The organism is Pseudomonas sp. ICMP 561 (assembly GCF_002699985.1).
GTDB classification, from domain to species: Bacteria; Pseudomonadota; Gammaproteobacteria; order Pseudomonadales; family Pseudomonadaceae; genus Aquipseudomonas; species Aquipseudomonas quasicaspiana.
Map to the genome: position 1 here is coordinate 1 of NZ_LKBT01000045.1, position 115,343 is coordinate 115,343.

106 protein-coding genes and 1 pseudogene (1 of these 107 running past the window's edge) are annotated in these 115,343 nt (G+C 57.3%); 63 read left to right on the plus strand and 44 right to left on the minus strand.

Annotated elements, in window-relative coordinates; translation table 11 throughout:
- The first annotated feature begins 611 nt into the window (after positions 1-611).
- Positions 612-2,222 carry an NAD(P)/FAD-dependent oxidoreductase gene (locus tag AO242_RS21975; RefSeq protein ID WP_099270362.1) on the plus strand — a complete coding sequence of 537 codons (1,611 nt, stop codon included), beginning with the start codon at positions 612-614 and terminating at the stop codon, positions 2,220-2,222.
- 194 nt (positions 2,223-2,416) lie between these two features.
- On the plus strand, positions 2,417-3,598 hold the full coding sequence (nhaA, locus tag AO242_RS21980; RefSeq protein ID WP_099270588.1) for a Na+/H+ antiporter NhaA: 1,182 nt from the start codon (positions 2,417-2,419) through the stop codon (positions 3,596-3,598).
- Positions 3,599-3,812: 214 nt separating this feature from the next.
- On the opposite strand, the gene AO242_RS21985 is transcribed toward nhaA, so the two are convergent.
- The 5 genes from AO242_RS21985 to dinG all read right to left on the minus strand — a co-directional run bounded on the left by AO242_RS21985 (position 3,813) and on the right by dinG (position 9,925).
- A complete protein-coding gene (locus tag AO242_RS21985) occupies positions 3,813-4,277 on the minus strand; it encodes a glycine zipper 2TM domain-containing protein (RefSeq protein WP_027900841.1) in 465 nt (154 codons plus the stop codon).
- Between the two features lie 171 nt (positions 4,278-4,448).
- On the minus strand, positions 4,449-5,096 hold the full coding sequence (gene pdxH / locus AO242_RS21990; RefSeq protein ID WP_099270363.1) for a pyridoxamine 5'-phosphate oxidase: 648 nt from the start codon (positions 5,094-5,096) through the stop codon (positions 4,449-4,451).
- 67 nt (positions 5,097-5,163) lie between these two features.
- The gene (locus AO242_RS21995) at positions 5,164-6,267 is read right to left on the minus strand and encodes an OmpA family protein (protein ID WP_099270364.1); all 1,104 of its coding nucleotides are present in this window, start codon (positions 6,265-6,267) and stop codon (positions 5,164-5,166) included.
- A 153-nt stretch (positions 6,268-6,420) separates the two neighbouring features.
- Entirely contained in the window at positions 6,421-7,569 is a 1,149-nt protein-coding gene (locus AO242_RS22000; RefSeq protein ID WP_099270365.1) for a serine hydrolase domain-containing protein, read from the minus strand.
- A 211-nt stretch (positions 7,570-7,780) separates the two neighbouring features.
- Complete coding sequence (gene dinG / locus AO242_RS22010) at positions 7,781-9,925, minus strand: ATP-dependent DNA helicase DinG (protein ID WP_027902721.1); 2,145 nt, start codon at positions 9,923-9,925, stop codon at positions 7,781-7,783.
- A gap of 130 nt (positions 9,926-10,055) precedes the next feature.
- Here dinG and AO242_RS22015 point away from each other — a divergent pair, with 130 nt between their 5' ends.
- Entirely contained in the window at positions 10,056-10,520 is a 465-nt protein-coding gene (locus AO242_RS22015; protein WP_027902720.1) for a CopD family protein, read from the plus strand.
- Positions 10,521-10,693: 173 nt separating this feature from the next.
- Here the strand turns inward: AO242_RS22015 and AO242_RS22020 are convergent, their stop codons facing one another.
- The 3 genes from AO242_RS22020 to AO242_RS22030 all read right to left on the minus strand — a co-directional run bounded on the left by AO242_RS22020 (position 10,694) and on the right by AO242_RS22030 (position 12,608).
- Positions 10,694-11,452, minus strand: a complete 759-nt coding sequence (locus AO242_RS22020; protein ID WP_099270367.1) for a hypothetical protein — start codon at positions 11,450-11,452, stop codon at positions 10,694-10,696.
- Positions 11,445-11,720: a DUF1145 domain-containing protein gene (locus AO242_RS22025; protein WP_027902718.1), complete on the minus strand. Its 276-nt coding sequence runs from the start codon at positions 11,718-11,720 to the stop codon at positions 11,445-11,447. Before AO242_RS22025 ends, AO242_RS22020 begins: the two co-directional genes overlap by 8 nt.
- Positions 11,721-11,906: 186 nt before the next feature.
- Complete coding sequence (locus AO242_RS22030) at positions 11,907-12,608, minus strand: OmpA family protein (protein WP_099270368.1); 702 nt, start codon at positions 12,606-12,608, stop codon at positions 11,907-11,909.
- 286 nt (positions 12,609-12,894) lie between these two features.
- On the opposite strand from AO242_RS22030, the gene AO242_RS22035 reads away from it, so the two are divergent.
- Positions 12,895-13,392 carry a DUF6231 family protein gene (locus AO242_RS22035; RefSeq protein ID WP_027898020.1) on the plus strand — a complete coding sequence of 166 codons (498 nt, stop codon included), beginning with the start codon at positions 12,895-12,897 and terminating at the stop codon, positions 13,390-13,392.
- Positions 13,393-13,395: 3 nt separating this feature from the next.
- The gene (locus AO242_RS22040) at positions 13,396-13,869 is read left to right on the plus strand and encodes a YchJ family protein (RefSeq protein ID WP_027898019.1); all 474 of its coding nucleotides are present in this window, start codon (positions 13,396-13,398) and stop codon (positions 13,867-13,869) included.
- 13 nt (positions 13,870-13,882) lie between these two features.
- On the opposite strand, the gene AO242_RS22045 is transcribed toward AO242_RS22040, so the two are convergent.
- On the minus strand, positions 13,883-14,395 hold the full coding sequence (locus tag AO242_RS22045) for a hypothetical protein (protein WP_099270369.1): 513 nt from the start codon (positions 14,393-14,395) through the stop codon (positions 13,883-13,885).
- 101 nt (positions 14,396-14,496) lie between these two features.
- Here AO242_RS22045 and AO242_RS22050 point away from each other — a divergent pair, with 101 nt between their 5' ends.
- The 13 genes from AO242_RS22050 to pdeM all read left to right on the plus strand — a co-directional run bounded on the left by AO242_RS22050 (position 14,497) and on the right by pdeM (position 29,654).
- A complete protein-coding gene (locus tag AO242_RS22050; RefSeq protein ID WP_027898017.1) occupies positions 14,497-14,985 on the plus strand; it encodes an LEA type 2 family protein in 489 nt (162 codons plus the stop codon).
- A 4-nt stretch (positions 14,986-14,989) separates the two neighbouring features.
- The gene (locus tag AO242_RS22055; RefSeq protein ID WP_095101248.1) at positions 14,990-15,199 is read left to right on the plus strand and encodes an SEC-C metal-binding domain-containing protein; all 210 of its coding nucleotides are present in this window, start codon (positions 14,990-14,992) and stop codon (positions 15,197-15,199) included.
- Between the two features lie 106 nt (positions 15,200-15,305).
- Positions 15,306-15,947 carry a glutathione binding-like protein gene (locus AO242_RS22060; RefSeq protein ID WP_099270370.1) on the plus strand — a complete coding sequence of 214 codons (642 nt, stop codon included), beginning with the start codon at positions 15,306-15,308 and terminating at the stop codon, positions 15,945-15,947.
- A 406-nt stretch (positions 15,948-16,353) separates the two neighbouring features.
- Positions 16,354-18,819 (plus strand): penicillin acylase family protein, encoded by a 2,466-nt coding sequence (locus AO242_RS22065; protein WP_099270371.1) that lies wholly within the window; start codon positions 16,354-16,356, stop codon positions 18,817-18,819.
- 226 nt (positions 18,820-19,045) lie between these two features.
- The gene (locus tag AO242_RS22070) at positions 19,046-20,101 is read left to right on the plus strand and encodes a ligase-associated DNA damage response exonuclease (protein ID WP_027898457.1); all 1,056 of its coding nucleotides are present in this window, start codon (positions 19,046-19,048) and stop codon (positions 20,099-20,101) included.
- On the plus strand, positions 20,098-21,813 hold the full coding sequence (locus AO242_RS22075) for an ATP-dependent DNA ligase (RefSeq protein WP_099270372.1): 1,716 nt from the start codon (positions 20,098-20,100) through the stop codon (positions 21,811-21,813). Before AO242_RS22070 ends, AO242_RS22075 begins: the two co-directional genes overlap by 4 nt.
- 315 nt (positions 21,814-22,128) lie before the next feature.
- Positions 22,129-22,911, plus strand: a complete 783-nt coding sequence (locus AO242_RS22080) for a transporter substrate-binding domain-containing protein (protein WP_027898455.1) — start codon at positions 22,129-22,131, stop codon at positions 22,909-22,911.
- 85 nt (positions 22,912-22,996) lie between these two features.
- Positions 22,997-23,725 carry an ABC transporter permease gene (locus AO242_RS22085; RefSeq protein ID WP_027898454.1) on the plus strand — a complete coding sequence of 243 codons (729 nt, stop codon included), beginning with the start codon at positions 22,997-22,999 and terminating at the stop codon, positions 23,723-23,725.
- Positions 23,722-24,432, plus strand: coding sequence for an ABC transporter permease (locus AO242_RS22090; RefSeq protein WP_099270373.1), 711 nt, complete (start codon positions 23,722-23,724; stop codon positions 24,430-24,432). Before AO242_RS22085 ends, AO242_RS22090 begins: the two co-directional genes overlap by 4 nt.
- Positions 24,433-24,441: 9 nt before the next feature.
- The gene (locus AO242_RS22095; RefSeq protein WP_099270374.1) at positions 24,442-25,560 is read left to right on the plus strand and encodes a succinylglutamate desuccinylase/aspartoacylase family protein; all 1,119 of its coding nucleotides are present in this window, start codon (positions 24,442-24,444) and stop codon (positions 25,558-25,560) included.
- A 13-nt stretch (positions 25,561-25,573) separates the two neighbouring features.
- Entirely contained in the window at positions 25,574-26,338 is a 765-nt protein-coding gene (locus tag AO242_RS22100) for an ABC transporter ATP-binding protein (protein WP_099270375.1), read from the plus strand.
- Positions 26,339-26,511: 173 nt separating this feature from the next.
- Positions 26,512-29,001 (plus strand): ligase-associated DNA damage response DEXH box helicase, encoded by a 2,490-nt coding sequence (locus AO242_RS22110; RefSeq protein ID WP_099270376.1) that lies wholly within the window; start codon positions 26,512-26,514, stop codon positions 28,999-29,001.
- Complete coding sequence (gene pdeM / locus AO242_RS22115) at positions 28,998-29,654, plus strand: ligase-associated DNA damage response endonuclease PdeM (protein WP_099270377.1); 657 nt, start codon at positions 28,998-29,000, stop codon at positions 29,652-29,654. The genes AO242_RS22110 and pdeM overlap by 4 nt, the downstream gene beginning before the upstream one ends.
- Before the next feature lie 112 nt (positions 29,655-29,766).
- Here pdeM and AO242_RS22120 read toward each other — a convergent pair whose 3' ends face one another.
- On the minus strand, positions 29,767-29,982 hold the full coding sequence (locus tag AO242_RS22120) for a hypothetical protein (protein WP_099270378.1): 216 nt from the start codon (positions 29,980-29,982) through the stop codon (positions 29,767-29,769).
- A 118-nt stretch (positions 29,983-30,100) separates the two neighbouring features.
- Positions 30,101-30,667: a dCTP deaminase gene (dcd, locus tag AO242_RS22125; RefSeq protein ID WP_027898447.1), complete on the minus strand. Its 567-nt coding sequence runs from the start codon at positions 30,665-30,667 to the stop codon at positions 30,101-30,103.
- Positions 30,668-30,977: 310 nt separating this feature from the next.
- Here dcd and AO242_RS22130 point away from each other — a divergent pair, with 310 nt between their 5' ends.
- Positions 30,978-31,187: a cold-shock protein gene (locus AO242_RS22130; RefSeq protein ID WP_002554837.1), complete on the plus strand. Its 210-nt coding sequence runs from the start codon at positions 30,978-30,980 to the stop codon at positions 31,185-31,187.
- 259 nt (positions 31,188-31,446) lie between these two features.
- On the opposite strand, the gene apbC is transcribed toward AO242_RS22130, so the two are convergent.
- Positions 31,447-32,541, minus strand: a complete 1,095-nt coding sequence (apbC, locus tag AO242_RS22135) for an iron-sulfur cluster carrier protein ApbC (protein WP_099270379.1) — start codon at positions 32,539-32,541, stop codon at positions 31,447-31,449.
- A 292-nt stretch (positions 32,542-32,833) separates the two neighbouring features.
- On the opposite strand from apbC, the gene metG reads away from it, so the two are divergent.
- The 4 genes from metG (at position 32,834) to AO242_RS22155 (ending at position 36,996) form a co-directional block, all read left to right on the plus strand.
- Entirely contained in the window at positions 32,834-34,882 is a 2,049-nt protein-coding gene (gene metG, locus AO242_RS22140; protein ID WP_099270380.1) for a methionine--tRNA ligase, read from the plus strand.
- A gap of 135 nt (positions 34,883-35,017) precedes the next feature.
- Entirely contained in the window at positions 35,018-36,073 is a 1,056-nt protein-coding gene (gene rsxB, locus AO242_RS22145) for an electron transport complex subunit RsxB (protein ID WP_099270381.1), read from the plus strand.
- Positions 36,070-36,708: an endonuclease III gene (gene nth, locus AO242_RS22150; RefSeq protein ID WP_099270382.1), complete on the plus strand. Its 639-nt coding sequence runs from the start codon at positions 36,070-36,072 to the stop codon at positions 36,706-36,708. Before rsxB ends, nth begins: the two co-directional genes overlap by 4 nt.
- Before the next feature lie 105 nt (positions 36,709-36,813).
- Positions 36,814-36,996 carry a PA3496 family putative envelope integrity protein gene (locus tag AO242_RS22155; protein ID WP_099270383.1) on the plus strand — a complete coding sequence of 61 codons (183 nt, stop codon included), beginning with the start codon at positions 36,814-36,816 and terminating at the stop codon, positions 36,994-36,996.
- A gap of 119 nt (positions 36,997-37,115) precedes the next feature.
- Here AO242_RS22155 and AO242_RS22160 read toward each other — a convergent pair whose 3' ends face one another.
- Positions 37,116-37,742, minus strand: coding sequence for a response regulator transcription factor (locus AO242_RS22160; RefSeq protein ID WP_025261490.1), 627 nt, complete (start codon positions 37,740-37,742; stop codon positions 37,116-37,118).
- Between the two features lie 1,247 nt (positions 37,743-38,989).
- On the opposite strand from AO242_RS22160, the gene AO242_RS22165 reads away from it, so the two are divergent.
- On the plus strand, positions 38,990-39,517 hold the full coding sequence (locus AO242_RS22165) for a hypothetical protein (protein WP_099270589.1): 528 nt from the start codon (positions 38,990-38,992) through the stop codon (positions 39,515-39,517).
- A 128-nt stretch (positions 39,518-39,645) separates the two neighbouring features.
- Positions 39,646-39,873, plus strand: a complete 228-nt coding sequence (locus AO242_RS22170; protein ID WP_099270384.1) for a hypothetical protein — start codon at positions 39,646-39,648, stop codon at positions 39,871-39,873.
- Positions 39,874-40,252: 379 nt separating this feature from the next.
- On the opposite strand, the gene AO242_RS22175 is transcribed toward AO242_RS22170, so the two are convergent.
- Positions 40,253-41,470, minus strand: coding sequence for an argininosuccinate synthase (locus tag AO242_RS22175; protein ID WP_027898440.1), 1,218 nt, complete (start codon positions 41,468-41,470; stop codon positions 40,253-40,255).
- A gap of 132 nt (positions 41,471-41,602) precedes the next feature.
- Positions 41,603-42,508 (minus strand): flagellar protein MotY, encoded by a 906-nt coding sequence (locus tag AO242_RS22180; RefSeq protein ID WP_027898439.1) that lies wholly within the window; start codon positions 42,506-42,508, stop codon positions 41,603-41,605.
- A 146-nt stretch (positions 42,509-42,654) separates the two neighbouring features.
- Between AO242_RS22180 and pyrC the strand changes: the two genes are divergently transcribed.
- From pyrC to bfr, 4 genes are all read left to right on the plus strand, one after another.
- Complete coding sequence (gene pyrC / locus AO242_RS22185) at positions 42,655-43,701, plus strand: dihydroorotase (RefSeq protein WP_027898438.1); 1,047 nt, start codon at positions 42,655-42,657, stop codon at positions 43,699-43,701.
- Positions 43,698-44,369: a ribonuclease T gene (gene rnt, locus AO242_RS22190; RefSeq protein WP_027898437.1), complete on the plus strand. Its 672-nt coding sequence runs from the start codon at positions 43,698-43,700 to the stop codon at positions 44,367-44,369. Before pyrC ends, rnt begins: the two co-directional genes overlap by 4 nt.
- Positions 44,370-44,615: 246 nt before the next feature.
- Positions 44,616-44,834, plus strand: coding sequence for a bacterioferritin-associated ferredoxin (locus AO242_RS22195; RefSeq protein ID WP_032627525.1), 219 nt, complete (start codon positions 44,616-44,618; stop codon positions 44,832-44,834).
- 201 nt (positions 44,835-45,035) lie between these two features.
- Positions 45,036-45,509 (plus strand): bacterioferritin, encoded by a 474-nt coding sequence (gene bfr / locus AO242_RS22200; protein WP_027900754.1) that lies wholly within the window; start codon positions 45,036-45,038, stop codon positions 45,507-45,509.
- Positions 45,510-46,071: 562 nt separating this feature from the next.
- Here the strand turns inward: bfr and grxD are convergent.
- The 3 genes from grxD to AO242_RS22215 all read right to left on the minus strand — a co-directional run bounded on the left by grxD (position 46,072) and on the right by AO242_RS22215 (position 49,043).
- On the minus strand, positions 46,072-46,410 hold the full coding sequence (gene grxD, locus AO242_RS22205; protein ID WP_027900756.1) for a Grx4 family monothiol glutaredoxin: 339 nt from the start codon (positions 46,408-46,410) through the stop codon (positions 46,072-46,074).
- A 99-nt stretch (positions 46,411-46,509) separates the two neighbouring features.
- Positions 46,510-48,618: a molybdopterin oxidoreductase family protein gene (locus AO242_RS22210; protein ID WP_099270385.1), complete on the minus strand. Its 2,109-nt coding sequence runs from the start codon at positions 48,616-48,618 to the stop codon at positions 46,510-46,512.
- Positions 48,619-48,752: 134 nt separating this feature from the next.
- Positions 48,753-49,043: a hypothetical protein gene (locus AO242_RS22215; RefSeq protein WP_027900758.1), complete on the minus strand. Its 291-nt coding sequence runs from the start codon at positions 49,041-49,043 to the stop codon at positions 48,753-48,755.
- 448 nt (positions 49,044-49,491) lie between these two features.
- Here AO242_RS22215 and argF point away from each other — a divergent pair, with 448 nt between their 5' ends.
- Entirely contained in the window at positions 49,492-50,412 is a 921-nt protein-coding gene (gene argF, locus AO242_RS22220) for an ornithine carbamoyltransferase (RefSeq protein ID WP_027900759.1), read from the plus strand.
- On the plus strand, positions 50,409-51,491 hold the full coding sequence (locus AO242_RS22225; RefSeq protein ID WP_099270386.1) for an ABC transporter ATP-binding protein: 1,083 nt from the start codon (positions 50,409-50,411) through the stop codon (positions 51,489-51,491). The genes argF and AO242_RS22225 overlap by 4 nt, the downstream gene beginning before the upstream one ends.
- Positions 51,492-51,618: 127 nt before the next feature.
- Here the strand turns inward: AO242_RS22225 and AO242_RS22230 are convergent, their stop codons facing one another.
- Together AO242_RS22230 and ybaK are read right to left on the minus strand one after the other, a co-directional pair.
- Positions 51,619-52,407 (minus strand): PhzF family phenazine biosynthesis protein, encoded by a 789-nt coding sequence (locus AO242_RS22230; protein WP_099270387.1) that lies wholly within the window; start codon positions 52,405-52,407, stop codon positions 51,619-51,621.
- Between the two features lie 238 nt (positions 52,408-52,645).
- Positions 52,646-53,116 carry a Cys-tRNA(Pro) deacylase gene (ybaK, locus tag AO242_RS22235; protein ID WP_099270590.1) on the minus strand — a complete coding sequence of 157 codons (471 nt, stop codon included), beginning with the start codon at positions 53,114-53,116 and terminating at the stop codon, positions 52,646-52,648.
- 356 nt (positions 53,117-53,472) lie between these two features.
- Here ybaK and AO242_RS22240 point away from each other — a divergent pair, with 356 nt between their 5' ends.
- From AO242_RS22240 to AO242_RS22290, 11 genes are all read left to right on the plus strand, one after another.
- Positions 53,473-54,339: an MIP/aquaporin family protein gene (locus AO242_RS22240; RefSeq protein WP_099270388.1), complete on the plus strand. Its 867-nt coding sequence runs from the start codon at positions 53,473-53,475 to the stop codon at positions 54,337-54,339.
- Between the two features lie 49 nt (positions 54,340-54,388).
- Positions 54,389-55,894, plus strand: a complete 1,506-nt coding sequence (glpK, locus tag AO242_RS22245) for a glycerol kinase GlpK (RefSeq protein WP_027900764.1) — start codon at positions 54,389-54,391, stop codon at positions 55,892-55,894.
- Between the two features lie 116 nt (positions 55,895-56,010).
- Entirely contained in the window at positions 56,011-56,766 is a 756-nt protein-coding gene (locus AO242_RS22250; protein WP_027900765.1) for a DeoR/GlpR family transcriptional regulator, read from the plus strand.
- A gap of 287 nt (positions 56,767-57,053) precedes the next feature.
- On the plus strand, positions 57,054-58,592 hold the full coding sequence (gene glpD, locus AO242_RS22255) for a glycerol-3-phosphate dehydrogenase (RefSeq protein WP_099270389.1): 1,539 nt from the start codon (positions 57,054-57,056) through the stop codon (positions 58,590-58,592).
- Positions 58,593-59,187: 595 nt separating this feature from the next.
- A complete protein-coding gene (locus AO242_RS22260) occupies positions 59,188-60,102 on the plus strand; it encodes a glutamate/aspartate ABC transporter substrate-binding protein (protein ID WP_099270390.1) in 915 nt (304 codons plus the stop codon).
- A 98-nt stretch (positions 60,103-60,200) separates the two neighbouring features.
- Entirely contained in the window at positions 60,201-60,947 is a 747-nt protein-coding gene (locus AO242_RS22265) for an amino acid ABC transporter permease (RefSeq protein WP_099270391.1), read from the plus strand.
- Complete coding sequence (locus tag AO242_RS22270) at positions 60,947-61,618, plus strand: amino acid ABC transporter permease (protein WP_164581605.1); 672 nt, start codon at positions 60,947-60,949, stop codon at positions 61,616-61,618. The genes AO242_RS22265 and AO242_RS22270 overlap by 1 nt, the downstream gene beginning before the upstream one ends.
- Positions 61,615-62,349, plus strand: coding sequence for an amino acid ABC transporter ATP-binding protein (locus tag AO242_RS22275; RefSeq protein WP_099270392.1), 735 nt, complete (start codon positions 61,615-61,617; stop codon positions 62,347-62,349). Before AO242_RS22270 ends, AO242_RS22275 begins: the two co-directional genes overlap by 4 nt.
- 65 nt (positions 62,350-62,414) lie before the next feature.
- Positions 62,415-64,307: a sensor histidine kinase gene (locus AO242_RS22280; protein WP_099270393.1), complete on the plus strand. Its 1,893-nt coding sequence runs from the start codon at positions 62,415-62,417 to the stop codon at positions 64,305-64,307.
- 118 nt (positions 64,308-64,425) lie between these two features.
- Positions 64,426-65,754 carry a sigma-54-dependent transcriptional regulator gene (locus AO242_RS22285; RefSeq protein ID WP_027900771.1) on the plus strand — a complete coding sequence of 443 codons (1,329 nt, stop codon included), beginning with the start codon at positions 64,426-64,428 and terminating at the stop codon, positions 65,752-65,754.
- A gap of 134 nt (positions 65,755-65,888) precedes the next feature.
- The gene (locus tag AO242_RS22290) at positions 65,889-66,218 is read left to right on the plus strand and encodes a GlpM family protein (protein WP_099270592.1); all 330 of its coding nucleotides are present in this window, start codon (positions 65,889-65,891) and stop codon (positions 66,216-66,218) included.
- A 118-nt stretch (positions 66,219-66,336) separates the two neighbouring features.
- Here the strand turns inward: AO242_RS22290 and AO242_RS22295 are convergent, their stop codons facing one another.
- The 7 genes from AO242_RS22295 to metE form a co-directional block, all read right to left on the minus strand.
- Complete coding sequence (locus AO242_RS22295; protein ID WP_099270394.1) at positions 66,337-67,263, minus strand: PfkB family carbohydrate kinase; 927 nt, start codon at positions 67,261-67,263, stop codon at positions 66,337-66,339.
- Positions 67,253-68,722, minus strand: a complete 1,470-nt coding sequence (locus AO242_RS22300) for a purine-cytosine permease family protein (RefSeq protein ID WP_027900774.1) — start codon at positions 68,720-68,722, stop codon at positions 67,253-67,255. Before AO242_RS22300 ends, AO242_RS22295 begins: the two co-directional genes overlap by 11 nt.
- A gap of 146 nt (positions 68,723-68,868) precedes the next feature.
- Positions 68,869-69,882, minus strand: a complete 1,014-nt coding sequence (locus tag AO242_RS22305) for an ADP-ribosylglycohydrolase family protein (RefSeq protein ID WP_099270395.1) — start codon at positions 69,880-69,882, stop codon at positions 68,869-68,871.
- On the minus strand, positions 69,879-70,592 hold the full coding sequence (locus tag AO242_RS22310) for a GntR family transcriptional regulator (protein ID WP_049826996.1): 714 nt from the start codon (positions 70,590-70,592) through the stop codon (positions 69,879-69,881). Before AO242_RS22310 ends, AO242_RS22305 begins: the two co-directional genes overlap by 4 nt.
- A gap of 141 nt (positions 70,593-70,733) precedes the next feature.
- Positions 70,734-71,384, minus strand: coding sequence for a DsbA family oxidoreductase (locus AO242_RS22315; protein ID WP_099270396.1), 651 nt, complete (start codon positions 71,382-71,384; stop codon positions 70,734-70,736).
- A 57-nt stretch (positions 71,385-71,441) separates the two neighbouring features.
- Positions 71,442-72,434 carry an alpha/beta fold hydrolase gene (locus tag AO242_RS22320; protein ID WP_099270397.1) on the minus strand — a complete coding sequence of 331 codons (993 nt, stop codon included), beginning with the start codon at positions 72,432-72,434 and terminating at the stop codon, positions 71,442-71,444.
- Between the two features lie 297 nt (positions 72,435-72,731).
- The gene (metE, locus tag AO242_RS22325) at positions 72,732-75,050 is read right to left on the minus strand and encodes a 5-methyltetrahydropteroyltriglutamate--homocysteine S-methyltransferase (protein WP_099270398.1); all 2,319 of its coding nucleotides are present in this window, start codon (positions 75,048-75,050) and stop codon (positions 72,732-72,734) included.
- 122 nt (positions 75,051-75,172) lie between these two features.
- On the opposite strand from metE, the gene metR reads away from it, so the two are divergent.
- The 6 genes from metR to AO242_RS22360 all read left to right on the plus strand — a co-directional run bounded on the left by metR (position 75,173) and on the right by AO242_RS22360 (position 82,195).
- Positions 75,173-76,090: a transcriptional regulator MetR gene (gene metR / locus AO242_RS22330; RefSeq protein ID WP_027900780.1), complete on the plus strand. Its 918-nt coding sequence runs from the start codon at positions 75,173-75,175 to the stop codon at positions 76,088-76,090.
- Between the two features lie 383 nt (positions 76,091-76,473).
- Positions 76,474-76,857 (plus strand): glycine cleavage system protein GcvH, encoded by a 384-nt coding sequence (gene gcvH, locus AO242_RS22340; protein ID WP_095101330.1) that lies wholly within the window; start codon positions 76,474-76,476, stop codon positions 76,855-76,857.
- A 10-nt stretch (positions 76,858-76,867) separates the two neighbouring features.
- Positions 76,868-79,732 carry an aminomethyl-transferring glycine dehydrogenase gene (gene gcvP, locus AO242_RS22345; protein WP_099270399.1) on the plus strand — a complete coding sequence of 955 codons (2,865 nt, stop codon included), beginning with the start codon at positions 76,868-76,870 and terminating at the stop codon, positions 79,730-79,732.
- A gap of 124 nt (positions 79,733-79,856) precedes the next feature.
- Positions 79,857-80,981: a glycine cleavage system aminomethyltransferase GcvT gene (gene gcvT / locus AO242_RS22350; RefSeq protein ID WP_099270400.1), complete on the plus strand. Its 1,125-nt coding sequence runs from the start codon at positions 79,857-79,859 to the stop codon at positions 80,979-80,981.
- A 415-nt stretch (positions 80,982-81,396) separates the two neighbouring features.
- A complete protein-coding gene (locus AO242_RS22355) occupies positions 81,397-81,609 on the plus strand; it encodes a cold-shock protein (RefSeq protein WP_027902257.1) in 213 nt (70 codons plus the stop codon).
- 100 nt (positions 81,610-81,709) lie between these two features.
- Positions 81,710-82,195 (plus strand): RDD family protein, encoded by a 486-nt coding sequence (locus AO242_RS22360; protein ID WP_099270401.1) that lies wholly within the window; start codon positions 81,710-81,712, stop codon positions 82,193-82,195.
- Positions 82,196-82,451: 256 nt separating this feature from the next.
- Here AO242_RS22360 and lptG read toward each other — a convergent pair whose 3' ends face one another.
- Together lptG and lptF are read right to left on the minus strand one after the other, a co-directional pair.
- On the minus strand, positions 82,452-83,513 hold the full coding sequence (gene lptG, locus AO242_RS22365; RefSeq protein WP_027902259.1) for an LPS export ABC transporter permease LptG: 1,062 nt from the start codon (positions 83,511-83,513) through the stop codon (positions 82,452-82,454).
- Positions 83,506-84,627 (minus strand): LPS export ABC transporter permease LptF, encoded by a 1,122-nt coding sequence (gene lptF, locus AO242_RS22370; protein WP_027902260.1) that lies wholly within the window; start codon positions 84,625-84,627, stop codon positions 83,506-83,508. The genes lptG and lptF overlap by 8 nt, the downstream gene beginning before the upstream one ends.
- Positions 84,628-84,947: 320 nt before the next feature.
- On the opposite strand from lptF, the gene AO242_RS22375 reads away from it, so the two are divergent.
- From AO242_RS22375 to rlmF, 5 genes are all read left to right on the plus strand, one after another.
- Entirely contained in the window at positions 84,948-86,438 is a 1,491-nt protein-coding gene (locus tag AO242_RS22375) for a leucyl aminopeptidase (RefSeq protein WP_099270402.1), read from the plus strand.
- A gap of 163 nt (positions 86,439-86,601) precedes the next feature.
- Complete coding sequence (locus tag AO242_RS22380) at positions 86,602-87,030, plus strand: DNA polymerase III subunit chi (RefSeq protein ID WP_099270403.1); 429 nt, start codon at positions 86,602-86,604, stop codon at positions 87,028-87,030.
- A 7-nt stretch (positions 87,031-87,037) separates the two neighbouring features.
- Positions 87,038-87,469 (plus strand): DNA polymerase III subunit chi, encoded by a 432-nt coding sequence (locus AO242_RS22385; RefSeq protein ID WP_099270404.1) that lies wholly within the window; start codon positions 87,038-87,040, stop codon positions 87,467-87,469.
- 209 nt (positions 87,470-87,678) lie between these two features.
- Positions 87,679-90,525 carry a valine--tRNA ligase gene (locus AO242_RS22390; protein ID WP_099270405.1) on the plus strand — a complete coding sequence of 949 codons (2,847 nt, stop codon included), beginning with the start codon at positions 87,679-87,681 and terminating at the stop codon, positions 90,523-90,525.
- A 170-nt stretch (positions 90,526-90,695) separates the two neighbouring features.
- Entirely contained in the window at positions 90,696-91,712 is a 1,017-nt protein-coding gene (gene rlmF, locus AO242_RS22395) for a 23S rRNA (adenine(1618)-N(6))-methyltransferase RlmF (RefSeq protein ID WP_373562245.1), read from the plus strand.
- A gap of 174 nt (positions 91,713-91,886) precedes the next feature.
- Here the strand turns inward: rlmF and AO242_RS22405 are convergent, their stop codons facing one another.
- A complete protein-coding gene (locus AO242_RS22405) occupies positions 91,887-92,168 on the minus strand; it encodes an HU family DNA-binding protein (protein WP_027900723.1) in 282 nt (93 codons plus the stop codon).
- Between the two features lie 405 nt (positions 92,169-92,573).
- Between AO242_RS22405 and yejK the strand changes: the two genes are divergently transcribed.
- Together yejK and AO242_RS22415 are read left to right on the plus strand one after the other, a co-directional pair.
- Positions 92,574-93,575, plus strand: a complete 1,002-nt coding sequence (gene yejK, locus AO242_RS22410; RefSeq protein WP_027900722.1) for a nucleoid-associated protein YejK — start codon at positions 92,574-92,576, stop codon at positions 93,573-93,575.
- Positions 93,576-93,587: 12 nt separating this feature from the next.
- Entirely contained in the window at positions 93,588-93,938 is a 351-nt protein-coding gene (locus AO242_RS22415; RefSeq protein WP_099270406.1) for a glutaredoxin family protein, read from the plus strand.
- A 178-nt stretch (positions 93,939-94,116) separates the two neighbouring features.
- Here AO242_RS22415 and AO242_RS22420 read toward each other — a convergent pair whose 3' ends face one another.
- The 4 genes from AO242_RS22420 to AO242_RS22440 all read right to left on the minus strand — a co-directional run bounded on the left by AO242_RS22420 (position 94,117) and on the right by AO242_RS22440 (position 97,513).
- Entirely contained in the window at positions 94,117-95,049 is a 933-nt protein-coding gene (locus tag AO242_RS22420) for a glutathione S-transferase family protein (RefSeq protein ID WP_099270407.1), read from the minus strand.
- 316 nt (positions 95,050-95,365) lie between these two features.
- A complete protein-coding gene (locus AO242_RS22430) occupies positions 95,366-95,677 on the minus strand; it encodes a GIY-YIG nuclease family protein (protein ID WP_099270408.1) in 312 nt (103 codons plus the stop codon).
- A 44-nt stretch (positions 95,678-95,721) separates the two neighbouring features.
- Positions 95,722-96,207, minus strand: coding sequence for a nuclear transport factor 2 family protein (locus tag AO242_RS22435; RefSeq protein ID WP_099270594.1), 486 nt, complete (start codon positions 96,205-96,207; stop codon positions 95,722-95,724).
- A gap of 79 nt (positions 96,208-96,286) precedes the next feature.
- A complete protein-coding gene (locus tag AO242_RS22440; RefSeq protein WP_099270409.1) occupies positions 96,287-97,513 on the minus strand; it encodes an MFS transporter in 1,227 nt (408 codons plus the stop codon).
- 505 nt (positions 97,514-98,018) lie between these two features.
- Between AO242_RS22440 and AO242_RS30280 the strand changes: the two genes are divergently transcribed.
- The 4 genes from AO242_RS30280 to AO242_RS22465 all read left to right on the plus strand — a co-directional run bounded on the left by AO242_RS30280 (position 98,019) and on the right by AO242_RS22465 (position 100,354).
- Positions 98,019-98,147 carry a DUF6124 family protein gene (locus tag AO242_RS30280; protein WP_373562248.1) on the plus strand — a complete coding sequence of 43 codons (129 nt, stop codon included), beginning with the start codon at positions 98,019-98,021 and terminating at the stop codon, positions 98,145-98,147.
- Between the two features lie 175 nt (positions 98,148-98,322).
- A complete protein-coding gene (locus AO242_RS22455) occupies positions 98,323-98,805 on the plus strand; it encodes an Hcp family type VI secretion system effector (RefSeq protein WP_099270410.1) in 483 nt (160 codons plus the stop codon).
- Positions 98,805-99,509 carry a DUF4225 domain-containing protein gene (locus AO242_RS22460; protein WP_099270411.1) on the plus strand — a complete coding sequence of 235 codons (705 nt, stop codon included), beginning with the start codon at positions 98,805-98,807 and terminating at the stop codon, positions 99,507-99,509. Before AO242_RS22455 ends, AO242_RS22460 begins: the two co-directional genes overlap by 1 nt.
- A gap of 164 nt (positions 99,510-99,673) precedes the next feature.
- Entirely contained in the window at positions 99,674-100,354 is a 681-nt protein-coding gene (locus tag AO242_RS22465; RefSeq protein WP_099270412.1) for a hypothetical protein, read from the plus strand.
- 313 nt (positions 100,355-100,667) lie between these two features.
- Here AO242_RS22465 and AO242_RS22470 read toward each other — a convergent pair whose 3' ends face one another.
- From AO242_RS22470 to AO242_RS22485, 4 genes are all read right to left on the minus strand, one after another.
- Entirely contained in the window at positions 100,668-101,432 is a 765-nt protein-coding gene (locus tag AO242_RS22470; RefSeq protein WP_027900712.1) for an amino acid ABC transporter ATP-binding protein, read from the minus strand.
- Between the two features lie 10 nt (positions 101,433-101,442).
- Positions 101,443-102,540, minus strand: a complete 1,098-nt coding sequence (locus AO242_RS22475) for an amino acid ABC transporter permease (protein WP_027900711.1) — start codon at positions 102,538-102,540, stop codon at positions 101,443-101,445.
- Positions 102,541-102,550: 10 nt separating this feature from the next.
- A complete protein-coding gene (locus AO242_RS22480) occupies positions 102,551-103,732 on the minus strand; it encodes an amino acid ABC transporter permease (RefSeq protein ID WP_027900710.1) in 1,182 nt (393 codons plus the stop codon).
- Positions 103,733-103,802: 70 nt separating this feature from the next.
- Positions 103,803-104,831, minus strand: coding sequence for an amino acid ABC transporter substrate-binding protein (locus AO242_RS22485; protein ID WP_027900709.1), 1,029 nt, complete (start codon positions 104,829-104,831; stop codon positions 103,803-103,805).
- A 480-nt stretch (positions 104,832-105,311) separates the two neighbouring features.
- Here AO242_RS22485 and AO242_RS22490 point away from each other — a divergent pair, with 480 nt between their 5' ends.
- Positions 105,312-105,968, plus strand: a complete 657-nt coding sequence (locus AO242_RS22490; protein ID WP_099270413.1) for an alpha/beta hydrolase — start codon at positions 105,312-105,314, stop codon at positions 105,966-105,968.
- A gap of 575 nt (positions 105,969-106,543) precedes the next feature.
- A pseudogene (rhlB, locus tag AO242_RS22495) lies at positions 106,544-107,824 on the plus strand (ATP-dependent RNA helicase RhlB); the annotation flags it as partial.
- Between the two features lie 133 nt (positions 107,825-107,957).
- On the opposite strand, the gene moaE reads toward rhlB, so the two are convergent.
- The 6 genes from moaE to AO242_RS22525 form a co-directional block, all read right to left on the minus strand.
- A complete protein-coding gene (gene moaE, locus AO242_RS22500; RefSeq protein WP_099270415.1) occupies positions 107,958-108,413 on the minus strand; it encodes a molybdopterin synthase catalytic subunit MoaE in 456 nt (151 codons plus the stop codon).
- A gap of 2 nt (positions 108,414-108,415) precedes the next feature.
- Complete coding sequence (locus AO242_RS22505; RefSeq protein ID WP_099270416.1) at positions 108,416-108,661, minus strand: MoaD/ThiS family protein; 246 nt, start codon at positions 108,659-108,661, stop codon at positions 108,416-108,418.
- Positions 108,658-109,146 (minus strand): cyclic pyranopterin monophosphate synthase MoaC, encoded by a 489-nt coding sequence (moaC, locus tag AO242_RS22510; RefSeq protein ID WP_099270417.1) that lies wholly within the window; start codon positions 109,144-109,146, stop codon positions 108,658-108,660. Before moaC ends, AO242_RS22505 begins: the two co-directional genes overlap by 4 nt.
- 179 nt (positions 109,147-109,325) lie before the next feature.
- On the minus strand, positions 109,326-109,793 hold the full coding sequence (locus tag AO242_RS22515; RefSeq protein WP_099270418.1) for a hypothetical protein: 468 nt from the start codon (positions 109,791-109,793) through the stop codon (positions 109,326-109,328).
- 305 nt (positions 109,794-110,098) lie between these two features.
- Positions 110,099-111,493 carry a PhoH family protein gene (locus AO242_RS22520; protein WP_027900702.1) on the minus strand — a complete coding sequence of 465 codons (1,395 nt, stop codon included), beginning with the start codon at positions 111,491-111,493 and terminating at the stop codon, positions 110,099-110,101.
- Positions 111,494-111,825: 332 nt separating this feature from the next.
- Complete coding sequence (locus AO242_RS22525) at positions 111,826-112,962, minus strand: polysaccharide deacetylase family protein (protein WP_099270595.1); 1,137 nt, start codon at positions 112,960-112,962, stop codon at positions 111,826-111,828.
- A 1,234-nt stretch (positions 112,963-114,196) separates the two neighbouring features.
- Between AO242_RS22525 and AO242_RS29330 the strand changes: the two genes are divergently transcribed.
- Positions 114,197-114,385 (plus strand): hypothetical protein, encoded by a 189-nt coding sequence (locus AO242_RS29330; RefSeq protein WP_141562236.1) that lies wholly within the window; start codon positions 114,197-114,199, stop codon positions 114,383-114,385.
- Between the two features lie 354 nt (positions 114,386-114,739).
- Positions 114,740-115,343, plus strand: the 5' portion of a protein-coding gene (gene yaaA, locus AO242_RS22535) for a peroxide stress protein YaaA (RefSeq protein ID WP_099270420.1). It continues 176 nt past the right edge of the window; the window shows 604 of its 780 coding nt (coding positions 1-604); its start codon is at positions 114,740-114,742; the stop codon falls past the right edge of the window.

The following is a 115,343-nucleotide window of genomic DNA, read 5'->3' on the forward strand; positions in this document are numbered from 1 at the left end:
AAGCAGATCAAAAACAGAACGAAAACGGCGATAGCTCCTCGGACCGGTAGGAGCGAACTTGTTCGCGAGACGTCAGCACATCCAATACAGGTTTCGTCTGACACACCGCATCGCAGCCTTCGGCAGCTCCTACAGAAAATCGGTAAGTTCACAAATCAGGTCGGCTCTCAGGCCGCCGCGCTTTTGATTTTGAGCGCCCCGTTAAACCACGCAGGCCGAACGCAGATTCTGAAGCGTGGGCAACCCGGCAGGACGCCGGGTTAGCCGCACCGGGCCATGGATGGCCCATTGCGGCGGCCCACGGTTCAGTATCTGCGGGCGGACATCCCGAGCCTAGGCGAGGGACCGAGTGGTGGGGCAAGAGCGTTTTGGTTACTTTTGCGCTCTATCAAAAGTGACGCGCTGTAAGAGCGCAACCAATAGCAGCAATGACCGCGGTAACGGATATGTACGCAAGAATCACGATATGAAGATGTGTAGGTACCGATGCTGGTTCACAATAGGTTCGCTACGAACTTAAGACAACCCCGCCTCCCCCCAATGTGTCTTATAATCCCCGGTTCTTGTAGCGCTGTCGGGCTGATCCTGCGGCCCGAAAACTGGATTTTTTCATGTTACGAATCACCGAACTCAAGCTGCCGATCGACCACCCGGACGAAGACCTGCGGCCCGCCCTCCTGCAGCGCTTGGGCATCGCCAGCGATGAACTGCTGGAATTCACCCTGTTCAAGCGCAGCTACGATGCGCGCAAAAAGTCCTCCGAGCTGTGCTTCATCTACACCATCGATTTCGAAGTGCGTGATGAAGCCGCCCTGCTGTTGCGTCATGCCGATGATCGTCATCTCAACCCCGCGCCAGACGTCAGCTATAAAGTCGTTGGCCATGCGCCAGAAGGACTGACCGAACGCCCAGTGGTCGTCGGCTTCGGCCCCTGCGGGATTTTCGCGGGGCTGCTGCTGGCACAGATGGGCTTCAAACCGATCATCCTTGAGCGCGGCAAGGAAGTCCGTCAGCGCACCAAAGATACCTGGGGCCTGTGGCGCAAGAACGTGCTGAACCCCGAGTCCAACGTGCAGTTTGGCGAAGGCGGCGCCGGGACCTTCTCCGACGGCAAGCTCTACAGCCAGATCAAGGACCCGAAATTTCACGGTCGCAAGGTCCTGCACGAGTTCGTCAAAGCTGGCGCACCTGAGGAAATTCTCTACGTCAGCAAACCCCACATCGGTACATTCCGGCTGACTGGTGTCGTGGAAAACATGCGTCACCAGATCGAAGCGCTGGGCGGTGAAGTGCGCTTCGAGCAACGCGTGACCGACGTGCTGATCGACAATGGCCAACTGCAGGGTGTGGTGCTCGACGGTGGCGAGCGTATCGACTCCCGGCACGTGATCATGGCCTTGGGGCACAGCGCTCGTGACACATTCAGGATGCTCCACAGCCGTGGCGTTTACATGGAAGCCAAGCCGTTTTCCGTGGGCTTCCGGATCGAACACCCACAATCGCTGATTGACCGTGCTCGCCTGGGCAAGTACGCCGGGCATCCAAAACTGGGAGCGGCCGATTACAAGCTGGTGCACCACGCCAAAAACGGTCGTTCGGTGTACAGCTTCTGCATGTGCCCGGGCGGTACGGTAGTGGCCGCGACGTCTGAACCCAATCGCGTTGTCACCAACGGCATGAGCCAGTACTCGCGTAACGAACGCAATGCGAACTCAGGCATCGTGGTCGGTATTACCCCCGAAGACTATCCGGGCAGCCCACTGGCGGGCATCGAACTGCAAGAGCGTCTTGAATCCCACGCCTATGTGCTGGGCGGAAGCACTTATGAAGCGCCTGCGCAGTTGGTTGGTGATTTCATTGCAGGCAAAACATCGCAGGCACTCGGTAGCGTAGAGCCATCCTACAAGCCGGGCGTCAAGCTGGTGGACCTGGCAGACGCCCTGCCCGCTTATGCCATCGAAGCCATTCGTGAAGCACTGCCAGCGTTCGATAAGCAGATCAAAGGTTTTGCCCTGCATGACGCCGTACTGACCGGGATCGAAACCCGTACTTCTGCGCCATTGCGTATCACCCGAAACGAAAGCATGCAAAGCCTGAACGTCAAAGGCCTGTTTCCGGCCGGTGAAGGTGCGGGTTACGCCGGGGGCATCTTGTCAGCCGGGGTTGATGGCATCCGAATCGCTGAGGCTTTAGCAAGAAGCATGTTGGGTATCGAAGTCTGATCGAAGTGAGATTTCAGAAGATTCCCACACAACAAAAAGAATCTTCCTACTACTAAAAACGCACTAACTGACAGACTCGGAAACACTCTAAATTGGTCATTCCGCTTAGAACAAAAACGAATATAACTTTTGTTTTAACGGCGGGAAGTCCGGGTTAGGGTGTCGCTCCTTTTTGTTGGATGGGAGCGCAAACCTTGCCTCTGCGTATTACTGTCACTCGTTTTTTCCAGCTTGAAGCGGCGGGTGGTCTGTTATTGATCGCCGCCGCTGCCTTGGCGCTGCTCATCAATAACTCGCCGCTGTCGTGGATTTACAACGCGTTCCTCGACACCCCAGTTGTAGCGCAGATCGGAGCTGTAAAAATCGCCAAACCGCTATTGCTGTGGATCAACGACGGCATGATGGCGCTGTTCTTTCTGCTGATTGGCCTGGAGGTCAAACGGGAAGTTCTGGAGGGCCATCTTTCACGCCCCTCGCAGATCATTCTTCCGGGCACCGCGGCTATCGGCGGTATGGTGATTCCGGCGCTGGTGTTCTGGGCGCTGAACAAAGGCGATGCGGCGGCGATGAATGGCTGGGCTATTCCCATGGCCACCGACATTGCCTTCGCGCTGGGCGTGCTGGCGTTGCTGGGCAAGCGAGTCCCGGTGTCGCTCAAGCTGTTTCTGATGACGCTGGCGATCATCGATGACCTCGGCGCGATCATCGTCATCGCGCTGTTCTATTCAGGCGAACTGTCGAACCTGTCGCTGATCCTGGCGGGCTCTTCGATCGTGGCGTTGATTGCGATGAACAGGTTAGGCGTACGTAAGCTGGGCCCTTATCTGCTGATCGGTTTGCTGCTTTGGGTATGCGTACTCAAAAGCGGTGTGCATGCGACGCTCGCGGGCGTGGTGTTGGCGTTCTGTATTCCTTTGCGCACAGTTGACCACGACTCATCACCACTGCTGACCCTGGAACACGCGCTGCATCCTTGGGTCGCTTACGGCATTCTGCCGCTATTCGCCTTTGCCAACGCTGGCGTCTCCCTGAGTGGCGTGACACTGGAAAGCTTCACCCATCATGTGCCAATGGGCATCGCAGCTGGCTTGCTGCTGGGCAAGACTGTTGGCGTGTTTGGTCTCACCTGGCTTGCGATCAGGATCGGTATCGCCAAACTCCCCGGCGGAGCCAACTGGGGTCAGGTGCTGGGTGTCTCGATTCTCTGCGGGATTGGTTTCACCATGAGCCTGTTCGTCGGCTCGCTGGCGTATGTGCCCGGTAGCAGCGAATACGCAGGCGTGGATCGCATGGGGATTCTGACTGGCTCAATACTCGCGGCTTTTATCGGCTATGCCGTCATGGCGGTTAGCAGTCGTAAAAACCCAGTCCGTTGAACTGAAATAATCTTTTGTAGGAGCTGCCGAAGGCTGCGATAGCGGTATGTCAGGATGAATGCATCGCAGCCTTCGGCAGCTCCCACAGGGAAGTGCTCGCCGCGCGACACAGGAAACAGCGTGACGCCAAAGTCACCAACGATCACCCACAAAAAACCCGATCACCAGGATCGGGTTTTTATGTTTCAAAACGCTACTGAAACAGTGCAGTCACTCAATGAGAGACGCGGCTGGTACCGTTGACGGTCATGATGCGAACGCGCTCGCCCACCCGGAAAATCTCGTTTTCCTGAACTTGCTGCACGTAAGCACGCATAGAGCCATCGTCTTCACGCACAGTGATTTCAACGCCCTGGGTACGGGTCAGACCTTCTTCAGTGGCAGAACCCAGCAAGCCACCCGCTACCGCACCGATAACGGCCATGACGATGCTGCCACGGCCACCACCGATTGCACTGCCGCCTACGCCACCGACGACCGCGCCAGCACCCGCGCCGATTGGCGTCTTGCTGCCTTCGATCTTGACCGGACGCAGAGATTCGATGGTGCCCAGGCGAACGGTCTGCACTGTCCGCGCTTCGTCACGGGAATAAGAGTCGCCAGTCAGGTTCGACATGCAGCCAGTGAGGGTCATGGCCAAAGCAGTGAACGTGGCAACCAGCAGAACAGACTTACGCATAAAGGTATCTCCAGAGGAACATGCAGCCATTAGACTCTGCGCTGTGAGCGCTGTCACGTGCCGCGCCTCGTTAATTTATTTTCATTCAGGCGGTATACAGCACCGGCTGCCATAACTCTAGGACGAGTTGGCCGCTGAATAATTCAAACAAACCGATGGGTTAACAGGCGGCTAAGGAGCCAGACGCTCGCGTGTCCACTGTGTGTCCACAAGGCGATAATTCAGACGGTCGTGCAGACGACTAGGGCGGCCTTGCCAGAACTCGATGCGCTCAGGCAGCAGACGGTAACCACCCCAGTGCTCAGGGCAATGCGGCTGGATGTCCATGAAGCGTTGCTCGGTGGCTTTAATCATCCCTTCAAGCTCGGAGCGATCGGCGATAACCCGACTTTGAGGTGAAGCCCAGGCCCCAAGACGGCTACCCAAAGGACGCACCTGAAAATAGGCGTCGGACTCTTCGGGAGTGACTTTCACCACTTGCCCCTCAATCCGTACCTGACGCTCCAGCGTCGGCCAGAAGAACGTCATCGCCGCAAACGGACGTGCTGCCAGTTGCTGCCCTTTGGCGCTGTCGTAGTTGGTGAAGAACGTGAAGCCTTCAGCATCCAGGCCCTTGAGCAACAGAATGCGGCAATGTGGACGGCCTTGATCATCAACCGTCGCCAGCGTCATCGCATTGGCTTCAACAGGTGCCTGCTCGGTTTTGACCGCCTCGGCAAACCATTGATGAAAAAGCGCGAACGGCTCATCGGGTGCCTGCGCTTCAGTCAAACCATCGCGGGCATAGTCACGGCGCATATCAGCCAGAGACTGGGTCATGACGTCTTTCCTTGATTCAAAAGCAAAGTCGCAGACTCGCGCATTCATGCGCGAGTCTGCGAGTGTTTTAGTTGCTGGCCTGATCGGTAGCCGCAGGTTTCTTCTTCACTGCGGCCTTGGCAGGGGCGGCCTTGGCGGGCGTCGCCTTTTTCGCCGGAGCGGCTTTCTTGGCAGCAGGCTTGCTCGCAGCAGCTTTCTTGGCCGGTGCTGCTTTGGCTGGCGCAGGAGCAACGGCTGGCGCTGGTTTGACGTCTTGAGCAGCAACCATGGTCGGCGCTGGCGGCAAGGCGTATTTGCTCATCAGCGCGAGCATGGTGTTTTCCGGCGTCATGACGATTTCCACACGACGGTTCAGCTTGCGACCTTCAGCGCTGTCATTGGCTGCACGGGGCATGACGGCGCCCATGCCACGCAGGCTCAGGCGATTACGCTCCAGACCACTGAGGCGGAAAATAGCCGCAACCGACTGGGCGCGTTCCTGGCTGATTTTCTGATTCGCCGGGGCTGCGCCGGTGGTGTCCGCGTGACCCAATACCAGAACAGCGGTTTTCGGATCAGCTTCAACCAGTTTGGCCAGACGCGTGATCGGGCCCAGTGTCACTGGCAGCAACATGGCCGGACGATCAGGGTTGAACGAGCTGTCTACAGGGGCAGTGATCACCAGAACATCTTCACGACGCTCAAGTTCGAACGGGCTGTCCTTGATGGCCAGGCGCAGGCGTGGCTCGTAGTCATCCAGCCAGGCCTGAGTCACTTTAGGATCAACCTTGGGCACTGCCTTGGCTTCTTCTTTCTTGTCGCCGCCGAACGGCCACCACCACTTGCTATCGGTTTCACTCTTGGCAATCAGCGGCGGCACGCTCTTGTCCGCTGGTTTGGCGGGTGCTGCAGCCACTTCAGCTTTTGGCTCGGCACTGTCACTGGATGCGAACGGCCAGTACCAATGAGTGCCGCTCTCGGCCTTGGCTACTGGAGCAGCAGGCTTGGCAGCAGCAGTCGGAGCAGCGGCAGGAGCTTTTTCCGGGGATTTGACAGGTGCTGCGTCGGCAACCTTGTCAGAGCCGAATGACCACCAGCTGTTGCCAGCGTCAGCGGAATCATTTTTTGGCGTTTGCGCACAGCCGGTTACGGCGAGGCAAAGGGCGATTGCGAGGCTTTTATTGGATGACATGGATGACCCACAAAAAGTAGTAAACAGACAATGAACTTGGCAGTGCCCATATAACACGCATAAACGGGCAGTTGGAAAAGGAAACCGTCGCACGGTTCCTGTTCGGGGGTATTAACTGACAGTCGGTATTAAACAAGCACTTATGACGACAACTTAGCGCAAACACTCACCTAGCACCCGCACCAGATTCTGTGCTCGCGGATCCATCAATACATAGGGGCCGAGGGTGTTGGTGACGAAGCCGAATGCAACGTCGCGATCAGGGTCAGCAAAGCCGATCGACCCGCCAGCGCCAGGATGACCGAATGCTTTCGGGCCCAGACCGTAGGTAGCGTTTGGCACATCGGGTTGATCAAGCATGCAGCCCAGACCAAAGCGGGTCTGGGTTAACAGCGTTTTGTCCTGGCCTAGGCTGTGTTCGCGAGTCAGTTCGTTGAGCAGCTCAGGTTCCAACAGGCTGCCATCTAGCAGACCGTTGTAGAACCCGGCCAGACTGCGGGCATTGCCGTGTCCATTGGCAGCGGGTTGCTGCATGCGCCGCCACTCGGGCTTGTTGGTGCTGGTCATGATCGACGGAGGATTGGTAAACGCCCTCGCCGTCATCGAATTGGGCTCGCGCATGGTGGTTTGCAACAGGCGCTGGGCAGACTCATCACCCGCATTACCTTTACTGCGAGCGATGTGCGCAACGCGATGAAACTCTTCATCAGGCAGGCCGACATGGAAATCCAGCCCCAGCGGGCGAGAAATGCGTGCAGCGATGGCCTCTCCCGGCCCGCGCCCGTCAGCACGGCGCAGCATTTCGCCCACCAGCCAACCGTAAGTGATCGCGGCATAGCCATGGCCTTGACCGGGCGTCCACCAAGGCTCTTCTGCGGCCAGCGCTTCGGTCATCGCGGCCCAGTCATAAAGTGCTTCAGCGGGGAGCATTTCGCGCAGAGCAGGAAGACCGGCCTGATGACACAACAATTGGCGCAGGGTAACTGCGCCCTTGCCTGCCTCTGCGAATTCAGGCCACAGGCGGGCGACAGGCTCGTCGAGCTTCAGCTTGCCTTCACCGACCAGTTGCAGGGCAGTGACGGCGGCGAAGGTTTTGGTGCAGGAAAACAGGTTGGCGATGGTATCGGTGTGCCAGGCCTCGGCCCCGTCCTTGTCGGCCGTGCCAGCCCAGAGGTCAATGACGGTTTCACCGCCAATTTGAATGCACAGCGCTGCGCCACGCTCCTGGGTATCGTCGAAGAGCGCCGCAAACGCTTCGCGCACTGCCTCGAACTTAAGCTCGAAATGACCCTGAATCTGCACCCGCTGGCTCCTGAGTTGGCTGATGAAAAAGTGGCGTGCATTGTTTCAGCGATTGAGGTGTTTGTGAACAGACGCGGATCACCACCCAAAGACTTGATGGCCCTGACCGGTAGGAGCGAACTTGTTCGCGAAGCGTTGGCACAAGCGACAAACAGGCAGCGCCTGCCAAACAGCATCGCGAACAAGTTCGCTCCTACCGGGTTTGCATCCTTCAGGAAATTTCGCGCCTGAACGGCGGCAGCGCATTCAGGATCGCCTTGCCGTAACGCTGGGTTACCACTCGCCGATCCAGCAGCGTGATGGTTCCGCGGTCCTCCTCGGTACGCAGCAAACGACCGCAGGCCTGGACCAGCCGTAATGAAGCATCCGGCACGGCAATTTCCATGAACGGGTTGCCACCCCGCGCCTCGATCCACTCGGCCAGAGCCGCCTCGACAGGATCGTCCGGCACGGCAAAAGGAATCTTGGCAATCACCACGTGCTCGCAATACGCGCCCGGCAAGTCGACACCTTCGGCAAAGCTTGCCAGCCCGAACAGCACGCTGGAATCACCACCATCGACCCGGGCCTTGTGTTTGTTGAGCGTCTCCTGCTTGGACAGGTTGCCTTGGATGAACACCTGCTTGCGCCAGTCGCGCTCCAGCCCATCGAAAACGTCCTGCATCTGTTTACGCGATGAGAACAGCACCAGGGTGCCCCGCGAGCCTTCGACCAGCCCCGGCAACTCGCGAATGATCGCAGCGGTGTGCGCCACAGAATCACGTGGGTCGGCTTTCAGATCCGGCACGCGCAACACCCCGGCGTCGGCGTGATGAAACGGACTGGGCACGACCGCCGTCACAGCCACCTTGGGCAGACCGGCACGCATTCGGAAGCGGTCGAACTTGCCCAGGGCAGTCAGCGTCGCGGAGGTCACCAACGCGCCATAAGCAACGTTCCACAGATTGCGACGGAGCATCTCGGCCGCCAGGATCGGGCTGGCGTTGACTTCGATATCAAACAACGCACCGCTGTCGGCCAGGGTCAGCCAGCGCGCCATGGGCGGGCTGTCTTCCGGGTCTTCAGCGGTGAAGGCCGTCCATAATTCCCAGTTGCCATGGGCCCGGGCCAGCAGGCTACCAAACAGCGGATACCATTCTTCGGCCTGATGGCTGGCAATGCCGATATTCACTTCACCATCCATGCCTTCCTTGAGCAGGTCGGCCAGACGGGTGAACAGGTCATCAAGACGGGCAAAGCCTTTCTTCAACTCGATGCCCATTTCACGAATGTGTTCCGGCACCACGCCACCGATGAACCGATGACGCGGGCGCTCTCGCCCTTGCATGTCCTCACCGGCGCGGAAATCAGCCAGTTGCTCGCAAGCGCTGAACATGAATTGCTGCTGCGCTTTGATCTCCCGGGCCAGCTCCGGCACCTGCTCGATCAACTTGCCCAGATCGCCCGGCAGCGGATTTTGCGCCAGCAGCTTGGCGAGGTTCTTGGCAGTCTGCTCCAGCCAGTCAGCCGTGGAACGAAGCCGCGTGTAATGTGCGAAATGGCCGATCGCTTTGTCAGGCAAGTGGTGCCCTTCGTCGAACACATACAAAGTGTCGCGAGGATCGGGCAATACCGCACCGCCCCCCAAGGCCAGATCCGCCAGCACCATGTCGTGGTTCGTCACGATCACGTCGACTTTTCCCATACCTTCGCGAGCTTTATAGAAGGCGCATTGTTGAAAGTTCGGACAATGGCGATTTGTGCACTGGCTGTGATCAGTGGTCAGACGCGCCCAATCCTGATCTTCCAGCGCCTGCGGCCAGCTGTCCCTGTCGCCGTCCCATTTATTCCCGGCGAGCTTTTCGATCATGCTCGTGAACAGTTTCTGACTGGCCTCATCGACCTCGATCTTGAAGCCTTCTTCTTCGAAAAGCTGTGCAGTGGCGTTGGTCGCGTCGCCTTCCTGCAACAACATGTCGAGTTTGGACAGACACATGTAGCGACCGCGCCCTTTGGCCAGGGAGAACGTAAAGTTCAAGCCGCTGTTGCGCATTAGATCAGGCAGGTCCTTGTGGACGATCTGCTCTTGCAGTGCGACGGTCGCGGTAGCGATGACCAGACGCTTGCCCGCCAGCTTGGCCGTGGGGATTGCCGCGATGGCATACGCGACAGTCTTGCCAGTACCGGTGCCCGCTTCCACCGCCACGACGGCGGGGTCGCTGGTGCGTCGACCTTCTTCATCGGTATCGATATCGCCCAGTACTTTGGCGACCTCGGCGATCATCAAACGCTGGCCATAGCGCGGCTTGAGGCTCTTGGCTTCGAGGAAACGCGAGTAGGCGCCCTGAATCTGGGATTTGAGTTCGTTGCTGATCATGGGTTTTGTTGGCTCGGGCGCTACAGGCATCGGTAAAAATTAAAGCGTAAAACGCTGGATATATCTTCAGTAGTTCCAGCAGGCGGCTATCATACCCCGCAAATTCCATCCGCGCAGAACGGAGTACCTGATGACACCCTTTTCCCTCGTCTACACCCTGCATGTTTTGGCCGCGCTGGTCTGGGTTGGCGGCATGTTTTTCGCCTGGATGGTCCTGCGACCAGCGGTCGTCAGCGCATTACAGGGTCCGGCCCGCCTGAAATTGTGGCTGGAAGTGTTTCCGCGATTTTTTGTCTGGGTGTGGGCGGTCGTGGTGGTCTTGCCTATTACCGGGGTCGGCATGATCCAGCTGCAGTTCGTCAGTTTCGAAACCGCGCCGCGCTATGTGCAGGTAATGATGGGGTTGTATGTGGTGATGACCGCGCTGTTCATCCGCATTCAGTCACTGCAACTGCCCGAACTGCGGCGTGCGGTTGAAGCCGAACAATGGGCTGAGGGTGCAGCGGCGCTGGGCCGGATTCGACGGTTGGTGGGTATCAACTTGCTGGTCGGCCTCGCGGTCGTGGCGATTGCAGCGGCCCGGCCTGGCTTCTGAATAAACTTCGGTCTGTAGGAGCGCGCTTGCCCGCGATTCGGTCTGTTAGTCGGTGGATATATCGCCTGTGCTGACGCGATCGCGGGCAAGCGCGCTCCTACGGGTAACGAAGCATTCCAGATCAGATAGCTGTAGTTGGCTCCAACAAGGTCTGGCGGTTGTCACGCGGGACGTTACAACCGCTGCAACGTCAACGCACCAGCAGGTCCAGCCGCACCTGGCTGACCCGCGTCACCGGCGCGTCCGGCCTTGCCGCCATCAGCCCGATACACGAAGCAACCTTTGGATGCGCCACCTTTACCCGGCTTGCCACCGGCACCGGCCAAACCACCGGCTCCGCCCTGAACGTCCACCTTGATACGCTCAACCGGAAAGTCCCGCGGCAGTTCCAGACGCACCTGCGCACCGGCTGCGCCGTCGTGGCCATTGCCGCCGTTATCGCCGTTGTGACCGCGTCCTGCGCTGCCCACCACACAACCAGGGGCTTGACCGTTTGCGCCATCCAGGCCGACATATCCCGGCGAACCGGCACCGCCCCGGGCATCGACGAACAGTTCTTCGCCCTGCAAATGCTCGACGCGCAAGTTCAGGTTACGACCCGGCAATGGCGGCTTTTCATAAGTACCCGGCGCACCGCGAGCAGTAATCTGGCTGCCCGTGCCCAGCTCACCCTGGCGGACCACCAGATTGAGCGCCTGGCTGCTGGGTACAATGGCGATGCGCGCTTCGTGGCCCAACACCAGTTGATCGACTTTCACCTCAGTCAGCCCGGACGGAATCAGCAAGGTGCCGTAATCCGCCACTTCCAGGCGCTCAAGTTGCAACACGCTGGTCTGGCTTGGCAGACGCATCAGTGAATGCGATTCGACAGTGATGGTCTGAGCCATGGCCCAAGGGCTGCAAAAGGCAGCCAGCAAACAAAGCTTACGCATGAGCGGCCTCCTGGGCTTTTTTCGGGAGAGACTTAATGTGGAAGATGCCAAACAGAAGAATACGCAGCCGGTCGCGCCAGGGACGTGGACGTCCGCGCAAGCTGCCATTGAACAGCAACAGCTCAGCGACATGAATCAGCGCTAGAAGGCCGCCCGCAAGCTTGATCAGAGGATCAAACGGCGTCGGCAGCGCCACCATCAAACTGAACAAAACCACCAGCCAGAACGCTGCGGTCAACAGTTTCCCCAATCCCCAAAACACCTTCATTGCCAGAGCCTGTCCGTAATTGTCATGTCTGCAAACGCTTATCGTTGCGAGAAAATTCTGCGCGCACAGTAAACGCCTGCGAGGTGAAATATGCCAGCGCACGACCGAAATTTAATCTGACACGGGTATCGGCTGAATCGGCACTGGCCCGGCACGCATGCCGGGCCAGTGCTTGGAGGTGCTGCGTTAACGGTTGATCTGAATCTCGACACGACGGTTCAGGGAGCGACCACTGGCATTCGAGTTGTCGGCAACCGGACGCGCTTCGCCGTCACCTTCAACAGAAACAAATGCACTGCGTGGAATCCCGGTACTTACCAGGTAATCAGTCACCGACATGGCACGTTTCTGGGAGAGCTTCTGGTTGTAAGTGTCACTGCCAACACTGTCGGTGTGACCGCTGACACGCAGTTGTGCGCTGGGTGCTTCGCGTTTCAGACGGGTAGAGATGAGATCAAGCTTCGACTTGTCGACAGCGGTCAGGCGCGCAGAGTCGAACTCGAACAGTACGTCATTGATGACAATGACCTCCTCCTTGACGACCACCACCTCTTCAACGACTACGGGTGGAGCTGGCGGCGCCAACGGGCAACCGGTCGCGTCTACGGCAACACCTTTTGGTGTATCCGGGCATTTGTCGACGCTGTTTTTCACGCCATCGCCGTCATCGTCGCCATCACCATGAACCCAGCAATACGCGCCAGCCATAATACCCACCGCGCCCCCCAGACCGGCTGATACGGCTGCGCTCTGAAATGCTCCCGCCGCCGCACCCGCCACGCCGCCGCCCAATGCGCAGAGTGGCCAGTCAGTCTTCTGCAGGCCCGCACAACCGGTTAAAACGCTGGTAACCAAAATCAGAGGTAATGCTGTCCGGATTATTCTCATTAGTTTTCTCCCAAGGTTCGGCCCAATCCGCCGCTCATGGAGTAAAGACAGCAAAGTGCCAGCCCGCCACTTTTGGCCTTGTTTTATTGGGGTTTCAGACGTTTTACGAGCTTTTCTGTTGGAGCGAGGCTTGCCCGCGAAAGCTGCGTCTCTAGCTCGAGGAATGTATTGGATCTACCGGAGTCTTCGCGGGCAAGCCTCGCTCCAACCGAGCCAGAGGTGTTCGCCGGGGCTAGGCCCACGCCTCGCCACAGGCTAGTCTTGCAGGTCATAAAGAGGATTTCTGATGAGCGAAGGCTTTTCCACGCGCACACCGCAACAGGCTCTGGCCGCCCTGCTCGACCTGCAGGCTCCCAAACGTTTGCTGTTGATCGGCGCCGAAGCGTTCCCTGCGTTACAGGCATTTCAGGAAGCCCATCCCGACACTCGACTGGCCCACGCCAAACCGGGCGTTCTGCCGCCCGAACTGGCCGCGCAACGCTTTGACCTGGCCTTGGTGGTCGATTGCCTCGAACACATTACCAAGCGCGAGGGGCTGGAACTGCTCGGCGGCATCCGCAACCTGAACGCCAGCCGCATTGCCGTACTGGCTGACCTGCAAGCCTGCGGCTGGAAAGACACAGACTTCTATTCACTGGCGCTGCAGGCCAGTGAACGCTTCACCCGCGATGAACAGGTGCTGACGCTGTACACCTACGATCTACGCGAATACAAACAAGTACCCGATTGGCTCAACGCACGGTTCTGGGCCAATCCGGAAAACTTCGGCAAATACTGGTGGTGAGCTATGAATAGCGCGATTTGCCCCTGCGGAAGTGGGGATCTGCTGGCAGCCTGTTGCGGACCGTTCCACGCTGGCCAGCCTACGCCTTGCGCGGAAAAACTGATGCGTTCACGTTACAGCGCCTACGTGCTTGGCCTGATTGATTACCTGGTCGACACCACGCTGCCGGTGCAGAAAGCCGGGCTGGATCGCGAGTCGATCAGTCAGTGGAGCCTGCAAAGCACCTGGCTGGGTCTGGAAGTGGAAAGCTCGGAAGTATTCGGCGGTAAACCTGAACATGCTTTCGTCACCTTCACCGCCCGCTGGCATGACGGCAGCGGTGAACACAGCCACCGGGAACGTTCTTCTTTTGTACAGAATCAGGGCCGCTGGTATTTCATCGATCCCAACGCAGGGCTCAAGGCCGGGCGTAACGATGCATGCCCATGCGGCAGTGAACAGAAGTACAAAAAGTGCTGCGCCAGCTACGTGAGTTGAAAGGCTTTGCGCTTCACACGAGCTTCAAGTGTGAAGTGTCCGGAACAGGCCCGGCGTGCGTGTTCGGTAGCTGACCCAGCTCGCTTCCAGTCGGTGCGAGACTGAACTGCGAAAAATCCACGGATGGCGCAGGCGTTGCAGGCTTTTGATCCTGCAGGTCGCTGCCCACCTCGCACACTTCAAGATCAGGAGCATCGACGCCGACAAAGGCCGCCATGTACACATCTCTGGGAGTAACTTCTAGTCGGCCGGGCTGTGCAGATGGCCTGGCAACGGCATCTGTCTCAGCCTTTAGCGTTTGCATTTCCAGAACTTCGACCAGCGCCCCGGCACGCTCCAGGGTCGAGCGATACTTTTCTGCGGCTTCACTGTCGAGGTTGTTTTTCAGCACCAGTCGACGCCCACTGAACAGCAACTCCAGCCGTTGTGCGTCGCTTTGAAACAACTTGCCGAGGTTGGCCTGGACCTTGTCCAATTGGGCACCGGGGACCAATTGGCCACTGAATATAATTTCATACAGATTCATTGGTCATACTCTGGGTGCACGTGCGAGAAGTATGCCGCAGCTTCATCAAAAAGGAATGGGCAGTCGCTTTGTCAAACAATGGCTTCACATGGAGCATCCACATGTTTTCACAGGCGCATGTCATACGAGTCCTGGGCGTTGGCCTGTTGCTGTCGCTGCTGAACGGTTGTTCATCCGTACGCGTCAGCGACTATCAGGAGCCTGAGGTACACCTGCTCAAAGTGGAGGTGGTCAAGGCCAGGCTACTGCAGCAGGACTTCAAGTTGCGCTTTCGCGTCGACAACCCGAATGATCGCAGCATGCTGGTGCGCAGCCTGCGCTACAAAATCATGCTCAATGACGTTGTGCTGGCAGAAGGCGAGTCAACCGACTGGTTCGTGGTCGATGCCCAGAGCCGCCGGAATTTTGTGGTGCCGATCCGGACCAACCTCTGGAAGGACTTGAAGCAGATCGCGAAAATGCTGAAAAAAACCGACCAGCCGATCCATTACCGCCTCGAAGGCAAACTCAAGACCGGCTTTTTGTTTCGGCATAACGTGCGTATTGGACGCAACGGCGAGATAATGCCCGGCAATTTTATTCCGGAGTAACCCGATGAACCAGCAAGCCCATGTGCATGGCCCCGATTGCAACCACGATCACGACGACCATGCCCATCACGACCACCAACATGGCCATGTCCATGGTCCGAACTGCGGCCATGCTCATCAGGAGCCGGTGCGTAACGCTTTGAAGGACGTTGGTCGCAACGATCCTTGCCCATGCGGCAGCGACAAGAAATTCAAGAAGTGCCACGGCGCGTAAGCTGACGTGAAACTCGAACGGCCTGCATTGCAGGCCGTTTTCATTTGTGTGGCCGGGCCCTGAGGGAGTAAAACTTGCAGTCCGCGCCATCCAACAGGAGTTTTTGATGATCGACCTGCATTACTGGACCACACCCAACGGCCACAAAGTGTCGATGTTCCTTGAGGAAGCCGGTCTGCCGTACAAGGTCTTCCCGGTCAATATCGGCCAGAACGATCAGTTCAAACCCGAATTCCTGAAAATCTCCCCGAATAACCGTATCCCGGCCATCGTCGATCACGAGCCTGCCGATGGCGGTGAACCGGTCAGCCTGTTTGAGTCCGGTGCGATACTGCTGTATCTGGCTGAGAAGACCGGTCAGTTCATCCCGAAAGACCTGCGCGGACGGCAAGAAGCGTTGCAATGGCTGTTCTGGCAAATGGGCGGACTGGGGCCGATGGCGGGTCAGAATCATCACTTCAGGCGCGCCGCCGAAGAAAAGATTCCTTACGCGATCAAGCGCTATGCCGATGAAACCGCGCGCTTGTATGGCGTGCTGGAAAGGCGCCTGGCCGATCGCGAGTTCGTCGCGGGCAGTGAATACAGCATCGCCGACATGGCGATCTACCCGTGGATCGCGCGGCATACCTGGCAAGAGCTGAACCTGAACGACTTCCCGCACATCAAGCGCTGGTTCGATGCAATCAGTGAGCGCGAGGCGACCCAGCGGGCGTATGCGCTGGTTGATCAGGTGAATCCACAGATCTGAGCCTCGCGAACAAGTTTGCTCTCATCAAAAACAGCAAAATACTGGATTGAAATGCGTTTTCTGTAGGAGCTGCCGAAGGCTGCGAAGCACTTATCCTGCTACACCGCGATCGCAGCCTTCGGCAGCTCCTACAGGTCCTATGTTTGCTTCGGCGTCAGCGACGCGGGCGACTCCTACCGAGCAGAGCCGTCACGCGGTCCAGGTAGGAGGCAACTTGTTGGCGAGACGGTCAACCTGACACTGCCTCGTCCCCCGAGACTCCAAGTCCCGGTTGCTCACACAGTTGCAAATAGCCTCACGAGCTTTGAAAAATCCTGAAATAAACTCCCTCCCCCCGCTTGCGCAGTGCCTGCTCGCTCTCTAACGTAGCGCCTTTTATACGTTAAGCCCCCGCAGGAGTTTCGCCATGGCCTCACCAGCCCGTTCCAACGTTGTAAACCGGTTCGGTGCTGCCGCCGCTACGGTGGGTTTGTTGAGTCTTGCTGGCTGCCAATTAGGCGGGAGCCAAGGCGACTCACTGCTGCCTGCTTCCGGCACCGTTGCGGTCAAAGGCCTGGCTCAGAACGTATCTCTACGGCGAACCAACCTCGGTATGCCGCTGATTGAAAGCAGCACCTTTCACGACGCGCTGTTCACCCTGGGTTACGTGCACGCCAGCGACCGCATCACGCAAATGCTGAGCATGCGCCTGCTGGCCCAGGGTCGTCTGTCGGAAATGGCCGGCCCCGGCGCACTGGATATCGACCGTTTGATGCGCGCCGCGAACCTGAAAAAGAGCGCCAGCGAGCTGTACAACGCGTCCACCCCGCGCCTGCAACGCTTCTTTGAAGTGTATGCCCGTGGCGTTAACGCTTACCTGTTCCGCTACCGTGACAATCTGCCTGCAGATCTGGCCAGTTCTGGCTATCGCCCGGATTACTGGAAGCCCGAGGACTCGGCGCTGATCTTCAGCCTGCTGAACTTCAGCCAGTCGGCAAACCTGCAGGAGGAACTGTCCTCATTGCTGCTGGCGCAAAAAGTCGGCACCGACAAGTTGGCCTGGCTGGTCCCGACCTACCCGGACGAAGAACTGCCGTTCTCCGAAGCCGACAAACTCAAAGGTTTGAACCTTGGCGGACAGGTGTCAGGCCTGAGCGATCTGAATAAAGTCGCCCAGCAACTGACCGACCTGAACATGCTGGGCATTGCTGCCTCCAGCAACTGGGCCATCGCACCACAACGCAGCCGTACCGGCAAAAGCTTGCTGGCCAACGACGTGCAATTGCCTGCCGGGTTGAATTCCGCGTGGAGCTTCGTACAGATTCGCGCCCCGAAATATCAGGCCGCCGGCGCGACAATCGCCGGTCTGCCACTGATTCTGAGTGGTTTCAACGGCAAGCTGGGCTGGTCCATGGCCTCGGTGATGGGCGACAACCAGGACCTGTTTCTGGAAAAGCTGAAACGTGAGAACAATCGCCTGATGTACCTGGCCGATGGCAAATGGTTGCCTGCAACAGCCCATGAAGAAACCTTCATTGTCAAAGGCGGCCGTCCGATTCGTGAAACCGTGTTCGCGACCCGTCACGGCGCGTTGCTCAACAGCAACCCGAGCGAAGGTCAGTTGAACAACAGCCTGGGTCTGGCACTGCAAACACCAGACTTCAAAGACGACAAAAGCCTGGACGCGTTCTTCGATCTGTCCCGCGCGCCGAACGTCGACAAGGCGTTCGATGCCAGCCGTGAAATCCGCGCCATCGCGCTGAACATGGTCTTTGCTGATGCGTCGAACGTCGCCTGGCAAGTCACCGGCCGCTATCCGAATCGCCGTGAAGGCCTGGGCTTGCTGCCTTCGCCGGGCTGGGACAGCCGTTACGACTGGGATGGGTTCGCTGACGCCATGCTGCACCCTTACGATCAGAATCCGCAGCAGGGCTGGATCGGCACCGCCAACCAGCGGACCTTCCCAAAGGGTTACGGCATGCAACTGTCCAACTCGTGGAAAGCCCCGGAGCGTGCAGAGCGTATTGCCGAACTGGCCAACAGTGGCAAGCAGGACACCCGCAGCGTCATTGCCATGCAATACGACCAGAGCACGACGTTTGCCGCCAAGCTGAGAAAAATGTTCGAAGCACCGGGCATGGTCAAACCACTGAAACAGGCCATCGACGCCTTGCCTGAAGCTGAGCGCAGCAAAGCACGGGAAGCGTTTACCCGGCTGATGGCATTCGACGGCAAACTCACGCCAACCTCTGCTGATGCGGCGCTTTATGAGTTGTTCCTGCAGGAAAGCGCCAAGCAGATCTTCCTTGACGAGCTTGGCCCGGAAACCAGTCCGGCGTGGAAAGCGCTGGTGCAGAACGCCAACCTGTCGTACTCGGCACAAGCCGATCATTTGCTGGGACGCGAAGACAGCCCATATTGGGACGACGCGAAAACCCCGCAGAAAGAAGACAAGCCGGCGATTCTGGCCCGCAGTCTGGCGGCAGCAATCACTGCCGGTGACAGCCTGATGGGCACTGATCGCAAAGCCTGGCAATGGGGCAAACTGCATCGCTCGACCCTGCAAAGCAGCGACTTCGCCGCCAACAGCTTCAACCGTGGCCCAAGTGCAACAGGGGGCGACCACAACACGCTGAACATCGCGGCGTATCCATGGGGTCAGCACTTCGACAGCCAGGCGGTGCCGAGCATGCGCATGATCATCGACTTCGGCCAGAGCGAACCGATGCTGAGCCTGATCAACATCGGCCAGTCCGGCAACCCGGCCAGCCCGTATTACACCAACAGCATCGAGCCTTGGCTGAAAGGCCAGTACCAGTCAATCCCGCTGCAAACCCAGAATTACGAGCGGGCTTATGGCAGCAAGCGGTTGACGCTGGTGCCAGGGAAATAATCGCTGGTTTCGCGCGCGGATCCCTCGCGGCTGAAGCCGCTCCTACGGACACCACATAACCGTAGGACCGGCTTTAGCCGGGAGGGCTGTATTTCTGACGAGCAGATGCAGGGTCTGTACCGGCACCCTCCCGGCTGAAGCCGGTCCTACGAACCTGTGTTAAAGCGTCGAACTTCCTCCCCCGCCCCGCCCTCATAACTAACAAGCCCATCCAGTCGGTTATTCCATGGATCTTGTTATCGCGCGTCCCGAAGGTTTGTATTGCCCGCCCGGAGATTTCTACATCGACCCGTGGCGTCCCGTTGAGCGATCGGTCATTACTCACGCCCACGGCGATCATGCGCGAACCGGCAATGAGCACTACCTGGCCGCCGCGCCCGGCGAAGGCATTCTTCGTTCGCGGCTAGGACAGGACATCAACCTGCAAACGTTGGCGTATGGCGAAACCCTGCTGCACCACGGCGTAAAACTGAGCCTGCATCCAGCGGGGCATGTGCTGGGTTCGGCGCAGGTCCGGCTGGAGTACAAAGGCGAAGTCTGGGTGGCGTCCGGCGATTACAAAGTCGAGCCGGATGGCACCTGCGAGCCGTTCGAGCCGGTGCGCTGCAATACCTTCATCACTGAATCTACCTTTGGCCTGCCGATCTATCGCTGGCAGCCTCAGTCGCAGATCTTCGCCGGGATCAACGACTGGTGGCGGGCCAATGCCGCCGTCGGCAAAGCCAGCGTGCTGTTCGCCTATTCCTTCGGCAAGGCGCAACGCATCCTGCACGGTATCGACCCGGAGATCGGGCCGATTCTGGTTCACGGTGCGGTCGAGCCCTTGAACCGGGTCTACCGCGAAGCCGGGGTACGAATCCCCGAAACGCAGTACGCCGGCGACTTCAAGAAAACCGATCCGGCCCTGCGACAGGCATTGATCCTCGCGCCCCCCTCCGCAGGCGGCAGCACCTGGATGAAGCGCTTTGGCGAGTTCAGTGATGCCTTCGCCAGCGGCTGGATGATGTTGCGCGGGACACGCAGACGCCGCGGCGTGGACCGAGGCTTTGTGCTCTCCGATCACGCCGATTGGCCAGGCCTGCTTTGGGCAATCGAGCAGACGGGTGCCGAGCGAGTGATGGTGACCCACGGTTCAGTAGCCGTGCTGGTGCGTTACCTGCGCGAGTCCGGGCTCGATGCGCAAGGCTTCGTCACCGAATATGGCGATGAGGAAGACTCTGGCGCCGCAGAAGCAAAACCAGAGGAAACCAGACCCGAAAAATCAACCGAGGCCTCGGCATGAAAGCCTTCGCCGAGCTGTATTCCCGACTCGACGCCACGACCTCAAGCAACGCCAAGCTGGCCGCCATGCGCGACTACTTCGCGAAAGTGCCGCCGCAGGATGCGGCGTGGGCAGTGTATTTCCTGTCGGGCGGACGCCCACGCCAACTGGTGCCTACCAAACTGTTGCGCGAACAAGCCATGACCTTGGGCAAGCTGCCGGAATGGCTGTTCGAAGAAAGCTATCAGGCCGTGGGTGATCTGGCTGAAACCCTGGCGCTGCTGTTACCAGAGGCCGAACACGACTCCGACGAAGGTTTGGCCGTCTGGATGGAAGACAATCTGCTGCCCCTGCGCGGCCTGCCTCCGGAAGAACTGGCCGAGCGCCTGCCGACATTCTGGAGCCAGTTGGATCGGGTCAGTCTGATGGTCTGCATCAAGCTGACCACTGGCAGCTTCCGGGTAGGCGTTTCGAAGCTCTTAGTCACTCGCGCCCTCGCCGCCATGGCCGATATCGACAGCAAACGCGTAGCGCAACGCCTGGTGGGTTACACGGATCTGTCTCACCGGCCCAGCGCCGAGGGCTTTCTCAAACTGATCGCAGCAGAATCGGATGACGAGCACGCTCAGCGTGGCGGTCAGCCTTATCCGTTTTTCCTCGCCCATGCCCTGCAGCAGCCGGTGGATCAGTTCGAAAGTCTGCTGGGGCCAGCGGAAAACTGGCAAGTGGAGTGGAAGTGGGACGGTATTCGCGCACAACTGGTCAAGCGCGAAGGTCGCTTGTGGATCTGGTCTCGCGGTGAAGAACTGGTCACGGACCGCTTCCCTGAGTTGCACAGCCTGGTACAAAGCCTGCCGGACGGGACCGTCATCGACGGCGAAATAGTCGTCTGGAAGACGCCAGAAACGTCAGCCACTGACAAAGCGGAGTTCGCCCTGAGCGCCGATTCTCCACCAGATGTCACACAGGCTCAGCCATCGGTCCAGCCCTTCGCGCTCCTGCAGCAACGCATCGGCCGTAAAACGCTGGGCAAGAAAATCCTCGAGGAAGTGCCCGTCGTGGTGCTCGCTTACGACCTGCTGGAATGGCAGGAGCATGACTGGCGCAGCCGCCCGCAACATGAGCGGCGCACGCAATTGGAAAAAGTGATCGAAACCAGCCAAAGCCCGGTGTTATTGCCCTCCCCGGTTATCAATGGCAAAGACTGGCTGGACTTGAGCGTGCAGCGTGAAGCCTCTCGCAGCCTGGGCGTTGAAGGCATGATGCTTAAATCCCGGGACTCGTTGTATGGCGTGGGCCGCACCAAGGACATGGGCGTCTGGTGGAAATGGAAAGTCGATCCGTTCAGCGTCGATGCCGTATTGATCTATGCGCAACGCGGCCATGGCAGGCGCGCTAGCCTGTACAGCGACTACACCTTCGCGGTGTGGGACGGCCCGCCTGAATCCAGCCAGCGCACACTGGTGCCCTTCGCCAAAGCCTATTCGGGCCTGACCGACGAAGAAATGCGCAAGGTCGACGCCATTGTGCGCAAGACCACCGTGGAAAAATTCGGTCCGGTCAGCAGTGTGACCCCAAGTCTGGTATTCGAGCTGGGCTTCGAAGGCATCGCCCTGTCAAAGCGTCACAAGAGCGGGATTGCAGTGCGTTTCCCGCGCATGTTGCGCTGGCGTCAGGATAAATCAGTCGCCGAGGCCGATAGTTTGTCGACGTTGCAGGACTTGCTGGGGTAGGATGCCGCCCTTTTTTGGGGCTGCTGAATTTTCGCGCACCTTGTTAGGGCGAAACACCAACCTTTGTAGGAGTGAGCTTGCTCGCGATAGGGTTGTCGGTTAATGCTCAATGCTGCTGGCACGACGCTATCGCGAGCAAGCTCACTCCTACAGGTAGCGCCCTCGAAGTCAGCAGTCAACATTGCGACAACTCCGTACATTTAAAACGCACGTTCGTATCTTTGGTTCGGAAATTGCTATCTTCTGTGGTCTGGCACCCGCCGGTAGCAAGCCTCGCGTGTTCCCAACGCTCAATTTGGTTTTAAGGACTGAACGATGAAAAAAGCATGGCTGACCCTTTCTGCATTGGCTGTTTGTCTCGCTGCAGGCAATGCAATGGCCAAGGAATACAAGGAACTGCGTTTTGGCGTTGATCCTTCTTATGCACCTTTCGAATCAAAAGCCGCTGACGGCAGCCTGGTAGGCTTCGACATCGACCTGGGCAACGCTATCTGCGCCGAGCTGAAGGTTAAATGCAAATGGGTCGAAAGCGATTTCGACGGCATGATTCCAGGCCTGAAAGCGCGTAAATTCGACGGCGTTATCTCGTCGATGACCGTGACTCCGGCACGTGAGAAGGTTATCGACTTCTCCAACGAACTGTTCTCCGGCCCGACTTCTCTGGTGTTCAAAAAAGGTGCAGGCCTGACGGCTGACCCGGCCAGCCTGAAAGGCAAAACCGTTGGCTATGAGCAAGGCACCATTCAGGAAGCCTATGCCAAAGCCGTACTGGACAAGGCGGGTGTAAAAACCCAGGCCTATGCCAACCAGGATCAGGTTTACGCCGACCTGGTTTCCGGTCGTCTTGATGCGTCCATTCAGGACATGCTGCAAGCTGAACTGGGCTTCCTGAAGTCGCCACAAGGTGCTGATTACGAAGTCAGCAAGCCAATCGACAGCGAATTGTTGCCTTCCAAAACTGCGATCGGTATCGCGAAAGGTAACAAAGAGCTCAAGGCTCTGTTGGATAAAGGTATCAAAGCGTTACACGACGACGGCAAATATGCCGAGATCCAGAAAAAGCATTTCGGCGATCTGAATCTGTATAGCGGTAAATAACACCCCGACGCCCATGGATTTCGGCGATGATCCACCGCCGATTTCCATGGGCGTTTTGTTTTATTGACCGTCAAAGGCTTTACCCATGTTCGATACACTGCTGCAAACCCTCGGACTCTCCTCCTTCAGCCTCAAAGGCTTCGGCCCTCTGCTGCTCGAAGGAACATGGATGACCGTTAAATTATCGCTGCTGTCGCTGTTCGTGAGCATCGTGCTCGGACTGATCGGCGCCAGTGCAAAACTGTCGGGCGCCGCCATTGTGCGGATGCCGGCGCAGCTCTACACCACACTGATCCGTGGCGTTCCCGACCTCGTGTTGATGTTGCTGATCTTCTACAGCCTACAAACCTGGCTGAGTCAGCTGACCGACGCAATGGAATGGGACTACATCGAAATTGATCCTTTCAGCGCAGGCGTGATCACGCTCGGCTTCATTTACGGCGCGTATTTCACCGAAACCTTCCGTGGCGCGATCCTTTCGGTGCCGCGTGGACAGGTCGAGGCCGCTACCGCCTACGGCCTCAGTCGCGCCCAGCGTTTTCGCTACGTGGTATTCCCGCAGATGATGCGCTTCGCCCTGCCGGGTATCGGCAATAACTGGCAAGTGCTGCTCAAGGCCACTGCGCTGGTGTCGATCATCGGTCTGGCCGATCTGGTCAAGGCCGCCCAGGACGCCGGCAAAAGCACCTACCAACTGTTTTACTTTCTGGTCCTCGCTGCATTGATTTACCTGCTGATCACCAGCGCTTCGAACTTTGCCCTGCGTTGGGCTGAACGGCGGTATTCCGCAGGCAGCCGGGAGGCTCAACGATGATCGAACTGCTTCAGGAATACTGGCGCCCCTTCCTTTATAGTGACGGCGTGCACATCACCGGCCTCGCCATGACCATGTGGCTGCTCAGCGCCTCCATCGCCATCGGCTTTCTGGTCTCGATCCCGCTGTCCATCGCTCGTGTTTCCAGCAACTTCTGGGTTCGTTGGCCGGTGCAGTTCTACACCTACCTGTTTCGCGGCACGCCTCTCTATATACAGCTGCTGATTTGCTACACCGGTATCTACAGCCTCGAAGCCGTGCGCGCGCAGCCGATTCTAGATTCGTTCTTCCGCGACGCGATGAATTGCACGATCCTGGCGTTCGCCCTTAATACTTGCGCGTACACCACCGAGATTTTCGCCGGCTCGATCCGCAGCATGAACCACGGCGAAGTCGAAGCCGCCAAAGCCTACGGGCTGACCGGCTGGAAGCTTTACGCCTACGTGATCATGCCATCGGCCCTGCGTCGCTCGCTGCCGTTCTACAGCAACGAAGTGATTCTGATGCTGCACTCGACCACGGTAGCCTTCACCGCCACTGTGCCGGACATTCTCAAAGTCGCGCGGGATGCGAACTCGGCAACCTTCATGACGTTCCAGTCGTTCGGTATCGCCGCCATTATTTACCTGTGCGTCACGTTCATTCTGGTCGGTCTGTTCCGTCTTGCAGAACGCCGCTGGCTGGCCTTTCTCGGCCCGACTCACTAGGACCTGCCCATGCGTCATGACACCCACGATCTGCTCGCGCCGGTGCCGGGCACTGCGCGGCAGATCCACAGTTTTCACTACGGTCCGCAAAACGGCGTCTGCAAGGTTTATATCCAGGCCTCGCTGCACGCCGACGAGCTGCCGGGCATGCTGGTCGCCTGGTACCTGAAGCAGAGACTGAGCGAGCTTGAAAATGCCGGTTTACTGCTCGGTGAAATCGTTGTCGTGCCGGTGGCCAATCCTATCGGTCTGGAACAGGTGCTGATGGACGTCCCGCTGGGCCGTTATGAGCTGGAAAGCGGGCAGAACTTCAACCGCTGGTTCATCGATCTCGGCGTACAGGTGGGCGATGAGGTTGAAACACAGCTCACGACTGATCCGCAGCACAACACCCGGTTGATCCGTCGTAGCCTGCGCGCAGCGCTTGAAGCGCAGATCGCATCGACCCAACTGCAATCGCAACGTTTGACCTTGCAGCGCCTGGCCTGCGATGCCGACATGGTGCTGGACCTGCATTGCGACTTCGAATCCGTCGAGCACCTGTACACCACGCCTGAAGCCTGGCCACAGGTGGAAATGCTCTCGCGCTACCTCGGCGCTCAGGCCAGCCTGTTGGCGACTGACTCCGGTGGCCAGTCGTTCGATGAGTGCTTCACGCTGGTCTGGTGGCAATTGCAGCAGCGCTTCGGTGATCGCTTCGCGATTCCCATGGGCAGCTTTTCGGTCACGCTGGAATTGCGTGGTCAGGGCGATGTCAATCACCCGTTAGCCAGTCGTGACTGCCAGGCGCTGATCAACTACCTGATCCATTACGGTGCGATTGGCGGTGACATCTCGGCCGCTCCTGAATTGCTTTACCCGGCCACACCACTGGCGGCGGTTGAACCGGTGGCCACGCCCGTCGGCGGGCTACTGGTGTTTTGCGCCCAACCCGGTGAATACGTCGAGGCGGGCCAGTTGATCGCAGAAATCATCGACCCGATCAGTGACACCGTCACGCCGATCCACACGCTCAATCCCGGCCTGCTCTATGCGCGTTCGTTACGCCGCATGGCCACCGCCGGCATGGTCATCGCTCACGTCGCAGGCACCGAAGCCTACCGTAGCGGCTACCTACTTTCTCCTTGAGGACTTGCTTGTCATGTACAAACTGACCATCGATGGCCTGCATAAAAGCTACGGCGATAACAAAGTACTCAAAGGTGTTTCGCTCAAAGCCAGCAGCGGCGATGTCATCTGCCTGATCGGCGCCAGCGGCTCCGGCAAAAGCACGTTCCTGCGCTGCATCAATTTCCTTGAACAACCGAACGACGGTGCCATGAGCCTGGACGGCAAGCAGGTTCGCATGGTCAGCGACAAGGGCCACATGCGCGTTGCCGACCCGGATGAGCTGCAAAGCATCCGCACCCGGCTGGCCATGGTGTTCCAGCATTTTAACCTGTGGGCGCACATGACCGTTCTGGAAAACATCACCATGGCACCGCGCCGGGTGCTGGGCGTTTCCAAGGAAGAAGCCGAAGCCCGCGCCCGCAAATATCTGGACAAGGTCGGCCTGCCGGAACGCGTTGCCGACCAATACCCGGCCTTCCTGTCCGGTGGTCAGCAGCAGCGCGTAGCCATTGCCCGCGCGCTGGCGATGGAGCCCGAAATCATGCTGTTCGACGAGCCGACCTCGGCACTCGATCCCGAGCTGGTCGGCGAAGTACTCAAAGTGATTCAGGGTCTGGCCGAAGAAGGTCGAACCATGATCATGGTGACCCACGAAATGAGCTTTGCCCGTAAAGTCGCCAACCAGATCGTATTCCTGCACCAAGGCCAGATCGAAGAGTCCGGTCACCCTGATGAGGTGTTGGGCAATCCGAAAAGCGAGCGGCTGCAGCAGTTCTTGAGCGGGAATTTGAAGTAACCGGCAGCCTGTTGGAGCGAGGCTTGCCCGCGAACCAGACAATGCGGCGCATCAGGCGTGCCGTGTCATCGTTCTTCGCGGGCAAGCCTCGCTCCAACAAACAACAACCAACACAACTAATCCCCCATCTGCGCTGTCTCTGAAATACCCCCTTTCAGAGCACACAGCGGCGCATGAGCAGACCCACCGATTTCGCTCAGCGATGGTTTTCGGAACGCAGCTGGAAGCCCTTTCCTTTTCAAAAAGAGGTCTGGTCGGCCGTTAAGCAGGGGCACTCAGGCCTGCTGCACGCAAGCACCGGCTCTGGTAAGACCTACGCCGTATGGTTCGCTGCGCTCAATCGTTTCGCACAAGCCGTCAAACCGCCAGCCGACGACAAACCCCGCAAGCGCAAACCGCCCGCCACACCGCTCAGCGTGTTGTGGATAACGCCCATGCGCGCACTGGCTGCCGACACTGCCAGAGCGCTCGAAGCCCCCTTGGCAGATCTGGACATCCCCTGGAGCGTCGGCCTGCGCACAGGCGATACGAGCAGCAGCGAACGCGCCCGACAAGGGCGACGACTGCCCACTGCGCTGATCACCACGCCCGAAAGCCTGACCCTGTTACAGACTCGCGCTGACGCTCAAAGCACGTTCTCGACCCTTAAGATGGTCGTCGTGGATGAGTGGCACGAACTGATCGGCAACAAACGCGGCGTCCAGTTGCAACTGGCACTGGCCCGCTTGCGCCAATGGAATCCGGATCTGATCGTGTGGGGCGTTTCCGCGACGCTCGGCAATCAACAGCACGCTCAGGAAGTGCTGGTCGGCGAAGGCGGGATCAGCGTGCAAGGCAAGATCACCAAAGAACTACGCGTGGACACCCTGTTGCCACCGTCCATAGAACGCTTCCCGTGGGCCGGGCATATGGGCTTGCGTATGCTGCCGCAAGTACTGGCGGAAGTGGACAGCAGCGCCAGTTGCCTGGTGTTCACCAACACACGTGCGCAATCAGAGGTTTGGTATCAGGCTCTGCTGGAAGCTCGCCCGGACTGGGCCGGACTGATTGCCCTGCACCACGGCTCACTGGCGCGAGAAGTGCGGGACTGGGTCGAGCGCGCCCTGAAGGAAGGCCACCTCAAGGCAGTGGTGTGCACCTCCAGCCTCGATCTGGGCGTGGACTTTCTTCCCGTCGAGCGTGTGCTGCAAATCGGCTCACCTAAAGGTGTTGCACGCCTCATGCAACGTGCCGGGCGTTCGGGCCATGCACCGGGCCGCCCATCGCGAGTGACGCTGGTGCCAACGCACAGCCTGGAACTGGTTGAGGCCGCTGCGGCTCATGACGCGGTAGCAGCGCGGATGATCGAGCCCAGAGAATCACCACACAAGCCTCTCGACGTACTGGTCCAGCATCTGGTCAGCATGGCGCTGGGCGGCGGCTTCGATCCCGAAACGCTGTTACGCGAAGTACGCACTGCCTGGGCATATCGAGAACTGACCGATGACGAGTGGCAATGGGCATTGGCTTTCGTTCGTCATGGCGGCCATTCGTTGACCGCCTACCCGGACTATCGACGCGTTGAGCCTGACGACAATGGCATCTGGCGGGTGCCGGACGCGCGCCTTGCCAGACGTCACCGCATGAGCATCGGCACCATCGTCAGCGACGCCAGCATCAACGTAAAGTACTGGAAAAAAGGCGGCGGAGGTGGCTCGCTGGGCAGCGTCGAAGAAGGATTCATTGCGCGCCTGAAGCCTGGTGATGGGTTTCTGTTTAGTGGGCGATTGCTGGAGCTGGTGCGCGTCGAAAACATGACCGCCTATGTGAAAAAAGCGACCAGCAAAAAAGCCGCTGTTCCACGCTGGAATGGCGGGCGCATGCCGCTCTCCAGCGAATTGGCCGCTGCCGTGGTGACAAAGTTCGACGCAGCCGCTCACGGCGAATTCAACAGCCCGGAAATGCAGGCCGTTAAACCCTTGCTGGAAGTCCAGCGGCAGTGGTCCGCCCTGCCTCAGGAAAACACGCTGCTGTCAGAAATCATGAAATCCCGGGAGGGCTGGCACCTGTTTCTCTACCCTTTTGCCGGTCGCCATGTGCATCTGGGACTGGCGAGCCTGTTGGCCTGGCGATTGAGCCGCCATACACCACTGACCTTTTCCATCGCGGTTAACGATTATGGTTTTGAGCTGCTCAGCGCCACCGAGGTGGATTGGCAGGCAGAACTACGCCCTGAGCTGTTCAGTGAAGAGCATCTGATGAACGACATCATGGCCAGCCTGAACGCGGGCGAACTGGCCCTGAGACGCTTCAGGGAAATCGCCCGCATTGCCGGGCTGGTATTCTCCGGCTATCCCGGTGCGCCGAAGAGCAACCGGCAACTACAGGCGTCCAGTGGGCTGTTCTTCGAAGTTTTCAAACAATACGACGCTGGCAACCTGCTGCTGACACAGGCTCAAGAAGAGGTTCTGCGTCAGGAGCTGGATGTCGCGAGACTGGAGCACACCTTGCAACGCATCAACCAACGCACGCTGGACGTCCATCTGATCAAACGCGCTACGCCGATGGCCTTTCCCCTGCTGGTAGAGCGTATGCGCGAAAGCCTGAGCTCGGAAAAGCTCGCAGACCGGATTGCCCGAATGGTGCGCGACCTGGAAAAAGCAGCAGGAACTGACGTCACATGAATCCTCACGTCCCGGTACAACTGGCAGGTGCCGAGCTTTGGTTGCTGGCTGAAAAAGCCATTTACTATCCCGAATATCGAGCTTTGCTGATCGCCGATGTGCATTTTGGCAAAGCGGCTGCCTTTCGCGCGCTTGGGCAGCCGGTCCCGCAAGGCACGACCCAAAGCAACTTGCAGCGCCTTGATGACCTGCTGCGGAGCTATCCCTGTGACCGGCTGATATTCCTCGGCGACTTCCTGCATGCGCGGCAGTCGCGCACGCCGTCCACGCTGGAGGCACTCAGCAATTGGCGATCCGGGCATCCGACGCTGGCAATCACGCTGATCCGTGGCAACCATGATAAGCACGCAGGCGATCCCCCTGCAGACTTGATGATCGAGACCGTGCCGGAACCGCTACTGTTGGGGCCCTTCGCGCTGCAGCATGAACCTCATCCGCACCCGACCCATCACGTGCTGGCAGGGCATGTTCATCCGGTTTATCACTTGCAGGGGCGTGGACGTCAGCGCCTGCGGCTGGCGTGCTTCTATCTCAATGAGCGCACGAGCCTGTTGCCCGCGTTCGGAGCATTTACCGGCGGGTACAAGGTAGAGCGTGAGCAGGACAGCAGAATTTACGTGGTGGGAGATGGAGCGGTATGGGCGACTGGCTGAAACGATTCAAGTCTGCACATTTAATCCGGATGCGCGCATGATCCAGAGTGATTTGAAATTCATCAGCAGCACTGCTGGCCAATTCATGCGCCAGCAGCAGCAAGAAAACTATTCAGGCAACCGGAGCCGGTGGTGGCTCGTCTGGAAGAGTCGGTTCGCCGGGTTCCATCGGCTGAGGATGGTCATTGGGGGTATCCGGGCCTGGCTGCCCCGGTACGCCGCCGACCATGTTGAACTGCGGATAGGCGAGTAACGACAAGGCAAGCAGACCCACATGATTCTCTCGCGGGTCCGCCCCCTGGGCGCTGGCGTTCGATTGTCTCTTCATAAGGTACTCCTGAGCGTTATCCCCTGCTCACGCGGTGTGAGAAGAAGCGATTCAGTCAATAGAGTGCCGATTTGAGGACTAATTCAATTTCGCCAGACTTAACGGTAACAAATATCAGTTAAGCGCGAGGCAAGGTAACGCCACGCTGCCCTTGATATTTGCCGCCACGATCCTTGTAAGACACTTCACACTCTTCGTCGGACTCGAGGAACAGCATCTGCGCCACACCCTCGTTGGCGTAGATTTTCGCAGGCAATGTGGTGGTGTTGGAGAACTCCAGGGTCACATGACCTTCCCATTCCGGCTCAAGCGGCGTCACGTTCACGATGATGCCGCAACGCGCATACGTGCTTTTACCCAGACAGATGGTCAGCACGTTACGTGGAATACGGAAGTATTCGACGGTGCGCGCCAGAGCAAAAGAGTTAGGCGGGATGATGCAAACATCGCTTTTCACGTCGACAAAGCTGCCTTCATCGAAGTTTTTCGGGTCAACGATTGCAGAATTGATGTTGGTGAAAATCTTGAATTCATCTGCACAGCGCACATCGTAGCCATAGCTGGAAACGCCATAAGAGATGAGACGACTGGCGCCTTCGCCACGCATCTGGCGCTCGACGAAGGGCTCGATCATGCCCTGCTCCTGCGCCATGCGGCGAATCCACTTGTCCGATTTGATGCTCATGGCGATGTCCTGATAGCTGGGTGAAAAAACATGTCCGGCATCTTACCGGGCCACGGCTTTGGGTTCAAAGCTTGTAGCAGCCTGCAAGCCAATGCTTTTTCCCATGAATGGAAATAATCCTCAATTGACGGTTGGCATGCTCAAAAAAAAGCGTTAAGGTGGCGTCACTGTGTTGCTTGTGTCACTGAGAATCTCTACACGATGTTGAATTTCGATCCAACCATCTCCAAGAATTTTTCCTGCTCTTTGCACTCAGTCTCGGCCAGGGCACTTCCTGAGTCGCAGTTAACTTTGTCCAAGGAGATACACCATGTCTAATCGCCAAACTGGTACCGTTAAGTGGTTCAACGATGAAAAAGGCTTCGGCTTCATCACTCCACAATCCGGTGACGACCTGTTCGTGCACTTCAAAGCTATCCAATCTGACGGCTTCAAAAGCCTGAAAGAAGGCCAACAGGTCTCTTTCATCGCTACCCGCGGTCAGAAAGGCATGCAAGCTGAAGAAGTTCAAGTTATCTAACTTGTACTTATTCGCTTAAAGAACCCCGCTTCGGCGGGGTTTTTTTATGCCTGTAGAAAATACCCGCGGCATCGCCACCCGAAACTGTGGGAGAGAATTCATTCGCACACAGGACCTACACAATCCGTAGGACCGGCTTTAGCCGGGAGGGCGTCGGGAGATCCACCGAAGCTTCTTCACCAGAAATAGTGCTCTCCCGGCTAAAGCCAGTCCTACAAGATTGCGGGCAAAACACAAATCTCCCTAGGTTTTGCTGCTCTTAATCGTCGCTAACAGAAATACTCGGCATCGCCGGGCTGGCCGCTTCCTGCAGCACGATCCGGGCCCCCACATGGCGCGCCAGTTCCTGATACACCATCGCAATCTGACTTTCCGGCTCAGCCATAACGGTCGGCTTACCACCATCAGCCTGCTCGCGAATCAGCATCGACAATGGCAACGAAGCCAGCAGCTCGACGTCGTACTGCGAGGCCAGCTTCTCGCCACCGCCCTCACCGAACAAATGCTCCGCGTGACCGCAGTTCGAGCAAATATGTACGGCCATGTTTTCCACGACACCCAGCACTGGAATATTGACCTTACGGAACATCTCGACGCCTTTTTTCGCATCGAGCAGCGCCAGATCCTGAGGCGTCGTGACGATCACCGCACCTGCGACCGGGACTTTCTGCGCCAGCGTCAGCTGGATATCACCCGTACCCGGCGGCATATCGATGACCAGGTAATCCAGATCATTCCACGCCGTTTGCGTAATCAACTGCAGAAGTGCGCCGGAAACCATCGGGCCGCGCCAGACCATCGGCGTGTTGTCATCGGTCAGAAAGGCCATGGACATCACCTCGACACCATGGGCCTCGATGGGCACGAACCATTTCTGATCCTTGATTTTAGGCCGTGTGCCTTCAGCGATGCCGAACATCACGCCCTGACTCGGACCGTAGATGTCAGCATCCAGAATCCCGACCCGCGCGCCTTCGCGAGACAACGCCAATGCCAGATTGGCCGCCGTGGTGGATTTGCCCACGCCGCCTTTGCCGGATGCTACGGCAACAATATTCTTCACATTAGCCAGACCGGGAATCTGCCCTTGAGCCTTGTGCGGCTCAATCACCGTGGTGATCTCCACCTTGGCGGAGGTCACACCCTCCAGACCCTCAATGGCGATTTGCAGCATCTGCGCCCAGCCACTCTTGAACAGACCGGCCGCGTAACCCAGCTCAAGCTGCACACTGACGCGCTCGCCGTGGACCTCAATGGCACGCACACACCCGGCGGTCACGGGGTCCTGATTCAAATAAGGATCGGTATATTGGCGAAGAACGGCTTCCACCGCTGCGCGATTAACAGCGCTCATGGGCTACTCCCGAATAAAGACAGACTAAAACAGGCGGCTATCCTAACGCTTCTGCGTGCCACCGGCATGGTTTCGCTGGAATCATCATTCCCGTAGGAGCGCGCTTGCCCGCGATAGCGTCAGACCGGGCGGTAATATTTCGACTGAAATACCGCAATCGCGGGCAAGCGCGCTCCTACAGGCAATGCTCAACGATTAACCACGCACATTCCTACAGTCAGCACAGGATGAAAAAAATCACTCAGACCTTTATAGTGGCCGACCTCCGTTTCACTTCAAGTAGCCGAGCCCCATGTCCGAGCCACGCAAGATCCTCGTTACCAGCGCCCTGCCCTATGCCAATGGTTCGATCCATCTTGGCCATATGCTTGAGTACATCCAGACCGATATGTGGGTGCGCTTCCAGAAGCACCGCGGCAACCAATGCATCTATGTCTGCGCGGACGACGCTCACGGCTCGGCAATCATGCTGCGCGCGGAAAAGGAAGGCATCACCCCGGAACAACTGATCGACAACGTCAAGGCGGAACATAGCGCCGACTTCAGTGATTTCCTGGTGGACTTCGACAATTTCCACTCGACGCACTCGGATGAAAACCGCGAGCTGTCGAGCATGATCTACACCCGCCTGCGCGATGCCGGGCATATCGCTACCCGCTCGATCACCCAGTATTTCGACCCGGAAAAGAAAATGTTCCTGGCCGACCGCTTCATCAAGGGCACCTGCCCGAAATGCGGCACTGAAGATCAGTACGGCGACAACTGCGAAAAGTGCGGTGCGACCTACGCGCCAACCGACCTGAAAGACCCGAAATCGGCGATTTCCGGCGCTACGCCTGTCCTGAAAGATTCGAAGCATTTCTTCTTCGACCTGCCAGCCTTTGACGCCATGCTCAAAAGCTGGACACGCAGCGGTACACTGCAGGATGCCGTGGCAAACAAGATCGCCGAATGGCTGGATGCCGGCCTGCAGCAGTGGGATATCTCCCGCGATGCGCCTTACTTCGGCTTCGAAATCCCTGACGAGCCGGGCAAATACTTCTACGTGTGGCTGGACGCTCCTGTCGGCTACATGGCCAGCTTCAAGAACCTGTGCGCACGCCGTCCTGATCTGGATTTCGATGCTTTCTGGACCAAGGATTCGACGACCGAGCTGTATCACTTCATCGGCAAGGACATCGTCAACTTCCACGCCCTGTTCTGGCCAGCAATGCTCGAAGGTGCAGGCCTGCGCAAGCCAACCGGTATCAATGTGCACGGCTACCTGACCGTCAACGGTCAAAAAATGTCGAAATCACGTGGTACGTTCATCAAGGCACGCACCTACCTGGACCAATTGTCGCCGGAATACCTGCGCTATTACTACGCAGCCAAACTGGGCAAGGGTGTGGACGACCTCGACCTGAACCTCGACGACTTCGTGCAGAAGGTCAACTCGGACCTGATCGGCAAGGTCGTGAACATTGCCAGTCGTTGCGCGGGCTTCATTCACAAAGGCAATGCCGGTGTGATGGTGGCTGAAAATGCGGCTCCGGAACTGACCGACGCGTTTCTGGCTGCAGCACCTGGTATCGCAGAAGCCTATGAAGCACGCGACTTCGCCAGAGCAATGCGGGAAATCATGGGTCTGGCGGACCGCGCCAACGCCTGGATCGCTGACAAGGCTCCCTGGTCTCTGGCCAAGCAGGAAGGTAAACAGAATGAAGTACAGGCGGTCTGCGCACTGGGCATCAACCTGTTCCGGCAACTGGTGATTTTCCTCAAACCGGTATTGCCACTACTGGCTGCCGACGCCGAGAAATTCCTCAACGTTGCGCCACTGACTTGGGATGATCACAAGACGCTGCTGAGCAATCATCAGCTCAACCCGTTCCAGGCCCTGATGAGCCGCATCGACCCGGCCAAGGTTGAAGCCATGACCGCCGCTTCGAAAGAAGACCTGACGGCCAGTGCAACCGATACCGGTGCTGCGCCCGAGGGGAATGGCGAACTCGCCAAGGACCCGCTGTCTGCCGAGATCGATTTCGATACCTTTGCAGCAGTGGACCTGCGAGTCGCCCTGATCCTCAAGGCCGAGCATGTTGAAGGGGCAGATAAACTTCTGCGTCTGACTCTGGATATCGGTGACGAACAGCGCAACGTGTTCTCAGGCATCAAAAGTGCCTACCCGAACCCGTCTGAGCTGGAGGGCCGCCTGACCATGATGATTGCCAACCTCAAACCGCGGAAAATGCGCTTCGGCATCTCGGAAGGCATGGTGATGGCCGCAGGCCCGGGTGGCGAAGAAATCTACCTGCTCAGCCCTGATAGCGGTGCCAAACCAGGCCAACGCATCAAGTAAGACTTGAGGCCTGCCCGATAACAGCCTTATACGCTGTTATCGGGTTTGTGCTTTTTGCAGTAAAAACAAACGTTCGCCTGCGAGCGCTTCACCCACTTCACTTGCCCACCGCCTGCTCGCCTATCCGGCAAAACCATGAACCTCATCCAAAGCATCGACGCCCTGCTCCCCCAGACCCAATGCGGAAAATGCGGACATCCCGGCTGCAAGCCCTACGCAGAAGGGATCGCCCAAGGCGAAGCAATCAACAAATGCCCGCCGGGTGGCGATGAGACCGTTGCGGCTCTGGCGCAGTTACTCAGCGTTCCAGCGCTGCGCGTCGATCCGGAGCGGGGTTCTGCGCCAGCACAAGTCGCGTTTATTCGGGAGGCCGAATGCATTGGCTGCACCAAGTGCATTCAGGCTTGCCCGGTTGACGCTATCGTCGGCGCAGCAAAGTTCATGCACACCGTCATCGTCGATGAGTGCACCGGTTGCGACCTGTGTATCGCCCCCTGCCCGGTGGATTGCATTGACCTGCTGCCGCTTCCTTCTAACGTCACTCCTATCGTCAGCGGATATGCCGCAACTGTGCCGGAGCAACAGAATCGCAGCCAAAGGCGAAATCAGGCACGACGTCGCTTCGAGTCCCGCAACGCGCGGCTACGACGCGAAGAGGAGCGTCGGCATGCTGAGCGAGTTGCGCGCGCGCAAAGGGCCACAGCAGCACCTGAACCCCCTCGCTCAACCGCGCAATCAATAGCTGAGCGCACAGGCACGCAACGCGTTGCCGTCGATGACGATGCATTGAAAAAAGCCCGCATCAACGTGGCTATGAGCAGAGCTCAACTCAATAAATCCTTGAAGGCATTCGGTCACCCTCCTATCGCCGAGCAGGCAGCACGTCTGGTTCAATTGCAGCAGGAATACGAAACGGCCGAACAAGCCCTTGAGAGCCTCCAGTCCGCGCAACCCGGCCCAATCGCAACACCGACCCCACGGATGGACAACAGCGGGGTCAAACGTGCAAAAATCCAGCTGGCCATGGCACGCGCGGCATTGAAAAAAGCGCAGACGAACGAGGCTTCTTCAGAACAGATCGCGAGCCTGACGGCTCAGCTTCAACATGCCGAACAAGCTCTTGAGGCCGCAGAGCAGAGCCTGTCAGCCAACCCGCAAGCTATCGCCCCCAAGGAAAATCCCGGTTCATGAACGCTGCAAAACGCCTGGAAATCTTTCGTCGCCTTCACGAAGACAATCCGGATCCAAAGACCGAGCTGGCGTATACCACGCCATTCGAGTTGCTCATCTCTGTGATTCTTTCAGCCCAGGCAACCGATGTCAGCGTGAACAAGGCCACCGCACGGCTTTATCCTGTCGCCAATACCCCACAGGCGATCTATGACCTTGGCGTGGAAGGCTTGTCCGAGTACATAAAAACCATCGGCCTCTACAACAGCAAGGCCAAAAACGTTATAGAAACATGCCGAATGCTCATGGAGTTGCACGATGGAGAAGTGCCGCAAACACGCGAAGCACTTGAAGCCCTGCCCGGCGTGGGACGCAAGACAGCCAATGTGGTGCTCAATACTGCATTCCGCCAGATAGCCATGGCGGTAGACACCCACATATTTCGTGTCAGCAATCGTACCGGCATTGCCCCAGGCAAAAATGTGGTTGAGGTAGAGAAGCAGCTGATGAAGTTTGTACCCAAGGATTATCTGCTGGACGCCCACCACTGGCTGATCCTGCTTGGCCGCTATGTTTGCCAGGCACGCAAGCCACGCTGTGGCAGCTGCATGATCGAAGACCTGTGCGATTACAAGCACAAGACCTCGGACGATTGAGCGATAGGACCTCAAACGACTGATCGATTGAAAAAATCTTTTTTACCCGCTCGCAGATACTCGCTATAAGGTGCGCCAACGACAGCTTAAGTCTGGAGTCACCTTATGAGCACTGACAAAGAGCAATTGGATGTAGACGACGATTTCATTGCGGTTGAAGCAGATGATGCAGAGCCCGCACCTGTTGAACCCGCCAAGACCAATCTCAGCAAACGACGCACGATCGACAACATGCTTGAAGAAAGACGTCTGCAAAAGCAACTGGCTGATTACGACTACGATCTATGATCGCTGCCCCGCTTCACCTCCCCATTCAAAGCCTCTCATGTGCGAGAGGCTTTAGCGCTCAGCACCACAAGCTGCAGCGCATATCATGATTTCCCTCTGGTAAAAATCGCCAAATCTCCTCAGACCAGACCATTACGCTGAGCGAGCTCGATGAGATCAACCAACGAATGAGCATTGAGTTTGAGCAACAGTCGAGTCTTATAGGTGCTGACTGTTTTATTACTTAAAAACATTCCATCTGCAATTTCCTTATTGGTTTTCCCTCGCGCCAATTGCTGTAGCACCATCATTTCCCGGCCAGACAGGCGATCAACCATGTCAGCTTCGCTGGCATTGCCCATGCTTGAGCGAACGGTATGCAGGGCCTGGTTAGGGAAATAACTGTAGCCCGACAATACGGCCTTGATGGCGCTCAACAGTTCGGTGAGGTCCTGCTGCTTGCAGACATATCCGGCTGCCCCGGCCTGCATGCAGCGCATGGAGAAATGCCCAGGAGCCTGAGAGGTCAGGATCAGCACCTTGAACGGCAGGGTCATGGCAGACAGACGAGCGATGACTTCGAGGCCATCCAGCTTTGGAATGCCTATGTCGAGAATCACGATATCGGGCAAATGCTCACGAGCCAGTTGCAGGGCATCCACTCCATTATCCGTCTCCGCAATAACCTCATAGCCATGGCGCTCCATCAGCATACGAACAGCAAGGCGAATGACGGGATGATCGTCCACGATCAGCACTTTATTCATGGGCAGTCCAATTTTCGCTTTTCGAAGTTTCAGAGTAAGCACAATAGCTTAGTCGTTTAGTGCTTTGCATGACGCGCCCCCCTTGGGACTGACAGCCAAAGACCATTCCCACAACCACCGCAGAATATTCCTACAAATATCAGTCTAAATGACGCTACATAAGTGGCCATCACACGTCTGCCTGCGCTGAAAAATAGAAATTAACTGGTTTGTACAAAATCAAGATACTGGAGCGCGGATCAACTAATAGAATTATTATGTTCGGGTCAAGCATTTTTCAAATATCCCTTTGGACTAATAAACATGCATTACACCGACCTGGTCGATCCTGAGCTATCCACATCCGTGACAACAGGTCGAGCACTCAGTTTAGATAGCTTCTAGCCATCACCAGAAACGATGCTTTTATATTCCCTTCACACGTCCACAAAAAACTTCCGGGCCTCGCCAGCACAAACACACTGTTACATATCTGAGACACTGGCACTGCGCTTCGGCAACGGCATCCAATATGTCAGAACACCGCCACATTTAGCGTCACGGTTGTGCCAACAGAATATTTCAGCCATCACCCTCTGCTACGTTTAAAAAATACACACTTTGCAGCGCCCATTTTGTAAATATATATATTTTGCGAAAAATCCTACTTAGATTTCGGAAACGCCTGAGCTTTCAAGAAAGCATGACCTCCTTGCTCATTTAATTGTGCGGTATTCATGCACCGCACAACACATAAATGCAGACAGCCTCCAGACCATCAGAAATTTCTAAAAGCAGTGCATGACTTTTCTGACGGAGACTGATCTCAGGCAGCCATCCGGCTGAAAGCTAATACTATATCCCCAAGCAAATCCATATACCCCCGCCAAAGAGGAAATGTACTACAACACTAACAGACGAAGAAAATCTTCATGTAAGAAAATTAATTACCCTATAAATCAATCCATCTAGCGAAAGCTTTTTTACTTGCAAATTTTATTACCAGTCGTTACTTTTTCAAGAACCCTTCCACTAATCACAGATAAAACATGCAGGACTACATGAAACCCACTTAACAAATGATGCCAATTTGACCCATCAAAAAAGCGTTGCTTTAAAAGGACTCTCCTTCACTAGAGAGCCGAAGGGATTCGGGCAGCATGAACATGCCCCATCCGAACAGCCTTCGCTGACCGCGCCCTGATATGGACCGACGATTCTTTTTTGAATGGGCCCTGTGTACAACCATGTTCAAAAAGGGATATATCATGAACAACAAAATCTCCAGTGCCTGCCCTCAAGAGGCAGACTCTCTGGATCTTGCGGCAGCTGTTGAACACTTCGTAGCTCAGGGCGGCGTTATTGACATCGTCTCGCAAGCTGCACATCAGGCAGCCACACTAAGCACCGCCAGTACAACACCAGCGCCTGAAATTGCAGCTGTTGAAAAACCTGACAAGTTGGATACTCTAAAAGCGCTGGTGGCTAAAGGCGCCGGTATTAACGCACTGCAGTACTCGCTGAGGATGAACAAGAGAGATATCAAACAGTTGGCTGCGGAGCACGGCGTAAAAATCGCATTCAGCCGCCCGGTCAACGAAACCGGCAGAGCACATCGGTCGGAAACGTCAGATATTGACGACACTGTGGCGGGGCATGCGATGCATTATTCAAGCCTTGGATACTCCGCACACGAGATTGCCAACATTCTGGGCTTGAGCGTTCGCCAGGTGTGGAACATAGGAAAAGCGTATCGGTTCGAATTCAAAATAAACGAGGGTGACCCCTCTCCATAGAACAGTTTGAAAAGCACACTGAACACCGAAAGAAGATTCACAAACTTTTCAGGTGCACGTGCACATTTCGGAGATTCGCCGAATCTAATCCCTCTGACTCCATTAAAGGTCTTATTTGAGAAAACCCCATGAAACTACTACCGCGCCTTATCAACCCCATCAGTATCATTGCGATGTTCGCCGCCTTGTGCGAGGCATCAGCAACAACGGTGCTCCCTCACCTTGATGAAGAAAACCGTCAGATCTATATATGGTTTCTAAAGGCATTTCCCTCTGCACTGGTTGTGTTATTTTTCCTGACGCTCAATTTCAACAGCCGGGTTCTTTATCCCCCTGTCGATCCTTCAGATAAATAGCCTGTCGCTATCAAGTGATGTCGGAAAACCAGGTATATGCTCACCCCTCCTTGCCCTGCTGTTAAACCGCACTAGCACACATAGAGTCAAGACACGCTAGTGCAGGCATAACGATACGGCCAACCCGTTAGATACAGAGTATTCAGGGAGAATAAACAATTCGAAAAACTCATGACGCACTGAAACGTCACAACTGAACGCGGGCAGATTTATCCGCGTATGGAAGGCACCACGGCAGTACCTTATACGGCAACTGTGGCCGCCGGAAAGCTAACTGAGCAGGCTGCAAGAAACGCAATGCTGGCAGCATCTCACAAGTCTCAGTCATTTTCAGATGCAGCACCCGAAAGGTGCTGCATCTTCATTTCAGGACACGTCGTTAAAACAGTTTACGGCCCTTGTTCGCAGCAATACGCATGCGCAGCGCGTTGAGCTTGATGAAGCCTGCTGCATCTGCCTGGTTATAAGCGCCACCATCTTCTTCGAAGGTCGCGATATTGGCATCAAACAGCGATTCATCAGACTTGCGACCGGTCACGATCACATTGCCTTTGTAGAGCTTGAGGCGCACCACGCCATTCACGTGAGCCTGCGAGGCATCAATCATCTGCTGCAGCATCTGACGCTCAGGGCTCCACCAGTAACCGGTGTAGATCAGGCTCGCGTACTTAGGCATCAACTCATCTTTGAGGTGAGCCACTTCGCGGTCCAGAGTGATCGACTCGATGGCACGGTGAGCGCGCAGCATGATCGTGCCGCCAGGCGTCTCGTAGCAGCCGCGGGATTTCATACCCACGTAACGGTTCTCGACGATGTCCAGACGACCAATACCGTGCTCGCCACCGATACGGTTGAGCGTGGCCAACACAGTGGCAGGCGTCATCTCAACGCCGTCCAGCGCGACGATGTCGCCGTTACGGTAGGTCAGTTCCAGATATTGTGGGGTGTCCGGAGCCTTCTCCGGGGACACGGTCCAACGCCACATGTCTTCTTCGTGCTCGGTCCATGTGTCTTCCAGCACGCCGCCTTCATAGGAGATGTGCAGCAGGTTGGCATCCATGGAATATGGAGATTTCTTCTTGCCGTGACGCTCAATCGGGATCGCGTGCTTCTCGGCGTAGTCCATCAGCTTCTCGCGGGACAGCAGGTCCCATTCGCGCCAAGGGGCAATCACTTTCACGCCAGGCTTGAGCGCATAGGCACCCAGCTCGAAACGCACCTGATCGTTACCTTTACCGGTAGCACCGTGGGAAATGGCATCAGCGCCGGTTTCGTTGGCGATTTCGATCAGGCGCTTGGCAATCAGCGGACGAGCGATGGAAGTACCCAGCAGGTACTCGCCTTCGTAGACAGTGTTGGCGCGGAACATCGGGAACACGAAATCACGCACGAACTCTTCGCGCAGGTCATCGATGTAGATTTCTTTGACGCCCATGGCTTTTGCCTTGGCGCGTGCGGGTTCGACTTCTTCGCCCTGACCCAAGTCAGCGGTAAAGGTCACTACTTCGCAGTTATACGTATCTTGCAGCCACTTGAGGATTACCGAAGTATCCAGGCCACCGGAATACGCGAGAACTACCTTGTTTACGTCCGCCATGCCATCACTCCACCGGGTTGTACGGAAAACCGATGATTCTACCGCTCAAACGGTGTGATTTACAGTAGCGCGACAGCTTCTGACGATGAAGCGACAGATTATGTCGATCTGGCGACGAGTGAGCACCCGTCGTCAGATCTTGGCGGGAGCCGTATTCAGCGCAACAGGGGCAGGTCTTTCATCCGGCGCAATACGCTCCAGATGGATGTTTACCCGACGGTTACGCGCACGGTTGGCGTTGTTGGTATTAGGCACCAGCGGATAGCGTTCGCCGTGGAAACGCAGAGTAATCTGTTCTTCGGGAATGCCTTGAGCCTTCAGAAAATCCATGACGGCCAAGGCGCGACGTCGGGACAAGTCACGATTGGTCAGGCGATTGCCACTGTTATCTGAATGTCCGTCCAGTTCGACGTGATTAACCGTGGGATCCGCCTTGAGATACGCCACGATGGTCTGCAAGCGAGCCTTGGCTTGCGCATCCAGATCGATGCCGCCGCCCGGAAAACCAACTTCACCCTGTTTGACCTGGTCGTAGTTCATCGGCAGCAGTTTAGTGACGCACTGCTGATAGTCGCTGAAGGCTTTGTTGAATTTGACCGGTAACAGGCGCACTTCGGTGGTACCAGCAGCATCACGGGAGTAATGGCGGATGACCGGGCTGCGACCTTCCATCAGACCGCTGATCAGCCGACTGGCCTGTACCTGCGAACTGCTGAACGGAAATTCACCATTATTGACTTTGACTGAACCCAGATTGATATCGCCGCGCCCCGGCTGCCATGGCGCAGCAGCCGCCAAAAGGGTCGCCGAGCCGCCGCCCGCCATGCCGCCGGCCGACTTGATCCGGAATGTGGCCTGCTCACCCGCACGACGCACGAACTCACCCGCACCGAAATCGGTGATGGGTTGGCTGAGGCGACACTCGAACTGATCGCCTTCCACTTTCCACTCAATGCTTTCCAGACGAGTCTGGAAAGTCATTGCCATGGCCGGGAAGCTGGCGAACACGCTGAGCAGGGCTAGATATCGCTGGCGCACGGGAGGCTCCACTAAAAAATGACTTCATAACAAAAAGACTTCCTACAACGGGCTATCGGTAACTTCCTACAAAACTTGATAGCGGGTGCCTGAGAGAGTCTTTTCCGGTAGCATTCCCAGCGAGTTTGACCCGCCTGGAATCCCCAATGTCCGACCTCCTGACCCTTTTGCGTCCCGACGACTGGCACATACACCTCCGCGATGGAGCTGTTTTGCCCCACACCGTTGCTGACGTTGCGCGCACTTTTGGCCGCGCAATCATCATGCCTAACCTGGTACCGCCCGTTCGCAATGCTCAGGAGGCCGACGCTTATCGTCAGCGCATCCTGGCGGCTCGCCCTGCCGGCAGCCCGTTCGAACCGCTGATGGTGCTTTACCTGACTGACCTGACGCAGCCGGAAGACATCCGCACGGCCAAAGCCACTGGCTTTATCCATGCTGCCAAGTTGTACCCGGCCGGAGCGACCACCAACTCCGATTCGGGTGTGACCAGCATCGACAAGATTTTCCCCGTTCTCGAAGCAATGGCCGAAGTCGGCATGCCGCTTCTGGTGCACGGCGAAGTGACCCGTAGCGACATTGATGTCTTTGATCGCGAGAAAATCTTCATCGATGAACACCTGACGCGTGTCGTTGAACGCTTCCCGACACTCAAAGTGGTGTTTGAACACATCACCACCGCTGAGGCTGTGCAGTTCGTCAATCAGGCTTCGGCCAATGTCGGCGCCACGATTACTGCGCATCACTTGCTCTATAACCGCAACCACATGCTGGTGGGCGGGATTCGTCCGCACTTCTATTGCCTGCCGATTCTGAAGCGCAATACGCACCAGACCGCGCTGCTTGATGCAGCTACCGGTGGGAGCACGAAGTTCTTCCTCGGCACCGACTCGGCGCCGCATGCCCAGCATGCCAAGGAAAACGCTTGTGGCTGTGCAGGCTGCTACACCGCCTATGCCGCCATCGAGATGTACGCTGAGGCTTTCGAGCAACGTAATGCACTGGACAAACTGGAAGGGTTCGCCAGCCTCCATGGTCCGGCGTTCTACGGCCTGCCTGCGCCTCAGGACACCATTACGCTGGTCCGTGAAGAATGGACCGCGCCCACCAGTCTGCCGTTTGGCGAGCTGTCCGTAATACCGCTGCGCGCCGGTGAAAAACTGCGCTGGCGTCTGCTGGAGAAACACGCGTGAGTGAAGATCATTTCGACGACGAACAGGAAGGTCAGGGCGGCGGTTCGCGCCACCCCATGGCAGCCCGTTTTCGCGGCTACCTGCCTGTCGTCATCGATGTAGAGACCGGTGGCTTCAATTGCGCTACCGACGCCCTGCTGGAAATTGCGGCAGTGACCATCGGTATGGACGAAGACGGATTTGTGTTCCCGGAGCATACGCATTTCTTCCGCGTAGAACCGTTCGAGGGCGCCAACATTGAGGCGGCTGCCCTTGAGTTCACCGGTATCAAACTCGATCATCCATTGCGTATGGCGGTCAGTGAAGAAACCGCGCTGAATGACATCTTCCGTGGTGTTCGCAAGGCACTGAAGGCCAATGGATGCAAGCGTGCGGTGCTGGTCGGCCACAACGCCAGCTTCGACCTGGGCTTTCTGAACGCGGCGGTTGCGCGGCTCGACATGAAACGTAACCCGTTCCACCCCTTCTCCAGCTTCGACACCGCGACGCTGGCCGGGCTTGCCTACGGCCAGACCGTTCTTGCCAAGGCCTGTCAGGCAGCCGGTATCGACTTCGACGGCCGTGAAGCACACTCAGCGCGTTACGACACCGAGAAAACCGCCGAGCTGTTCTGCGGCATCGTCAATCGCTGGAAGCAGATGGGTGGCTGGGAAGATTTCGGCGACTGATGGCGACACTGAAAATCCTGCGTTGATTTAACTGACGCCATCGCGAGCAAGCTCACTCCTACAGAAGTACGCGGTCTTCTGTAGGAGTGAGCTTGCTCGGGATGGCGTCGTTATGTTCAAAGCATCGCTTAATGTAATTTCACCACTCGTCGGTACAGAGAGAAACCTTCTCAATGAGTTTTGACAAGCATTCTCATTAACATTAGTATCCCCGGCAACGAGAAATTACAGCGATGGTTCTCATTTATGTATGTCTGCCTCTGCCAAGGTGTTACCGACGGTCAAATCCGAGATGCAATATTCGAGGGTTGCTGCAGTTACAAAGACGTTCGTGAAACATTGGGCGTCGCCACCAAATGTGGCAAATGCGCCTGTTTAGCCAAGGAAGTGGTACGCGATACCCTGACCGAGCTGCAGACCAGCCAGGCCGCATTAGCTTATCCAGCAGAATTTTCACCCGCCTGATTGAACCTATTTCAAGGAACCGGACCTAGTGTCCGGTTTTTTTATGCCTTTAATTCAAATGCTTAGCGTCAAGATGCGGAACACAAACATTCTTATTCCTATTTAATTTCACTTATTATTCAATAACTTAGGTTTGACAGACTAATACGCGCAGATCAAACTCGCGTTTTATATATACAAGCCATTGGCAGGACCTCAAAAATGAAAGGCGACATTACAGTCATCCAGCATCTCAACAGGATCCTCGGAAACGAGCTGGTCGCGATCAATCAGTACTTCCTGCATGCCCGCATGTATGAAGATTGGGGCCTGAACAAGCTGGGCAAGCACGAGTACCGCGAATCCATCGACGAGATGAAGCACGCTGACAAGCTCATCAAGCGCATCCTGTTCCTGGAAGGCCTGCCTAACCTGCAAGAGCTGGGCAAAATCCTGATCGGCGAACACACCAAGGAAATGCTTGAGTGCGACCTGAAGATTGAACACAAAGGTCTGGTTGATCTCAAAGCGGCCATTGCTCACTGCGAAGTCATCGGTGACTTCGGTAGCCGTGAAATGCTGGAAGACATCCTCGAGTCCGAGGAAGAACATATCGACTGGCTGGAAACCCAACTGGGTCTGATCGAGAAAATCGGTATCGAGAACTACCTGCAATCGCAGATGGGCGAAGACTGATTCATCTGGTCTGCCGGTAACGAAAAAGCCCCGCTTTCGAGAGAAAGCGGGGCTTTTCTTTGTCGCTACGCTGATGCGGTATGCACATCAACCGGTAGGAGCGAACTTGTTCGCGAGGCGTCAGGTCAGGCAACACATCTGCCAACCGGTCAACCGCTTCGCCAACAAGTTGGCTCCTACAGGTAAGCGGCCAAGGTGACGCTAACGAAAAAGCCCGCCTTCTCTCGAAAGCGGGCTTTTCTTTGTCGCTACGTTGGTGCCGTATGAACACCAACCGGTAGGAGCGAACTTGTTCGCGAGGCGTCAGGTCAGCCAACACATCTGCAAACCGGTCAACCGCTTCGCCAACAAGTTGGCTCCTACAGATAAGCGGCCAAGGTGACGCTAACGAAAAAGCCCGCCTTCTCTCGAAAGCGGGCTTTTCTTTGTCGCTACGTTGGTGCCGTATGAACACCAACCGGTAGGAGCGAACTTGTTCGCGAAGCGTCAGGTCAGCCAACACATCTGCAAACCGGTCAACCGCTTCGCCAACAAGTTGGCTCCTGCAGGTGAGCGACTCTTATCAGGCTTCGGTGTTACCGGCTGCCTTGGCTGCTGCGCCTTTCACCAGCTCTTGCAGCGAACCGTCAGCCTGCATCTCGGTGATGATGTCGCTACCGCCGACCAGCTCACCGGCCACCCACAGTTGCGGGAACGTTGGCCAGTTGGCGTACTTTGGCAGGTTGGCGCGGATTTCAGGATTTTGCAGGATGTCGACATAAGCGAATTTTTCGCCACATGCCATCAACGCCTGGGAAGCCTTTGCCGAAAAGCCGCACTGCGGGGCATTCGGAGCACCTTTCATGTAGAGCAGAATGGTGTTGTTGGCAATCTGGTCTTTGATCGTTTCGATGATATCCATGGAGCACCTCGGCTTAACTTTTCCGACTCAGTTGTCGACACGGTGGCGCATTGTAACGGAAACCCGAGCGCTACGCTCAGCCTTACCTTATGCCGGCGATCATGCCGCAGCGACCTGAACGCTCACGCCATTGAGTACTGCATTGCCGGAAAGGCTATCAAGCTCTCGCTCATCGGTCAGGTCGTTGGCACTCTCCCCAGGCTGCTGCGCGGCAATGTCCATCTGCACACCGGGTTTGGTATGCCCCCAACCATGAGGCAGGCTGACTACGCCCGGCATCATGTCCAGACTGGCTAAAACCTGTACCTCAATAACGCCCACCCGGGAACTCACTCGCACTTGCTGCCCATCGCTCAGGCCACGACTGACCAGGTCATCAGGGTGCATCAACAGATGATGACGAGGCTTGCCCTTAACCAAGCGATGATAGTTATGCATCCACGAATTGTTGCTGCGTACGTGACGTCGGCCAATCAGCAGCAACTCACCCGCTGCCGGAGCGTGAACCCGCGCAAACCGCACGAGGTCAGACAGGACAACGTCAGGCGCGGCCTGAATGCGGCCATTGGCGGTCTTCAGACGCGGGCCGAGATTGGGCTTCAACGCGCCGAGGTCCAGACCATGAGGATGCTCCCGCAAGGTGTCCAGGGAAAGCTTGTAGTCCGAACCATCACCATACAGTCCGGCGCGCAGACCGCGATCAATCATCTGCGCCGGGGGCATCGTCGGCTTCAACTCTCGCCCCGCCCTTGCGGCAAAGGCTTTCGCCAGCCCTACGAAGATTTCCCAGTCGTGCAGTGCGCCCTCGGGTTTGGCCAGAATGGCCCGATTGAAACGCGTGACATTACGCACCGCAAACGTGTTGAACGTCGTGTCGTAGTGGTCATTTTCCAGCGCTGAGGTTGAAGGCAGAATCAGGTCGGCGTGGCGCGTGGTCTCGTTGATGTACAGATCGATGCTGAGCATGAACTCCAGGCCGTCCAGCGCCTGATCAAGCTGGCGGCCATTGGGCGTCGATAACACCGGGTTGCCTGCGACTGTCACCAGGGCCTTGATCTGCCCCTCCCCCTCATTGAGCATTTCTTCCGCCAATGCCGCGACTGGCAGCTCACCGGCGTATTCCGGCAACCCGGAAATCCTGCTTTGCCATTGATTGAAATGACCGCCGGACGTTGCGCCCACCAGATCCACCGCTGGCTCGGTACAGAGCACACCGCCCACCCGATCAAGATTGCCCGTCACCAGATTGATCAACTGCACCAGCCAATGACACACCGTGCCGAACACCTGAGTGGAAATGCCCATTCGCCCGTAACACGCAGCTTTGTCAGCAGCGGCGAAGTCTCGCGCCAGTTGGCGAATCTGCCCGGCCGGCACCCCACATCGCAGACTCATGGCTTCGGCACTGAAATCAGCGATAGCGGCCCGCACCAGATCCAGCCCGTCCACTGGCAAATGGCTGTCGCGGGTGAGGCCTTCCTCGAACAACGTATTCAGCAGGCCAAACAGTAAGGCTGCATCGCCACCCGGTCGCACGAAAATATGCTGATCGGCGATTGCGGCCGTCTCAGTGCGCCGAGGATCGACTACCACGACTTTTCCACCGCGAGCCTGGATAGCCTTCAACCGTTTTTCGACATCCGGCACGGTCATGATGCTGCCATTGGATGCCAGAGGGTTGCCGCCCAGAATCAGCATGAAATCGGTGTGATCAATATCGACGATGGGCAGCAGCAAGCCGTGGCCATACATCAGGAAACTGGTCAGGTGGTGGGGAAGCTGGTCGACAGAGGTCGCCGAGTAGCGATTACGGGTTTTCAGCAAACCCAGAAAGTAATTGCTGTGGGTCATCAACCCGTAATTGTGCACGCTCGGATTGCCTTGATACACCGCGACAGCGTTCTGCCCATAACGTTGCTGGATATCCAGCAACCGCTCGGCGACCAGATCAAATGCCGCTTGCCACTCGATAGGCCGCCACTGATCGCCCACACGCTGCATGGGTTGGCGTAACCGGTCAGGGTCATTCTGAATATCTTGCAGCGCCACCGCCTTGGGGCAAATGTGGCCGCGACTGAACGAGTCCAGGGGATCGCCCTTGATCGAAGTGATCGACACCTGATTTTCAGCACTGGTGGTGGTCTCGATGCTCAAGCCACAGATGGCTTCGCAGAGATGGCAGGCACGGTGATGGAGGGTCTTGGTCATGGCCAGCCTCATATTTTGTCAGGACGACCTGAAGCGATCGCTCAAACGAAACTATGGGGCGTGGCTTGCGACTGCGCCAGAGACGTTCGTCTCATGAATCGACAGGCATCAGGCGGGCCGATGACTAAAAACGATCAACCGCCGATAGGGGTGATTTTGCGCTGCAGCTGGATTTCGTGGACCGTTTCGATCTGCTCTTGAGCCAGATGAACGCCGGTCAACTCGCCGATCAGACGCCAGTGTTCATCAAGCCCGGAACTGATTGTCGCCATCCGGTCAATCATGTGTCGCCCGGCAGCCCGGGTGACTTCATCATTGCTGCGCAACAGCTCGAAAGACATGGACGTCATCGAAGCTGTGAGGTGCGTAAGGGTCCGAGCCGTGAGCCCGAGTAATTCCGTCAACTGTTTTTCTTTAGATTCCATTCCCCACCCCCTGATACGCGATGCGCAGTTATAACCTACGGCGATTATTTATGGAACGGGCTAACAGTGCGCCGCGTGAAGCAGATCGCATAAGCCAACGATATGACCTTCCGAAAGTAAAACTGTTGCAGAATTCGCACCAATTGCAATGTCACATCGCGGCAGTGTACAAATACCTGCCTCGGTTGCCAGAAAATGGCCAGTTGCCGCCTGCCAGAGCATTATCTGTCCCGGGAGCTCAAGCAAGTTCCGAATGCAAAAAACGCCTGTGTTGTGAATAAAAAACATTCGGACATGAGCATCTTATTGGTAAGAGGCGACATTTTTTTATACCATCGCGCCTTCCCTATTCGTCGCCCCGTGCGGCTTCCGCCGCAGGTCTCGCCCGTTTTCCCGATAAAACCCGGCTTTGAGCATCTGCGGTCTGTTGCAAAAAAGGTAGTTAATAATGAACGCCAGGCACTTTCTCTCGATGATGGATTACAAGCCAGAAGAACTCCTGCGCTTGATCCGTCGAGGCGTAGAGCTCAAAGACCTGCGAAACCGAAGCGTGCTTTTCGAACCGTTGAAAGGTCGGGTGCTGGGCATGATCTTCGAGAAATCTTCGACTCGTACCCGTGTTTCGTTTGAAGCCGGCATGATCCAGCTCGGCGGTCAGGCCATCTTTTTGTCCCCTCGTGACACCCAATTGGGCCGTGGCGAGCCGATTGCCGATTGCGCGAAAGTGCTTTCGAGCATGCTCGATGCCGTGATGATCCGTACCTTTGCCCATAGCAATCTGACCGAGTTCGCCGCCAACTCCCGCGTGCCTGTCATCAATGGCCTGTCCGATGACTTGCATCCCTGCCAGTTGCTGGCCGACATGCAGACCTTCCTTGAGCATCGCGGCTCGATCAAAGGCAAGACCGTTGCCTGGATCGGCGACGGCAACAATATGTGCAACAGCTATATAGAAGCCGCGATCCAGTTCGACTTCCAGTTGCGTGTGGCTTGCCCTGAAGGTTATGAGCCAAATCCGGAATTTCTGGCGCTGGCGGGTGATCGCGTGACGGTGCTGCGTGATCCGCGTGCGGCAGTGGCAGGCGCCCATCTGGTGAGCACCGACGTCTGGACCTCCATGGGCCAGGAAGAAGAAACCGCCAGGCGCATCGCCTTGTTCACACCGTTCCAGGTCACCCGCGCCCTGCTCGATCTCGCTGACAAAGACGTGCTGTTCATGCATTGCCTGCCAGCGCATCGTGGCGAAGAAATCAGCGTCGACCTGCTTGACGATCCTCGCTCTGTGGCATGGGACCAGGCTGAAAATCGCCTGCATGCACAGAAGGCGCTGCTGGAGTTTCTGGTTGCGCCTGCCTGCCAGCCAGCATGAGTTCGCCACTGCTGCTGAACCTGCGCAATCTGGCCTGTGGATATCAGGAACAACGCGTGGTGCAGGATCTGAACCTGCACCTCAACGCAGGGGATATCGGCTGCTTGCTGGGCTCATCAGGCTGTGGCAAGACCACGACTTTACGCGCCATTGCCGGGTTCGAGCCGGTTCACGCCGGGGAAATTACTCTGGCTGGCGAAGTCATCTCCAGGCCAGGCTTTACCCTGCCTCCTGAGAAACGCCGGATCGGCATGGTGTTTCAGGATTACGCGCTTTTCCCGCACTTGAGCGTTGCCGAGAATGTCGCCTTTGGCATTCGCAAGCATCCACGCCTCAAGCAAGTGACCGACGAGCTATTGGAGCTGGTCAATCTGGGCGCCTTAGGCAAACGCCTGCCTCATGAATTGTCCGGTGGTCAACAGCAACGCGTTGCACTGGCACGCGCGCTGGCGCCTGAGCCGCAACTGCTGCTGCTCGACGAACCGTTTTCCAATCTGGACGGCGAACTTCGCCGCCGCCTAAGCCACGAGGTTCGCGACATCCTCAAGGCCCGAGGCACCAGCGCAATACTGGTCACCCACGATCAGGAAGAAGCCTTCGCTGTCAGCGATCATGTAGGCGTCTTCAAAGAAGGTCGGCTGGAACAATGGGACACGCCCTACAACCTGTACCACGAACCGCTGACGCCCTACGTCGCCAGCTTTATCGGTCAGGGGTATTTCATTCGCGGCGTCATGATTGACCCGCAATCCGTTCAGACCGAATTGGGTGTACTGCAAGGCAACCGCGCTTACTCAGGCACAAAAGGCAGCGCAGTGGACGTATTGCTGCGACCGGATGACATCGTCTTCGATGCCGATAGCACTCTTGCCGCCCGCGTCACCAGCAAAACCTTTCAGGGCGCAGCGACGCTTTACCGCCTGCAACTGCCTACCGGCAGCCAACTGGAAGCGGTCTTCCCCAGCCATGCGGATTATCAACCCGGCGAGCAGGTAGGTATTCGGGTTTCGGCCGACCATCTGGTGCTGTTCCCCGCTGCAGGTAGCGTGGCGGTGCAGCAGTCGAATACGCTCGCATAGGCTCAAATCCCACCGTAGGACCGGCTTTAGCCGGGAGGACGTCGGTGGATACGCCGATTTTAATCGTCAGGAATACCGCTCTCCCGGCTAAAGCCGGTCCTACGCGATAGCGCAATCGCTCGATTATTCAGCCCAAGCTCACCATCAACGTCCCGCTTGCCACCAGCGTGGCATGCCCGCCGATCTTCACCCGATCCCCTTCCAGCCGACAGAACAACGCCCCGCCACGTTCAGAACACTGGTAGGCATTGAGCACATCCTTGCCCAGTCGACCGGCCCAGTACGGAATCAATACACAGTGGGTCGAGCCGGTGACCGGGTCTTCAGGAATGCCAATTGCCGGAGCGAAATAGCGCGAAACGAAGTCAGCATGCTCACCCTTAGCGGTCACGATCACACCAGGCCAGGGCAACCGTGCCAGCGCCGCCATGTCAGGCGCGCATTCACGCACCGCCTGCTCGGACTCAAGCACCACCATCAACTCCGCCGAGCCCAGCGCATCAACAATACTGGTGCCCAAGGCACGCTCAAGCTCAATGGTCACGCCGACCTCGTGAGGAATCATCGCCGGGAAGTCCAGCAGCAATAGCCCCTCCTCACGCGTGACGCTCAGAGCACCCGACTTGCTGAAAAAGTCGAGCTGCTCCGAAGGCTCATTGAAAACAGTAAACAGCACATGGGCAGCAGCCAGCGTCGCATGCCCACACAACGGGACTTCAGTCTTGGGCGTGAACCAGCGGATGTGCCAACCGAGTGCCTCGCGGACCACGAACGCGGTTTCCGCGAGATTGTGTTCGGCGGCAATGCGCTGCATCAACTCATCAGCCAGCCATGCATCGAGGCGATAAACCATCGCCGGATTGCCACTGAACGGACGATCACTGAAGGCGTCGACCTGATGAAACTCGAGATACATAAGTGATGCTCCAGTGCGATTGAAAGCCTTGGTTACTCTGGCCAAACAAAATGCAAACCAGTGAATTGGAATGCATTTCTGTAGGAGCTGCCGCAGGCTGCGAAGCGTTCATCCTGACACACCGCTATCGCAGCCTTCGGCAGCTCCTACAGATTCTTTGACTGCCGCGAACCTGGCGGCAATTATTGAAATTCTTCCGTAGGTGAGTTGCGTGCAGCTACAAAGCAGAGAACTGCTTTCAGCCACGCCCGACTGGCGCAAACATCGCGCCGGTATGTTCAGCAAGTGCCTTCGGCGCCAGTTCTACTTCAAGACCGCGCCGCCCGGCACTGACGTAAATCGTCGCGAACTGCTCGGCGCTTTGATCAATAAACGTACGCAGTCGCTTCTTCTGGCCTAGCGGACTGATACCGCCCAGCAAATAACCGGTTGATCGTTGCGCTGCAGCCGGATCGGCCATTTCGGTTTTCTTGGCCTTCGCAGCGGTTGCCAACGCCTTGAGGTCCAGGGTGCCAACAACCGGCACCACAGCGACCAGCAATTCACCTTTTTCAGTACTTGCCAGCAGTGTCTTGAATACCTGCGCCGGTTCGAGGCCCAACTTCTCCGCCGCCTCAAGGCCATAAGAGGCAGCTTTCGGGTCATGTTCGTAACTGTGTATACGGTGTTCAGCGCGAACTTTTTTCAACAGATCCAGTGCAGGTGTCATACAGCGCTCCAAGGCCAGGGCGACCATTACTGGTGGATTATTCTAGGCGATCAACCGCCTGTACACCCCGCGATTACTGGGCAGGACGTGAAATGCTCGAAAAAATCAAAGAAGGTGTACACAACCCCGATCAATACGCGTAAAAAGCCCTGCGCCTGCCAGTGCCCACACGTTCGGTTCCACCCTCAATCACATTCGTTCCTGTTTATTTTTTTTCGTTTGCGAATATTCACTGGAACTTTAGTTCCATTTAAGGTCGAATCCAGAGGTCGAGGATGGGGTTTCCTCGAGCTCGTTAAAAGACGCGCACTGGTGGATTTCACACAGAGCCGCACAAGAACAAAAAAGAGGTTTACATGACGAATGCACTGCAAGAACCAACGCTGAAAGGTCAATGCGTGGCCGAATTCATGGGCACCGCCCTGATGATTTTTTTCGGTACCGGCTGTGTCGCAGCGCTCAAGGTTGCGGGTGCCACGTTCGGGCTTTGGGAAATCAGCATCATCTGGGGCCTGGCAGTCGCCATGGCTATCTATCTGAGCGCAGGTGTTTCAGGCGCGCACCTCAATCCGGCAGTCAGCATCGCGCTGAGTATTTTTGCCGGTTTTGAAAAACGAAAACTACCCTTCTACATAGCCGCACAAATCGCAGGTGCCTTTTGCGGTGCCGGTCTGGTTTATCTGCTGTACACCAGCCTGTTCTTCGAATTCGAACAAACGCATCAGATGATTCGTGGTTCAGTTGCCAGCCTTGAACTCGCCTCAGCATTTTCCACTTACCCTAACCCGGCCATTTCCGTAGGTCAGGCTGCACTGGTGGAATGTGTAATCACGGCGATTCTGATGTGCGTCATCATGTCCCTGACTGACGACAACAACGGCCTGCCCCGCGGCGCACTCGCGCCTCTGCTGATCGGTTTGCTGGTTGCTCTGATTGGCGCCTCGACTGCTCCACTCACTGGCTTCGCGATGAATCCGGCCCGGGATTTTGGTCCTAAACTGATGACATTCCTCGCGGGCTGGGATGAAGTCGCGTTTACCGGTGGCCGTGACATACCGTATTTTCTGATTCCGATTTTCGCGCCGATTCTTGGTGCGTGCCTCGGTGCCGCTGGCTATCGTGCGCTGATTGCGCGCCATCTGCCACGCGCCGTTCCTGCTGTAGAGACTGTGGCTGTAAAAGACGCTGACGTTGTTCCAGGCAAAGCCCAGATTTCATCCTGAATCTCGCGCGTCTGCTTTTAACTTCACCCATTAGCACAAGGCAATCGACATGACCGACTCACAGAACAAGAACTACATCATTGCCCTCGATCAGGGCACGACCAGCTCTCGTGCAATCATTTTTGACCGCGACGCCAATGTCGTCAGCACCGCGCAAAGCGAATTCGTTCAGCACTACCCTCAAGCGGGTTGGGTTGAACATGATCCTATGGAGATCTTCGCCACTCAAACCGCGTGCATGACCAAAGCACTGGCTCAGGCTGATCTGCACCACAATCAGATTGCCGCCATCGGTATCACCAACCAGCGTGAAACCACGGTTATCTGGGAAAAGGAAACCGGTCGCCCTATTTATAATGCCATCGTCTGGCAGTGCCGCCGCAGTACCGAAATCTGCCAGCAGCTCAAGCGCGACGGCATGGAAGAGTACATCAAGGACACCACTGGCCTGGTGATCGACCCGTACTTCTCGGGCACCAAGGTCAAGTGGATCCTCGACCACGTTGAAGGCAGCCGCGAACGCGCCCGCAAAGGCGAGCTGATGTTCGGCACCATTGATAGCTGGCTGATCTGGAAATTCACTGGCGGCAAGGTGCACGTCACCGACTACACCAACGCATCACGCACCATGCTGTTCAACATCCACACCCTGGAATGGGATCAGCGCATGCTCGACGTGCTGGATATCCCGCGTGAGATGCTCCCGGAAGTAAAAAGCTCGTCCGAGGTTTATGGTCAGAGCAAAAGCGGTATTCCGATTGCCGGTATCGCGGGTGATCAGCAGGCTGCGCTGTTCGGCCAGATGTGCGTCGAGCCAGGCCAGGCCAAAAACACTTATGGCACCGGCTGCTTCCTGTTGATGAACACCGGCAAGAAAGCCGTGAAGTCCGCCCACGGCATGCTGACCACCATCGGTTGCGGTCCGCGTGGCGAAGTGGCTTACGCTCTGGAAGGCGCTGTGTTCAACGGCGGTTCGACGGTGCAATGGCTGCGTGACGAGCTGAAAATCATCACCGATGCCGTCGACACCGAATACTTCGCGGGCAAGGTCAAGGACAGCAACGGCGTTTATCTGGTGCCGGCGTTTACCGGCCTGGGCGCTCCGTACTGGGACCCGTATGCCCGTGGTGCATTGTTCGGCCTGACACGCGGCGTGAAAGTCGATCACATCATCCGCGCAGCGCTGGAGTCCATCGCCTACCAGACCCGCGACGTTCTGGACGCCATGCAGCAAGACTCGGGCGAACGCCTGAAATCCCTGCGGGTTGACGGTGGCGCAGTGGCTAACAACTTCCTCATGCAGTTCCAGGCCGACATTCTCGGCACTACGGTCGAGCGCCCGAAAATGCGCGAAACCACTGCATTGGGTGCCGCCTATCTGGCCGGTCTGGCCATTGGTTTCTGGAGCAGCCTGGACGAACTGAAGAACAAGGCGGTTATTGAGCGCGAATTCGAGCCGCAATGTGCCGAAGAAGAGAAGGAAAAGCTCTACGCGGGTTGGCAGAAGGCCGTAGCCCGCACCCGCGACTGGGAACCGCACGACAACAACGACTAACGGTTACGCTTGCGACGGAGTGGCAGGATCATAGCTTTCGAGTTTCCGGCTGACAGGCAGTACATGCCTGCGGCATCATGGACGCCATTTGGCAGCCTGAAGGACACTCAACAAAAATGAACCTGCCTCCCCGTCAACAGCAAATCCTCGAGCTGGTCCGTGAACGCGGCTATGTCAGCATCGAGGAAATGGCCACGCTATTCGTTGTAACCCCTCAGACTATCCGCCGCGATATCAATCAGCTTGCGGAATCGAACCTGTTGCGCCGCTACCACGGTGGCGCAGCTTATGACTCGAGCATTGAAAACACCGCTTACGCCATGCGTGCGGATCAGATGCGCGACGAGAAACAACGCATCGGCGAAGCCATTGCCGCGCAAATTCCCGATCACGCGTCGATATTCATCAACATCGGTACGACCACCGAGTCGATCGCCCGCGCCCTGCTCAATCACAACAACCTGAAAATCATCACCAACAATCTGCACGTCGCCTCGATGCTCAGCGCCAAAGAGGATTTCGATGTCCTGCTGGCGGGCGGCAACGTGCGTCGTGACGGTGGTGTGATGGGTCAGGCAAGCGTGGACTTCATCAACCAGTTCAAAGTCGATTTCGCGCTGGTGGGCATCAGCGGGATTGATGAAGACGGCAGTCTGCTGGATTTCGATTATCAGGAAGTACGCGTCTCCCAGGCGATCATTGCCAACGCCCGGCAAGTCATTCTGGCTGCCGACTCCAGCAAGTTCGGCCGCAACGCCATGGTTCGCCTGGGGCCGATCACCCTGATCGACTGCCTGGTAACCGACCAGGCCCCGGCTCCCGCACTGGTGCAGTTGCTGGCGCAGAACAAGATTCGGCTGGAAGTGGTTTAGAGCCAATCGCGCTTCGAAAGTCATATCCGTAGGACCGGCTTTAGCCGGGAGGGCCGTGGTTCTGCCAAAGAAGATTTAGCGAACAGCCCAAAGCCCTCCCGGCTAAAGCCGGTCCTACGGGTTTCCTGTGCCATCCCACCATGTTCACTTTTGTTCCTTTCTCTCTTCCCGATCAGTATTTTCAATGATAACTGACTGGAAGCCCCTGCGTTATTGAGCTATGATTTTCGTAAATGAACATTAATGTTCGAATTCGTTATCCGAACAATAAACTCAGGAGGCCACCGATGCCCCATTCCAACCTGTCTACGCCGCCACTTTCCGAGGTCTATGACATCGCCGTCATCGGTGGTGGGATCAATGGTGTCGGGATCGCAGCGGATGCCTCCGGTCGCGGTCTGTCAGTTTTTCTGTGTGAAAAAGACGACCTGGCCAGCCATACCTCTTCTGCCAGCAGCAAATTGATCCACGGTGGCCTGCGCTACCTGGAACATTACGAATTTCGACTGGTGCGTGAAGCATTGGCAGAACGTGAAGTGCTGTTGGCCAAGGCGCCACACATCGTCAAGCCGATGCGCTTTGTGCTGCCACACCGCCCACACTTGCGCCCTGCGTGGATGATTCGCGCCGGTCTGTTCCTTTATGACCACCTGGGCAAGCGCGAGAAGCTGCCGGGTTCGCGCAGCTTGCGTTTCGGCAGCGACAGCCCGCTGAAATCGAACATCACTCATGGTTTCGAATATTCGGATTGCTGGGTCGACGACGCCCGTCTCGTAGTGCTCAACGCCATGGCCGCCCGTGAACAAGGCGCGCACATTCACACCCAGACGCGTTGCCTGAATGCCCGCCGTACCAACGGCCTGTGGCACCTGCACATGGAGCGCGCCGATGGCACGCTGTTTTCGATCCGTGCCAAGGCGCTGGTCAATGCTGCCGGCCCATGGGTTGCCAAGTTCATTCGTGACGACCTGAAGCTGGATTCGCCGTACGGCATCCGCCTGATTCAGGGCAGTCACCTGATCGTGCCGAAACTGTATGAGGGCGAAAACGCGTTCATCCTTCAGAACGAAGACCAGCGCATCGTGTTCGCAATTCCTTATATGGAGCGCTTCACCATCGTCGGCACCACGGATCGCGAGTACCAAGGCGACCCGAACAAGGTCGAGATCACCGACGGCGAGATGGACTACATGCTCAAAGTGGCCAACGACCACTTCAAGAAGCAACTGAGCCGCGATGACGTTCTCAGCACATGGTCCGGCGTTCGTCCGCTGTGCAACGACGAGTCTGACAACCCTTCAGCCATCACCCGCGACTACACCCTGTCGCTGTCAGGTGGTGCTGATGAAGCACCAATCCTGTCGGTGTTCGGCGGCAAGCTGACCACCTATCGCAAGCTGGCAGAGTCGGCGATGGCGCAACTGGCTCCGTTCTTCAAGCAGATGAAGCCAAGCTGGACAGCCAAATCCAGTCTTCCCGGTGGCGAAGACATGACCACTCCAGCGGAGCTGGCCAACCAGTTGGTCAGCCGTTTTGGCTGGCTACCAGGCGAAATCGCGCAGCGCTGGTCTCGCACTTACGGGAGCCGCACCTGGCGCCTGCTGGAAGGCGTGCAGAGCATTGCCGATCTGGGCGATCACCTGGGCGCGGGCTTGTACACCCGGGAAGTCGACTACCTGTGCAGCACCGAATGGGCAACGACTGCTGATGACATTCTGTGGCGCCGCAGCAAACTCGGCCTGTTCATGACCGCTGAAGAGCGCGAAGGCGTTCAGCAGTATCTGGACACCGTGGCGCGTAACAAAGGTGCTATCGCAGCGGCTTGATATTCACGATCCGCTCCAGTAATCGGGCAGCATATAGGACCCGTGGGAGATTCTATGTTTGCCTGCAAGCGTGCTCTTGATCTTGTAGGACCGGCTTTAGCCGGGAGAGCGGTATGTCGCCAAAGAAAATTTAGTGAACATACCGACTTCCTCCCGGCTAAAGCCGGTCCTACGGGACTGCGTGAGTTCTGTGGGAACGAGGCTTGCCCGGGATAAGGGCGACGCGGTTTATCAGATAGGCCGCGGTGCTTGCATCGCGGGCAAGCCCACAGGTTATGGTGTGATCCCGCGATTCGCTCCCACGGGTTCTGCATTTCTACCGCCAGTGCCCATTCGGATTTCCGAACACCTCTCCCCCATTAGTTCGGCATCCCGGACGCCCGCCTCTCCCCCGCCTGGATCACACCCGGATTTATCCTCTTATAAATCAGCCAGTTAACCTCTATAAACCAGCTTGGCACGCCTCCTGCTCTGTAATAAGCAGTCGATTGCTTCGACCGTAGCCTGTCTTCTGTCGGCCGCCGTTGAAGCATGGACCGAAGAGGCGGCCGCCAGGTAGCAGGCCCCATAAAAAAAATAATTCGAGGTATAACCGATGCGCATCGTTCCCCATCTTCTGGGCGCAGCAATCGCTGCTGCTCTGATCAGCTCTCCAGTTTCTGCCGCCGAATTGACCGGCACCCTGAAGAAAATCAAAGAGTCCGGCACCATCACCCTCGGTCACCGCGACGCTTCGATCCCTTTCTCCTACATCGCTGATGCTTCCGGCGTGCCGGTGGGTTACTCCCACGACATCCAGCTGAAAATCGTTGAAGCCATCAAGAAAGACCTGGACATGCCGGACCTGAAGGTCAAGTACAACCTGGTCACTTCGCAAACCCGTATCCCGCTGGTGCAGAACGGCACCGTCGACGTTGAATGTGGTTCGACCACCAACAACGTCGAGCGTCAGCAACAGGTCGACTTCTCGGTCGGCATCTTCGAAATCGGTACCCGTCTGTTGTCCAAAGCAACTTCGGAATACAAGGATTTCGATAACCTGAAAGGCAAGAACGTCGTGACCACCGCGGGCACCACGTCCGAGCGCATCCTCAAGTCCATGAACGCTGACAAGCAAATGGGCATGAACGTGATCTCGGCCAAAGACCACGGCGAATCCTTCCAGATGCTGGAATCGGGTCGTGCAGTGGCATTCATGATGGACGACGCCTTGCTGGCCGGTGAAATGGCCAAGGCCAAGAAGCCGACTGACTGGGCTGTAACCGGTACCCCTCAGTCGTACGAAATCTACGGCTGCATGGTGCGTAAAGGCGACGAGCCGTTCAAGAAAGCTGTCGATGACGCCATCGTTGCGACCTACAAGTCGGGCGAGATCAACAAGATCTACGAAAAGTGGTTCCAGGCTCCAATCCCGCCAAAAGGCCTGAACCTGAACTTCCCGATGAGCGACGAGCTGAAAAAACTGATCGCCGAACCGACTGACAAAGCGGCAGACGACAAAAAGGCCTAAGCGCCGATTACCCACTCGTCAATAAAACAGCCTGAGACCGCACCGTGCGGTTTCAGGATGCCGTGCATGCATCTGGATCGATCAGAGGGGAGACCCTGATGAATTACAACTGGGACTGGAGCGTTTTCTTCAGGTCCACTGGCGTCGGCAGCGAAACCTATCTGGACTGGTACATCTCAGGTCTGGGCTGGACTATCGCTATCGCTGTCGTTGCCTGGATCATCGCCTTGCTACTGGGCTCCGTGCTCGGTGTCATGCGCACCGTACCGAACCGTATAGTTGCTGGTATTGCCACGGTCTACGTGGAAATCTTCCGTAATGTGCCGCTGCTGGTGCAGCTGTTCATCTGGTACTTCCTGGTGCCGGATCTGCTGCCCGAAGGCATGCAGGAGTGGTACAAGCAAGACCTGAACCCGACGACTTCCGCGTTCCTCAGCGTGATCGTCTGCCTGGGTCTGTTTACCGCTGCTCGGGTGTGTGAACAAGTGCGCACGGGTATTGAAGCGCTGCCTCGCGGACAGGAATCTGCAGCCCGTGCGATGGGTTTCAAACTGCCGCAGATCTATTGGAACGTGCTGCTGCCGCAGGCCTACCGAATCATCATTCCGCCGCTCACCTCCGAATTCCTCAACGTGTTCAAGAACTCGTCGGTGGCGTCTCTGATCGGCCTGATGGAATTGCTCGCGCAGACTAAACAGACCGCCGAGTTTTCCGCCAACCTGTTCGAAGCCTTCACCCTGGCGACACTGATTTACTTCACCCTGAACATGAGCCTGATGTTGCTGATGCGCCTGGTCGAGAAGAAAGTCGCTGTGCCCGGACTGATCTCCCTGGGGGGCAAATAATGGATATGGACTTCTCTGGAGTCGTTCAGGCCATTCCCGGTATGTGGAACGGCATGGTCATGACCCTGCAACTGATGGTCATGGGCATCATCGGCGGTCTGGTGCTGGGCACCCTTCTGGCGTTGATGCGCTTGTCGTCGAGCAAGCTACTGGCCAACGTGGCCGGTGCTTACGTCAACTACTTCCGCTCCATTCCGCTGCTGCTGGTCATCACCTGGTTCTATCTGGCGGTGCCGTTCGTGCTGCGCTGGATCACCGGCGAAGACACGCCCATCGGTGCGTTCACCTCCTGCGTCATCGCATTCATGATGTTCGAGGCGGCCTACTTCTGCGAAATCGTTCGAGCCGGTGTGCAGTCGATTTCCAAGGGCCAGATGGGCGCAGCGCAAGCGCTGGGCATGACCTACGGGCAGATGATGCGGTTGATCATCCTGCCTCAGGCCTTTCGCAAGATGACCCCGCTGTTGCTGCAGCAAAGCATCATCCTGTTTCAGGACACCTCGCTGGTTTACACCGTAGGCCTGGTGGACTTCCTCAACGCCTCGCGGGCCAGTGGCGACATCATTGGCCGCGCCAATGAGTTCCTGATCATCGCCGGTCTGGTGTACTTCACGATCAGCTTTGCCGCCTCGTTGCTGGTGAAGCGTCTGCAAAAAAGGTTCGCCGTATGATTTCCATCAAAAACGTTAACAAGTGGTATGGCGACTTCCAGGTGCTGACTGATTGCAGCACCGAGGTCAAAAAAGGCGAAGTGGTCGTGGTCTGCGGCCCGTCGGGCTCCGGCAAATCGACTCTGATCAAATGCGTGAACGCCCTGGAACCGTTCCAGAAAGGCGATATCACTGTGGACGGCACTTCGATTGCCAACCCGAAAACCAACCTTCCGCAATTGCGCTCCCGGGTTGGCATGGTGTTCCAGCATTTCGAACTGTTCCCGCACCTGAGCATCGTTGAAAACCTGACCATTGCGCAGATCAAAGTGCTGGGGCGCAGCAAGGAAGAAGCGACTGAAAAAGGCCTGAAGCTGCTGGATCGTGTAGGTCTGTCCGCCCACGCCAACAAGCATCCGGGCCAATTGTCCGGCGGTCAGCAACAGCGTGTAGCGATTGCCCGGGCACTGGCCATGGACCCGATCGTCATGCTGTTCGACGAACCGACCTCGGCGCTCGATCCGGAGATGGTTAACGAAGTGCTCGACGTGATGGTGCAACTGGCTCAGGAAGGCATGACCATGATGTGCGTGACCCACGAAATGGGCTTCGCGCGCAAAGTGGCCAACCGCGTGATCTTCATGGATCAGGGACAAATCGTTGAAGACTGTGAGAAAGAAGAGTTTTTCGGTGATGTCAGCGCCCGTTCCGAACGTGCGCAGCAGTTCCTCGCTAAAATTCTTCAGCATTAAGTGAGACTCGACAGCGGCCCGGCGCTTTGAAGCGTCGGGCCGCTGTTCGGCTCAGGACGACTGTGATGAAATGCGACCCCAATCTTTATCGCGCCGCGCCGCCATCACTTGCCGTGAAACCCCGTCTGATTCGCCACCTGTTTCTGCCGCCGTTGATCATCGTGCTGATGTTCGGCCTGGGCTACGTCGCCTATTTGATCAGCGAACACTACGGCATCAAAACCCTCAGCGAGAGCGGCGAACGTCAGCTTGAGCTGCACGCCCGCACCCTCGAAAGTGAAATCAACAAATACACTTATTTGCCCAGCGTGCTGGAGCTGGAGTCCAGCGTCTCAGCCCTGCTCAACGACCCTACTCCCGAGCTGCGCAGCGAGGTCAACGATTACCTCGAAGGCCTGAATCGCCGCAGCCGTAGCCGGGCAATTTACGTACTCGATACCTCCGGCCGGGTACTTGCCACAAGCAACTGGCGCGATGCCGACAGTTATCTGGGTGAAGACCTGTCATTCCGGGCTTATTTTCAGGATGCGGTGCGGGGTTTGCCGGGACGCTTCTACGGCATCGGTAGTACCACCGGTGAGCCCGGTTATTACCTGGCGCACGGTCTGGAAGAGAAAGGCAAGATCGTCGGCGTGGCAGTGATCAAGGTGCAACTCGAAGCCCTGGAGCAGCGCTGGCAACGTGCACGACTGGAAGCCTTCGTCAGCGATGAGAACGGCATCATTATTCTCTCCAGCGACCCGGCCCGACGTCTGAAATCAGTACGCCCACTCACGCCGGAAATCAAAGAACGTCTGGCACGCAGCCTGCAATATTACTGGTGGCCGCTCAACGAGCTGGTGCCGCTGGAGCGCGAGTTGCTTTCGGAGGGTGTGGAGAAGCTGACCTTCCCGGCCAATGTCAGCGTCGACCTTGAACACAAACAGGTCAGCTATCTGGCCCAGACACGCCAGTTGAGCGACACGCCCTGGCATCTGACGCTGCTGACGCCCCTTGAAGACCTGCGCCGTGAAGCAGGCAGTCAGGGCATGCTGGTCGCGGTGGCCTGCGCACTGGTCGCGTTTCTGCTGATCGCCTGGAATGAACGGCGCAAAGTGCTTTCAACCCGCCTCGCGGCGCGGGAAGCCCTGCAAGCGGCCAATGACGAACTGGAGCGCAAGATCGCCGAGCGCACCGAGCATTTGCGCGCCAGCAACGAACGCCTCAAGGGTCAGATCCGCGAACGTCGGCAAGCTGAAGACACCTTGCGCAAGGCACAGGACGAACTGGTTCAGGCGGGCAAACTGGCGGCTATCGGGCAGATGTCCACCAGCATTGCCCACGAACTGAATCAACCGCTGGCAGCACTGCGTACCTTGTCCGGCAACACCGTGCGCTTCCTCGAACGGGGCGCGCTGGATACCGCCAGCACCAACTTGCGCACCATCAACGATCTGGTCGACCGCATGGGCCGTATCACCGCCAGCCTGCGCGCGTTCGCCCGCCGTGGAGATGACAAGGGTCAGGCCAGACTCAGCAAAGCCGTCGATGCTGCACTGCAGTTGTTGACTCCACGCCTGGAAAATTTTTCCCTCGAACTGCACCAGCGCTATGCCGACGCCGAGCTGATGATTGATCAGACTCGCCTCGAGCAGATTCTGGTCAACCTGATTGGCAACGCTCTGGACGCCATGCACGCCCAGCCCTTGCCGGAAATCTGGCTTGAAGGCTCGGTCATCGAAGGCCGTTACTGCTTGCGGGTTCGAGACAACGGCCACGGCATAGACGACGAAACCCGCAAGCATCTGTTCGAACCGTTCTTCACCACCAAACCCGGCGAGCAAGGTCTGGGACTGGGCCTCACCCTCTCCGCCAGCCTCGCAGCCGCAACCGGTGGTAGCCTGAGCGCTGAACAGCCGGAGAGTGGCGGTACCGAGTTTGTGTTGTGGTTGCATGTGGTGAAGGAGCCTCAGGTATGACCGGCTCTGCTTTTGTAGGAGCTGCCGAAGGCTGCGAAAGCGATGAACCTGACACACCGCGGTTCGCAGCCTGCGGCAGCTCCTACCGGGTTTACCAAGCCAAAGATGAGACCTTCAAATGACCACTGACCTGACCGTACTCATCGTCGAAGACGACCCTCACGTCTTGCTCGGCTGCCAGCAGGCGCTGACGCTGGAGGACATTCCCAGCGAAGGCGTGGGCAGTGCCGAAGAAGCATTGGCGCGGATCGGCGATAACTTTGCCGGAATCGTGATCAGTGATATTCGTCTGCCAGGCATTGATGGTCTGGAGTTGCTCAGCCGTCTCAAGGCGCGTGACCGCAGCCTTCCCGTGGTGTTGATCACCGGTCATGGCGATATATCCATGGCAGTCAACGCCATGCGCGACGGCGCTTACGATTTCATGGAGAAACCCTTCTCCCCTGAACGTCTGGTGGAGGTGACCCGCCGCGCCCTTGAGCAGCGAGGTCTGGCGCGAGAAGTCTGGTCATTGCGCAAGCAACTGGCCGAGCGCGATTCACTTGAAGGCAAGATCATTGGCCGCTCGCCCGCCATGCAGAACTTGCGCGCGCTGATTGCCAACGTTGCCGACACTTCAGCCAATGTGCTGATCGAAGGTGAAACCGGTACCGGTAAAGAGCTGGTTGCCCGCTGCCTGCATGATTTCAGTCGTCGTCATCAGCACCAGTTCGTCGCGCTCAATTGCGGCGGCCTGCCGGAAACCCTGTTCGAAACCGAAATCTTCGGCCATGAATCCAACGCGTTCACGGGCGCGGGCAAGCGACGCATCGGCAAGATCGAACACGCGCATAACGGCACGTTGTTTCTCGATGAAGTGGAAAGCATGCCCATCAGCCTGCAGATCAAACTGCTGCGGGTTTTGCAGGAGCGAACGCTGGAACGCCTCGGCTCCAATCAGAGTGTCGAAGTGGATTGCCGGGTGATTGCCGCGACCAAGTCAGACCTCGATGAGCAAAGCAAAGCCGGACAGTTCCGCAGCGACCTGTACTACCGGCTGAACGTGGTGACGCTTGAACTGCCGCCGTTGCGGGAACGTCGCGAAGACATCCTGCAACTTTTCGAACATTTCCTTCAGTTGTCCGCGTTGCGTTTTGATCGCGAGCCTCCAGAGCTGGACCCGAACACGTTATCGAGCCTGATGAGCCACGACTGGCCCGGTAACGTACGGGAGTTGCGTAACGTCGCCGAACGTTATGCCCTGGGCTTGCCCGCTTTCAAGAAACCCAACGCCAACCCGGAAGAACCTCAAAGTCTGGGCTTCGCCGAAGCCGTGGAAGCCTTCGAGAAAAACCTGCTCAGCGAAGCCCTGCAACGCAGCGGCGGCAACCTGAGCCAGGCCAGCCAGGAGCTGGGCATGGCCAAGACCACGCTGTTTGATAAGGTCAAAAAGTATGGGCTTGGATGATCAAACCCGGACCTGTAGGAGCCAACTTGTTGGCGAAGCGAATTGCTGATCACGCAGGTCTGACGCCTCGCCAACAAGTTGGCTCCTATAGTTCATGCGCATTTCAATTTTAAAAAGGGGATTCTGTGGATCTAGTGTTCAAAGCCCTGATCGGCGCAGCCGTCGTGGTCATTCTCGCTGCACTGGCCAAGACCAAAAACTACTACATCGCAGGCCTGGTGCCGCTGTTCCCGACCTTTGCCCTGATTGCCCACTACATCGTTGGCAAGGGCCGCTCCCTGGACGACCTCAAGACCACCATCCTGTTTGGCATGTGGTCGATCATTCCCTACTTTGTCTATCTGGCGGCCCTGTACCTGCTGGTGGACCGCTGGCGGCTGGAGGTGTCACTCGCATTGGCCGCCGTTGCCTGGCTGGTGGCGGCGACGTTGCTGGTGACGTTGTGGGTGAGATTTCATGGTTGAAGGACAAAAACGTCCTATGGCCCCGGCGCCCTGTGGGAGCGAATTCATTCGCGAAAGCGGTTTCCCAAACGACAGACATGGGTCGACTGTACCGGCCTCTTCGCGAATAAATTCGCTCCTACCGGGATCGCGCGACCAACTCCTCTACCTCCCGCGTATCCGGCGATGTCGCTGGGCCCCAACGGGTCACGGCAATTGCTGCCGCAGCATTGGCCCGCATTGCCGCCTGCTCCCATGAAAGCCCTGCCGCCAGGTTAGCCAGCAGCACGCCTGCATGGGCATCACCCGCGCCATTGGTATCGATGGCTTTGACCGGAAAGCCACCCACATGCCGCGTCTGTCGATGCTGACGAACCCAGCACCCTTTAGGTCCGTCGCGGACCACGATCAAGGCGTCATCCGGTAGTAACTCATCCAGCCGGTCAAGCGCCTGGGCAATGTCTTCACAGTGAGTAAAACGCAACGCCTCTTCGCAATTGCTGCTCCACAGATCAAGTCGCGGCAGCAACGCCCTGACCTGTGGCGCATCGGGCGAATGCACCAGCGGCCCCGGGTCGAACGCCACGGTCACACTGGCCGGCAAAGACCCCAGCCAATCCAGCAGGCTCTGCACCTTGCCTTCGTGCAACAGGCTGTAGCCACTCACGTAAACATAGTCGTCGGCTTGCACCGTCACGCTGTTCAAATCCTGTGCCGACAAACCGCCTTCAGCACCCACGTAAGAAATGAATGAGCGCTCCGCTGAAGGTTCGATCAGCGCCACGGACAGCCCGGTGTCCTGATCCTCGCTGCACGCAGCACTGAACTGAATACCTTCGGCTGTCATGGCCTGACGCGCCAGATCACCGAACTGACCTTTGCCATGGCGACCCAGATAGACCACCGGCATACCGTTGCGCCGGGCCGCAGCCATGACATTGAAACCACCACCCGCTTCAAACCGGGCGGAACTGGCCAGCACGTCGCCGCCGGAGGCTGGCAGCTTGTCCAGCGCCATGACCAGGTCGACAACGACCTGGCCGGTGTGCAGCAATCTAGCGGGCATGTTGGGCCTCTTCGGAAAACGCTCGGCGATCACGGGCACCGCCCAGAATCCCATAGACACCACCCGCCACCAGGAAGGTCACGATCCAGCCCAGGCCGTTATGACCCAACCAGGAGTCGGACAGGAAACCGGTGAACAACACGTTGTCAGCGGTAGTGGCGACGGTGGTAAAGCTGAAGCCCAGCACGATCGCCAATGCCCAGGCTCCCAGTGCACGCCACTCCACGCCGCCGCTGTACCAATAAGCACTGCTCGGCGAGACGTCCATCAGGTCTTTGCCCGAGTACACCTGGCGATGGATCAGGTCGACAATGAAGATCCCGACCCACGCCGTAATCGGCACTGCCAGCAGCGAAATGAAGGTAATGAATGGGCCGTAGAAACTCTCGGCGATGAGCATGAAATAGATCGAGCCGATGAAAATCGCGACGATATCGACGATCACGGCGTGAACCCGTTTGACCTTCAAACCCAAGGTCAAGGTGGTCAAACCGGCCGAATAAACGGAGAGGTTATTCGACAGAAGCAAGCCACCAAACGCAGTGATCAGGTACGGCACCGCCATCCAGTTCGGCAACAGCTCGCGGATCGCGATGATCGGGTCGGTGGCCGAGGCCAAATGATCATTGCCCACCGACAACAGCCCACCAAGGGTAATCAGCAAGACCAGCGGAATCCCCGCACCAAATGCCGCCGAGGCCACCAGCCGCGTGGCTTTGACACTGCGGTGCTGATAGCGGGACATGTCCGCACCGGCGTTGGCCCAACCGATGCCGGTGCCTGCCGCCATGATGCCCACGCCAATGATCATTGCGCTCAGTGGTGCAGGCGCCGCGCTGAACACCGCATTCCAGTCGATATGGGCAATCAGGAAGCCGCCAACCACCACGTTCAGCGCGCCAAAGATGTAAGTCGCCCACTTCTGGATAACCAGCAACGTGGCGTGGCCCAGGCCGGAAACGCACAGCGTCATCAGCACGAAAATGGCGATGAACACCAAGGTCAGGGCCGGCGTGTTTTTCGCTTCAACCGGAGTGCCGAACAGGATCGCGGACAGCGACAGCAGCACGAAAGCTGCCGTCGTGGTGTTGACCGTTTCCCAGCCCAGGCGCGACATCAGCGAAACGATGGTCGGACCAATATTGCCGCGCACACCGAAGATGGCGCGGGACAACGTCAGGCTCGGCGCACGTCCACGGCGACCGGCGATGGAGATCACCCCGACTACCGCAAACGATCCCGCCGCACCGAGAATCGCCACAATGATTGCCTGCCAGATCGACAACCCCCGGAACGCCACCAACGTCGCACCCAAAGGCAAACCGAGGATGCTGATGTTGGCGGCAAACCACACCCAGAACAGCTGCAACGGATGGCCATTGCATTCGCTTTCCGGGACCGGCTCAATGCCGCGGGTTTCCAGTTGTCCTGCGCTTTGTGTGCTGCTTGATGAAGTCATGAGCCTAGCTCCAGTGCCGGTTATTTTGGTTGTGGGCAGTGCGGAATCAGTAACACGTCCGTGTCATGTGTGGCTGTCGGGACAGCCGGATGCCTGGCGCCACAACGGTTGCCCGCGCGGCGTCAACATTCTTCACATCAGCAAACTCAGGCTGAACGCAAGGCCAGCAGTCCCTCGACCAGAGCCGTCAGCTCCAGCTCGTTAACGCGTTTGACCTGATCAATCAGCACCGGTGGCCAGGCTCGCAAACCCTGACTGGCACCCAGAATTGCGCCGAGAATCGCCGCGATGGTGTCGGTGTCGCCGCCGAGGCTGGCTGCCATGCACAGCGCCTCAAATGCCGACAAACGATCCACTGCGACTTGCTGCGCCAGAGCGAAGGCTGCGACCACCGATTCCTGTGACGCCACCGAGGTGCCGATCACGTCGTAGAGCAAATCCGGCAGTGCCTCGTTATCGCAATCGGCGCACAACTGTTGCGCCCATTCGATACGTGCCCCGACGCGCCCGCCCGCGACCCAATGACCGTGCTGCTCGCCCAGTTTGGCGGCGACGATGCCGAGCTTCAGCGCATCGCTCAGGCTCGCACCGTTGATCCCGGCGGAAACGGCACCGGCCACTGCAGCAGCACTGGAAATCCCAAGGGTGGTGTTATGGGTGACCTGACAGGCCTGGACTACCGAAGCAATAAACCGCTGCGGGTCGGCAATGTTGGCGGCAATGCCCACCGGGGTGATACGCATCGCGGCACCGTTGGTGGTGCCAAACCGGCCTGACTCTTCAGGGCTGTGACCCGCAAGAATCATTTCGATGGCGCGCTTGGTGGAAGGGCCCAGCAGATCCTGTGACCCCTTGGCCTGCATCACCGCTTCCCAGTCGATCAGGCTTTGAGCCAGATCAGAAGGGTTGATGCGCCCGGCCCCAGCCACCAGCAATTCGCCGACCAATACAGCCTGCTCGGTGTCATCGGTGATTGACCCTGCGGGCATATTCGGCGCAATGGGTTGATCAGCATCGGCGGCCATCAAGGTCAGGATTCGACCGAAACGCGCCTCGATCTGAGCACGACTCAACGATTGGGTCGGCATGCCCAGGGCATCGCCCAAGGCCAGCCCGTAGAACGCCCCCAAGGCGCGATCGGTTGTGTCGACAAGGCTCATGACTGACCTCCGAACGCCAGATGCATCCTGAAATGCACCGGGTCCAGCAGGCTCTCCACGTGCTCCATGAAGCGCTCTTGTCGATCGTAAGTTGTACGGATGGCCTTGAGGAAAACGCTGCCCGGCTTGCGCATCATTAACATCGCATCGTCGGAGCTCAGCGGCTCGGCGCCGATCCATTGATCACCACGATCACCGACGAAGCCGTGAGCCGCCAGCGTGATGGTCAGGGAGTCCTCGATCAAGCCGGTGTCGGGCAGGTTTTCCAGCCCTTCGATAGCCGGGACCAACGCCCGTTCAAGGGAAACCACGCTGCCATCGGCAGCGCTGCGCCGACGGTCAATAGCGATGAAGTGGACGGTGCCAAAGCGGCTGTGCAGGTCTGCCCGCTCGACCTGCACGACGCGCAGGATTTCGGTAGTAACCCTCGCTCCGGTATCAGCCAACGCCTGCGCCCAGCCGCTACGCTGATCGAGGCTGATACCGTCGTAGGTCACAATCGAACCGACACCCGACTGGGTCGCGATGTAGTTGCGTCGTTTGAGTTCGGCGAGGGCTTCACGCAGCGTGCCGCGACTGACATCGAATTCCTGCGCCAGCAGATGCTCGCCCGGCAACAGATTGCCCGACTCCAGCTGGCCACATTCGATGCGTCGTGCAAGCTCATCCACTACGCGTTGTTTTTTATCAAATCGGACATGTCTAATCATGTACAAATTGATAACCGAAAGCACAGCTATGGGCAATATGTTTTTTCTGTTGGAGCGAGGCTTGCCCGCGAAGAACGATAACGCGGTTTGCCTAGGTTTCCGCGCAGACTCATTCGCGGGCAAGCCTCGCTCCAACAGAAATCAGCGATTATCTTCGTTCAATATCTGACGAATGGCACCCACGAACACCTCAACCGGCTGCCCGCCCGATACTGCATATTGGTCATTGAAGACAATCGTCGGCACCGAGCTGATGCCTCGTGAAACCCACAATTGCTCTTGCTCGCGGACTTCGGCGGCAAATTGATCGCTGCTCAGAATCGCCTCTGCACGCACTCGATCAAGGCCGACTTTCTGCGCAACATCAGCCAACACGCGATGGCTGGACGGATCAGCAAGGTCTGTGAAATAAGCCGCGAACAAGGCTTCCTTCAACGCTTTTTGCTTGCCTTCAAGCTCGGCCCAATGCAGCAGCCGATGGGCGTCAAACGTGTTGTAGATGCGGCGGTCACCCTGAGTGAAAGTGAAGCCTAGCTCGGCCCCACGCTGACGAATATTTTCCCGGTTGGCGGCAAACTGTTCAGGCGTCGAACCGTATTTCTCGAAGATGTGCTCGTTCAGGTCCTGCCCTTCAGCAGGCATGTTCGGGTTCAGCTCAAAAGGCTGGAAATGAATCTGTGCGCGCACTTCATCGCCCAGCTCAGCCAGAGCGTCGTTCAAGGCTCTCAGGCCGACCACGCACCAGGGGCAGGACACATCGGAAACGAAATCGATTTTTAGCGGAGTGCTCATGGCAGGCTCTCTCTGGATAAAGAAAGCCACCACGATACGCCTAAGTCCGGGCGCAGTTCAAAGCTGAGCCATGTTGCGACCGTCGTCGTGCTGCGCTCGCAAGTAAGGCAACACGGCTGCCAGCAATGGCGCTTTGAAGGCCTCCTGAAAGCGGTGCGCCAAACCCGGAATCAACCGCAACTGGCTGCCGCGAATGTGCGCAGCAACGTGCACACCGTGCATGACCGGCAATAGCGGGTCGGCGGTGCCGTGCACCACCAGCACCGGCAGACGAAGACGGTCGAGCAATTCCACCCGGCTCGGCTCGGCCAGAATCGCCAGTATCTGGCGCTTTACGCCTTCAGGGTTGAAGGCCCGGTCGTAGGACGCAGCAGCTTGCTGCAACAGCATGGCGCGATCATCTTTGACTTCCGGGCTGCCCAGCGCCGCGAGCAAATCAGCCTGTTGCTCCAGCGCAGCTTCGCGATTAGGTGCACCACGTTTGGCCAGCAACTGCAGCAACGCGGGATTGGGCATCGGTAACCCCTGAGCTCCGGAGCTGGTCATGATCAGGGTCAGGCTCTCGACACGCTGCGGTGCGAGATCCGCCAGATGCTGCGCAATCATGCCGCCCATGCTCGCGCCTAATACATGAAACTGGCGAATCTGCAGGGCATCCATCAGCCCCAGCGCATCGTCAGCCATGTCGGTCAATGAATACGGTGCAGACACTTGCAAGCCCAGCTTGTAGCGCAGCACTTCATAGGCGAGGTTGGCGTTGGCTGGCGGAGCGTTCCAGGTCGACAGACCGACATCACGATTGTCATAGCGAATGACCCGATAACCCTGCTGACACAGAGCAGCCACGACTTCGTCAGGCCAGTGAATCAACTGACCACCCAGCCCCATGACCAGCAGCAACGCTGGGTCGGATTCGCTGCCGATACTCTGATAGGCGAGCCGCACTTCTTTGAGCGCGGCTATCTGCACAGGAACATTGACATCACATTTGGAGGCCGCAAAAGACGGCAAGCCGCACAAAAGTGCGGCCAGAAAAAGAAGAACGCGCATTAAGAAACACCGACAAACAGATCCCCAGTAGGCAGCGAGTGTGATGAAGTTTTGCAAAGCGCGCTGCCACAGTTACGTGACAGTTTGATGAAGGGGGCTGAGCGGTCGTTTTCTAATTGAAGGCACCTGCGGAGATTTCTATATTGGCCCGCAGGCTCGCACCGCCTTTGACCTTGTAGGACCGGCTTTAGCCGGGAGAGCGGTGCTTATGGCAGAGGAGATTTAGCGAGCTCCCTGACGCCCTCCCGGCTGAAGCCGGTCCTACGGACCCAATGGACCAGCAGGACCATCAAAAACTCAGGCCAACTGGCTGCGCAGTTTCCGCGCTGCGGCCACCATGTTCACCAATGCCGCCTCGGTTTCGGGCCAGGCACGGGTTTTCAGGCCGCAATCCGGGTTGACCCATAAGCGCTCGGCAGGCACATGCTGCACGGCCTTGCTCATCAGTCGCACCATCTCATCCGTACCCGGCACGCGTGGCGAGTGAATGTCGTAAACACCGGGACCAATGTCATTCGGGTAGTCGAACGCTTTGAAAGCCTCCAGCAACTCCATGTCCGAGCGCGAGGTTTCGATAGTGATCACGTCGGCATCCATCGCCGCGATGGACTCGATCACGTCGTTGAATTCGCTGTAGCACATATGGGTGTGAATCTGCGTTTCGTCCCGCACACCGCTGGCACACAAGCGAAACGCTTCCACGGCCCAATCCAGATATTCCTGCCATTGCGCCCGGCGCAGCGGCAAGCCTTCGCGGAAGGCGGCTTCGTCGATCTGCACGATCTTGATTCCGGCCGCTTCCAGGTCCACCACTTCATCACGAATCGCCAATGCCAGCTGTTGCGCCTGCACTTTGCGGGACACGTCTTCCCGTGGGAACGACCACATCAACATAGTCACCGGCCCCGTCAGCATGCCCTTCATCAGCTTGTCGGTCAGGCTTTGTGCATAGCTGATCCAGTCCACAGTCATGGCCTGCGGGCGGCTCAGGTCGCCAAAAATCACCGCCGGTTTTACGCAGCGCGAACCGTAACTCTGCACCCAGCCAAAGCGGGTAAACGCATAACCGTCCAGTTGCTCGGCGAAGTACTCGACCATGTCGTTGCGTTCGGCCTCGCCGTGCACCAATACGTCCAGCCCCAGGCGTTCCTGAATCTGCACGGCATGGCGAATCTCGTGACGCATGGCATCGTGGTAGTCATTGGCCGACAGCTTGCCCTGCTTGAACGACTGACGCGCCAGACGAATCGACGCAGTCTGCGGGAATGAGCCAATAGTCGTCGTCGGAAACGCAGGCAAATCCAGACGCTGGCGTTGCTGCTCGATACGTTCGGCGAAAGCAGATTGGCGCTGGCTGTCCTGCGCTGTGATCGCAGCGATACGTGCCTGGACCTGCGGCTTGTGAATACGCGACGACTGCACGCGGCTGGTTTGCACCGCGCGGCTTTCGGCCAACGCGGCTTCTACACCGGCGGGATCATTCAAAGCATTGGTGAGCAGCGAAATTTCACCACACTTCTGCACGGCGAACGCCAGCCAGCTCTTGAGTTCGACATCGAGCTTGTCTTCACGACCCAGATCAACCGGGCTGTGCAACAAGGAGCAAGAACCGGCTACCCAGATATTGTCGCCAAAACGCTGCTGCGCTTCACGCAACTGATCCAGTGCTTGCTCGAGATCACAGCGCCAGACATTTCGCCCGTTGACCACCCCCAGCGACAGCACTTTATAGGTCGGCAAGCGATCCAGCACCGCCGCCAGTTGGTCCGGCGCACGTACCACGTCGATGTGCAGACCGTCCACCGGTAACGAAGCCGCCAGCCCGAGATTGTCCTCCAGCCCACTGAAGTAAGTCGCGATGAGCTTTTTCAGCGGCGAATATTGCAGGCTGTGATAAGCGCGCTCGAAGGCATTTTTCCAGTCCTGAGGCAGGTCCAGTGTGAGGATAGGCTCATCGATCTGCACCCACTCCACACCCTGCCCGGCCAGACGACCGAGGATTTCGCCGTACACCGGAAGCAGGCGCTCCAGCAGATCGAGCTTGTCGAAACTGTCACCCTTGGCCTTGCCCAGCCACAGGTAAGTCAACGGGCCGATGATTACCGGCTTGACCTTGTGACCCAGAGCGTGGGCTTCATCCACTTCTTCGAACAACTGCTCCCAGCTCAACTGGAAGCGCTGATCCTGGGTAAATTCCGGGACCAGATAGTGGTAGTTGGTGTCGAACCACTTGGTCAGTTCTTGAGCATATTGCTGCTGGCCATACCCCTGACCATGACCATGAGCACCGCAGCAGCTTTCAGCACCACGGGCCATGGCGAACAAGGTGTCCAGTGTCGGCAAACCACGAAAATCCCGGGTATCAGCAAAGCGCTCAGGCACCACACCGAATGCCAACGAGTGGCCCAGCACCTGGTCGTACCAAGCGAAATCGCCCACGGGCAGCAGTTCGATACCCGCATCTTTTTGCAGTTGCCAATGGGTGGCCCGAAGCTCCCGGCCTACTGTGCGCAAACCGTACTGATCGATATCGCCTTTCCAGTACGCTTCCAGCGCTTTTTTAAGTTCACGGTCAGCGCCGATGCGCGGGAAACCAAGATTGTGGGCCAAGGCCATGATGAAGCTCCTGTCGAAATATGACGCTATTGTCGACAGCCGGACCAACGTGAGACAAACTCATTGTTTTCGTGTTGATCACAAAATTCATTCATGGAGCGCAGAGATGTCTGCGAGACGAGATGCTTGAGATACGCCATCTGAAAACCCTGCATGCCTTGCGCGAGGCCGATAGCCTTGTGGAAGCCGCCGAGCGCCTGCATCTGACGCAATCAGCGCTGTCCCACCAGTTCAAGGAACTGGAAGAGCGAATGGGGATGCAGTTGTTTGTGCGTAAAACCAAACCCGTACGCTTTACCAGCGCCGGGTTGCGCCTGCTGCAATTGGCGGACTCGGTGCTGCCACAATTGCGTGGCGCAGAGCGAGACATTGCCCGACTGGCGGGCGGCACCGCGGGGCGTTTGCACATGGCGATCGAGTGTCACAGCTGTTTTCAGTGGCTGATGCCAACCATCGACCAGTTCCGCGACGCCTGGCCGGAAGTCGAACTGGACCTGGCCTCCGGCTTTGCCTTCGCACCCTTGCCTGCTCTGGCCCGCGGCGATCTGGACCTGGTGGTGACGTCCGATCCGCTGGAACTGGTGGGCATCACCTACGTGCCGTTGTTTACCTACGAGGCCATGTTGGCGGTTGCCAATCAGCACCCATTGGCGAGCAAGCCGTACATCGTGCCCGAAGACCTGATCAAGGAAACCCTGATCACTTACCCGGTGGAACGAGACCGGCTGGATATCTTCACGCGCTTCCTTGAACCGGCCGACATCGAGCCGGCGCAGGTGCGAACGTCGGAGCTGACCGTGATGATGATGCAACTGGTCGCCAGCGGCCGTGGCGTCTGTGGCATGCCCCACTGGGCATTGCATGAATACAGCTCACGAGGCTATGTGAAGGGCAAACGCCTGGGCGAAAAAGGTTTGTTCGCTACACTCTATGCCGGAGTGCGAACCGACATGCTGGACGCGCCCTACATGCGCGACTTCCTGCTCACTGCCAAAGACACGTCGTTCTCGACACTGGATGGAGTGAGTGCGGTTAGGTGATGGTGATTGACCCGTTGGAGCGAGGCTTGCCCGCGAACCTGTCAACTCGGTTAGGCGGGTGTACCGCGTTATCGTTCTTCGAGGGCGAGCCTCGCTCCAAAAGATGAAGTGAGTCCTGCGCTAAATCGTATCGATTTCAATACACCGTAACGATTTCAATACGAAATCCGCATATCCCCAGCCGCCAAGGCTTTGATCCACCGAGAATTTGTAACCTGATACATGCTGTATCGATTTCGCTACAGAGCGTTCCAAAGCCGCTCCTTGAAAAGCCAACAACCAATTGATTTATAAAGAAAATAAATTATTGGCCGCATATTTGCTAAGTGATTGTCATCAATGCTAGCGCCTGCCGCGAGCACCAAGTCACCTTAGGAGTATCTATGAGCGAGTTGCGATTCACCGTCGATCACGAATGGCTGCGGGCCGAAGCCGATGGCAGTGTCACGGTAGGCATCACGCCTTACGCGCAAGAATCTCTGGGTGATGTGGTTTACGTGCAACTTCCTGAGCTGCAGACCTACGCCAAAGACGCCGAAGCTTCGGTCGTCGAATCAGTGAAAGCAGCCAGCAGCATCAACATGCCGCTCGATGGCGAAGTGGTTGAAGTCAACCAGGCCCTCGACGCCACCCCGGAACTGGTCAATGAAGACGCCTTGGGCGCCGGCTGGTTCTTCCGCTTCATTCCCCAAGACGCCAGCGCTATCGATAGCCTGCTTGATCAGGACGCCTACGACCGCCTGATCAAAGCCAACGCCGAAGCCTGAGGAGCAGACCATGACTGACCGTATTCAATTGAACACCGCCAACGAGTTCATCGCCCGTCACATCGGCCCACGCGCCGCTGACGAGCAGGCCATGCTGCAAACCCTGGGCTATGATTCGCTGGAAGCCCTGAGCGCCAGCGTCATCCCGGAAAGCATCAAAGGCACCAGCGTTCTGGGCATGCAGCCAGGCCTGAGCGAAGCAGACGCACTGGCGTCGATCAAAGCCATCGCCAGCAAGAACCAACTGTTCAAGACCTACATCGGTCAGGGTTACTACAACACCCACACGCCTGCGCCGATCCTGCGCAACCTGCTGGAAAACCCGGCCTGGTACACCGCCTACACGCCTTATCAGCCAGAAATTTCCCAAGGCCGTCTGGAATCGCTGCTGAACTTCCAGACCCTGATCAGCGACCTGACAGGCCTGCCAATCGCCAACGCTTCGCTGCTCGATGAAGCCACCGCCGCTGCCGAAGCCATGACCTTCTGCAAACGCCTGAGCAAGAACAAGAGCAGCCACCAGTTCTTCGCTTCCAGCCACTGCCATCCGCAAACCCTCGACGTGCTGCGCACTCGCGCCGAGCCACTGGGCATCACCGTCGTAGTGGCTGATGAAGCAGAGCTGACCGACGTCAGCCCGTTCTTCGGCGCCCTGTTGCAATACCCTGCCAGCAACGGCGACCTGTTCGACTACCGCGAACTGGTTGAACGCTTCCATGCTGCCAACGCTCTGGTGGCCGTCGCGGCAGACCTGCTGGCCCTGACCCTGCTGACGCCGCCCGGCGAGTTCGGTGCAGACGTGGCTATCGGCAGCGCCCAGCGTTTTGGCGTGCCACTGGGTTTCGGCGGTCCGCATGCTGCTTACTTCTCGACTAAAGATGCGTACAAGCGCGACATGCCTGGCCGTCTGGTCGGTGTTTCCGTGGACCGTCACGGCAAGCAGGCCTTGCGTCTGGCCATGCAGACCCGCGAGCAACATATCCGCCGCGAGAAAGCCACCAGCAACATCTGCACCGCCCAAGTGCTGCTGGCCAACATCGCCAGCATGTACGCCGTTTATCACGGCCCACGCGGCCTGACGCAAATCGCCAACCGCGTGCATCACCTGACTGCAATCTTCGCCAAGGGCTTGAGCCAGCTGGGCCTGAACGTCGAGCAGCAATACTTCTTCGACAGCGTGACTGTGAACACCGGCGCCGATACCACAGCGCTGCATGCCAAAGCACGCGCCCAGCAGATCAACCTGCGGGAAATCGACGCTCAGCGTCTTGGCCTGTCGCTGGACGAAACCACCTCGCAAGCATCGGTCGAAGACCTGTGGGCGATCTTTGCCGGTGACGGGCAAACCCTGCCGGACTTCGCAGCACTGGAGCAAAGTGTTGAAGCTCGCCTGCCGCAAGCACTGTTGCGCGAGTCGGCCATCCTCAGCCACCCGGTGTTCAACCGCTACCACTCTGAAACCGAGTTGATGCGCTACCTGCGCAAACTGGCCGACAAGGACCTGGCGCTGGATCGCACCATGATCCCGCTGGGCTCGTGCACCATGAAGCTCAACGCAGCCAGCGAAATGATCCCGGTGACCTGGGCTGAGTTCGGCAACCTGCACCCGTTTGCACCTGCGGACCAAAGCGCTGGCTACCAGCAACTGACCGACGAACTGGAAGCGATGCTTTGCGCAGCCACCGGTTACGACTCGATCTCGCTGCAGCCTAACGCGGGCTCTCAAGGTGAATACGCCGGTCTGCTGGCGATCCGTGCCTATCACCAGAGCCGTGGCGACGAGCGCCGCGACATCTGCCTGATCCCGCAATCTGCTCACGGCACCAACCCTGCCACCGCCAACATGGCTGGCATGCGCGTTGTCGTGACAGCGTGCGATGCCCGTGGCAACGTCGACATCGAAGACCTGCGCGCCAAGGCCATCGAGCACCGCGATCATCTGGCCGCGATCATGATCACCTACCCGTCGACTCACGGCGTGTTTGAAGAAGGCATCCGCGAGATCTGCGCCATCGTTCACGATAACGGCGGCCAGGTTTACATCGACGGCGCCAACATGAACGCCATGGTTGGCCTCTGCGCACCGGGCAAGTTCGGCGGCGACGTTTCCCACCTGAACCTGCACAAAACCTTCTGCATCCCTCACGGCGGTGGCGGCCCGGGCGTTGGCCCGATTGGCGTCAAGTCGCACCTGACCCCGTTCCTGCCGGGCCACGCGACCATGGCCCGCAAGGAAGGCGCAGTCTGCGCAGCACCGTTCGGCAGCGCGAGCATCCTGCCAATCACCTGGATGTACATCAGCATGATGGGCGGCGAAGGCCTGAAACGCGCCTCGCAACTGGCGATCCTCAACGCCAACTACATTTCTCGCCGCCTTGAAGAACACTACCCGGTGCTCTACACCGGCAGCAGCGGTCTGGTGGCTCACGAATGCATCCTCGACCTGCGTCCGCTGAAGGAAACCAGCGGCATCAGCGTTGATGACGTCGCCAAGCGCCTGATCGACTTTGGCTTCCACGCACCGACCATGTCGTTCCCGGTGGCTGGCACCTTGATGATCGAGCCGACCGAAAGTGAATCCAGAGAAGAGCTGGACCGCTTCTGCGACGCCATGATCAAGATCCGCGAAGAGATCCGCGCAGTGGAAAGCGGCGTACTGGACAAGGAAGACAACCCGCTGAAAAACGCCCCGCACACCGCGGCAGAAATCGTCGGCGAATGGACCCATCCTTACAGCCGCGAGCAAGCGGTGTATCCAGTTGAGTCCTTGATCGATGGCAAATACTGGCCACCGGTTGGCCGCGTCGACAACGTGTTTGGCGACCGCAACCTGATCTGTGCCTGCCCGTCCATCGAGAGCTATCAAGAGGCGTGATTCTCTAATTGAATCTCGCGACCCGTAGGACCGGCTTTAGCCGGGAGCGCTTCTCTCGCGGCTAAAGCCGCTCCTACGGATTCCACACGCCCTCGGCATCGGCCCCCTCTTCAAGGAATCGATCATGACCACCGAACAACTCCTCACCACCCCGCTCCACGCCCTGCACCGTGAACTGGGTGCCAAAATGGTGCCTTTCGCGGGCTACGACATGCCGGTGCAATACCCGGCTGGCGTGATGAAAGAACACCTGCACACCCGGGAAAAAGCCGGGTTGTTTGATGTGTCGCACATGGGCCAGATTCGCCTGAGCGGTGCCGATGCCGCCAAGGCACTGGAAGCTCTGGTGCCGGTGGACATCATCGGCCTGCCCGTCGGCATGCAGCGTTACGCAATGTTCACCAACAACACCGGCGGCATCCTTGACGATCTGATGGTCGCCAATCTCGGCAATGACCAACTGATGCTGGTGGTCAACGCTGCCTGCAAGAACGACGACCTTGCCCACCTGCAGAAACATCTGGGTGAGCATTGTGAAATCCAGCCCCTGTTTGAAGAGCGCGCCCTGCTCGCCCTTCAGGGTCCGCAGGCAGTAACCGTGCTGGCGCGTCTGGCACCGGAAGTCGCAAAAATGACCTTCATGCAGTTCGCCAGCGTGCAGTTGCTGGGCGTGGACTGCTACGTCAGCCGCTCGGGCTACACTGGCGAAGACGGCTACGAGATTTCTGTACCGGCCGATCAGGCTGAAACCCTGGCCCGGCGCTTGCTGGATGAACCGGAAGTGGCCCCGATTGGCCTGGGTGCGCGCGACTCGCTGCGTCTGGAAGCAGGCTTGTGCCTTTACGGCCACGACATGAACACCGAGACAACCCCCATTGAAGCCAGCCTGCTGTGGGCTATTTCCAAAGTTCGCCGCGCTGATGGCGCTCGTGCCGGCGGCTTCCCCGGTGCCGAGCAGATCTTTGCTCAACAACAGACCGCCCCAGCCCGCAAACGCGTTGGCCTGTTGCCACAGGAACGCACGCCTGTGCGCGAAGGCACAGATATTGTCGATGCCCACGGCAACTCGATTGGCACCGTATGCAGCGGCGGCTTCGGCCCCAGCCTTGGCGGTCCTTTGGCGATGGGTTATTTGAACAGCGCGTTTACCGCACTGGACACTCAAGTCTGGGCGGTAGTGCGCGGCAAGCAAGTACCGATGCTGGTCAGCAAAATGCCTTTCGTTGCACAACGCTACTATCGCGGGTAAGTGACAGTCGCGGCTGAATGAACGGCAGCGGCTGATTAACGGCGTCAAAAAAATACGGCGGCTAACGCCTATATCAGCCGCTTGTATTACACGCACTAAACAGCAGCGTAATAGCCAAAACAGCGCACTCGAAGAGTGCGCCTAACAGTAAAAAACTATCGATTCCTGATAACTGGTAAATATTTTAAAACGCCGCGAAACCGCCTGAATCCGGGCACCAGACAGGGGCTTGTGTTTGTAATAAGAGTTAGCGTAGAGTTTCTCAACTGTGTTTGCATGGGTCGCTGAATCGGGACCTGGGCAGTAGCGCCAAGTTTGCTACAACCCGCTCTACGCTTCTTAATTCCTGCAACCAGCCCAGTACTCTTTCATGTGAAAGAGGCTGTCATCAATTCAAGTTCCAGGGAATAAGAAAATGGCTGAACGTCAGAGCGGTACCGTCAAGTGGTTTAACGACGAGAAAGGTTTTGGTTTTATCACTCCAGAAAGCGGTCCGGATCTGTTTGTGCACTTCCGCGCTATTCAGGGCAACGGCTTCAAGAGCCTGAAAGAAGGTCAGAAAGTGACTTTCGTTGCGGTGCAAGGCCAGAAAGGTATGCAGGCTGACGAAGTTCAAGCCGAAGCGTAAGCCTTGGAACATGAAAAGCCCCCTGGTATTGATATCAGGGGGCTTTTTTGTGGGCGCGAGTCAGTAACATGCACGCTTTCGATGATTGAGAACCGCTGCCATGTCCCGACACCTGCTTAGCCCGCAAGGTGACTTCCCGCCCGCGAGCCTGGGCCGTCGCCTTGCTGCGATTTTCTACGACGCGCTGCTGTGCTTTGCTCTGCTGCTGGTCACAGCCTTTATCTACAAGCTGGTGTTGATGGCGTTCATTGGCGAGGCCCGACTGAAGGCGCTGTCGGAATCGGGCTCGCTGGACGGCGACCCATTCCTGTCTACGATTTTGCTGCTGGTGATATTTGGTTTCTTCGCGAAATTCTGGACTCACTCAGGGCAAACGCTGGGCATGCAGGTGTGGGGCATCCGCGTGCAGAACGCCGATGGCAGCGGAATCAGTCTGCTGCAAGCGCTGCTGCGCTTCATGGTGTCCATTGCATCGTGGCTGTGTTTAGGGCTGGGGTTTATCTGGGCGTTGTTTGATAAGCGGAATCGTAGCTGGCATGACCTGTATTCCAATAGCCAGTTGGTGCGGGTGCCGAAGAAGCGGTAGAACAGCTCATCTTTGCGGGTGGGTGGTGCCATTAGATCCTACAGCCGGATCGCGATCCGGTAGGAGGCAACTTGTTGGCGAACGGGGCTGACGCGTTTATTCAGGCACACCGCCTCGCGAACAAGTTCGCTCCTACCGGATCGCGCGGTTATGTAGGAGCGCGCTTGCCCGCGATAGCTGTAGTAAGTTCGCCACGGTACTTAACTGCACACACAAAAAAGCCGACACGAAGTCGGCTTTTTCACAGCTGCGAACCTTACCCGGCCCTGCGCAACAACAGCACCCCGGCCAATGCACAGACACCCGCAGGCACCAGCACTGCAAATAACGGCGAGAAGCCGAACACAAGGCTCGATGGCCCCAGCAGGTCCTGCACGATGCGGAAGGTGAACCCCACCAGCACGCCGGTAAACACCCGCTGGCCCAGCGTCACGGAGCGCAGCGGACCGAAGATGAAGGAAATCGCCATCAACACCAGCGCGACGGTTACCAGCGGCTGCAGAACCTTGGTCCAGAACGCCAGCCAGTAACGGCCATTGCTCAGGCCTTGATCGGCCAGGTAGTGCGCGTATTGCCACAAACCGGTGATCGACAGCGAGTCGGGCGGCATGACGACCGTGCTGAGCAACTGCGGACTCAGCGCAACGTCCCAACGCTCGTCAGCGGTCTTGATCACCTCGGTGCTGCCATCGCGGAAGAAGGTGGTGGAGATGTCGTTCAGCGACCAGTGATCTTCGTTGAACTTGGCCTGTCTGGCGAAGCTGGCGCTGAGCATGTGACGCTCATTGTCGAAACGATACCGTGTCACGCCGTACAGGATGCCGTTAGGTTGCACTGAGTTGATGTGAATGAACTCATCGCCCTGACGGTGCCACATACCGTGGCGTGCACTTTGCGCATCACCACTGCCCTGCGCCAGAGAACGGTTGGCCTGAGCCTGGTTCTCGGCTGCGGGAGCTACGTATTCGCCGATCAGTACACCGGCAATCATCAGCACCAGCATTGGTTTCATGACCGCCCAGACGATACGGCCGATAGACACGCCAGCGGCACGCATGATCGTAAGTTCGCTGCTGCTGGCCAGGCTGCCCAGGCCGATCAGGCAGCCAATCAGCGCCGCCATTGGCAGCATTTCATACACACGCCGTGGCGCAGTCATCAATACGAAGCTGCTGGCATCCAGCAAGGTGTAGCTGTCGCTGATGTCACCCATTTCATCGATAAAGGCGAACAACGACGCCAGACCGAGAATGATCCCGAGAACCGCCAGGATGGCAACGAAAACGCTTTTGCCAATGTAACGATCGAGCTTAACCATGAGCCACCTCCGACGCGCTGCGGCGACTCGCCATCTTCAAGCGCAGCGGCTCCCAGTACAAAAGCCCAAGGCCGATCAACAGAAACAGCACATGCACCCACCAGATTCCCAGCGCCATTGGCAGCTTGCCTTTCTCCAGTGCACCGCGCACCGCGATCAGCATGGTCAGGTAAGCCATATAGAGAAGGATTGCAGGCAGCAGCTTCAGATAACGACCCTGACGCGGGTTGACGCGGGACAGCGGCACTGCCATCAAGGTCACGATGAACACCAGAATCGGCAGCGAGATACGCCACTGCAGTTCAGCTTTATTGCGCAAGACATCGCTGCCGAACAGGTCGGAGGTCGGAATGGCTTCGCGGTCAGTGATCTCGTCGCTGATGTCCGGCTTGGGCAGCATCGCGCCATAAGTGTCGTACTTGATCGCCCGATAATTGGCCTCACCCGGATTGCCGTCATAGCGATAGCCGTTCTCCAGGATCAGGAAGCGGTTGCCGTCCGGCTTGATCTCCTGGTGGCCTTTTTCTGCCACCAGAACGGTGATCCCGCGGTCCTTGCTCTTGTCGGAGGAGACGCGCTTTTCCGAAATGAACACGCCGCCCAGATTCGAACGGTCTTCGGAAAGCTCTTGGGTATAAGTGACGCGAGTGCCATCGCGCAGCGCCTGGAAGCGGCCTGGCACCAACGTATCGAACTCGGTCATCGCGTCCTGCTTGTTGATGAGCAGGGAAAACTGCGTAGCGCCTTGCGGTGCCAGGCTGAAACTCAGCCAGGCAACCAGCAGCGCCACCACGGTCGCTGGTGCCATGGTCATCCACAGCAAACGCTGCTGGCTCATGCCGGTCGCGGCAAGAACAGTCATTTCGCTTTCAAGGTAAAGCCGACCGTAAGCCAGCAGAATCCCCAGAAACAGACCCAGCGGCAGGATCAGTTGCAGGAAGCCGGGCATACGAAAGCCCATGATCATGAACAGTACGCCCGGATCCAGTGCCCCGGACGCAGCCTGCGCGAGGTACTTGATGAAGCGTCCGCTCATGATGATTACCAACAACACGGCGCTCACAGCGCTCAGGGTAACCAGCACTTCTCGGGACAGATAACGAAAGACGATCAAACCAGACACTCCAGGGTCGCCAGGCTCAGGCAGCCAGACAAGAAAAGGTACTAGCAGTGGCGGCAGATTCAACACAGGTCTGCCAAAAAATATGCGGCATTATCCTGTGAATGAGGTCCTCTGTCACTGCGTGCTCCGGATAGTTCTCTCGGAAACGTCCTGCACAGAGCCACATTCACATGTTTTCCGGGGTTGTCAGCGATCCCGTGGCGGGGTCAAACTGCGGGCCTTGTCGTTGGCATGTTGATGCGAAACACCCGCTCCCTGCCGCGCACGTCATTCATTTCGCGATAGCTCATCGTTTATTCGGGGACCCCGACATGGAATTGGTTGTTAAAAGCGTAAGCCCAGAAACCTTGAAAACCGCGACCCTGGTAGTCGCCGTAGGCGAAGGCCGCGCGCTCAGCGACGCTGCAAAAACCGTAGACGCGCTCAGCGGCGGCGCCATCAGTGCAGTGCTCAAACGTGGCGATCTGGCCGGCAAAGTGGCTCAAACCCTGCTCCTGCACAACCTGCCCAATTTGAAAGCCGAGCGCGTTTTGCTGGTCGGCACCGGTAAAGAAGCGGAATTGTCTGACCGTCAATTCAAGAAAGTCATCAGCGCCGTGCTGTCGACTCTTAAAGGTTTGGGCGGCAGCGACGCAGCCATCGCCCTGGATCAGGTCGTCGTCAAAAGCCGGGATACCTACGGCAAGGCACGTCTGCTGGTAGAAACCCTCGCCGACGGCGAATATGTTTTTGATCGTTTCAAGAGCAAGAAAGCCGAAGCCAAAGCGCTGAAAAAGGTCACCTTGCTGACCGACAAGATCAGCGTCGCCGATGTAGAGCGTGCAGCTACTCATGCACAGGCCATCGCCGCTGGCATGGCGTTCACTCGCGATCTGGGCAACATGCCGCCTAACGTCTGCCACCCGGTTTATCTGGGCGAACAGGCCAAGGCGCTGGGTAAAGCACACAAGAACCTCAAGGTTGAAGTTCACGACGAGAAGAAACTCGCCGAACTGGGCATGGGTTCGTTCCTCGCCGTGGCACAGGGCAGCGCTCAGCCGCCACGCCTGATCGTGATGAACTACTCCGGCGGCAAGAAAAGCGAAAAGCCTTTCGTGCTGGTCGGTAAAGGCATCACTTTTGATACCGGCGGCATCAGCATCAAGCCTGCTGCGGGCATGGACGAGATGAAGTTCGACATGTGTGGCGCTGCCAGCGTGTTCGGTACTCTGCGCGCCGTGCTGGAACTGCAACTGCCGATCAATCTGGTGTGCGTCATCGCCGCCGCGGAAAACATGCCGAGCGGCACCGCGACGCGTCCAGGCGATATCGTCACCACCATGAGCGGTCAGACCGTGGAAATTCTCAACACTGACGCCGAAGGCCGTCTGGTGCTGTGTGATGCGTTGACCTACGCCGAACGCTTCAAGCCTCAGGCCGTGATCGACATCGCTACGCTGACCGGCGCTTGCGTCGTGGCATTGGGCGGTCACACATCCGGTCTGCTGGGCAACAACGATGCACTGATCAATCAGTTGCTCGACGCTGGCAAGTTTGCCGACGACCGTGCATGGCAATTGCCGTTGTTCGACGAATATCAGGAGCAACTGGACAGCCCGTTCGCCGACATCGCCAACATTGGTGGCCCGAAAGGCGGCACCATCACCGCAGCCTGCTTCCTGTCGCGCTTCACCAAAACCTATGACTGGGCGCACCTGGACATTGCTGGCACAGCCTGGCTGAGCGGCGGCAAGGACAAGGGCGCCACCGGCCGTCCTGTGCCTTTGTTGACCCAGTACCTGCTCGACCGCGCTGGCGCGTAAGGCAAACGGGGCGTTTGCAGACACGCGGCCCCGGTAGGAGCGAACTTGTTCGCGAGGCGACAGACCTGCAAACGCATTTATTACGCCTCGCGAACAAGTTCGCTCCTACCGGAAACTGCGTTTCATGTGATGTTTGACAAGCGCCCCGCGACCTGGAACCTACATGACACAAGTCGATTTCTACATTCTCCCCAGTCCCGATCCTTCGGCACGTCTGGACTTCGCCTGCAAGCTCACGGAGAAAGCCTGGCGAATGGGCCATCGGATTTACCTGCACTGCAGCGATGCCGCGCAGCGTGAAGACCTGGACGCCAGGCTATGGCGCTTCAAGGGCGAAACTTTTATTCCCCACGGTGACGCTGAAGACGATCAGGTCGCGCCAGTGGTGCTGGGCCTGGGAGAAGACCCGGGGCAACATCAGGATCTGCTGGTCAATCTGGACCTGCGCATCCCCGAATTTTTCAAACGTTTCGCCCGAGTGGCGGAAATAGTGGTGGAAGACCCCGCCATACGACTGGCCGCACGAGAGAGTTTTCGTTTCTATCGTGAACAGGGCTATCCTCTGCAAGATCACCGACTACAGCGGCTTTGAGCACACGATGGATAATTCAAACCCTCTGAAAAACTCCGCCCACTTGCTGGACGACCTCGAGTCGATCCGCCAACTGCTCGGCGATGATTCACAGCAACCGCCCACTCATGGCGAAGGGCAGATCCCTTTGCTGTTCGATGTGGTGGGCGCAAAACCGGCACTGCACCAGGAACTGGATTTCGGCGATGAAGATGAGGCCGATATTCCAACCCTGACACCTGAGCCTGTCGCACAACCCGTCGAAACGCCCGTGACTGCTGCTCCGGCGCAGGCAAGATCCAAAGAAGATGCTCTGTTGCATCTGGACTCGGAGATGCGTGCCGCCGCCCAGTTGATCATGCAGGACGTCATCGACGACTTCGCGCCGCACATCGAGACGGAAATCAAACGCCGTCTTGAAGCGCGGATGGAGCGGTTGCTGAGCCAGTATCAGAATTAACGGAACTCCGTAGGACCGGCTTCAGCCGGGAGGACATTGGTACATTCGCAGCATCTGTTGCGTAAGGAATATCGCCCTCCCGGCTAAAGCCGGTCCTACGAGATCTTTGTCCCTCCTGTGGCTAATCATCGCCCCGCTCTACGCCCAGCCGTTCATCCCCGCTATACTTGTCGGCTTTCCCGAATTACAGCAATAGGTTCCCGCCGCGCATGGACAAGACCTACCAGCCGCACGCTATTGAAACTTCCTGGTATCAAACCTGGGAATCCGAGAATTACTTCGCCCCTCAAGGCGCTGGTGACTCGTACACCATCATGATCCCGCCGCCGAACGTCACCGGCAGCCTGCACATGGGCCATGGTTTCAATAACGCGATCATGGACGCCTTGATCCGTTTCCGCCGCATGCAGGGTCGCAACACCCTGTGGCAGCCGGGCACCGACCATGCCGGTATCGCCACGCAGATGCTGGTAGAGCGTCAGATCGAAGCGCAAGGCCTGAACCGTCACGATCTGGGCCGCGATAAATTCCTGGAGAAAATCTGGGAATGGAAAGATCAGTCCGGCGGCAACATCAGCCGTCAGATCCGCCGCCTGGGCTCGTCCGTTGACTGGAGCCGTGAGCGCTTCACTATGGACGACGGCCTGTCGGACGCGGTTAAAGAAGCCTTTGTGCGTCTGCACGAAGACGGTCTGATCTACCGCGGCAAGCGTCTGGTCAACTGGGACACCAAACTGCACACCGCTATTTCCGATCTGGAAGTGGAGAACCACGACGAGAAGGGCTTCCTGTGGAACCTGCGTTATCCACTGGCTGACGGCGCGAAAACCGCTGACGGCCTGGATTACCTGATCGTTGCCACCACGCGTCCGGAAACCATGCTCGGTGATGCCGCCGTTGCCGTTAACCCGGAAGACGAGCGTTACAGAGCGCTGATCGGCAAGTTCGTTGAGCTGCCGCTGGTTGGCCGCCGCATCCCGATCATTGCGGATGAATACTGCGACCCGGAATTCGGCACCGGCTGCGTGAAAATCACCCCGGCCCACGATTTCAACGACTACGAAGTCGGCAAGCGCCACAACCTGCCGCTGCTGAATATCTTCGACAAGAACGCCAGCGTGCTGGCCGCCGCTCAGGTGTTCAACCTCGACGGCACCCTGAACGAAACCGTAGACGGAACCCTGCCCGCCGAATACGCAGGTCTTGACCGTTTCGAAGCGCGCAAGCAGATCGTTGCTGCATTCGACGCCGCCGGACTGCTGGTCAGCGTCGACGATCACGCCCTGAAAGTCCCGAAAGGCGACCGCTCCGGCACCATCATCGAGCCGTGGCTGACTGACCAGTGGTACGTGTCTACCAAGCCTTTGGCTGAACCGGCTATCGCTGCAGTTGAAGATGGCCGCATCGCCTTCGTGCCCAAGCAGTACGAAAACATGTATTTCTCGTGGATGCGTGACATCCAGGACTGGTGCATCAGCCGTCAACTCTGGTGGGGCCACCGCATCCCGGCCTGGTACGACGAGTCCGGCAAGGTATACGTCGGTCGCGATGAAGCCGAAGTACGTGCCAAGAACAACCTGGGCCCCGACGTTGCGCTGCAACAGGACAACGACGTACTCGACACCTGGTTCAGTTCGGGCTTGTGGACCTTCTCCACCCTAGGCTGGCCGGAAAAGACCAAAGCGCTGGAAACCTTCCACTCCACCGACGTACTGGTTACTGGCTTCGACATCATTTTCTTCTGGGTTGCCCGGATGATCATGCTCACCATGCATCTGGTGAAAGACGAAGACGGCACGCCGCAAGTGCCGTTCAAGACGGTGTATGTGCACGGTCTGGTCCGAGATGGCCAGGGCCAGAAGATGTCCAAGTCCAAGGGCAACGTCCTGGACCCGCTGGACATCATCGACGGTATCGAGCTGGAAGACCTGGTGCAGAAACGCACCTCCGGCATGATGCAGCCGAAACTGGCGAAGAAGATTGAAAAGCAGACCCGCGACGAGTTCGCTGACGGCATCGCCAGCTACGGCACCGACGCCCTGCGCTTCACCTTCTGCTCGCTGGCGTCCACTGGTCGCGACATCAAGTTCGACATGGGCCGCGTTGAAGGCTATCGCAACTTCTGCAACAAGATCTGGAACGCCGCGCGCTACGTGCTGGACAAAGGCGAAGACTGTGGCCAGAACGGCGAAGAAGTCGAACTGTCCCTGGCTGATCGCTGGATCATCTCGCAACTGCAGCGCACCGAAGCCGAAGTGACCCGTCAACTGGATCAATTCCGTTTCGACCTCGCGGCTCAGGCGCTGTACGAGTTCATCTGGAACCAGTACTGCGACTGGTATCTGGAACTGTCCAAGCCGGTGCTGTGGGACGAGAATGCCCCGGTTGAACGTCAGCGTGGCACCCGCCGTACGCTGGTTCGCGTGCTGGAAGTTGCGCTGCGTCTGGCGCATCCGTTCATGCCGTTCATCACCGAAGAAATCTGGCAGCGCCTCGCGCCGCTGGCCGGTGCAGAAGGCAAAACCATCATGCTGCAGCCTTGGCCAGTGGCCAATGAAGCGCGCATCGATCAAGCCGCCGAAGACGACATCGAATGGCTCAAGGGCCTGATGCTCGCCACCCGTAACATCCGTGGCGAAATGAACATCGGTCCGGGCAAGCCGTTGCAACTGTTCCTCAAGAACGTCAACGCCGAAGACCTGCGTCGCCTGCAGGAGAACGATTACCTGCTGAAGAAACTGGCCAAGCTGGAATCCATCACCGTACTGGAAGCAGGCGCAGAAGCACCGCTGTCGGCTACCGGTCTGGTGGGTGAAATGGAAGTGCTGGTGCCAATGGCAGGTCTGATCGACAAAGACGCCGAGCTGGCGCGTCTGGACAAGGAAATCCTGCGTCTGCAAGGCGAAGTGCAACGGGTCGGCGGCAAGCTGTCCAACGCTGCCTTTGTGGACAAGGCCCCGCCGGAAGTCATCGCCAAGGAACGCGCGAAGATGGCCGAAGCCGAACAGGCTCTTGGCAAGCTGGCCGAGCAGCATGCGCGGATTGCGAGTTTGTAAATAAACCAGTCAGCCAGCCTTCCCCAAGGCTGGCTGATTTATTCAAACCCTGTAGGAGTGAGCTTGCTCGCGATAGCGGTCTGTCATTCACATGATTAGTGCCTGACATACCGCTATCGCGAGCAAGCTCACTCCTACAGGGTTTTGCGTTTCAACGAGACCTCATCGGCATGACCATCCCGAACACCTCAAAACCACCCCGCAAAAAGCCTAAACCGGCGCAGCCAGGCAAACCTGCCGAGCCCCGTGAAAAGGCCACCTTGCACCCACGCAATCGCCATCAAGGCCATTACGACTTTCCCAAGCTGATCAAAAGCAGCCCGGAACTGGGTCAGTTTCTGATCACCAATCCGTATGGCAAGGAAAGCATCGACTTCGCCAACCCGGCCGCCGTACGCGTGTTCAACCGGGCGCTACTCAAGTCGTTTTACGGCATCGCCCACTGGGATATCCCGGCCGACTACCTGTGCCCGCCGATTCCGGGCCGCGCCGACTACCTGCACTTCCTCGCCGACCTGCTGGCTGAGCGCAACGAAGGCGTTATCCCACGCGGTGCCTCGATCAAGGCACTGGACGTCGGCACAGGCGCCAACTGCGTCTATCCACTGATCGGTCATAGCGACTATGGCTGGCAATTCCTGGGCTCGGAAATCGACACCACCGCCGTTGCAGCTGCCACTGCGATCATCAAGTCCAACAACCTGAGCAAAGCCATCAGCCTGCGTCAGCAAACCAATCGCAATCAGATCCTGCTGGGCCTGCTGAGCGACGATGAACGCTTCGACGTGAGCCTCTGCAACCCGCCCTTCCACTCGTCTCTGGAAGAAGCACAGCGCGGCAGCCAGCGTAAATGGCGGGCGTTGGGCAAGGCGGACCCGAAACGAAAACTTCCGGTACTCAACTTCGGCGGGCAATCGCAGGAGTTGTGGTGTGAAGGCGGCGAAATCGGCTTCGTCACGCAACTGATCAAAGAAAGCACCCAAGCTGCTAAACAGGTGTTGTGGTTCAGCACGCTGGTTTCAAAAGCGTCGAACCTGCCGATGATTCAAAGCACGCTGAAGAAAGTCGGTGTGTTCGAGAGTCAGGTGGTCGAGATGGGTCAGGGTCAGAAGCAAAGCCGCTTCGTGGCGTGGACGTTTCATGATAAGGCTAAACAGGAGGCGTGGCGGCTGGAGCGCTGGGTGTAAACGGGCCCTGTTGGAGCGAGGCTTGCCCGCGAAGAACGATGACGCGGTTTGCATGTTGCACCGAGTCGTCTGATTCGCGGGCAAGCCTCGCTCCAACGAGACCCGAGGCGAACAGACACAAAAAAGCCGTGCCCGGTTAACCGGTGCACGGCTTTTTCAACAGCAAGCGTGTGCTTACTTGTTGATCGAGTCGTTCAGCACTTTAGCTGGTACGAACTTGATGACTTTCTTGGCAGCGATTTCGATGGCAGCGCCAGTCGAAGGGTTGCGGCCAGTGCGAGCTGGACGCTCGGCTACTTTCAGTTTGCCGATGCCCGGCAGAGTGATTTCAGCGCCGTTTTCCAGTTGGTCGGCAACAATTTGGCCCAATTGCTCAAGAGCATTACGCGCGGTGGTTTTTGGCGCGTCGATAGCTTCTGCGATATCGGCGATCAATTGGTCTTTAGTCAGAGCCATGGTGGTGTTCCTTCCCTATCAAATTCATTTGGATTGCAGAGTGCAGCGTCGGCCTGGAGCCGGATCATGAACCCGACCCTCCAGTAGCAGCCACGATTAATCGCGAAGTGTAGATACTGAAACCGGGCATTGGTTCGGCCCAAACGCACACAAACTGCGGTGCTTGGCGCGCTATGCTGCGCAAGACGGGGCAAAACTAGCACAGAGCCGAGCAAATATCCGCACTAACCTACCCGTTTGGACAGGTTTCTCCCGTTTGAACCGAAAAAAAGCGGTTCGGACACCCCATGAGAGCTAAAACCAAGGGGTACAGCCTCGTTTCACGTCTCGGGTGCGTTACACTGCGTGCCGTAAATCGAGCAGCACCGCTCGTCAGTATTCCGCTCACAACCAGCCGAGAAACCCATGCCGATCCGTCATTGCATCGTCCACCTGATCGACAAAAAACCCGACGGCACGCCCGCAGTTCTCCACGCACGCGACTCCGAACTCGCTGAGTCTCAAGCCATCGAGAATATGCTGGCCGACCTCAACGAAAGCTATAACGCCAAACAAGGCAAGGCTTGGGGATTCTTCCACGCCGAGTCTGGCGCGCATCCGTTCAGCGGCTGGCTGAAGGAGTACATGGACGGCGGCAAAGATTTCACGGCATTTAGCCGGGTCGCAGTAGAACACCTGCAAAAGTTGATGGAAGAATCCAACCTGTCCGTCGGCGGCCACGTGCTGTTTGCTCACTATCAACAAGGCATGACGGATTACCTGGTCATCGCCCTGCTGCACCACAGTGAGGGCGTGGCCGTGAGCGAAACCCTCGACGTGACCCCTTCGCGCCATCTGGACCTTGGTCAACTGCACCTGGCTGCACGGATCAATGTGTCCGAGTGGCAGAACAACAAGATGTCCAAGCAGTACATCTCGTTCATCAAGGGCAAGAACGGCAAGAAGGTCTCTGAATACTTCCGCGACTTTATCGGCTGCCAGGAAGGCGTCGACGGCCCCGGCGAAACCCGCACCCTGCTCAAGGCCTTCAGCGACTTCGTCGAAAGCGAGGACCTGCCGGAAGATTCCGCCCGGGAGAAAACCAAGACCCTGGTCGACTACGCCAGCAGCCAGAGCAAAATGGGTGAGCCCATGGGTCTGGAAGAACTCTCCGGCCTGATCGATGAAGAACGCCCGCGTGCTTTCTACGATCACATCCGCAACAAGGACTACGGCCTGTCGCCAGAGATTCCTGCGGATAAGCGCACCCTCAACCAGTTCCGCCGCTTCACCGGCCGCGCAGAAGGCCTGTCGATCAGCTTTGAAGCGCACCTGCTGGGCGACAAGATCGAATACGACGAAGCCGCCGGTACGTTGATCATCAAAGGTCTGCCAACGCAACTGACTGATCAGCTCAAGCGCCGCTGAGGACAAACGAGCATGTTGCTACGCACCCTTAAGAAGTTCGCTCTGATCATTCTGGTCGTAGTGGTTTATCAGAACTGGGGCAAGATCGAGCACTTCTTCAACCCCTCGGACGCCATCCCTGCGCAGACCCAGGCGCAAGCCCGAGTAGTGATGTACGCGACCGAGTGGTGCGGCTATTGCAAACAGACCCGACGTTTTCTCGACAGCAAGGGAATTCCGTACAAGGAGTACGACATCGAGAAGTCAGACGAAGGCCGCAAGGCTTATGAAGCGCTGGGTGGGCGTGGCATCCCGTTGATTGATGTGAATGGCACGATCATCAGAGGCTTCAGCGAAGAGGCTATATTGGCAGCCTTGAAGTGATTGCGGAAATCCAAGGCTAAACAATCCCTGTGAGAGATTCCATGTTGGCCCAAGTCATCAGTGTGTCCTGTGGGAGCGAGGCTTGCCCGCGATAAAGTCGACGCGGTCTACTTTATTTCCGAGGTGCCTGCATCGCGGGCAAGCCTCGCTCCCATAGATAGATCATAGCCTGGCTCTCTCAGCCCTTCTCGATTCGAAATCCAAACCGCGGAAAGTGCACATGCACCACACCCGCCCGCTCGTCTTCACGGCGAAGGATTAACTCTTCGCGACCACTGAAGACTAGCTCGCCTTCAACCGGATCCACGCCGTAATCAACAGCTGAAATGGACACTTGATCACCGGCCTTGAAGCCATTGAGATCAACAAACTGCTCATCCGGCAACGCAGCAGGCGTCGCGTTCAAAGCGATCTCAACCGCCTCAGCCGGGCTCAACTCGCTTGGCGCGCCATGACCGAAGCCCAGAACCCGAGCCAGCCAGGCCGCCACTTCAGGGTAATCATCGACAAACGGCGCAGTCACAGGGGTTTGTTTGAGGAACCACAGGGTATGGGCAACAGAGAAGTCGGCAATCGAAGGTGCACCAAACAGGAAGTCGCCATTGCGCTCAAGTTGCTGCTCCAGCCGGGACATCAGCGTTGGCCATTGGTGTTTGGCCTGCTCGACGGGCAAACGAGTTGCACTGCCGCCCTGGAACAACGCAGCGCGATCAGCGACGAAGGCTTTCACTCCTTCAGGCGGCACTTTGGCGAAACGTACCGCCAGCGACTCAGGCTGGAACACCAGGCTCACGGCGTGCATGAACATTACTGAGTCGGCCCACGCTGCAAAGCTGGCGACCGTGAACTCCTGACCTTCCGGGAAAAACGCAGGCGAGGCTTTTTCCTGTTCCAGACGACGGGCCATCAATGCCGTGTCGCAGTAGATATCAGCGCCGATCTGTAGCACCGGAGTTTTGCGATAACCACCGGTCAGCGCCGTCAGATCGGGTTTTGGCATGATCGAAGGGACAGTGACGGAGCGCCAGGACAGGCCTTTGAACCCCAGGATCAGACGGGCTTTTTCAGCGAACAGCGAGGTGGGGTAATGGTGCAGGATGATGTCGGTCATGGCTGGCTTTCCAACGGTAGGTAAGTCAGCAGCTTAACCGGGTACAGGCAGCGAGCCTACCCGACAACAATGATGGCAAATCATCACAGCGATTGATCGGAGACGCAGGTTTCTGTAGGAGCTGCCGAAGGCTGCGAACAGCTATGTGTCAGACAACCGCTGTCGTAACCTCCAGCTGGAGTGCCTGAAAAGATATAAATCTGTAGGAGTGAGCTTGCTCGCGATAGCAGTGGGTCAGACACCCATCATTTATCTGATGCACTGCTATCGCGAGCAAGCTCACTCCTACAGATTACGTAAGTCCGGAGAATTATGGTCAAGGCGCAGGGCAATACCCCGCCACCAGACACTCCTTCGCACTCTTCCTCAATTTCTTGATCAACCGCTCCTGGCGCAACGCCTCCCCCTTACTGACGCACTGCTCAACATAAACAAGTGCCACCGCCGGGCTGGAATAAAAGTAGCGTGCACCTTTGCCACTCTGATGGGCTGCAAAACGGCGCTGCGGATCGTCGCTGATGCCGCAGTACAACGAGCCGTTTTCAGCGCGCACCAAGTACACGAACCAGGGTTTGCTGACCGCTGGTTCGGGTGTCTCGTTGACGGATGAGGACAAGGCTTCAGGCATGGCAACAGATCAAATGGTGCGAAAGCCGCGATTCTATCAGAGGCTTAACGTCCGGCCTGAAACGCCTTCAGGCCCTTCTGCGCCTGAGCGCGGATAGCGTTCTTTACAAACGGCGTCCAGCCGAGCAACAGGCCTTTGGTGCCCAAGGCCTGTCGAGACCAGCGCCACAGGTCAAATTGATCATGATGCTCCGCGATCTTGCCGTCGCGAAACACGAAGCGCGCCTGAATGTCGTTGACCACGGTATTGCCGGTCTGACTAAACAGATACGTGGCAATCCAGTGCGCTGCGCCGCTGCGTTCATCAGCGCGGACGCTATCGAAGGTCAGGGAAAAGTCCTTGGCCCGCGAGGTGAGCATGCGCCACATGTCGCAAGCCTGCTGGCCGCGCAACTCGCCAAAGACTGGATCGCTGAACAGCACGTCATCGGTGTAACACGCAGCCATCGCCTCGGCATCCAGGCGATTGAAGGCCTCGTAAAAGCGGGTAATCAGCGCGTTATTGATCAGGCGTTTGTCTTCGTCGCTCATGCATGCAGGTCCGTTGGAGCAAAAGGTGCCTGCACGATAAGCGGCAATCGCTGGTTTTGCCATGGGCATAAGCCTGGAGTCAGACTTTTTCGCTGCTGACCTGCACATAAAGCGCTCGTCCGGCACCAAGCCCCGCAATGATCGCCGACAAGCCGAGCACCGCGAAGATCCAGCCGATGGAATCCCAACCACCAGTAACGTCATGCACGACGCCTACAGCAAAGGGACCGATGGAAGCGATGGTGTAACCAATGCCCTGCGCCATGCCCGACAGGTTCGACGCAACATGGGAATCGCGGGATCGCAACACGATCAGCGTCAGCGCGATACTGAAGGCACCACCCTGGCCCAACCCAAGCAAAATTGCCCAGCCCCACAGGCTATTGATCGGTGCGTATAAACACCCAAATAATCCGGCCAGCGACATGGACATGACCACCAGCACACCCAATCGCTGATCTTTGCCGCGAGTCGCCAGCCAAGGCGCGGTCAAGGCGCTGATCAACTGGACCATGATCGACCCGGACATCATTAACCCGGCATCCGTCGGGCTCATGCCCCGGCCGATCAACACGGAAGGCAACCAGCCAAAGACGATGTAAGCCAGCGAGGACTGCAGGCCCATGTAAAGGGTGATTTGCCAGGCCAGGCGATCACGCAACAGGCCACGCACGCGATAAGTCACCTGATTCACATCGTGCTTCTGCCGTGCCTGGGGCCACCAGATCAGTGCCGCCAACAATGCTGGAATCATCCAGAAGCCCAGGCCGATGGTCCAGTCATCGCCGAAATATTGAGTCAGGGGTACCGTCGAACCTGCCGCCAAGGCTGCGCCCAGACACAAGGCCATGGTGTAGACGCCGGTCATCGTACCGGCCTGTTTGGGGAAGTCGCGTTTAACGATACCCGGCAGCAGCACGCCAATCACACCGATGCTCGCGCCAGCCAGAACACTGCCCGCAAACAATCCGACTTCACCGAACAGGCTACGCAACAAGATACCGGCGGCCAAGGTCAGTAAAATCCCCAACACCACCTGCTCACTGCCAAAGCGGCGCGCCAATCGCGGGGCCAGCGGCGCGAACAACCCAAGACACAACACCGGCAGAGTGGTCAGCAGCCCCGCCGAAGCGGATGAGAGCCCCAGGCTGCTGGAAACACTGCTGAGCAGCGGCGCCATACTCGCCAGCGCCGGACGCAGGTTAAGCGCCACCAGCACCAGCCCGAGCAGCAACAGCCATGGCCGATTCAGTACAGAGGAAGGGTTTTGCGGGGTCGAGCTCGCCGATGGCGCCTTGGTCGTCATTGTTTTCTCAGGGCAGGTAGTGAAACGGCGCAGAGCGCCAAAAAGGTGCATCGTGTTGGAGAACAGCAACGAATACAAGTTTCGCTCGGGTTGAATACAGTTCAAGCCTGTTGGAGCGAGGCTTGCCCGCGAACCTGTCAATGAGGTCATTCAGGGATACCGGGTCTTCGTTCTTCGCGGGCGAGCCTCGCTCCAACAGGTTTACGCTTGACCGAACATCTGCGCAGCCCTGATTCTGCTTTACATGCACTTGCCGCAACACATTTGCCAGACCTGATCCCTTCCCCCTGCCAGACCTTTCCGAGAAACTTGTCCCTCACTTGCGCCTGCAAATCCGTCTCACTAGGCTGCCTCCGTCGCAGCACATCAGCGATCGGGTTTAGTAACCCGGACCAATAGGCGCACAGGTGTTCACCTTTACGGTGGCTGTGCGCAGGGCACCTTCGGGTGCGCCGGTTTTCCTATTGTCCGGTCTACTAACCTGCTGCACAGCCGCCACCCTTCGATTGCCTATGAATCCGCCGACCAACTGAGCGGCAGCAAACGTGACCTGGCGTTTTCGGTGGTGCACTTGATTGATATGGCCTGTGGGGCGGTGGAGAAATCCCTGCTCAATAACGAGAATCCTTTGTAGGAGCTGCCGAAGGCTGCGATCGCGGTCTGCCTGAAACAACCCTTTCGCAGCCTTCGGCAGCTCCTACAAGAATCCACAATCGCGCAAAGCCCTTCAACAATCACAGAAACGCCCTACATAACCCTGAATCTCCCATCCATAAACTGATCGCCCATTTATTTCAGGCGATCACTCCATGGCTCATCCCATCTACATGACCATCAAGGGCAAGGAACAGGGCGATATCTCCGCAGGCTGTTCGACCCCTGAGTCCATGGGTAATAAATGCCAGGAAGCACACCAGAACGAAATCATGGTGCTGTCCTACACGCACCAAATGGCCAACGTCGCGAACATCGACCGCGCCACGCACATGCCCGTGGTCATTACCAAGAACATCGACAAGTCTTCTCCGTTGTTGGCCCAAGCCTTGGCGCAACGGGAATCCATTACCTGCAAGATCGATTTCTATCGCACCACACCCAATGGCAGTCAGGAGAAGTTCTACACCGTCGAGATCACGGAAGCCGTCATCGAAAATCTGATTGTCCAGACGCCTCACGTCACCCTGGATAACGACGCCGAACCGGTCGAACAACTCGCCATCCGCTACGGCGACATCAGTTGGACCCACCACGCCGCAGGGACAAGTGGTTATAGCTATTGGGGCGAGTCCTGATGGCAGAACCCAAATCGAACACTTCCGAGAATAAGCAGCTTAAGCAGGCGGCTGTAGCGCTGACGAATCACGCTTGCACGTTGAGCATGCAGCATATTCAGGACGGTATGTTGCGGCTGCAATTTAATCGGGAAGTGGCGTATTACGCGCAGGGGATTGTTCGGGATGTTGAGGGTGGGAGGAAGAGTGTTGCGGAGGGAGTGAAGGCGCTGGAGGGTGAGCAGGAGAGTTTGAAGGATCAGTCAGTACGAATTGCTACCCAAAGTATTGGGCTAATCGCTGGCGGACTTCAAGTCACAGGAGGTGTAGGGATATGTGTCGGCTCAATTGGGTGGATGTGCGCACCCGCCGCTATAGTCATCGGACACGGCTTGAATAACCTATATGAAAATGGCAATAATTTGCTTGAAGGAAGATCTGACACTGAGGGCTGGGGTCGAGTCCCTTATCAAGCGATCTCTGAATATTTTAGCGGAAGCAAGACCGCAGGAAATATTGCTTATGGAGCTGTCGACGTCGGATTATCTGTATTCGGCGCATACAGACTTACAGTAAAAAAGGACGCGTGGCGTTTATTTCGACATATCGATAGTGACTACGTTAGGGCATACAAGGAATCCTCTAAGACAGTACTGGGAATTGATGCTGCGGCCGGCACAATTACGACGAAAAGCATGCTAGACGAGTGGCAAAAAACAAAATGAGTTCAACACTTCAACACCTAAGCTATTTATGCCTAAGCATAGCGTGCTTCCTACCCTCACTCCTGCTATCAGGATACATATCAAAAGCTCGTCACCGCGGACTCCTGTTCAAGTTGGGTTTTATTTACAACATTACATTAGCGCTGGTACAGATGAATTTTTTCATGGTAGGAAAATTCCCGCTAATAGAAACTTTCGAAAATTCCTGGATAGTTTTTTTAGGCCTTGTCTTTTCTTTTTTTCACTGCCGTCATATTGGCATGCTCGACGCCAAAGCTTTCCACGACACAACTCCCTCATTAGCATTCAGCAACAGCTTCATGACTTTACTTGACATCACTATAAATCGAGGCCTTTTTTTCGCAAAATGGACGACAATTATACTGGCGACGTCCGCTTTCTACGCCGTGATGATTGGCGCCCTCCTAATCCAAGTAATCCCTACCGAATCGGTAGACATGCCTACACGTATATTCTTGGGAGCGACTTTATATTTGATTTTAGTAGCAACTGGAACCTACATCACGTACAAATATCATAGAGTGAGGCGTTACAGCCCTAAATTTTTAAAAGAACAACATCGCGTATTAAACCCAGCTGGCAAAAAACTCCGGAACATATTACGAGGCTTACAACCGAATTGGATTTTGCTGGTTATTACTATCTACTGCGCCACCATGGCAATAGTTTTACTTGATAGGCTTACCGATTTCGACGTCCAAACGTCACCATGGCGAAATCTCGCAAAAGCGATAATCTATATATTTTTCTTGGTTCTGTGGCTTTTCGGGACAGTTATTCATCATGACTTCAAGAGAAAATCAGAAATGAAAAAGTTAAAGTAACTTTTCCGCTTCACTTATCAAGGCACTTTCAGACGAGCGAAGAATAAAAAATCATGACCAGCCTGACATTTAACCTACTTTTCATCTTTGGCTGCCACTTATTCTATCTGCTGACACTCTATGTCTAAAACAACGCACCAGACCAATAAGACGGCTGAAGAGATCGGTGAACACCTCTGAGATCAGTGTTACCAGACAAACTGCCTCGCGAACAAGTTCGCTCCTACCCGTGGAACAGCAATTCCAGCCTTCCCAATCCCCATAAAAAAACCCGAACTCAACGTCCGGGTTTCTCAGTCCATCACTCAACCAATCAATGCAGGATCTGGCTCAGGAACAGACGCGTACGGTCACTCTGTGGATTGTCGAAGAAGTCGTTCGGCGCAGCCTGTTCGACGATTTCGCCTTTGTCCATGAAGATCACGCGGTTGGCCACGGTGCGGGCGAAGCCCATTTCGTGGGTTACGCAGAGCATGGTCATGCCTTCTTCTGCCAGGCCTACCATGGTGTCCAGAACCTCTTTCACCATTTCCGGGTCGAGTGCCGAGGTCGGCTCGTCGAACAGCATGATTTTCGGCTTCATGCACAGGGCACGGGCAATCGCCACACGCTGTTGCTGACCGCCGGAAAGCTGGCCCGGGAATTTATGCGCCTGCTCCGGAATGCGTACGCGCTCCAGGTAGTGCATGGCGATTTCTTCGGCCTTTTTCTTCGGCATCTTGCGGACCCACATCGGGGCCAGTGTGCAGTTCTGCAGAATGGTCAGGTGCGGGAACAGGTTGAAGTGCTGGAACACCATGCCGACTTCGCGGCGGATGGTTTCGATCTGCTTCAGGTCCGAGGTCAGTTCGGTGCCATCGACGATGATCTTGCCCTGCTGGTGCTCTTCCAGACGGTTCAGGCAACGAATGGTCGTGGATTTGCCCGAGCCCGAAGGGCCGCACAACACGATACGCTCGCCCTGACGCACGTTCAGGTTGATGTCCTTGAGCACATGGAACTGGCCGTACCACTTGTGGACGCCTTCCATCCGGATCATGCCTTCGGCGCCCAGAGGCTTGGTGATAACTTCACTCATGTCAAAACTCCTAACGCTTGTGGCCTGTGTCCAGCTTACGTTCCAAGTGCATGGAATAGCGGGACATACCGAAACAGAAGATCCAGAACACCAGGGCTGCGAAGACATAGCCCTCGGTGGCCATACCCAACCACGACGGGTCGGCGGTGGCTTGCTTGACGCTGTTAAGCAGGTCGAACAGGCCGATAATGATCACCAGACTGGTGTCTTTGAACAGGGCAATGAAGGTGTTGACGATGCCGGGAATAACCATCTTCAACGCCTGCGGCAGAATCACCAGGCCCATGCTGCGCCAGTAACCGAGGCCCATGGCCGCGGCAGCTTCGTACTGACCTTTAGGGATTGCCTGCATGCCACCCCGAACCACTTCAGCGATGTACGCCGACTGGAACAGGATCACGCCAATCAACGCCCGCAGCAGCTTGTCGAAGTTCATCCCTTCCGGCATGAACAGCGGCAACATCACCGACGACATGAACAGCACGGTGATCAACGGCACGCCGCGCCAGAACTCGATGAACGTCACACACACCACGCGCACCGCAGGCATGTTGGAACGACGACCCAGCGCCAGCAAAATACCCAGAGGCAATGCACCGGCGATACCGACGGTGGCAATTACCAGCGTCAACATCAGGCCGCCCCACTGGCTGGTGGCCACGTGGGTCAGACCAAACGCGCCGCCGCTCAGCAGGTAGAAAGCAACAATCGGGTAAACAATCAGGAAGCCGATGGCGTAAATCGCTTTACGCGGAAACTTCGAGATAAACAGCGGTGCCGCACCGACGATTGCCAGAATGGCAGTCAGGTCTACCCTCCAGCGCAGCTCGTTCGGGAAGTAGCCGTACATGAACTGGCCGAAGCGCTGTTGGATAAACACCCAGCACGCGCCGTCCTTGGTGCAGTCAGCCCGTGTGGTACCGATCCAGTTGGCGTCCAGCAAAGCCCAACTGAGGATCGGCGGAACAACCAGGTAAATCAGGTACAGCGAGAACAAGGTCAGCAGCGTGTTGATCCAGCTGGAGAACAGGTTCTGCCGCATCCACGCTACCGGGCCAAATACTTTGCCCGGTGGTGGCATGTCAGGTTTGAAAGTATGAGTAGTCATGCGCGTTTCCTCACCGCTCGATCAGCGCAATGCGCTTGTTGTACCAGTTCATCAGCAGGGAAATGCTGATACTGATCGCCAGGTACACGCTCATGGTGATGGCAATAACTTCGATGGCCTGACCGGTCTGGTTAAGCACGGTACCGGCAAACAACGAAACCATTTCCGGGTAACCAATAGCGGCCGCCAGCGAGGAGTTCTTCGCCAGGTTCAGGTATTGGCTGGTCAATGGCGGGATGATCACACGCAGCGCCTGCGGGATGATGACCTTGCGCAGGGTCGGCCCAGGGCGCAGACCCAGGGAGCGAGCTGCTTCCGTCTGACCGTGGCTGACCGACTTGATACCCGAACGCACGATTTCCGCGATGAACGCTGCGGTGTAGACCGTCAGGGCCAGGGTCAGAGAAATCAGCTCAGGAATCAGTACCCAGCCGCCAACAAAGTTGAAGCCTTTGAGTTCTGGCACTTCCCAATGCACCGGAGCACCGAAAATCAGCATGCTCAGAGCCGGAATACCCAGAAACAGCGCCAGACCAGCCCAGAACTTGTGGAACGGCTCGCCGGTGGCTTCAAAGCGCTTGTTGGCCCAACGGGTCATCGCCACGATAGCGACGATAGCCACGATGATGCTGGTCACGAATGGCCAGGCACCTTCCGCGGCGACGGCGCTTGGCATGTTCAAACCGCGGCTGCTGATAAAGAACATGTCGAAGTAACCGTGCGCTTGTCTCGGACCCGGCAGGGTCAGGAACACAGCGGTGTACCAGAACAGGATCTGCAACAGCGGCGGGATGTTACGGAAGACTTCCACGTAGACGGTTGCGAGCTTGCTGATCATCCAGTTCGGTGACAAGCGTGCAACGCCGATGATGAAGCCCAGGATTGTGGCCAGGAAAATACCGATGACCGACACCAGCAGCGTATTAAGCAAGCCGATGACAAACACCCGGGCATAGCTGTCCGCTTCCGTGTAATCGATCAAATGCTGCGCAATGCCAAACCCGGCACTGCGTTCAAGAAATCCAAAACCCGAGGTAATACCACGGTGCTGGAGGTTGGTCTGGGTGTTGTCGAACATGAACCAGCCCAACGAGACCACCGCCAGTACGGTAATGATCTGAAATAACCACGCGCGCACTTTTGGGTCGCTCAAGGAGAGCTTTTGCTTGGGTGCGACGATTTGCTTTTCCATGAAGTGCCCCAGGAAAAATGAAACAAAACGACGCCCGACAGCCGGTGAAGGCTGTCGGGCGTCGGGTCAATCAACGAATTGGTGGAGCGTACTGGATGCCGCCGGCATTCCACAGAGCGTTCTGGCCGCGCTTGATTTTCAGCGGGGTCGATTCGCCCAGGTTGCGTTCAAACACTTCGCCGTAGTTACCGACTTGTTTGACGATCTGCACTACCCAGTCTTTCGGCAGTTTCAGGTCGGCACCGTAAGCGCCATCAGCACCCAACATACGGGCAACGTCAGGGTTCTTGGTGGACTTGGCTTCAGCTTCAACGTTTTTCGAAGTCACTTTGGCTTCTTCGGCGTTGAGCATTGCGAACAGGGTCCATTTCACAATGGAGAACCACTCTTCGTCGCCTTTACGTACGACTGGGCCCAGTGGCTCTTTCGAGATCACTTCTGGCAGAACCACGTAGTCAGCCGGGCTGGCCAGTTTGCTGCGCTGTGCGTACAGCTGAGACTGGTCAGAGGTCAGCACGTCGCAACGGCCGCCTTCCAGGGACTTGGCGCTTTCGTCAGAGGTGTCGAAAGTGATCGGGGTGTATTTCAGACCGTTCGAACGGAAGTAGTCGGAAACGTTAAGTTCGGTGGTAGTACCAGCCTGGATACAGATGGTTGCGCCATCCAGTTCCTTGGCGCTTTTGACGCCCAGCTTGTTGTTTACCAGGAAGCCGATGCCGTCGTAGTAAGTCACACCGGCGAAAACCAGACCCATGCCCGAATCGCGGGAGCTGGTCCAGGTGGTGTTACGCGACAGAATGTCGATCTCGCCCGATTGCAGCGCGGTGAAACGCTCTTTGGCGTTCAACTGGCTGAATTTTACTTTGGTGGCGTCACCGAAAACGGCAGCAGCAACAGCGCGGCAGACGTCGGCGTCGATACCGGTGATCTTGCCGGTAGCATCAGGAACGGAGAAACCTGGCAGGCCATCGCTGACGCCGCACTGTACAAAGCCTTTCTTCTGAATGGCGTCCAGTGTTGCGCCTGCCTGAGCAAAACTGCTCACGCCGAGTGCTGCTGCGGCGGCTACTACAGCCAGGGTGGATTTCAACATCTTCATTCAAACCTCCAGTTTTGCTCTTTGTTGTTTAGGCGCTTCAATCCCGTCGCACCCTTGTGAGGCATTGACGACCCGTGCTGGCTTATTTTTGGGTCATCCGACTTTCAGGCCAGTTCACGAGCCGAGCTTGAGATCATCTCATCGCTCGCCTCTTGATCTTAGACGGCCTACAGGATTCAAGCCCCATGATGTTCCTGAACCAATCCGGTACAGGATGAACCGTGCCGTGAATCCTGATGCATGGACTCCGTGCTTGCCCCCGTTGAGTCTCGGTAATAGCACAATAGTGTTACCGAACGAGGTAAGCGCTTCACTCCCCGGTTTTTCATAGCAAACGCCGTACCAGCATGGTGGCGATGTCGAATTAGCGACAGGTCAAGAGAAAAACTTGTAACCTTGCGACATCTTCTTTCATTTTTAACAACACGCGCACCGCATTAACGCACTGCAAAAGAGCGAGCGCACCCGGATAGAGCACTCATGACCAACCCTCTGATTCTCGAACCTGTTAACACTCCAGACGCCTGCGTCATCTGGCTGCATGGCCTTGGCGCAGATCGTTATGACTTCATGCCGGTCGCTGAAGCACTTCAGGAATCGCTGCTTACTACCCGCTTCATCCTGCCTCAGGCGCCGACTCAGGCCGTGACGATCAACGGCGGCTATGAGATGCCGAGCTGGTACGACATCAGGGCCATGAGCCCCGCCCGCGCTATCGATCACGACCAATTGGAGGTTTCTGCGCAGACCGTTCTGGACCTTGTAGAAGGCCAACGCAACAGCGGAATCGACCCGGCGCGAATCTTCCTCGCAGGTTTTTCCCAAGGTGGCGCAGTGGTGCTGCATACAGCCTTCAAGCGCTGGCAGGGTCCATTGGGTGGGGTACTTGCCCTCTCCACTTACGCACCGACATTTGGCGATCAGTTACAGCTTTCGGATAGCCAGAAACGCATTCCGGTGTGCTGCTTGCATGGCACATTCGACAATGTGGTCCAGAAATCCATGGGGCTGGCCGCTTATGAGTGTTTGAAGGCTCAAGGCGTAACCGTCACATGGCAGGAATACCCAATGGAACACCAAGTGTTACCGCAGGAGATTTCTGACATTCGTGCCTGGCTGATCGACAAGCTCAGCTGATCAGGAGCTTGTGGGGCGCAAATCCCTGGGAGCGGCACGCTGTCTCACGGCAAACGGGACCTGTGGGAGCGCGCTTGCCCGCGATTCGGTCCATCAGTCGATGAAACTATCGCCTATGCTGACGCAATCGCGGGCAAGCGCGCTCCTACAGTAAAAAGCATTCAAAATCAGATAGTTATTTGTTGTTTTATAAGAGCCAGGTTGTTGGTGAGACGCAGGGCCTGCCTGGTCAGAGACTCCGCCCTCCCGGTTAAAGCCGGCCCCACAAATTTGGGCATATGTAGCCCGTTTGGCATGACACTACGCCGCGCCCGATTCTTGCTTTACACTGCTGGGCGTACATTCCTTAACCAACTGATGAGATGACCGTGCTCAAAGCACTTAAAAAGATGTTCGGTAAAAGCGAGGCTGAGCCGCTCGCTGCTGGCCCTGTTACTCCTTCCCCTGCGCCGCAAAGCAAGACTGAAGGCCACTCAAGGGATCGCAGCGCTGCAGCCAAGGCACCTGCCCAACCCCGTGCAGACGATAAAGAGCCGAGTGCACTGGCTGAAACGGCAGACCTTGCCGTCGTCGCCCCCCCCAAACCCGAGCGCCCACGTCGCGAACGTGCGCCCAAGCCGGTCGTTATTCCCTGGAAACTCGAAGATTTCGTCGTCGAACCTCAGGAAGGCAAAACCCGCTTTCACGATTTCGCCCTCGCCCCAGAATTGATGCACGCGATTCAAGACCTCGGTTTCCCTTACTGCACGCCGATTCAGGCACAGGTACTGGGCTTCACCCTCAAGGGTCAGGACGCCATCGGCCGCGCGCAGACCGGTACCGGAAAGACCGCAGCGTTCCTTATCTCGATCATCTCGCAGTTGACTCAGACACCGCCGCCCAAAGAGCGCTATATGGGCGAACCTCGCGCACTGATCATCGCCCCGACCCGGGAGCTGGTGGTGCAGATCGCCAAGGACGCTGCTGACCTGACCAAGTACACCGACCTGAACGTCATGACGTTTGTGGGCGGGATGGACTTCGACAAACAGCTCAAGCAGCTCGAAGCGCGCCATTGCGACATTCTGGTCGCCACCCCTGGCCGTTTGCTGGACTTCAACCAGCGCGGCGAAGTGCATCTGGACATGGTCGAAGTGATGGTCCTCGACGAAGCCGACCGCATGCTCGACATGGGCTTCATCCCACAGGTGCGCTCGATCATTCGCCAGACGCCGCACAAGGGCGAACGCCAGACCCTGCTGTTCTCCGCCACGTTCACTGAAGACGTGATGAACCTCGCCAAACAATGGACAACCGAACCGGCCATCGTTGAAATCGAAGCCGAGCAGGTCGCCAGTGAGAACGTTGAGCAGCATATCTACGCGGTCGCCGGTGCCGATAAATACAAGTTGCTCTACAACCTGGTCACCGACAACGGCTGGGAACGCGTCATGGTGTTTGCCAACCGCAAGGACGAAGTACGTCGTATCGAAGAACGACTGGTACGTGATGGCGTGAACGCCGCGCAGTTGTCAGGTGATGTGCCACAACACAAACGCATCAAAACGCTGGAAGGCTTCCGCGAAGGCAAGATTCGCGTACTGGTTGCCACCGATGTCGCCGGTCGCGGGATTCATATCGACGGTATCAGTCATGTGATCAACTTCACCCTGCCGGAAGTGCCGGATGACTACGTACACCGCATTGGCCGTACAGGCCGGGCGGGTGCAGCAGGTGTTTCGATCAGCTTCGCCGGTGAAGATGATTCTTATCAATTGCCTGCGATTGAAGAGAAGCTGGGTCGCAAGATCAGCTGCGAAACACCGCCGACCGAGTTGTTGCGTGCGGTAGTGCGTAAGCCAGCACAGCCGGTTTAAATAAACCTATTGGGGCGGCCCGCTACCCGTAGGACCGGCTTTAGCCGGGAGGGGGCCAGCCCAGCCGCTAAATCTTCACAGACCATGACAATGCCCTCCCGGCTAAAGCCGGTCCTACGGGCATGTTATGAAGTCAGGGGTTGCTCCAACGCCCCGCCGCCGCTTTATCACTCGCCCGCCCCTCGACCCATTTCGGCCCTTCTGACGTGTTTTCCTTCTTCCAGAACGGCGCACGGGTCTTGAGGTAGTCCATCACGAAATCACAGGCCTCGAAGGCCGCCTGACGATGGGCACTGGCAACGCCGACAAACACAATGGGTTCACCTGGTTCCAGCGCGCCAACCCGATGCACTACTTCCAGCCTGAGCAATGGCCAGCGCTGTTCGGCCTCAAGCACAATCTTGCCCAATGCCTTTTCAGTCATGCCGGGATAGTGTTCCAGGAACATCCCCGAGACTTCCCGCCCTTCGTTAAAGTCCCGTACGTAGCCTACAAAGCTGACCACTGCGCCGATGCCGACGTTAGCCGCATGCAAAGCGTTGACTTCAAAGCCTGGATCGAACTGTTCTGCCTGAACCCGAATCGCCATGCTCAGCCCCCGGTTACGGTAGGGAAGAATGCCACTTCGTCACCGGTCTGCAACGGCTCATCCAGCTGACACAGCTCTTGATTGCGAGCGCACATCAGGTTCTGCTCGGCCAATACTTGCCAGACCCCATCGCGCTCAAGCAAGTGCAAGCGCAGTGCGTCGATAGTCGCGAACTCGCCGTCGACCTGCTCACCGTCAGTCCCCAGGGTTTCCCGGTAACGGGCGAAATACTGGACGCTGATGCTCATGAAGCCTCCGGTGCCGTTTCGTCGGCAATGAAGTGGCCGCTTTTGCCACCGAGCTTTTCCAGCAAGCGAACGTTCTCGATGACCATGCCGCGATCAACCGCCTTGCACATGTCATAGATGGTCAGCGCAGCGACGCTGGCGGCGGTCAGCGCCTCCATTTCTACACCGGTCTGCCCGGCCAGCTTGCAGCGGGCGACGATGCGCACAGCGTCTTCGCCTTCAGCGCTGAGCTCCACCTTGATGCTGGTCAGCATCAACGGGTGGCACAGCGGGATCAGGTCGCTGGTCTTCTTCGCTGCCTGAATACCGGCGATGCGCGCCACGGCGAACACATCCCCCTTGGGATGCCCACCGCTGACGATCATTTGCAGGGTGTCGGGCAACATACGGATTAATGCTTCGGCGACTGCCTCACGGGACGTCACGGCTTTATCAGTGACGTCGACCATATTGGCGCGACCTTGGGAATCGAGATGAGTGAGCACAGCGTTACTCCTGAACAGGAGCAGGGATTGTAGGGAGTAAAAGCTACAAGCTACAAGCCGTAACCCCTTTCTGTTGGCACGATGCCAGCGCCGCAGAACTCTGAAAGGTATACGAGAATAAAGTGGAAGCGCAGAAGGCCGCCTCCACATGGACTTCATACAGATCGCGGCGCAACCCGCTAAGACTCGCTGTCAGAGGCAGGTTCAATACCTGCATCGGGTCTTGAGACTTGATCCGAGAACGAAACATTTGTGAGTGAAATCGTTCCTGGCATTCCTGAAGTCCTGGAGAGAAAGAGCTCCACCCTCTCAAGCCTGTCAGGCAAAGCCAATGATATGGAGGCGGTGGTCCAATCCTGCTCCGTAAAAACTTGAAATGGATGATGCTCTATTACACCCGCGACTATAAACGTCAATGTGAGGTGCATAATGTTCCAATCAACATCGTCGCTTCGCTTTATATCCAGGGAAAACGTTACTCTGGGAGGGACGGGGACAGTCATTCGCCACCTTTGCAAGAGACGAGCCCCATCGCCAAACCGGGCGTAGGATCGGGCGTCCTCTTTAAAGATTTCAACCGGAGGAATCACTACTTCCCAAGGAGGAAAGTCACCGGTCGCAAAATCACCATTCTGTATATATTCCATTTTATTCATTCCTTATCGTTCAATGCGATATCCGTCATTTCCAGTACAGTCAGTGGCCAACAGCATTGCGGCAGGCGCACTAAGCTTCACTGGATGCAAGAACAACTTATGCTTCAGCACAATGACTTAAACACTGTCTAACAGGCACGTCTACTGTCAGAAATGACAGTCCGTTAGTCGCCAGCGGATATGAAAAAAGGAAAGGATTTTGCAGGGAGGGTAGGAGCGGACTCATCCGCGAGGGGTCTGGACCGGCCTCTTCGCGAATGAATTCGCTCCCACAGGGTTAACAGCAACCGTGAATATTACAAATGCGACTCCGCATATTCAGCCAGGATGGAGCGTGGCACACCTTGCAGCGAGATGTGCACGCCGTTCGGGAAGTCTTTGAAGCGCTCCGTCAGGTAGGTCAGCCCGGAACTGGTGGCCGACAGGTATGGAGTATCGATCTGCGCGAGGTTGCCTAGGCAGACCACTTTTGAACCGGCGCCGGCACGGGTGATGATGGTTTTCATCTGGTGCGGCGTCAGGTTCTGACATTCATCGATCAAAATCAGGCTTTGCTGGAAGCTGCGACCCCGTATGTAGTTGAGGGATTTGAACTGCAACGGCACTTTGCTGAGGATGTAATCGACGCTGCCATGGGTGTTTTCGTCATCCATGTGCAAGGCTTCGAGGTTGTCGGTGATGGCGCCCAGCCAAGGCTCCATTTTTTCTGCTTCGGTGCCTGGCAGGAAGCCGATCTCCTGGTCGAGACCCTGCACGCTACGAGTGGCAATAATGCGCCGATAACGCTTGCTGACCATGGTCTGCTCAATGGCCGCTGCCAGCGCCAGGATGGTTTTACCCGACCCGGCAGCGCCGGACAGGTTGACCAGATGGATATCCGGGTCAAGCAAGGCGAACAGCGCCAGCCCCTGATAGATATCACGCGGTTTGAGACCCCAGGCTTCCTGATGTAGCAGTGGCTCCTGGTGCATGTCGAGGATCATCAGTTCGTCGGCCTTGACGCCTTTGACCCAGCCGACAAATCCCTGCTCGTCGATGATGAACTCGTTGATGTGTACCGACGGCAGCATTTCAGTCATTTGCACGCGGTGCCAGGTACGGCCGTGATCCTGACGGGTGTCGACTTTACTGACCCGGTCCCAGAAGGAGCCGGTCACGTTGTGATAACCACGGGACAGCATCGACACGTCATCGACCAACTGGTCGGTGCTGTAGTCTTCGGCAGCGATCCCGCAGGCACGCGCCTTGAGACGCATGTTGATGTCTTTAGTGACCAGCACAAGACGCAAGTCCTTGTCGCGCGCATGCAGGTCAATCAATTGGTTGATGATGATGTTGTCGTTGAGGTGTTCAGGCAGAAGGCTGTTGGGTTCCTCGCGTTTGCTCATCATGATCGACAGGAAGCCCTTGAAGACTCCCGTGCCACGGTCGATGGGTACGCCCTTCTCGACTTCTTCAGGCGTGGCTTCGCCCAGTGTCTTGTCGATCAGGCGGATGGCTTGACGGCATTCGGCAGCGACCGAATGTTTACCGGCTTTGAGCTTGTCCAGCTCTTCCAGCACGGTCATGGGGATGGCGACGCGGTGTTCTTCGAAATTCAGCAGTGCATTTGGATCGTGAATCAGTACGTTGGTATCGAGCACGTAAAGGATTGGCTGGGTAGAAGAAGGGGTGCGTCCGTGATCATCCATACTCGCTCACCTTTATAAAAGCCAGGTGACGCAGAACCACTCACACTGCGCCACGAAAAGGCCGCCGGGCTCTCTCCTTAGGGCAGGAGAGAAATGCTCAAGATGGAGTCTTGGAGGACGCCACCTGTGTTGCAGGTTTCGGCGGTCTGATAGTGGTAATACCGCAAAACACATGACAGAAAAAAGCACTTTGACACTTTTTTGAAGTTTATTTCACAGTATGACGAATAGCCCTTGGCGACCTGCCCAAGCCCGTTTACAGTCGGAAGTCCGCTCTACCCAAAACCGTCGGAAAATTCGCCTCATCCTTCCCGGAAAATGAACGCAAGACCTTATTCTGCGGGCCTGTCAGGGATATTGTGGCAATCGTCCCAGATCAACTCGCTTTGTGCGGTGTTTGCCAGCAACAGCGGCACTGCCGACTGCACCCTCGCACTGGCGTCGTGAAACACCACTGTCCCTCGCCGCCACAGCAACATCAGGTTTACAACCCGGTCTGTTATCTGCTCGGACGTCAGTCGACCATTGCTGTCCTGCGCATCGATATTCCACAGCGACACCCGCAGATTCTGATCACGGAAGAACTGCCCACTGTCCGCACGTCGATGGCCATAGGGTGGACGGAACAGCGGGATGAAGTTGTCGGGCAGCAGCTGTTGAGTCAGGCCTTCACTTCTACGCACCGAGTCTTGCCACTCCAGCCACTGACTGTGCGAGCGATATTCCCAACCCTGAATGCCGACGCACTGCAGACGGTACAGCGACTGCAGCGCGGTACCGTTGCTCGCACTGAGGCGCTCTTGCAGGTTTTTGCCCAAGACGAAGAATGTCGCGTTCATCTTCTGCTGACGCATGAAGTCAGTCAGCCAGTCGGTCCCTCCGTCAGCGCCGGTGGGGCCACCTTCGAAATTCATCTGAAAGGTACGGTCAGCCATTTCATCGCCGCTCAACTCATCAGAGTTATATAGGGCGATTTCACTGCTGGTTTGCGGGAATAACGCCGCCATGTACATCAGTTCATTGAGATAGCGCTCATGAAAGGTCGCACTCGGCGCAGCCCAGTTGGCGTAGAACGAATCACTGGCGATGGTGAATTCGGCGGCACGCTGGCGCAGCTGGTCCATGTCCTCGACCAACACGCAGAACGAAGCATCCTGAGGGCAGCTCGATTGCGCGCTCTGGTAACCCTCCAGCAAACGATTCCAGAGACGGTGACGAAGCAGATTCAGTGACGGCACGTTGACGTACCTGAGACCCAGACGCTTCTTGAGCCCCTCCTCGTCCAATGCTTCGCTGGCCAGCAATTCGTGGGCAAAGCCGAGAATTTCCGCACGGGATGCCACATCGAACAGATCAGGCGATTCCAGCCGCTCCGGCCAAAGGCTACGGTCAATGGTTGCAACCGGAGGCGGAGCCGCCATGGCCTGAACGCTGAACAGACACGCGCACACTGCTAGAAACTTACGCAACACCAATCGCTCCCTGAACATCGAACCTGGATAAGCGCCGCACTATAGCTGATATGAGTGGCTGGGCTTGTGTCCGCGCCGATACAAATGCTTCTGCGTCCCCTGAAAAGGCGCTACCCGGTAGGAGCGAACTTGTTCGCGAGGCGGTATGCCTGAAGAAACGCGTCAACCCTCTCGCCAACAAGTTGCCTCCTACCTGCTGAGGGTACGTCGCGTGCCACTGACAAGGCGATGCCGGTAGGAGCGAACTTGTTCGCGAGGCGGTATTCCTGAAGAACCGCGCCAGCCCCCCCCCCTCGCCAACAAGTTGCCTCCTACCTGCTGAGGGTTCGTCGCGTGCCACCGCCAAGGCCCTGCCCGGTAGGAGCGAACTTGTTCGCGAGGCGGTATGCCTGAAGAACCGCGTCAGCCCCCTCGCCAACAAGTTGCCTCCTACCTGCTGAGGGTTCGTCGCGTGCCACCGCCAAGGCCCTGCCCGGTAGGAGCGAACTTGTTCGCGAGGCGGTATGCCTGAAGAACCGCGTCAGCCCCCTCGCCAACAAGTTGCCTCCTACCTGCTGAGGGTTCGTCGCGTGCCACCGCCAAGGCCCTGCCCGGTAGGAGCGAACTTGTTCGCGAGGCGGTATGCCTGAAGAACCGCGTCAGCCCCCTCGCCAACAAGTTGCCTCCTACCTGCTGAGGGTTCGTCGCGTGCCACCGCCAAGGCCCTGCCCGGTAGGAGCGAACTTGTTCGCGAGGCGGTATGCCTGAAGAACCGCGTCAGCCCCCTCGCCAACAAGTTGCCTCCTACCTGCTGAGGGTTCGTCGCGTGCCACCGCCAAGGCCCTGCCCGGTAGGAGCGAACTTGTTCGCGAGGCGGTATGCCTGAAGAAACGCGTCAACCCTCTCGCCAACAAGTTGCCTCCTACCTGCTGAGGGTACGTCGCGTGCCACTGACAAGGCGATGCCGGTAGGAGCGAACTTGTTCGCGAGGCGGTATGCCTGAAGAAACGCGCCAGCCCCCCTCGCCAACAAGTTGCCTCCTACCGGCTATGCGTGAACGTCGGTTCGCCGAGTGCCCGTGACAAGACGCTACCCGGTAGGAGCGAACTTGTTCGCGAAGCGGTGTGCCTGAAGAACCGCGTCAACCCTCTCGCCAACAAGTTGCCTCCTACCGGCCATGCGTGAACGTCGGTTCGCCGAGTGCCCGTAAAAAGACGATACCCGGTAGGAGCGAACTTGTTCGCGAAGCGGTGTGCCTGAAGAACCGCGCCAGCCCTCTCGCCAACAAGTTGCCTCCTACCGGCTATGTGTGAATGCCGGTTCGCCGCGCGCCCCCGACAAGACGCTGCCCGGTAGGAGCGAACTTGTTCGCGAAGCGGTATGCCTGAAGAAACGCGTCAACCCTCTCGCCAACAAGTTGCCTCCTACCGGCTATGTGTGAATGCCGGTTCGCCGCGTGCCCCCGACAAGGCGCTGCCCGGTAGGAGCGAACTTGTTCGCGAGGCGGCGTGCCTGAAGGACCGCGCCAGCCCCCCCTCGCCAACAAGTTGCCTCCTACCTGCTGAGGGTTCGTCGCGTGCCACCGCCAAGGCCCTGCCCGGTAGGAGCGAACTTGTTCGCGAGGCGGTATGCCTGAAGAACCGCGTCAGCCCCCTCGCCAACAAGTTGCCTCCTACCTGCTAGCACGCCCTAAAGCACTGCGCCACGCGTCAAAACATCTCTCCTATCGCCACCATAGCTGGAGTCAGCCAGCAACAGTCCCTAGAATCGTCCGACGATTAAAGGAGACGACCCCATGCTGATGGTGATTTCCCCGGCAAAAACCCTGGATTTCGAAACCCCGCCGACGACCGAACGTTTTACCCAGCCGCAGTATCTGGATTACTCCCAGGAACTGATCGAGATATTGCGCGAGCTGACCCCCGCACAGATCGGCGAGTTGATGCATCTGTCCGACAAGCTCTCAGGACTCAATGCCGCACGTTTCGGCAGCTGGAACCCAGCGTTCACTCCGGAGAATGCCAAGCAGGCGCTGCTGGCTTTTAAAGGCGACGTGTACACCGGCTTGCAAGCCGAAACACTGAGTGAAGCCGAACTCAGCTACGCCCAGGAACATTTGCGCATGCTGTCCGGCCTTTATGGTCTGTTGCGCCCACTGGACCTGATGCAGCCCTACAGGCTGGAAATGGGCACTAAACTCGCCAATGGCCGCGGCAAGGATCTCTACGCGTTCTGGGGAACACGAATCAGCGAGTGGCTGAACGAGGCACTGGCGGAACAAGGCGATGATCTGCTGTTGAACCTGGCGTCCAACGAGTATTTTTCTGCGGTTAAGCGTCCAGCATTAAACGCACGCATCATCGACACCGATTTCAAAGACCTGAAGAACGGCCAATACA

What these genes read in the sequence shown, in the direction of transcription:
- AO242_RS21975 (WP_099270362.1), top strand. Translation starts at nt 612, where the DNA reads ATGTTACGAATCACCGAACTCAAGCTGCCGATCGACCACCCGGACGAA.
- AO242_RS21985 (WP_027900841.1), bottom strand. Translation starts at nt 4,277, where the DNA reads ATGCGTAAGTCTGTTCTGCTGGTTGCCACGTTCACTGCTTTGGCCATG.
- pdxH (WP_099270363.1), bottom strand. Translation starts at nt 5,096, where the DNA reads ATGACCCAGTCTCTGGCTGATATGCGCCGTGACTATGCCCGCGATGGT.
- AO242_RS21995 (WP_099270364.1), bottom strand. Translation starts at nt 6,267, where the DNA reads ATGTCATCCAATAAAAGCCTCGCAATCGCCCTTTGCCTCGCCGTAACC.
- dinG (WP_027902721.1), bottom strand. Translation starts at nt 9,925, where the DNA reads ATGATCAGCAACGAACTCAAATCCCAGATTCAGGGCGCCTACTCGCGT.
- AO242_RS22015 (WP_027902720.1), top strand. Translation starts at nt 10,056, where the DNA reads ATGACACCCTTTTCCCTCGTCTACACCCTGCATGTTTTGGCCGCGCTG.
- AO242_RS22020 (WP_099270367.1), bottom strand. Translation starts at nt 11,452, where the DNA reads ATGCGTAAGCTTTGTTTGCTGGCTGCCTTTTGCAGCCCTTGGGCCATG.
- AO242_RS22025 (WP_027902718.1), bottom strand. Translation starts at nt 11,720, where the DNA reads ATGAAGGTGTTTTGGGGATTGGGGAAACTGTTGACCGCAGCGTTCTGG.
- AO242_RS22030 (WP_099270368.1), bottom strand. Translation starts at nt 12,608, where the DNA reads ATGAGAATAATCCGGACAGCATTACCTCTGATTTTGGTTACCAGCGTT.
- AO242_RS22035 (WP_027898020.1), top strand. Translation starts at nt 12,895, where the DNA reads ATGAGCGAAGGCTTTTCCACGCGCACACCGCAACAGGCTCTGGCCGCC.
- AO242_RS22040 (WP_027898019.1), top strand. Translation starts at nt 13,396, where the DNA reads ATGAATAGCGCGATTTGCCCCTGCGGAAGTGGGGATCTGCTGGCAGCC.
- AO242_RS22045 (WP_099270369.1), bottom strand. Translation starts at nt 14,395, where the DNA reads ATGAATCTGTATGAAATTATATTCAGTGGCCAATTGGTCCCCGGTGCC.
- AO242_RS22050 (WP_027898017.1), top strand. Translation starts at nt 14,497, where the DNA reads ATGTTTTCACAGGCGCATGTCATACGAGTCCTGGGCGTTGGCCTGTTG.
- AO242_RS22055 (WP_095101248.1), top strand. Translation starts at nt 14,990, where the DNA reads ATGAACCAGCAAGCCCATGTGCATGGCCCCGATTGCAACCACGATCAC.
- AO242_RS22060 (WP_099270370.1), top strand. Translation starts at nt 15,306, where the DNA reads ATGATCGACCTGCATTACTGGACCACACCCAACGGCCACAAAGTGTCG.
- AO242_RS22065 (WP_099270371.1), top strand. Translation starts at nt 16,354, where the DNA reads ATGGCCTCACCAGCCCGTTCCAACGTTGTAAACCGGTTCGGTGCTGCC.
- AO242_RS22070 (WP_027898457.1), top strand. Translation starts at nt 19,046, where the DNA reads ATGGATCTTGTTATCGCGCGTCCCGAAGGTTTGTATTGCCCGCCCGGA.
- AO242_RS22075 (WP_099270372.1), top strand. Translation starts at nt 20,098, where the DNA reads ATGAAAGCCTTCGCCGAGCTGTATTCCCGACTCGACGCCACGACCTCA.
- AO242_RS22080 (WP_027898455.1), top strand. Translation starts at nt 22,129, where the DNA reads ATGAAAAAAGCATGGCTGACCCTTTCTGCATTGGCTGTTTGTCTCGCT.
- AO242_RS22085 (WP_027898454.1), top strand. Translation starts at nt 22,997, where the DNA reads ATGTTCGATACACTGCTGCAAACCCTCGGACTCTCCTCCTTCAGCCTC.
- AO242_RS22090 (WP_099270373.1), top strand. Translation starts at nt 23,722, where the DNA reads ATGATCGAACTGCTTCAGGAATACTGGCGCCCCTTCCTTTATAGTGAC.
- AO242_RS22095 (WP_099270374.1), top strand. Translation starts at nt 24,442, where the DNA reads ATGCGTCATGACACCCACGATCTGCTCGCGCCGGTGCCGGGCACTGCG.
- AO242_RS22100 (WP_099270375.1), top strand. Translation starts at nt 25,574, where the DNA reads ATGTACAAACTGACCATCGATGGCCTGCATAAAAGCTACGGCGATAAC.
- AO242_RS22110 (WP_099270376.1), top strand. Translation starts at nt 26,512, where the DNA reads ATGAGCAGACCCACCGATTTCGCTCAGCGATGGTTTTCGGAACGCAGC.
- pdeM (WP_099270377.1), top strand. Translation starts at nt 28,998, where the DNA reads ATGAATCCTCACGTCCCGGTACAACTGGCAGGTGCCGAGCTTTGGTTG.
- AO242_RS22120 (WP_099270378.1), bottom strand. Translation starts at nt 29,982, where the DNA reads ATGAAGAGACAATCGAACGCCAGCGCCCAGGGGGCGGACCCGCGAGAG.
- dcd (WP_027898447.1), bottom strand. Translation starts at nt 30,667, where the DNA reads ATGAGCATCAAATCGGACAAGTGGATTCGCCGCATGGCGCAGGAGCAG.
- AO242_RS22130 (WP_002554837.1), top strand. Translation starts at nt 30,978, where the DNA reads ATGTCTAATCGCCAAACTGGTACCGTTAAGTGGTTCAACGATGAAAAA.
- apbC (WP_099270379.1), bottom strand. Translation starts at nt 32,541, where the DNA reads ATGAGCGCTGTTAATCGCGCAGCGGTGGAAGCCGTTCTTCGCCAATAT.
- metG (WP_099270380.1), top strand. Translation starts at nt 32,834, where the DNA reads ATGTCCGAGCCACGCAAGATCCTCGTTACCAGCGCCCTGCCCTATGCC.
- rsxB (WP_099270381.1), top strand. Translation starts at nt 35,018, where the DNA reads ATGAACCTCATCCAAAGCATCGACGCCCTGCTCCCCCAGACCCAATGC.
- nth (WP_099270382.1), top strand. Translation starts at nt 36,070, where the DNA reads ATGAACGCTGCAAAACGCCTGGAAATCTTTCGTCGCCTTCACGAAGAC.
- AO242_RS22155 (WP_099270383.1), top strand. Translation starts at nt 36,814, where the DNA reads ATGAGCACTGACAAAGAGCAATTGGATGTAGACGACGATTTCATTGCG.
- AO242_RS22160 (WP_025261490.1), bottom strand. Translation starts at nt 37,742, where the DNA reads ATGAATAAAGTGCTGATCGTGGACGATCATCCCGTCATTCGCCTTGCT.
- AO242_RS22165 (WP_099270589.1), top strand. Translation starts at nt 38,990, where the DNA reads ATGAACAACAAAATCTCCAGTGCCTGCCCTCAAGAGGCAGACTCTCTG.
- AO242_RS22170 (WP_099270384.1), top strand. Translation starts at nt 39,646, where the DNA reads ATGAAACTACTACCGCGCCTTATCAACCCCATCAGTATCATTGCGATG.
- AO242_RS22175 (WP_027898440.1), bottom strand. Translation starts at nt 41,470, where the DNA reads ATGGCGGACGTAAACAAGGTAGTTCTCGCGTATTCCGGTGGCCTGGAT.
- pyrC (WP_027898438.1), top strand. Translation starts at nt 42,655, where the DNA reads ATGTCCGACCTCCTGACCCTTTTGCGTCCCGACGACTGGCACATACAC.
- AO242_RS22195 (WP_032627525.1), top strand. Translation starts at nt 44,616, where the DNA reads ATGTATGTCTGCCTCTGCCAAGGTGTTACCGACGGTCAAATCCGAGAT.
- bfr (WP_027900754.1), top strand. Translation starts at nt 45,036, where the DNA reads ATGAAAGGCGACATTACAGTCATCCAGCATCTCAACAGGATCCTCGGA.
- grxD (WP_027900756.1), bottom strand. Translation starts at nt 46,410, where the DNA reads ATGGATATCATCGAAACGATCAAAGACCAGATTGCCAACAACACCATT.
- AO242_RS22210 (WP_099270385.1), bottom strand. Translation starts at nt 48,618, where the DNA reads ATGACCAAGACCCTCCATCACCGTGCCTGCCATCTCTGCGAAGCCATC.
- AO242_RS22215 (WP_027900758.1), bottom strand. Translation starts at nt 49,043, where the DNA reads ATGGAATCTAAAGAAAAACAGTTGACGGAATTACTCGGGCTCACGGCT.
- argF (WP_027900759.1), top strand. Translation starts at nt 49,492, where the DNA reads ATGAACGCCAGGCACTTTCTCTCGATGATGGATTACAAGCCAGAAGAA.
- AO242_RS22225 (WP_099270386.1), top strand. Translation starts at nt 50,409, where the DNA reads ATGAGTTCGCCACTGCTGCTGAACCTGCGCAATCTGGCCTGTGGATAT.
- AO242_RS22230 (WP_099270387.1), bottom strand. Translation starts at nt 52,407, where the DNA reads ATGTATCTCGAGTTTCATCAGGTCGACGCCTTCAGTGATCGTCCGTTC.
- ybaK (WP_099270590.1), bottom strand. Translation starts at nt 53,116, where the DNA reads ATGACACCTGCACTGGATCTGTTGAAAAAAGTTCGCGCTGAACACCGT.
- AO242_RS22240 (WP_099270388.1), top strand. Translation starts at nt 53,473, where the DNA reads ATGACGAATGCACTGCAAGAACCAACGCTGAAAGGTCAATGCGTGGCC.
- glpK (WP_027900764.1), top strand. Translation starts at nt 54,389, where the DNA reads ATGACCGACTCACAGAACAAGAACTACATCATTGCCCTCGATCAGGGC.
- AO242_RS22250 (WP_027900765.1), top strand. Translation starts at nt 56,011, where the DNA reads ATGAACCTGCCTCCCCGTCAACAGCAAATCCTCGAGCTGGTCCGTGAA.
- glpD (WP_099270389.1), top strand. Translation starts at nt 57,054, where the DNA reads ATGCCCCATTCCAACCTGTCTACGCCGCCACTTTCCGAGGTCTATGAC.
- AO242_RS22260 (WP_099270390.1), top strand. Translation starts at nt 59,188, where the DNA reads ATGCGCATCGTTCCCCATCTTCTGGGCGCAGCAATCGCTGCTGCTCTG.
- AO242_RS22265 (WP_099270391.1), top strand. Translation starts at nt 60,201, where the DNA reads ATGAATTACAACTGGGACTGGAGCGTTTTCTTCAGGTCCACTGGCGTC.
- AO242_RS22270 (WP_164581605.1), top strand. Translation starts at nt 60,947, where the DNA reads ATGGATATGGACTTCTCTGGAGTCGTTCAGGCCATTCCCGGTATGTGG.
- AO242_RS22275 (WP_099270392.1), top strand. Translation starts at nt 61,615, where the DNA reads ATGATTTCCATCAAAAACGTTAACAAGTGGTATGGCGACTTCCAGGTG.
- AO242_RS22280 (WP_099270393.1), top strand. Translation starts at nt 62,415, where the DNA reads ATGAAATGCGACCCCAATCTTTATCGCGCCGCGCCGCCATCACTTGCC.
- AO242_RS22285 (WP_027900771.1), top strand. Translation starts at nt 64,426, where the DNA reads ATGACCACTGACCTGACCGTACTCATCGTCGAAGACGACCCTCACGTC.
- AO242_RS22295 (WP_099270394.1), bottom strand. Translation starts at nt 67,263, where the DNA reads ATGCCCGCTAGATTGCTGCACACCGGCCAGGTCGTTGTCGACCTGGTC.
- AO242_RS22300 (WP_027900774.1), bottom strand. Translation starts at nt 68,722, where the DNA reads ATGACTTCATCAAGCAGCACACAAAGCGCAGGACAACTGGAAACCCGC.
- AO242_RS22305 (WP_099270395.1), bottom strand. Translation starts at nt 69,882, where the DNA reads ATGAGCCTTGTCGACACAACCGATCGCGCCTTGGGGGCGTTCTACGGG.
- AO242_RS22310 (WP_049826996.1), bottom strand. Translation starts at nt 70,592, where the DNA reads ATGATTAGACATGTCCGATTTGATAAAAAACAACGCGTAGTGGATGAG.
- AO242_RS22315 (WP_099270396.1), bottom strand. Translation starts at nt 71,384, where the DNA reads ATGAGCACTCCGCTAAAAATCGATTTCGTTTCCGATGTGTCCTGCCCC.
- AO242_RS22320 (WP_099270397.1), bottom strand. Translation starts at nt 72,434, where the DNA reads ATGCGCGTTCTTCTTTTTCTGGCCGCACTTTTGTGCGGCTTGCCGTCT.
- metE (WP_099270398.1), bottom strand. Translation starts at nt 75,050, where the DNA reads ATGGCCTTGGCCCACAATCTTGGTTTCCCGCGCATCGGCGCTGACCGT.
- metR (WP_027900780.1), top strand. Translation starts at nt 75,173, where the DNA reads ATGCTTGAGATACGCCATCTGAAAACCCTGCATGCCTTGCGCGAGGCC.
- gcvH (WP_095101330.1), top strand. Translation starts at nt 76,474, where the DNA reads ATGAGCGAGTTGCGATTCACCGTCGATCACGAATGGCTGCGGGCCGAA.
- gcvP (WP_099270399.1), top strand. Translation starts at nt 76,868, where the DNA reads ATGACTGACCGTATTCAATTGAACACCGCCAACGAGTTCATCGCCCGT.
- gcvT (WP_099270400.1), top strand. Translation starts at nt 79,857, where the DNA reads ATGACCACCGAACAACTCCTCACCACCCCGCTCCACGCCCTGCACCGT.
- AO242_RS22355 (WP_027902257.1), top strand. Translation starts at nt 81,397, where the DNA reads ATGGCTGAACGTCAGAGCGGTACCGTCAAGTGGTTTAACGACGAGAAA.
- AO242_RS22360 (WP_099270401.1), top strand. Translation starts at nt 81,710, where the DNA reads ATGTCCCGACACCTGCTTAGCCCGCAAGGTGACTTCCCGCCCGCGAGC.
- lptG (WP_027902259.1), bottom strand. Translation starts at nt 83,513, where the DNA reads ATGGTTAAGCTCGATCGTTACATTGGCAAAAGCGTTTTCGTTGCCATC.
- AO242_RS22375 (WP_099270402.1), top strand. Translation starts at nt 84,948, where the DNA reads ATGGAATTGGTTGTTAAAAGCGTAAGCCCAGAAACCTTGAAAACCGCG.
- AO242_RS22380 (WP_099270403.1), top strand. Translation starts at nt 86,602, where the DNA reads ATGACACAAGTCGATTTCTACATTCTCCCCAGTCCCGATCCTTCGGCA.
- AO242_RS22385 (WP_099270404.1), top strand. Translation starts at nt 87,038, where the DNA reads ATGGATAATTCAAACCCTCTGAAAAACTCCGCCCACTTGCTGGACGAC.
- AO242_RS22390 (WP_099270405.1), top strand. Translation starts at nt 87,679, where the DNA reads ATGGACAAGACCTACCAGCCGCACGCTATTGAAACTTCCTGGTATCAA.
- rlmF (WP_373562245.1), top strand. Translation starts at nt 90,696, where the DNA reads ATGACCATCCCGAACACCTCAAAACCACCCCGCAAAAAGCCTAAACCG.
- AO242_RS22405 (WP_027900723.1), bottom strand. Translation starts at nt 92,168, where the DNA reads ATGGCTCTGACTAAAGACCAATTGATCGCCGATATCGCAGAAGCTATC.
- yejK (WP_027900722.1), top strand. Translation starts at nt 92,574, where the DNA reads ATGCCGATCCGTCATTGCATCGTCCACCTGATCGACAAAAAACCCGAC.
- AO242_RS22415 (WP_099270406.1), top strand. Translation starts at nt 93,588, where the DNA reads ATGTTGCTACGCACCCTTAAGAAGTTCGCTCTGATCATTCTGGTCGTA.
- AO242_RS22420 (WP_099270407.1), bottom strand. Translation starts at nt 95,049, where the DNA reads ATGACCGACATCATCCTGCACCATTACCCCACCTCGCTGTTCGCTGAA.
- AO242_RS22430 (WP_099270408.1), bottom strand. Translation starts at nt 95,677, where the DNA reads ATGCCTGAAGCCTTGTCCTCATCCGTCAACGAGACACCCGAACCAGCG.
- AO242_RS22435 (WP_099270594.1), bottom strand. Translation starts at nt 96,207, where the DNA reads ATGAGCGACGAAGACAAACGCCTGATCAATAACGCGCTGATTACCCGC.
- AO242_RS22440 (WP_099270409.1), bottom strand. Translation starts at nt 97,513, where the DNA reads ATGACGACCAAGGCGCCATCGGCGAGCTCGACCCCGCAAAACCCTTCC.
- AO242_RS22455 (WP_099270410.1), top strand. Translation starts at nt 98,323, where the DNA reads ATGGCTCATCCCATCTACATGACCATCAAGGGCAAGGAACAGGGCGAT.
- AO242_RS22460 (WP_099270411.1), top strand. Translation starts at nt 98,805, where the DNA reads ATGGCAGAACCCAAATCGAACACTTCCGAGAATAAGCAGCTTAAGCAG.
- AO242_RS22465 (WP_099270412.1), top strand. Translation starts at nt 99,674, where the DNA reads ATGGTAGGAAAATTCCCGCTAATAGAAACTTTCGAAAATTCCTGGATA.
- AO242_RS22470 (WP_027900712.1), bottom strand. Translation starts at nt 101,432, where the DNA reads ATGAGTGAAGTTATCACCAAGCCTCTGGGCGCCGAAGGCATGATCCGG.
- AO242_RS22475 (WP_027900711.1), bottom strand. Translation starts at nt 102,540, where the DNA reads ATGACTACTCATACTTTCAAACCTGACATGCCACCACCGGGCAAAGTA.
- AO242_RS22480 (WP_027900710.1), bottom strand. Translation starts at nt 103,732, where the DNA reads ATGGAAAAGCAAATCGTCGCACCCAAGCAAAAGCTCTCCTTGAGCGAC.
- AO242_RS22485 (WP_027900709.1), bottom strand. Translation starts at nt 104,831, where the DNA reads ATGAAGATGTTGAAATCCACCCTGGCTGTAGTAGCCGCCGCAGCAGCA.
- AO242_RS22490 (WP_099270413.1), top strand. Translation starts at nt 105,312, where the DNA reads ATGACCAACCCTCTGATTCTCGAACCTGTTAACACTCCAGACGCCTGC.
- moaE (WP_099270415.1), bottom strand. Translation starts at nt 108,413, where the DNA reads ATGGCGATTCGGGTTCAGGCAGAACAGTTCGATCCAGGCTTTGAAGTC.
- AO242_RS22505 (WP_099270416.1), bottom strand. Translation starts at nt 108,661, where the DNA reads ATGAGCATCAGCGTCCAGTATTTCGCCCGTTACCGGGAAACCCTGGGG.
- AO242_RS22515 (WP_099270418.1), bottom strand. Translation starts at nt 109,793, where the DNA reads ATGGAATATATACAGAATGGTGATTTTGCGACCGGTGACTTTCCTCCT.
- AO242_RS22520 (WP_027900702.1), bottom strand. Translation starts at nt 111,493, where the DNA reads ATGGATGATCACGGACGCACCCCTTCTTCTACCCAGCCAATCCTTTAC.